Below are 115343 nucleotides of genomic sequence, written 5' to 3'. Positions count from 1 at the left end.
TCATTTTCGACAAACGGAAGGACCTGATCCGCAACCTCCTCGAGAGCTCCTATGAAATCATAGAACAAATGGAGGGCGGGACCATCACCGCCGGACTCAACAACGATACGGAACGGATGAACCGGTTGGTCGGCCTGCTGCTGTCTGTCGTCACCAACGTGTTGACGGTCTTCTTCTGCTTCCTCTATCTCGGCTATCTGAGCGGGGTGGGCGTGGCGCTGTCGGCCCTAGTGATTCTGATCACCGCCGGATTTTATATGTTCATGGGCAAGCGGTCGGGCCGGCTGTGGGAGCATTCCAGGGACATCCAGACGCAGTTCTTCCAGCTGATCCACGATCTGGTGTATGGGTTTAAGGAGCTGAGCTTGAACCGCAGGAGACGGGAGCAGTTCCAAGCGGAGATGACCGCGAACGGGGAGGCGTACCGTCAATTCCGCGTGAGGGCGGAGGTGAACTTCGCCAATGTCCAGATTATCGGAGAGCTCATGTTCGTCTTCGTGATCGGGATGGCCGTCTTCGTCTTCCCGCGTCTGTTCTCCAGCTTGGAGCTCAATACCGTGAGAAGCTTCGCCTTCGTGTTCCTCTATATGACGGGGCCGATCGTCAGTACGCTGAATGCCGTGCCCGAGCTGCTGCAGATTCGCATCGCATGGCGGCGGATCCAAGAGCTGAATCAGCGCCTGGCGGAAGGGAAGGAGACCGCGATCGTTTCTGCTCCTGAAGCGGCCGCCGCGGTGGAGACACCGGTGCGGCAGGTGGAACTGCGAAGTGTCAGCTATACCTACAAGCAGCAGGATGGCACTCCGTTCACGGTAGGCCCAGTCGATGGCCGCTTCCATACCGGAGAAATCACCTTTATTACAGGAGGCAACGGGAGCGGAAAAACTACGCTTATGAAGCTTCTGACCGGCTTATACCGTCCCGATGGGGGCGAGATTCGGATCAACGGCAGGAGCTCCCCTGCAGCGGAGATTCGCGAGAGCGTATCCGTCGTTTCCAGCGATGCATATCTGTTCGATAAGCTGTATGGTATCGACTTCGAAAGCAAAGAAGAGGACATCCGGCACTATCTGGAGCTGCTTCAGTTGAGCGGGAAGATCAGCGTGAAGGACGGCGTCTTCAGTACAGTGAAGCTGTCCACCGGGCAGCGAAAAAGGCTCGCCCTCCTGATCTGCTATCTGGAGGATCGTCCCGTCTGGATCCTGGATGAGTGGGCCGCCGATCAGGATCCGGAGTTCAGAGACTTCTTTTATTGCGTCATCCTGCCGGATCTGAAGAAGAGAGGCAAGTGTGTCATCGCGATCACCCATGATGACCGGTATTTTGGTCTAGCCGACCAGGTAATCAAGATGGAGAGTGGAAGACGGGTGTCATCCGTGGCCTTGGACAGCAGCCAGAGAGGCCCGGCTTGATTCGAATGGGCAGCCAGCAGAGTGGCTGTTAGTTATCGGTATCAGGAGAAGATCAAAAGCAGTTAAGCAGCCTTAGTACGGTATTCTATCGGACTAAGGCTGCTTAACTGCTCTTATTTTATATGGGTCGACTTGACCGGGGTAACTTCATTGGCGGGCGCCGGTTCTATTCCTTGCCAATCGCCTCTTCGACATGCTTCCAATCGAACACCTTCTTTAACTCATGATATACCTCTTCCCCCGTAAGGGGCATCTCATTCTCGATCCACCAATGGACAACGCCCAGAGTAGCCCCAGCGAATGCGGCCATAACAATCTCCGAGGAGCTGGAAATCGTTTGAGTTTTAGATTCTGTGCGGAGACGCTGCGTTATTCCCAAGGTCATTTCTTGTTTGATGACATACCTTAATGAGTCCCGTTCTTCCTGCAACAGCTGAGAGAATAACCTTTTGTATTTGATGGCGACAGCAAACAATTTTAAATGCACCTCTTCCGTGCTGCCTTCCGAGAAATGAAACTCCTCAGCAATTTGCTTTAGGGAATAAGCTAGCAAATCATATTTATCATTAAAATGGGTATAAAAGGTAGCGCGATGAACCATGGCTTCTTCACAGATTTCTTTTACGGAAATGGCATGAAACGAATGATGATTCATTAATGACAGCAAAGCTTGAGAAAGCAGCATACGAGTTCTTTTGACTCGCAGGTCTTCTTTTTTTTTTGGTCCCATACACATTTCCTCGCTTCTGTATCGTTAATCGACAGTTCCGCTTTATTGTTTATTGATTAACGTAATTATACACCTTACTATATAAGATACAACAGTAAATAAAGCATACACATGTCTAAAAAATGCACATGAGTCTAGTGATCAGAGCAGCTATGACAATTCCCAGGGAGCTGGAAAAGGAGACGGTAAAGATGGATAACCGGTTAAAGCCCCAAGAAACAGCCATTGTGATCGGAGGAGGCATCGCAGGCCTGCTCGCGGCCCGCGTTCTTTCTGATTATTATCAGGAAGTGATCATTGCCGAAAGGGATGAGCTGCCGCAAGAGCCGTCTGCTCGTCCAGGTACGCCTCAATCGTTTCATCCTCATCGTGTACTACCACGCGGGAATATAATTATGGAGCGTTTCTTCCCCGGCTATATCGATGATTTATTAGCTCAAGGGGCTGACCCCACACAGGATGAGAAAATGAGCCTATTCACGTCACACGGAGCTGTAGAAATTTCCTCCAATGAAAAAAATGCAAAGAGCAGCCGGGCATTATTGGAGTGGACGCTCCGCCAGCGTGTACAAAGGATTGTAAATATACGTATTCTTCCAGGGCAAGTGACAGGTCTGCAAACAGCGGCGGACGGCAGGCAGGTGACAGGGGTTCATATCAAAGAACGAATCGAACCGAAACAAGAAGCACGGCCCGTGGCGGCAGACCTGGTAGTGGATACGAGCGGACGTTCTTCCAAAGTCATTCCATGGCTGGAGGCTATGGGGCTTGAGGTGCCGGAGGCAGAACGTTTGAAGGTGTCGCTTGGCTACAGCACGCGTTATTACCGGGTGCCTCAAGGAATCAAAGAGAAATGGGGCGTCATGATTTCGGAAGCACAGCCTGCGAAAGGAATCGGTACGGGGATGCTGGGGTATATCGAAGATCACATGGCTCAAACGCTGCTGTTTAGTGCCGGGGGTGCACATTATCCTTCAACGGACCCGGAAGAGTACGAAAAGGAACTACAAGCCTTAGCTAGCCCCATGCTGGCGGAAGTGGTCAAAGAGCTGGAGCCGGTGGGCGCTCCGCGGGGCTACCGTACACCCGAATCGGTTCGTCAACACTTTGAGCAGATGGAAGATTGGCCGTCCGGATTACTCGTATTAGGCGATGCGTTTTGTAACTTTGACCCGATCCATGGGCAGGGGATGACCGTCGCTGGGATCGAAGCCGAAATGCTGGGCCTTTGTTTGAGCGAACAGCGGCATACCCCAGAGCCCAACTTTGAACGCAAAGTACTGCAGCGCATGCAAGAGGCGATTGAACCGGCGTGGTGGTTGAGTTCGGTTGCGGACCTGCGTTGGAACGGAGTCGCGCATGTGGGAGCCGAGCCGTTAAAAGGCGTAACCTTTGCGCAGAGCTATATTGATTTGTATGTCAAACAAGCCGTGAAGCTGGCGAACGAGGAGAACGATCCTTCTATGTTTCTGCAGTATTTTATGATGAACTCCTTGGTCCTTTCGCCAAGGGAAATCATCAATCCGCATATACTGAGCATGTTATTGACCGGGGATGGATCTCCTGAGGAGAAGCAATTGTTAGCTGAACTGGGGGATGCAGATGAGCAGCACATACAAGAGAGATTAGATGAGCTGATCCCTTCCTTTGCGTTGGCATATAGTCAGGAGACACAAATTTCGTTTTCTTCGATTTGACCTTTTATTAGGAGGGCCACACCTGCACCAGGTGTGGCCCTCCTCTTATGTTTCTACAACAAATATCCATATTTTCCTACCCTTGATTTATTTGACTAGCAATGAAGGAAGGATCATAAGGGCTTGCGATTGATTTAGAATAAAACCTTTGACAACCTTTTTGGTGTGATGCTAAGATAACTCAATCCCAAGTAACTTGGTAGGTTAACTTTAATTAAAATGTCAACTGGTTAACCAGAGACAGAGTCGATCCTAAAGGAGACTTTATTCTTTTTCTTAGGAAATGGTTTCTTATTAGGCAGCTTGTGTTTCATATCAAGAGCAATAGGGGGAGCAAAATGCTGCAAGCAAATCACATTCAACCCTACATCGGATATATTCTCATGGCAGGACTAGGATTGTTTATGCTATTCATAGCTTTATCGGTAAGAAAGTCACTGGTTCGTACTACGCATGACTACATTATTGCAGACCGAAAAATCGGCCTTGGCTTCGGGGTAGGTTCTGTAATCGCGGTCTGGACATGGGCGATGGCGGTCATGATGTCGTCCGGTCAAGCCTATTCATGGGGGTTATCCGGCCTCTTCTGGTTCACCGTTCCGAACGGCATCGCGGTCATGGCGATGGTTCCTTTTGCATTGCGGCTTCGGAAGGTGATTCCAAACGGCTATACCATCACCGACTTTATTCGTTCCCGTTTTCAGAATCGTCCTGCACTTATTATCGCGATTATTGGCATGATTTTTGGTATTTTCCTTGAGATCATCATTAACCTGAAGGGGGCTGTACTGCTCGTTCAGACGATATTCGGCATCCGGGAGATTATGATTCTTGCGATCGTTATTGTGGTCGTCACGGTCTATTCCTATTTCGGAGGAATCTGGACGTCCGCGATAACGGCTACCATCAACACACTGCTGATTACAGTACCTGCTGCCATTGTTGCCTTGTATGTGCTCTATAAGGTCGGCGGACCAGGGGTAGTGTTCGACTCCCTGAAGAAGCAGGATCCGGAACTGCTGTCGATCTTCCGCCCTGAAGCCGCGGCAGGCTTCGGCGTTACGCTGGCACTCGGTCTCCTTGCCTCCACCGTAGCGGATCAGACGTTCTGGCAGAAGGTATGGGCCATTAAGCCGAATTACGTGAAAAGAACCTTCATCTGGAGCGGAGCCTGGTTCTATCCGATTCCGATCGCGCTCGGACTGATTGGGTTGGTTGCGCTTGGTATCGGCCTTAAACTGGAGGACATCGGCGGCGATGTCACGGCAGTAGGTCCTTACCTGATTTCTCATTTGGGCCTGCCTCTGATCATTGTGATTTTGTATGCCTTGCTCGTACTAAACGCTTGCTACTCGACAATCGACGGTGCCTTCTCGGCTTTATCGTCCCTTGTGGCCGTGGATATTGTCAGGCCGCTCTGGCCGCGTCTGTCGGAGAAAAAGCTGTTTGCGGTTACGAAGCTCAGCATCGTCGCCTGCGCGGTTGTGGCAGGAGCAATCGTCATGTCGGGCCTGAATTTTGTCAGCCTTGTACTGACGACTTATGCCATCAAGACCTCGCTGCTTATCCCGCTCATTCTGGCGATATATTGGACCAAGCTGACAAGCAAAGGGTTTCTCTGGGGGATCGTGCTCAGCACCGCGATCGGGCTTCCCGTGCGCATTGCGTACGATGAGCTGGTTGGCACACTCGTCATTTTCGGTGTCAGCGCTATTGTGCCGGTGGTATGGAGTCTATTGTCCAAGGAAAAGCCGTTTGATTTTAATGTGCTGAAACATACGAATCAACTTAACGATGAGCTTGCAGAGCATGCTGTGTCAAATCAAGCAGGGCATGCTTACATACCCAAAAAGTCTGCAGGCAGGGAGGTGTAAATCGATATGGGATACGTAATCGCAGCCTCCATGATCTCGGTTATCGTCAGCCTCGTTTACCTTGGTTATGTATGGCGGTCCTTTCGTCTAGTAAGTCAAGAAAGGAACGCTTCTCATACGATGGCGGCAAGCGAAGGAACGGAATGGCAGAATGAGAAGTGGTTCAGCTGGAAAGCGTTCATCAGCATTGCTGCGTCAAGCGTCATTCTCTTTGCCTTGGGCAAATCGGCGGTGCTGTGGAATTATGTTCCGTTCATCGCGATTGGCTCTGCTATAGCAGTCATTCTTGCTTTCTCAATCGAATTTAAACATAGATCACAGTAAGAATTACACTCGTTTCAAAGAATAACAGTCACCCTATCCAGGGAACCAACGAAGGAGATCTGTAGATATGAGCGCTAACCCATCTAAAAAGAAGGCTCACTTGCTTGGTTTTATTCAACATGGAGTAAACAGCCATGCTATCGGGATGTGGCGCCATCCGAAGGACAAAGTGAATTGGGACTGGCAGAAGCCGGCATATTGGCAGCATATGGCTCGGACGATGGAGCGTGGATTATTCGACGCGATGTTTATCGCCGATGAGCTGGCCCCCTACAACACCTACCAGGAAAGCTCAGACGCATGCGTCAAATACGGTGTCCAATGCCCGACGCACGAGCCATCGACGATCGTACCGATCATTACCACTGCAACTGAAAAGCTTGGCGTCGGTGTTACGCTGTCTACTGCCTTCGAGCACCCCTATTCGATGGCTCGCAGGTTATCGAGTCTCGATCATTTATCAAACGGCCGGGTTGCCTGGAATATTGTTAGCTCTTATTCCAAAAGTGAATGGGATGCCTACGGTCAGGATATGACCGTACGGGCCGACCGCTATGAACGGATGGAGGAATACGTGGATCTGTGCTGCCAGCTCTGGGATTCGTGGGAGCCGGATGCCATCATCGCAGATAAAGAGAGTGGTGTATTCGCTGACCCGAATAAAGTGAAAGTCGTTGAATTCGAAGGGAAGTATTTCAAAAGCAGGGGAAGGCATTTCTGCGCGCCATCTCCTCAAGGTCGTCCCGTGTTCTGGCAGGCGGGATCGTCCGACCGGGGAAGGGACTTTGCAGTCCAATATGCGGAGGCTATATTCGCTGTACATCCGACAGCGGAGCGGATGAGACAGTACACAGACGATATTAACGCACGCCTTGCCAAATTTGGGCGTCCCGAAAATTCGATCGTTCGGATTTTCGGATTGCAAACCGTGGTAGGGCTGACCCGCGGAGAAGCAGAAGAGAAATATGAGCGTCTTAAGGCCAACATTCCTCTGGAAGCGGCATTAGCCTGGATATCGGGGCACTTTGGACTCGATTTCTCCAAGTATAGTCCGGATGAGTACATCCAGAATATCGAGGTTCCCGGTATCCAGGGATTGTTTGAATCTGTCATTTACTTAAAGGGTGGAGAGCCCGTGACAATTCGTGAGGCTGCTCTGTACTATGCCCAGGGCATGGGCATGCCGATTGCGGTAGGAACCCCGGCGGACATTGCCGACCAGATGGAGCATTTTATGGATGAGGGCGGTGCGGATGGATTTATGCTCATTGCCACCAATACACCAGGGTGCTTCGAGGAATTCGTTGATCTGGTCGTGCCGGAGTTACAAAGGCGGGGACGATACCGGACTTTCTATCCCGGTGAGACACTGCGCGAAAATCTTTTAGCGGAGTGATCATCGTATGGTGGAAGGGACTACGGAGCCGCCAACAGAGAAGTCCAATAAAACCGGCATAGAATCCATGCCGGTTTTATTTTTTTTCATTATGCCGATGTCGATGAGGCCATCACCTACCACGTCATGCGACTTTCTCACGTCTCGACCAGCAGCACGCAGCCGAAGGGCGGCAGCGTCAGCACCTGCCGCGCCGCGGGAGCATATACCGCTCCCGACAGGGCATCGGTCAGCTTCCCACCGTCCAGCCTTCCGGCTGGCAGATCGAGCTCCAGCTCCACCGGGTTCGGGCTGTGGTTCATCACTGCCAGGACCAGGTCCGTGCCGTCGTCGCGGATGTAGCCCAGCACCCCGAGCGCCTCCTCTTCGAGCCAGCTGCGGAATGTACCCCGCCGCAATGCGCGGTGGCGCCGGCGCAGCGCGATCATGGTGCGGAAGAAGCCGAACAGCTCCCGGTCCTGCGCCTCCTCCTCCCAGACCATCGGCCGCCGGCAGTCAGGATCATAGCCGCCCCTCATGCCCACTTCGTCGCCATAGTAGATCATCGGCATACCGGTATAGGTCATCAGGAAGAAGATGGCAAGACGCAGTCGTTCCACGGCGTACAACTTGTCATTCCAGCCCAGTCCGTGACGCTCGCACAACGTCAGGAACCGGTCGGTATCGTGGCTGCCGATCAAGTTGAACATCGCCTGGTTGGCGGCATCGCTGTGCATCATCCGGTTCAGGGCCAGCCGGGAAGAGAACTCGCGCACCCCGATGGCCTGCTTCGCGAAGAAATCGACGAGCGCTTCGCGAAGCACATAATTCATCACGCCGTCGAATTGGTCGCCGCGCAGCCACGGCCCCGCGTGATGCATAATCTCGCCGATAATCAGCGCATCCGGCTTCACCGCTTTGACCGTCTGCCGGAACCCGCGCCAGAACCCCATATCGACCTCGTTGGCTACGTCGAGGCGCCAGCCGTCGATGCCGGTCTCCCGGATCCAATAGGCCGCCACCTCCAGCAGGTATTGAGCCAGTCCGGCATCGGATGCGCGGAGCTTGGGCATCGTCTTGATTCCCGTCGCGAAGGTGAGATAGTTCGCCTCAGGCTCCTCGGTAACCGGGAACCGGTCGGCGTAATACCACTGACGGTAGCTGGAATTCTCACCTTTCTCGACTAGATCGCGGAACGCGAAGAACTCATTGCTTGAATGATTGAACACCGCATCGAGCATCACCCGGATGCCTAGCGCGTGCGCTTCGGCCACCAGGGTCCGCAGCAGCTCCATATCACCGAACTGCGGGTCGACCTGGAGATAATCGGAAATATCATACTTGTGCGTCGAAGGGGACAGGAAGACCGGAGTCAGGTAGATCAGATTGACGCCGAGGTCGTGCAGATAAGGAAGCTTCTGCCGAATGCCGGCCAGATCGCCGCCGTACCACGAGTCGGGACGGGGACGGGCCTCCGGCGACCAGGCTTCCGTCTGCGCGGGATCGTTGGAGGTATCTCCGTTGCAGAAGCGCTCGGGGAAGATCTGGTATACAACCGCATCGTGGATCCAGTCCGGCACCTCGTGCACATTCGATGGGTTGAGGTAAGGGAATTGGAACAGCCCGGCCTTATCCCGGTGCACGGACGCCCCGCGTTCACCATACCACAACGCTTGGCCCTCAGCGTCCTCCAGCAGGAATAGGTAGCGCACTCGGAACGTCATTGTCTCGATAAGTCCCTCGAAGTAATCGTGTGCGCCCGTCGAGGCTGCAAGCTCCAGCTCAAGCGGCACCTCATGTCCGTACGGGACATAGCGGTCCGAATGCAGCACCCTCGCTCTGGCCACCTCGCCGCGCTTGGCGCGGATGCGCACCTTGATAGCGTCGGAACGCACGGCGAAGGCATAAGGGATATCGTCAATATGATAGATTGCTTCCAGATTCATAGCAGGTTCTCTCCTTTTTTTCTTATCAGGACCGTCCCATCCGGTCTATCCCTTGGCCGCACCGGCGGTCAGGCCGTCCACCAGGAACCGCTGCAGCCAGATAAACAGGATCATAACCGGGACGGCGAGCAGTACCGCGCCGGCCGCGAAGACCGTGAAATCGGTGGAGTTGAAGCGGCTTACCATGTCATAGAGCCCGATGGCCAGCGTCGTCTTGTCCCCGGTGCGCAGGATCAGCTTGGCGAAGATGAAGTCGACCCACGCCCCGTTGAAGATCACCAGGCTTACATAGGTGAGCATCGGCTTCGACAGGGGAAGCATGATGCGGGCGAAGATCTGCCAGTTCGTCGCTCCGTCGATTCGGGCCGCCTCGTCCAGAGTCCGGGGAATGGTGTCATAGAAGCCCTTGGCTACGAACACGTTGGAGAGGAAGGATCCCGAGCTGTAGACCAGGATAAGCGCCCAGTGGCTGTTCAGCAGATTGAGCTGCAGGAGGAGCACGTAGATGGCGATCATAGACATGAAGCCCGGAAACATGTTCAGCACGAGGATCCCCATGAGGCCATAGCGCCGCCCCACGAACCGGAAGCGGGCCACCGCATACGAGCCGAGCAGCGTGAGGAACGTACCGAACAGGGTAGAGAAGATAGCGACCTTCAGCGTGTTCCGGAACCAGAGCAGATAATCGTATTTGCGTCCAGACAGCAGCTCCCGGTAATGATCCAGGGTCAGGCCCTGCGGCAGCAGTGTCTCGCTGTACAGGCTGGTCCCTGTCTTGAACGAGGAGAGCAGAATCCATAGCGCGGGATACAGACTGGCCAGCAAGGCGGCAGCCAGAATGACATAGGTCAGGATCAGTCTGATGTTCATGCTGACATATCCTCCTCGCGGTAGGATCGGCTTCGCCGGTAATTGATGATGGACAGGCTTGCTACGATAATGAAGATGAGGATACCGATCACCGCAGCCATATTATACTGCCGGTTGTTCAGCGTCAGCTTGTAGAGCCAGGTCACGAGCAGATCCGTGCCTCCCGCATACTGGTAGTCTGAGATGGCGGGATTGCCCTCGGTCAGCAGGAAAATCACGTTGAAGTTGTTGAAATTCCCCGCAAACTGCATGATGAGAACGGGAGCCGTAGTGAACAGGACCAGGGGCAGGGTGATGCCACTGAACCGCTGCCACGGGGAAGCACCGTCTACCGTGGCAGCCTCGTACAGATCCCGGGGGATGGTGGTCAGCACGCCCGAGATCAGGATCATGGACAGCGGCACCCCGATCCACATGTTGACCGTTAGCACCGTGACCTTCGCCCAGAAGGGGTCGGTCAGCCACGGCAAGCCTTCCAGACCCAGGAGCCGGAGGGTTTGGTTCACCGGGCCGAACTGGTTGTTGAGCAGATTGCGGAATACCAGCAGCGACACCAGGTTCGGAAGCGCGAAGGGAATGACCAGCAACGTGCGCCACAACGCTTTGAACTTCACCTCCGGCTGGTGGATCAGCACGGCCAGCGCCATCCCGCCGAAGTAGGTGGTGATCGTGGAGAGCAGGGTCCAGATCACGGTCCACCCGAACACCCCGAAGAACGTGCGGCTCCAAGATTGGAGAGAGATCAGATTGGTGAAATTCTGCAGCCCCACCCAGTTCACAAGCTTGGCGGGGGGCAGGTTGGGGGCGGCAAAGTCGGTAAAAGCGAGCAGAATGCTGAAGAGCAGCGGAAGCACGGTCAAGAAAAGCGCGGCGGTCAGGGGAAGCGCCAGAATGATGTAGGGAAAGTGCCGTCCGCCCAGCGCCAGCAGGCTCTCGCGGAAGGTCTCCAGCCTCTCGCCCCGCTCCGCGCGGCTGGCCTGACGCTTCGCATCCCGGATGCTGAGCACATAGAGGCCTGCCAGAAGCAAGAGAAGGATCAGGGCGATGAGTCCGTCGATCATGAGGAAGATCGAATGGTCGCCGTCCGTCATCCGGTATTGATTGCCCGTCTTGACCATCTGTCTTGGCGTGGTGCCGAGTGTGATCAGGCCGTGCAGGCGGCGGGTCAGGCCGGCCGCTCCCCAGCTGACGGCTGCGGCGCCGACTGCCGCAAATGCCAAGCCCTTCATATACTGCCGGTTATACAGCTGTCCGGCACCCATCCACAGGGCGGACAGCGCGGCGGCCTTCGTAGTTCGATTCCATTTCATAGGCTCATGGCCTCCTGCCAAAAGGTCGTAAGGGTAGGGTGATCCTTATTTGTGGGGGGACTGCTTCTGATTCTGGTCCCGGATCGTCTGGACCGCCTTGTCCAGGGAAGTCCGTACGTCCGCCTTGTCATTCCATATCGCGGAGATGGCGGCCTCCACGGGAGCCCAGACATTAGCCATCTCGGGAAGGGAGGGCATGGGATGGGAATGACCGAACTGTTCCAAGAAACCGCTTACAACTGGATCCTTCTTCAGTAGGGGATCTTCCGCTGCCTCTTTGTCGGCCGTGATACTGCCGGTGGCCTTGAAGTTGGCCAGCGCATTCTCTTTGTTCGTCAGAAAATCAGCCAGAAGCTTGGAGGCGTTCGGGTACTTCGTATACGAATTCACATAGTAGGCACGAATGCCGGAGAGCGAGATGCTGTTCCTCCCCCCGGGCAGCTGGGGGAGGGGAGCGACACCGAAGTTGACCTGATTCCGGAAGCTCCCTACGGACCAAGGGCCGTCGATGTTGAAGGCCAACTTGCCCTGCTGGAACAGCTGCGTCTTCACATCATAGGTGACATCGGCCGTCTGCACAGGCAGAATGGACTTCAGACTCTGGAAGTAGGTCATACCTTCCACCGCCTCCGGAAGATTCAGGCCGATGTCCGAAGGGTCTGTACCGTTCTTGCCGTAGACGTAACCGCCGAGGGCACTGATGAACGAGTAGTTATAATACAAGCTCTTGTTCTCCCACATGACGGCGTACCGATTCGTGGAGGGGTCATTGAAGGTGCGGGCGAACTCGGCAATCTCCTCCCAGGTGCGGGGGGCCTGCTTGACAAGGTCTTTGTTGTAATAAAGCGCATACGTCTCTATCGATTTGGGGTAGCCGTAGAGGATACCGCCGAAGGTAACCGCTTGCACAGCGGTCTCAAGCTTCGTCTGACGGATGCTCTGCGCGAGCACATCATTGGGAAGCACCAGGTTGGCGCTGGCTACATCCCCCAGCCGGTCATGCGGCAGCAGCACAACATCCGCCGCGAGGTTGGCCGGACCGTCGTTCGCCAGCTTGCCCGGCTGGTCGGGCGACGGGACTTCCTCCATCGTAACCGGGACGCCGAACTTCGCTTCGAACGCTTTCAGTGCAGGGAGCAGGAAGGCGGATTCCGACTTCTCTTCCCAGATGGTTAGCGCTGCCCCCGCTTCGGGCATCAGCTCAGCCGCTTCGGCGGATCCAGCGCTCTGCGCTCCCGTCTGCTCCGGGGCGGGGGAGTCGGCGGCATGACTGCCGGAGGAGCCGCTGCCGTTCAGACTGCAGCCGGACAGCGAGCATGCGAGAAGAACGGCCGTGACACTACGGATCCACAGCTTGCGTGAACAATTCAAACTCATCGTATGAGCCCCCCAAGGGTATGAAATTTACAGGAAACCGGTTTCCACGAGAACAAAAATAGCATAATCTTCCTGAAGGCGCAATCCCATTTTTTTTGCAGGCCTTGGGAGTTCAAGCCCACTGGAACTACATGTTCCTCCGTTTGGGCTATTGCGCAACAGCCTCACCTGCTGGTATAATCCGGAATCAGATAGACGTGTAAACCAAAGGGCAATGCTTCCCGGACGCATCCGGTGACAACCCCGCTGATCTCAGCGGGGTTATTTCTTTGGGCGAAGAACAAGCAACGTAGAAGGAGGCCCCAGAACATGGAAGAATCAGTTGAAAAGAAAGCGGTACTGACGCAAGCGGACCTGGCAGAGGGATGGAGACAATGCGGCCTGGCGCAGGGACACGCGGTCATTGTCCATGCGTCGCTAAGCCGGCTTGGGTATGTGGTCGGAGGGGCCGAGACGCTGATCCGGTCGCTGCTCGAGGTGGTCGGGGAGGAGGGAACGCTCCTGATGCCATCCCAGACCTGGCGTAACCTTGACCCGGCTGCCGGTGTGCACTGGGAGGCTCCCGTAGAGAGCTGGCCGGTCATCCGCGCACACTGGCCCGCTTATGATAAAGACATTACTCCCGCAGTAGGCATGGGGGCCGCAGCAGAGATGCTCCGGAAGTGGCCCGGCGCCCGGAGGTCGGACCATCCGGCCCGCTCCTTCGCAGCGGTCGGCCGGTACGCGGAAGAGCTCACCGAAGGGCATGACCTCTCCAACATCTTCGGCGACGGATCACCGCTCGAGAGGCTGTACCGGCGCAGCGGGTATGTGCTCCTGATCGGCGTAGGGCATGACAAGAACACTTCGCTGCACTTGGCGGAAACCCGGGCTCGGTTCCCCTCCAAGCGATACTCGGAAGAGAGCAGTGCCATGCGGGTAGGCGGCAGGAGAGAGTGGGTCACTTATACGACCCAAGTCGTAGACGACAGCGACTTCCTGCGCCTCGGGGACGAGTACGAGCGGGAGAAGGGACTTGCAGTCCACAGAATTGGCGGTGCGGACGTCCGGTTACTGGAACAGCGGCCGCTGGTCGACTGGGCCGCCGCGTGGATGGAACGGCATAGGTCCTAAGGATGCCGTTATGGGAAGCGGGCGAGAGGGAAACTGCCGGCGGGTCAAAAAAGACTCGTCGTATTCCCTCGGATTAAGAAACCGTCCGCCGCTTAGAAAAAAACGCAATGAACGCAACGAGGGTGATGAATTGCTGGACTTTATCAAGCGTTGGTATTGGTATGACTGGATGATGTTCGTCATTCGGACCATCCTTTTCGTTTCTCTTCTCTTTACAATGGAACATGTTTCTGAAAAGTTGACTGTCCCTTTCTGGTTAGGGGCTCTGTGGGGGATCACGGCTTTTTTCATTCCTTGGGTTTGTTTACAAAGGCACTATACGTATTACCTGATCGCGGAAATGGTCATATCAGGGGGATTATGCCTATACATGGTCTCCTTGTTCCCCGAAGCCTACGTGGCTTTTTTAAGTCCGGCTTTTATGATTGCCAGCAATAGCGCCCAAAAGTCATACCGTTGGTCTGGCCCGATGACCATCTTGGTCTTCCCCGCCTTATTTGCGGAACTGTCTGAACCAGGCAGCCTGCTAACCATGATCTTCCAATTCGGCCTCATTTACGCGGTAGGGTTTGCCTTTCAATTGCTGGTTGTGAACCATCGGCAAAGTCAAATGATTCGTGATCAATATGCCGTGCTGGAACACTATTCGTCGCAAGTGGCGCGAATGACATTGGCGGAAGAGCGAAACCGGCTCTCGAAGGATCTTCATGATACCATGGGACATTCCTTTACTTCCATTATGATGGGGCTTGAAACGTTACGCTTGGAAGTGAACACCCCGGAAGGGGAGCGGAAACTCGATTCCTTGGTAAAACTAACCCGCGGCAGTCTGGATGAGGTCCGTCAATATTTGCATCAGGTTGGCGCTGCACAAGATTCTCTTACCCTTGTAGAGTCGTTGCAGGCATTGACGGCGGAGTTTCAAGCGCTGACTAAAGTGACGGTTCGAATAAGGATACTAGGCGATGAGGTTCAGGTATCCAAACAGGTCAAGATGACCCTGTACCGTTGTCTGCAGGAATCGCTGACAAATGCCGCACGTCACGGACAGGCGGGTGAAATTGAGGTTCGCCTGCAGTTTGAGGAGAAGCAGATTCGACTGGTAGTGCAGGACAACGGGGTGGGTACCGAAGAACTTCGGGCGGGTTTTGGTTTAACGGCGATGAAGGAGCGCGCTTCCGATTTGCAGGGACAGGTGTCCATTCACTCGAATCCGGACGAAGGAACGGTCGTGACCTGCACATTGCCCAGGCAAGTGGAGCAGCAGGAGGAGGCGATCCGGCTGCTGTTGGTTGACGACCAGCCATACATCCGGGAGAGCCTTCAAGTGATGTTGGAGAGAGAAAAAGATCTCCAAGTCGTGGGACTTGCGGAGGACGGGGAGCAGGCGGTGGAACAATGCGAGCGGCTTCGCCCACATGTCGTTCTCATGGATCTACATATGCCCCGTATGGACGGTGTGGAAGCGGCCAAACGAATGAAGCAAAAGTATCCGGGTGTCCGTGTGCTGATCTTGACCACATTTCAAGAGACCGAAAAAGCTGTGGAAGCTTTGCGGAGCGGAATCGACGGGTACTTATTAAAGTCTTCGGAGCCGAAGGAGCTTTCCGAAACGATACGTCTTGTGCATCGCGGGGTGAGAATGATCGCCCAAGATGTCACCAGCCAATTGATTCAAAACTATGGAGGAGCTTCTAGGGAGCAACCGGCAGAGCCGGACAAACCGCTTCCTCCTTCGGGGTTGACCCCGCGGGAGATGGATATTTTGCTGTGTTTATCCAAGGGGCTTCGTTATAAATCGATCGCGGCCAAATTGTATTTATCTGAAGGAACCGTCCGCAATTATGCTTCCACGATTTATGCCAAGCTGGGCGTTCGCAATCGGGATGAGGCTTTACAAAGAGTTTTCGGAAATCAAATATAGATGGTTTGGGAAGACGGCACGGGTTTGTACCTTTGAAAAAAGGACCAGATCCGTGCTTTTTTATTTATCCGGTGCATTTGCCCAGCATGAATGTCATATGACATTCTGTCATCCCGGCAGGGAATTCGCTTGCGGGGCGCGGGATAAAAAAAACGGTGACAGAAAATCACTCCCTCCTATGACACGTGGTTTGCCATACTAGCCCAAGAGAAGGAGGACAGGCTAGAAGCGAACCGATGTTTCACGAAACAAAAGACGAGAGGGAGAACAAACCATGAGCAAAATGAATCCCAAGTTGAATTTGGCGGCGCTAGTATTGTGTGCGGCCCTGATGACGGCATGCACCCCATCCGATAGCATACCTGTATCGGAACAGGCAACGGAACAACCGAACCTGGATGGCCCGCAGGATACCAAGGAAGCAGAGGCATTTGCCGATTCTTTATTTGCAGAGGTAATGAAAAAATACAATGTCAACGGTTCAAATTTTGTTGTTGTCAAGGATGGCAAGGTATTGGTAAACAAGGGGTATGGCTATGCCGATCTGGAAAAGAAAATTCCTGTCGATCAACATACCGTCTTCCAAATCGGTTCCGTTTCGAAGACATTCACCGGATTGGCCGCCATGCAGCTTGCCGATCAAGGGAAACTTGACCTTCATGAGGACATCCAAACGTACTTGGGAGGAATGAAGATTCCAAACAAGACCGAAAAAAAACTGACCATGTTTGATATGCTTACGTATACGAGCGGGGTTGATTTACCAGATAGTACAAGTTTTATTGGGCCTGAGTATGTAGATAAGGACATCCCGATGAAGCAGTTCCTCCTGGATCATATGCCTACGGTGGTCCGGCCTCCCGGTGAAGCTTATACGTACGATAACTTTGCTTTCTTGTTAGCGGGATATGCGATAGAAAATGTAAGCGGCATGCCGTTCCATCAGTACATGGACAAGAATGTGTTCAAGCCGCTGGGCATGAATTCGACCAGCGTACGTATCATCCCGAAGCTTCTCGATCGCATGGCCGCTCACTATAATCCGGCCGGCGACCTGATTCCGGTCGAAGGAACTGCCCCGACCGACGGGCCGCAGGGGAGCATCATATCGACTGGCGATGATATGGCCAAGTACTTGATTATGCAGCTGCAAAAAGGAAAATACGAAGACCGGCGGTTGGTCAGCGAAAAGGCGGCCGAGCAGATGCACACGTATCAGATTTTCGCCGATAAGAGCATTCCGATCACCACCGTAGGGGGATTCGAAGGCTACCGCAAAGAACTGGCGAATGGCCAGCATGTCGTTTTGAAGGGCGGGAATATGACGGGCCATCAATCTTTGATCGTTTTGGTACCCGAGAAGAACACCGCATTTTATATGTCGTACAATAATGATACGATGATGAGTTTGGAAGTATATGAAGCCTTTATGGATCACTATTTTCCTCAGACGAAACAGCCGGAGAAACCTGTGTATGTCCCTTTGGCTGAAAAGGATGCGGAGAAATACGTCGGACTGTATCAGAATACGCGCTTTCATTTCTTGAAATCGAAATTTTCGTACGCCGACGGGACGTTGCAGATGGAGACAGGGACGCCGGGCAAGCACACCTTCCAGATGATTACTCCGCTGCTGTTTGAAGACGAATCCGGCAATAAGCTGGCATTTAAAAAAGACCATCGCGGATCCATTGAATATTTTTATTACGACAATTTTGAGGGATTTCACCTGGGATCGGATTCGCGAAAAATCCATAGGAAGCCGCCGTTTCCCGATGTAGCGGAGGAAAACAAACATAAAAGCTTCATTGACGATTTGCATGCCCTGGATATCATGGGAGCAAAATCGGGCGGCAACTTTGAGCCGCAGGCAATCATGACGCAAGGCGAGTTTGCTGACGCGCTGTTTCGTGCCCATGGAATGTATGGGTTCCCCTATGCCATTGAAGGAACGAAAAAGCAAATGATAGCCGGTCTCCCTCCATTGGACTCGAATGCGGGCATGACAAGGCAAACCGCAGCGGTCATGATTCAAAACCTGAAAGCACTCAAGCCGGCGTCCGAAGTCCGATTGAGCGGTCAAACGGACGCGTGGGCGGTTGAGGCCGTTACTGCGCTGGTTTCGCAGGGCGTTATCGATCCGGATACCATCGTACAGGCCGATGGCACCGTCGATTTCCGTTCCAACCAGCCTTTGCTTCGGCAGGAGGCAGCTGCCCTGTTGGATAAAGCGTTTGGCCATTATGCTTTACCGCTCCCGATAAAATAAAACGTTACACATAAACACGGCGTATCCCTCGTCGATCTGGTGCTGCCGAAGGTACATTTGAAACTCGCAAGAGTGACTCTTATAATAAGAAAGGCTAGTACTCATTTCCAGGAGGTCGTCTTATGCCCGTGCGTAAACTATCTGTCGATTATGATCAATACGAGAATGGAGTCGAAATCGTAAGTTTAATAGAAGAGCTTGCAGACAAAGAAGAGAGCTTACAGCTTGAAAGCCTCATCATCGGTGACTGGGGCGGCGCCTACGAGAATGATTCCAGTGAAATTGTCGAAGCGCTGGTTCGGTTGAAAGACCGCTTTCCACAGCTGCGCAGCTTGTTTATTGGCGATATGTCCTCAGAAGAATGCGAGGTCTCTTGGATTAATCAATCCAACCTGGGCCCGATTCTATCTGCTTATCCCGAGCTTAGCTCACTCACGATTCAAGGAAGCACAGGGCTCAGCCTGGATCCTGCTCGCCATGACAAGCTGGAGGAGCTTACGATCATTTGCGGCGGGCTTGGCAAAGACGTCCTTGCCAGCATTAGCGAAGGCAGCTTCAAAAACCTCAAAAAGCTGGAGCTGTATCTAGGGGTGGAAAACTATGGATTCGACGGGAGCCTCGAAGATGTTCTCCCGCTGATCGAGCCCGGAAAATTCCCCCAGCTTACCTATCTTGGGCTCAAAAACAGCGAAATTCAAGACCAAATTGCGATTGCAGTAGCCAATGCGCCTATTCTTGATGGACTACATACGCTGGATCTTTCCCTGGGTACGTTAACGGATGCTGGCGCTGAAGCACTGATCAACAGTGAGAAGATAAAGAAACTGGAGCATCTTGATTTAAGCCATCATTACATGTCGGATGAAATGATGAATCGGTGGAAGCAGTCAGGCCTGAGCGTAGATATCAGCGATCAGCAGGATGCGGAGGATGACGAGGATTACCGCTATCCTTCCTTGACGGAATAAAGATGCAATCGATGATTGTCATTGGCAATTCCGATAATAGAAGAACAACCGGACTGCAAGCGGCGAGAGCTCGGCTGGGGTTACCCCCAGCCCTTGTTTTGAATTATATCGATGTGCTGCAGGGACAAGCATCCTTGAGTTCGATTGTACAAAGTCTGGGGCGGGGGACGATGGATGAACCGCCCTTGCTTCGGCTCGACGCGCCAGGGGAGCATTTTGAAGTGGAACGTGAGCTTATAGCACTTGGCGCCCCTGATGCGGCAAGCCTCCCTATAGACGAGCGATGGGTGGGGTATAACAAGAGCGTGGTTCAGCCTATTCCGGTTAGGACGGCCCATGGTTTGAAGGAAATCAAGGGCAAGCTGTATCATCCTTCCCAGTGGTTTCGCGGGTATTGCAGGCTGTTGTCCCGACTGGACAGGGAGGCCATACAGCTGTGGAATACGCCGAGATGGATGAATGCTCCTGAGGAAATAGCCGCGATGTTCGATAAGAGGCACACGCACCAGATCTTATCATCCGCTGGATTGCCGGTGCCCAGAAGACTAGCTTCGCCGGAAGCCATTGCGGATTACAATACTCTGCGGGATGCTATGGTGAATGAGCGGATGCACCGTTTATTTATTAAGCTGGCATCAGGCTCCGGCGCGTGCGGCGTCATGGCGTACCAAGTCAACCCCGCTACAGGGGCAGAATCGGCCGTGACTACGATTGGTGTGCAGAGCTATCAAACCAGACCTCCGTTATTCTATAACGTCAAAAAGCTGGTGACCTACACAGAACGCCCTGTCATCCGCCAAATCATCAACTGGTTATTAGGGCATGGCGCTCATATAGAGCAATGGATTCCGAAAGCATCTTATCAGGATCGCGCTTATGATATCCGGCAGCTTGTGGTAGCCGGTAAGGCTTGTCACAGTATTGCCAGGGCAAGCCGAACACCGATAACGAACTTGCATCTCGATAGCGACCGGCTCAGCTTGGATGCAATTGGCCTGCCTGACGAGCTTCAGGCTGCCGTGCGGCAATGTGCCGAACAGACGTTAGCGGCCTTTCCACATTCTACCGTCGCGGGCATCGATGTATTATTGAGCAGCACGTCCTTTCGGCCCTATGTACTCGATGTCAATCCGTTCGGAGATTTGCTGTATCATAGTCATTATGAAGGACATGACCCCTATGAATGGGAAATGAGAATGGCTTCACTCCCTTCGAGGATCTCAATGGAAGGGGATCACCACCATGTTTAACATGAATGAAATTGTAGGCAGTCATGATATTCTCATGATTACACTGGATACGCTGCGCTATGACGCCGCCGTCATGGAGGAAGACAACTGCCCGAACCTGTGCGGCAGCGGACCTTGGGAACTTCGGCACACGCCGGGCAGCTTCACTTATGCGGCGCATCATGCTTTCTTCGGCGGATTTCTGCCCACCCCGGCTACAACCGATAAGTCAGAGCATGTTCGATTATTTCATTCGAAGAATACGGGATTCAAGATCCATCCCTATACATGGCAATTTGATTCGACGGATATCGTGTCCGGATTGCAGGCAGAGGGCTACCGTACGATCTGTATTGGAGGCGTCATCTTTTTCACCAAAAAAGTTCCGCTCGCCAAAGTGCTTCCCGGCTATTTCCAGGAAAGCTATTGGAGAATGAACTTTGGGGTTACGAATCCACGCTCTACCGAGCATCAGGTGAACCATGCCATCAAGCTGCTGCACAATTCGGAGAAGACGGAGCGTCTGTTTCTGTTTATGAATATTTCAGCGATTCATGGGCCGAATCATTATTTTGTGCCCGGAGCGAAGAAAGACTCGGTAGAGACGCAGCGCGCGGCACTCCGATATGTTGACGGCGAGCTTGGCCGATTATTTCAGGAATTCAGAGAACGGGAACGGCCTGTATTTTGCATGGCGTTCTCCGATCACGGCACCGCCTTCGGTGAAGATGGCTACAACGGCCACAGGCTTGCCCATGAGGTCGTATGGAACGTGCCTTATCGCGAATTTATTTTGTAAGGTGAGAAGAGGAGATCAATTATGAGCCATACGGTCCACCCTACTGATTTGGACATCATCCAGAACCCGGAAGCTCTGCGCAGCTGGAAGGATAACCTGACACTAGATCCTTACCGGTCTTATCTGTACTCTTATCCGCACAAAACTTCCTATCGAGAACTCGAGACGAGGCTGCCGCTTTCCGATCTGTGGAGCCAGGAATTGGCAGATACGTTCTTTTTATATATGCATATCCCGTTTTGCGGGGCCCGCTGCGGCTTCTGCAATCTATTCACATTGCCTGACAAGAGAGCCGATGTGCATGCCCAGTATGTGGATGCCTTGGAAAGACAAGCTGCACAATGGGCGCCGTTCCTTCAGAATAAGCCGGTTGCCCGATTCGCGATCGGAGGCGGAACGCCGACTTTGCTCGAACCCCGCCAGCTTGACCGGTTGTTTCATATTGCCCAGCATGTCATAGGCGTGGATCCGCTTCAAGCTTCCATCTCGGTAGAGACATCTCCCGAGACGGTAACCTCCGAACGCCTGGCCATTCTAAAGAGCAGGCAGGTGGACCGGGTCAGCATGGGCATCCAAAGCTTCATCGAGTCGGAAGCGGAAGCGATCTATCGTCCGCAGAAGCCGCAGGAAGTCGAAAGAGCTCTGGAACAGCTCAAGCAGTACCAATTTCCGATCCTTAATTTGGATTTGATCTACGGCCTTCCCGGTCAAACCCTTGATACATGGATGTATTCGCTGGATAAAGCGCTGTCCTATGAGCCGGAGGAGATCTTTATTTATCCGCTGTACACCCGCGAGCACACGATTGTAAAGCCGGAGCAGATCAGGCAGAGCGGCGAGGATCAGAGGGTAAGGTTCTACCGCGCGGCGCGGGAACGTATGCTTGCGCACGGGTATACCCAGTACTCGATGCGGAGGTTCGCCAAAGCGGAAGCGGGTTCGGCGAAGCCATTGCTTCCTTATGGCTGTCAGGAGGAAGGGATGGTCGGACTCGGCTGCGGTGCGCGATCCTACACAAGATCGGTCCATTATTCCTCGCGATACAGCGTAGGGCGTTCAGCCACAGCAAGCATCATAGCCGACTACGTGGCTGCAGCCGATTACACCCATGCCGATTACGGCATTGTGCTGAGCAAGGATGACCAACAGCGCCGCTTCATCCTGAAAGCGCTGCTTCATACGGAAGGCTTGGTGTTGAGCAGCTATGCGGAGAGGTTCGGAGCGTCCGTTCTCGCCGATTATCCCGAGTTGAATCTGCTTCTGCATACGGACCTTGCTGCTGTAGAGCAAGAGGTACTGCGGCTGACGGAAGAAGGGCTTATGTACTCCGACGCCATCGGAGATTGGTTCATCTCCCCGGATATCCGGGCGCGCATGGAAAGCTGTGTGCTCTCATGAAAGCGACGATTTATTTCCGCGGGAGCTTAAGCTCGTGCAATTACGACTGCCCGTACTGTCCTTTTAGCAAGAACACGGATAGCCAGGAGACATTGGCGAAGGACCGGCTGCAGGTGCAGACCTTTGTCGACTGGGTTAGGAATCAAGAGGACAGCGGACATCAGCTGTCCGTGTTCTTCAACCCTTATGGCGAAGGGCTTACGCATCGTTGGTACAGGGAGGCCTTGGCTCAGCTGTCGCATATGCACCACGTGGATAAAGTCGCTATCCAAACCAACTTATCCGCTAATCTCGATTGGACGAGCGAGTTGAACCCGGTAACAGCTGCATTCTGGGTTACCTACCATCCCGGGCAGACGGAGGAAGAGCGATTCTTACGGCAATGCGGCAAACTCTACGAACAAAAAATCCACTTCAGTGTAGGTTGTGTCGGTGTCAAGAGCGCGTTCCACTCCATTTCTTCCCTAAGGAAGGCATTGCCTGAAGATGTGTATATGTGGGTGAACGCCTACAAAGATAAACGGGATTATTATTCTGCCGAGGATACAGCGTTTTTGAGCCGTATAGACCCCTATTTTGTACATAATGCCAAGGATTACGACAGTCTGGGCAAGCCGTGCCGTGCCGGACACCATGTGTTTTATGTCCAAGGAGACGGGCGCGTCAAGCGCTGCTATAAGGATCGGCAAGTGATCGGCAATCTGTATAAACATGGGCTGGAAGGCATCTCAAAAGAAAGCCCGTGCCGGATGAAGCAATGTGATTGTTATATAGGCTATATCCACATGGAGGGGCAGCCGTTCGAGCGTATTTACGGAGACCGCCTACTTGAGAGGATCGCTATGTTATCGTAGAGGAGGACAGAGCCATTGGTCGGGAAGGCAATATGGTTAACAGGACTTCCAAGCTCTGGTAAAACAACGACGGCCATAGCTCTGACAGCGGCTCTCCAGGAAAGAGGCGCTAGAGTCGAATGCTTGGACGGCGATGAGCTTAGACGCGAGGTAGGACGAGAGCTTGGGTTCGGCAAAGAAGACCGGCTCGAGAATATTCGCCGAGCCGTCTATATTAGCAAGCTGCTGAACCGCAATGGGGTGACGACGATCATCTCTATGATCGCGCCCTATGCGGAAATGCGGAACTATGCACGGGCAGAGCTGGAGTCCTACGTTGAAGTGTATGTGCATTGTCCACTAGAAGAATGTGTACGCCGAGATGTGAAAGGCTTATATGCAAAAGCGAGAAAAGGGGAGATCGCAGCGTTTACCGGTATTTCCGATGTCTACGAACCGCCGGCGCATCCGGAAATCACGATCGATACGCTTACGGACAGTGTGGAGTCGAATGTGCGCCGGATTATGGACTTCTTCTACAAAGACAAGAAGTTCATGGCCGGTCATCCTCATCTTCCTAATGTTACTGTTCAGAATGCCAATCCGAGCTAAACTCCCGGAGCTGTTCCAGTGGGACAGCCAGTACATCCAAGACGTCGTTTTTTGCGCTTTCAAGCATTTCCTCGGGCGGTATGTTCTGATCAATCGCCATCTCCATTGACGTTCTCCAGCGGTCGAACGCCTTCGGGTCCAAGGGAGTTGGAATCGTCGTAACGGGCTGTGAAAGTGTGAGCTTCAGATAGAGCTGTTTCGAGAGCTGACCGCCGAGAAACGGTGAGGGGCTGGTGGAATTATCCCAGTTCAGGCTTCCGGAATATCTCCGGAGATAGTCAAGAAACTTTGCAGCGGCTGCTTTGTTCCTGCTCTGTGCCGTAACCGCAATGGAATTGCTCGAAACCAGGTCAATGCTTGATCCCCCGAGCGGGAGACGCGTGACGCGCCAGAGGCCGGCCTGTTCAGGGAGCCACTCCGCCAGTTGATTCTCGCCCCAGTCCGGCATCATAACGGCCGCGAGCCTGCCCTCCTTGAGCATCGCATGACCTTCAGGCAACCATATGGATGTGTTGGCTATATAGGCTTTGGTCCGGAAGGACACCGACGCGGCATTACGGTACATGGCCGACATTCGCTGGAACTCGAACGAAGGGCTGAACATATAATTCCCGGTGCTCAGTACGGTAATAAAATCATGGTTCCACTGAATGGTTGAGATCCCGTTCTCGCTGAGTGAAGATACGAGATTGACCACATGATCCGGCTCCTCAAGGAATGCGGCAAGCTGGTCCGGTTCTGACGGAAATCCGGCCCGTTCGAACAGGTCGGCCCGGTAGAACAGAACGTTGGGGTGCGTCTGGAAAGGGACGGCGATGAGGCGTTTACTGTCGAGCGACCGGTGGATGTTCCATAGGTACTCTCCCATCTGCTCCCTATATTCGGCGAGCGGGAGCGGACTGTCCGACAGATCGGCGAGCTCTTCAATCCCATTGAACGATCCCAGCATCCCGTGCGTCAATACGAGCAGATCCGGCGCACTGCCGGAAGCCAGCGCCTCGCGGTATCGCTCCGTAATCCGCGTGCTGCCTGCCAGACTGACCACTTCTATGTCAATATTCGGATTGCTGGATTGGAAATCGCGGATTTCGGTTTCCAGCATGGGATCCGGCATCCATATCTTCAGCTTGACTGGACCTCGGGCGTCTTCCGCTGCTGTCCATTCTGAAGCTGCCTTGTCGGACTTCCCGCCCTCCGGTGGCGCCGTGCCGCCCCTCTTTGCATGCCAGCCGGCAGCGATGAGCAGTGCGGCAACCAGAATACTATGAATGACTGCTTTCATGGCGGCGCTTCTCCTTCCTCTATGGGATGATCCGGGTCCGCTGTCATTCGGACGCGGCCTCGGCCCGATACCTTCGCCTGATACATAGCTGTGTCCGCGCTTCTGACCAGGCTGTCCGCATCGGGCCCATGGTCCGGATAAACGGCGAGCCCTGCACTGAAAGAGATGGGCACATGGTGGCCGTCCAGCAGCACGCTGCCCTCGGCGAGCATGCGCTGGACGCCGTCCGCCCACTGCTTCAGGTCATCTGGCAGCGGTTCGCTGAGTACGATAACGAATTCGTCACCGGCCAAGCGGAAAACCTTGACACCATCGGAGCTGAAGCGTCCGAGCCGCGCCCCGAATTCCCGAAGAAAAGTGTCACCGGCCTCGTGACCGTATGTATCGTTGATCGACTTGAACCGGTCGAGATCGATAAACAGACAGGCGGCACGGCCGCCCCCCTGCTGAGCCCCCCGGATGACGGAAGGGAGATAGATCGAGAAGCTATGACGGTTGGCGAGCCCTGTGAGCGTATCGAAGTCGACAAGAATACGCAGCTTTTCTTCACTTTCATTGATGTCATGAAACATCCGGGACAGCTCCCGGGACATCTCCGCAATATTGTTACTAAGCATGCTCACCTCGTGAATCCGGCTTTGCTTCCACGCAAAGAGAGACTCCGTTCTGATCTTGCGGGGGAGATCCGTCGAGAAGTCGGCGAGCTCGGACAGCGAATGAGAGAACCGGCGGGTCGCCCACAGCGCAAGCAGTGCGGACACGAGAATCAAGGCGAATGCGAGGATGAGGCTCTTGATAAACATAGCAAACACGGACTGCTGAAAAGGAGCGATCGGCAGGGCAGCGATCAGCTTATACGGCAGCCTCTCCAGTGTATATGAGGCTGCGAATTTGCCGCCTTCCCACCTGGATATCGTATTGTAGTCCGGTACGTCTCCGGGCATCCAGAGCTGCAGCCCATGAGGGAGGGGCTTGATCTCACCTCCGCTCCGCCAATCATATGCCCCGGATAACTGCTGAACGGACCGTTCATTAGCGGCAATGACCCTGTTCTCCTCGTCGACAAGGGTGAGCTTTATATCCGACTGCAGCGTCAGGTTAGCGAACAGCGTATGAAGCGCCGCCTTTTGAAGGGTGGAATGCACCTTGAGATCGTGAAGATCCTGTTCGGACATCGCATTGATATTTCGGTTCAAATGAAAGGCCATGGACTCAAATTGTCCGGCTGTCGAGGCCAGCACTTCCCGGTAAGTAAAATGGCCGCTCTGGTATAGGAAGATGCTAAGCGGGGTAACCAGCAGGATGACGCACAGCTGGAACCATATCCGTTGGATACGCCATACAGGGCGGTCTGTCTGCATCTCCAGCCGCCGCAGGCGGGGAATATAGTCTGCCGCAATATCGCCGATAACGACGTTCAACAGACCGCTGCCCGCCTGGAAAAGCAATACGAGCATCCAGAATTTCGGCTCCCCGTTCGTAACCCAAAAGTAGCCGGCCCCGTGAAGCAGCAGGCCGAGTGTGGACCAATAGAGCAGGGCGCCGCCGGCAAGCGGGAACCCGAACCGGAGGACCAGTGCGTGAACCGCCATAATTTCCAGCGGAAACAGTGCCAGCAGGGGAGTATGTCCCCAAAGAAAGATGCCGCTTGCGGCTCCGGTAAGAGATACGGCGAACGCTGCGCTGTATGAATGCCTGCGATAGGCAAACCACGCAGCGGCATGGATGAAATAGAGTTCGATCCCGTACAGAAAGGACAACGGATAAATGGCCGCGGCCATGCCGAGGAAGGTCAGTATAAGCGGCATCCTTAATGACGGGAGGGACAGTTCGCGGATGATATTCAAGTGGCCGCCTCCATCCATGGGCAGTAATAGCCCGCATAGTTAAAAAATATGATGATTTAATATTCGACCGTTTCCTCTGTCTTTGGATTCATGATTTTCAAAATTTACCTGCCTTTATTATGGCTATCTTTCCCATTATGTATCCCTAATTCTACGAGCGTCGCCCCTCTAGTACATTCGTCGAAACCGATACTGAAGAAAGTGAACGGAGTCAAATCGGCGATCGGAAGATGTGCGCTACGGGAAGCAGGTTTTCGTGTGCCAGCTTCCGATTAAAGCCCGCACGGGGCCATTGACAAATATAACAAAAATGGATATTATAAACATATTATGTGTTAGTTATCACTAACTATCATAGTGTCGTTCTACCCGTGCTTGGAAGGTGATGATTTGGAAGACAAGAAGACATTGGATAATAAAAGCCGGTTGATGCTGGCTGCCATTGACTTAATGGCTGAGAAAGGATACAAAGGCGTATCGACTAAGGAAATCGCCTCAGCGGCGGGCGTCAGCGAGATGACATTGTTTCGCAACTTCGGCAGCAAATTCAATTTGCTGGAGAAAGCCGTTGACCGTTATCATTATTCGATTGAAATGACCCGAATCTTTAACGAGAATGTCGCTTGGGATCTGAGGAAGGACCTGCTTACAATTAGCCGGATGTATCATGAAATTATGGACCGTAACCGTAAGTTGTTCCTCATCGTCTTACGCGACGACGAATTGATCGAGATCCGCGAGAAGGCACAGAAGCATCCGCGTAAAATGCTGGAGCTGTTAACGAAATATTTTAATGACATGCAAAGCAGGAATCAAATGATCCTCACGGATGCGGAAACACAGGCGATTACGTTTATGTGGATGAATTACGGGGCCTTCATGACACAGCTATTCGGTGCGTCCACGATTACGAAGGTAACCCTGCCAGCATTTATAGAGTCGAGTATCGAGCTGTTCGTGCGGGGGGTACGTCCCTAAATATGGATTTGTATGATAGATAGTGAGTGCTAACCAACATACTGAGAGTAGGGATACGATGAAAAGCAGATTGTCCACATCGAACAAGGTTGTCGGTCTAACGGCTTCCGTGGGCTTTCAAGTAGGGGTTCGAAGAACGCTGCTGCTCTCGCCAGAGCAGGCATGGACGTATCTGACCTCAGCAGAAGGGTTGAAGCTGTGGATCGGTACCGTATCGCCCTTGTCCTTTCGCGAGGGGGAAGCCTTTCATTCCGAGGAAGGCATTTCCGGCCAATTCCGGGTCGTCAAACCGTACCGGCAGCTCCGCTTAAGATGGAAGAAGAGGGAGTGGGAAGAGCCGTCCACTCTGCAAATTCGGCTGCTGTCCAATCAACCGGACAAAACGACGATCAGTTTCCACCAGGAACATCTTGATCATCCGGTTACGCGGGAGCAGATGAAGCTGCTCTGGGAAGACGTGTTGAGCGCTATTCGGGATCAGTTTGAGGAATCACGTTGAGCAAATTCTATTCTTTAAGCACACGTATAAAGCAGCTATCGCTCCCAGTGATAGCTGCTTTTCCAGTTCACATCAATCATTCAAACAATGTTTTGATGCCGAATAGCACTCATTCTGATGACGTCAGGAGGTAGGCTTTACTTAAACTTCAAATGAATCTCAATCAGCGATAATAAATGGGGCATATGATGAACTTAGACAACAAACTACAGAAACTCACAACAAACCACAAAAGTAAAAAATCGGAGGTAGCAAGAGAATGAAACGCAGAGCAATTAGCCTTATGGTCGTACCTGCGCTGCTCAGTGTGCTTACCGCATGCGGCGCGACGGATTCGAAGACGGCGGGCACAACGGCCGCGCCTGCAGCATCGGTGACCCCCGCAGCTGCGGAGGACGCGAACAAGACGATGACGCTGGACCAAATTACCGAGAAGGCCAAGCAGGAAGGCAAGGTCGTGAGCGTGGGCATGCCTGACACCTGGGCCAATTGGAAAGACACTTGGAACGAGCTCTCAACCAAGCATGGGATTCAGCATACCGATACCGACATGTCGAGCGTCGAAGAGATTGCGAAGTTCGAAGCGGAGAAGGACAAGCCTACGGCGGATATCGGCGACGTGGGAATGGCCTTCACATCGGTAGCCGTCGAGAAGGGTGTAGTTCAACCGTACAAGCCCAGCACTTGGGACAAAATCCCGGAATGGGCGAAGGACAAAGACGGCAACTGGGTTGTCGGCTATCAAGGTACCATTGCGATTATGACGAATACGAAGCTGGTCAAGAATCCACCGAAGAGCTTCGACGATATTCTAAAAGGCGATTACAAAGTAGCCATCGGTGATGTGGCCAAAGCATCCCAGGCACAGACGGCTATATTGGCAGCTGCGATGGCTTTTGGCGGCGACGAGAAGAACATTCAGCCAGGCATCGACTTCTTCGAGAAGCTGTCCAAACAGAAGCGCATTTCCTTATCGGAAGTAAAAGTGGCGAACTTCGAGAAGGGGGAAGTCGAGGTTGCCCTCGTATGGGATTTCAATGCACTCGGCTACAAAGACCAGTTGAAATCGAATGATTACGATATCGTCATCCCCAAAGAGGCCAGCGTTATTGGGGGCTATGCGACCATTATCAACAAATACGCTCCGCATCCGAACGCTGCGAAGCTGACAAGAGAATACATACTTAGCGATGCCGGTCAAATTAACCTCGCCAAAGGCTTTGCCCGCCCGATCCGCGACGATGTCAAGCTTCCTGACGATGTAGCCAGCAAGATGATCCCTATCGATCAGTATAAGAATGCCAGGCCGATCAAAGACTTCAAAGCTTGGGACGCCGCCTCGAAAGCGATCCCTCAGATGTGGGAAGAAAAAGTATTGGTGAACTTAAATTAATGTAAGCCAACCGGCAGTTACCTTCTTTCGCAAGAAGAAGGTAGCTGTTTTTTCTAAGGAGCTGTGCCGTTCATGAATCATCGACAAATAAGTCCAATCACAATGGTTATCGCGCTTCTACCACTCTTGTTACTCATTCTTTTGTTCGAGCTGCTCCCGACAGCCGCGATGATCCTGAACAGCTTTCGGACGGACGACGGCACTGCCTTCACCTTGCAGCAGTATGTTACGGCAACCACGAATCCGTTCTATGTAAAGGCGATTACGAACAGCCTCTTGATCTCGTTCTACTCCAGTACGGTCGGCATTGCCGCTTCCTTGCTGTTGGCCTACGCTATTGCGAGGTCGTCTGACACGACAAGGAACACCGTTCTTACGATTTCGAATATGACCTCTAACTTCGCCGGACTGCCGCTGGCGTTCGCGTATATTATTTTGCTGGGCAATAACGGGGTCATTACCATTCTGCTGAAAACTTGGGGCTGGTCCGTATTCGAAGGGTTCGATCTCTACTCGTGGACGGGGCTGGCGCTGGTCTACGTCTATTTTCAACTGCCGCTAGGCGCGCTGCTGTTATATCCCTCCTTCTATGGCATCCGCGAGCAGTGGAAGGAAGCCGCTTCCCTGCTGGGAGCCGGTCGTTTGTCGTTCTGGCGGCGAATTGCACTCCCGATTCTGCTTCCGGGCATTGCCGGAACCTTCACAATCTTGTTCGCCAATGCGATGGGCGCCTATGCGACGGCTTACGCACTGGTTGGAGGGAATTATAATTTGCTTGCGATCCGCATCGGCGCTCTGGTTGCCGGCAATGTCGTAACCAGGCCAGCTTTAGGCTGTGCCCTTGCTGTGCTGCTCGGGGCCATGATGGTGCTTGCGATGTGGGCGAACGAGAGGTTCATGCGCCGGGTAAGGAGGGACCTGCAATGAAGAGCAGCCGAAGATGGCCGCACATCATTTTAGTTATCGCGATCATCTATTTATTCATACCGCTCCTCGCGACATTGCTTTATTCGATCTCGGGGCAATGGCAGACGACCGTGCTGCCCGAGACGTGGACCCTTCATTGGTATGTCGATTTGGTTCATGATGCCCGGTTCGGACAAGCGCTGCTGCGCACAATCTGGATCTGCATTGCCAGTATAGCGGTATGCCTGCTTGTTATGCTGCCTGCGGTGTTCGTCATCACGGTGTACGCCCCCCGCTGGGAGCGCCTGCTGCAAATGCTCGTTCTCCTTCCTTATGCGGTACCCGGGGTCGTCGCCGCCGTCGGATTAATCAAGCTGTATTCCTCGGGGCCCATCGCCATCTCGGGTACGGTCTGGATCCTCCTGGGCTCTTATTTTGTGGCGATTCTCCCGTACATGTATCAGGGGATCCGCAACAGTCTGCGCACCGTGAACTCCGTGGAGCTCATGGAGGCGGCTGAACTGCTTGGGGCGAATACCGCGACCGCCTTCCGGCGTATTATTCTACCTGCGATCCTGCCCGGTGTCAGTGTATCGGCCCTGCTGTCCCTGTCGGTGCTGTTCGGGGAATTCGTACTTGCGAATCTGTTGATCGGAGGCCAATTCGAGACTATTCAAATTTACTTGTACCGCCGTCTGAACGAGAGCGGCCACTTGGCCAGCGCTGTCGTTATGGCATACTTTCTAATCATTTTGCTCCTGTCCGTGCTATGGATTCGCCTTAGTAAGCGACTGTTCGGAGCCAGCGGAGGGAACATCTCGTGAGCTATTTACGTTTAGAGGGCATTTCACATACATTCAAAACAGCGACAGTCCTGCATGAACTGCATCTCCATGTGGAGCAAGGGGAGCTGCTAACGCTGCTTGGAGCTAGCGGCTGCGGCAAAAGTACGCTGCTCCGATGTATATCCGGCCTGCTGCCGATGGAGCGGGGGGAAATCTATCTGGACCAGCGGCGCATCACCTCGCTGATGCCTAAGCAGCGCGAGGTCGGCATGGTGTTTCAATCGTATGCCCTTTTTCCCAATATGACCGTCTATGATAACATTGCGTTCGGACTGATCATGAAAAGAAAATCAAAAGCGGACATTCAGCGCCGGGTGGAAGAGATGGTGCGGATCGTCGGGCTGGAGGATAAGATGAGGTCGTATCCGTATGAGCTGTCCGGCGGCCAGCAGCAGAGGGTCGCGCTCGCCAGGTCTCTGGCGGTCGAGCCTAAGCTCATGCTGATGGATGAACCCTTCAGCGCGCTGGATGCCCAAATCCGGAAGCAGGTGCGGTCCGAATTTCGCCGGATTCAGAGGGAGCTTGGGATGACGACGATTTTCGTAACGCATGATCAGGAAGAAGCGCTGACCCTCTCGGACCGCGTCTGCATCATGAGCAAGGGGCGTATCGTGCAGATCGGCTCTCCAGAGCAGGTCTACACCCATCCACAGAACGAATTCGTTGCCCGTTTCATCGGACATTATAATATCCTGACCCCAGCGCAGCTGCATTCCTGGCAGGGCGGGGAAGCGAAGAGGGGCAGCCAATCGCTGGCCATCCGTCCCGAAGCGATTCGAATTTCTCCTGCGGCGGCCGAGGAGACTACATCCCGCCTAGATGCTGATCTGCACACAGCGGGCCGCATTGAGGAGCTGGCTGTACTTGGCAATATTATTCGATACACCGTACAGGTGAACGGTACTCCCGTCACCGTGGATACCTTAAACGGGAGCCAGAGAACATGGCTGAAGACAGGCACCGCCGTCCATCTTGGGATGCAATGGGCGGATTGTCAGCCGCTGGAATCGGGTGAGGCGTAAGTGTCCCTCCTAGCGGAAGAGCGGAAGCAGTATATCCTAGACTGGCTGGAGAGGGAAGGAAAAGCGATGGTCGTCGGGCTCGCGGCGCAATTGGAGGTCTCCACAGAGACGGTGCGGCGCGATATGGCCGCGCTGGAGAAGGAAGGGAAGCTCAAGCGGGTATACGGCGGAGCGGTCAAGCCGACCTTCCACAACAGGGAAGCCCCTTATGAGCAGAGACAAAAGGTCCACCAGGCGGGTAAAGAAGCCATCGGCCGGGCTGCGGCGGAGCTTGTTCAAGACGGCAGCACCATTGCCATTGATGCAGGGACGACCCCGCTTGAACTGGCCAAAGCGATCCGGGGGAAAATGAGGCTGACTGTGCTCACGAACAGTCTGTCGGTCGCGGCTTGCCTGCTGGAGCTGGCAGGGCAGGAACGATTTTCGGGCAAAGTGATTCTGCTTGGAGGCGAACTAAAGCCGGAGCAGCAGGCGGTCAACGGTCCGATCTGTGAACAGATGGCCCGGCAGTTCCGTGTCGACCAAGCGTTCTTGTCCATTGGCGGGATTTCCCTTACCCATGGCGTCACCGACTTCGATCCGAGCGAAGCTTCCATGTCACGCACTTTCGCCGAAATCGCGCAGGAGGTCATTGTCTTGGCCGACCATTCCAAGCTTGGCATCAGTACGTTTGCCTATATTATGCCGCTGGAGAAGGTCGATGTGATTGTCACGGATGCTCCTTGCCCTGCAGATTGGACGAGCGAGCTGGGCACAAAACATGTTCAGTGGGTGCGGGCGATGGATGAAGAAGGGGATAACGGGTGCTGAATCGACGCAACGGTCATCGCACCGACAGTGTTCACCTTGAAATCACTTATTTAGAAGACAATAACCTCCCTTGCCCTATCGGCAGAAGGGAGGTTATCTTCACTCTGAAACGCCTGGTTATCCCAGGCGTTTTCTTATATTTCATTAGACAGCAGGCTGGTGTAAAGAGCGGGAGCCGTTCCTGCAGCTAGTAGAGACGGCGGAAGCGCCGCTGTGTTTAAGGTGATTTTCGCAGGGGCCGTTTGGCTGGGTTGGACGCACAGCATCTAGGAGCTCTCTTGGCTTTGGAGCATACCAAATTGTACTGCCTTCCGTAAGCCTTGGCGTATGCAATCATTTTACGGATACTGTCTTTATTGTCCAGCTTGGTGAACGGACAAGGATCGGGACGGGTATTCACTTCCAGGATCCATGGCGCCAAGTTGCGGTCAATTGCGATATCCAGTCCTAACTCATTCATGGCAGGGTATATCCGGCTGAACTCAGCTGCGGTCCGCCGTGCCAAGCGGTCCATCTGTTGAAGGAGCCCGGCCGCTCTTTTCGTTCCCGCCTTCGGTCTCAGCAGATCGCGGGCAGGGTATATGGTGCCTCCCTGGCTCCCGTTGGTCACCACTTTATGAGGATGGGCGACACGGCCGACGATACCGGTAGACTCCCATGCGCCGGATGGGTTCTTTTGGATCATCACGCGGAAGTCGAATGGGCGTCCCTCGTATGCCAACAGGGAAATTCCTTTTTGAATAAGATAAGGCCTGCTTCCGATCCGACGCTGCAAGGATTGGAACATGTCCTCAAACGCAGTGAAGGAACAGGATTGTACGCCGCTTTGGTATAGGAAAGCCCGCCCCCGCTTCTCCACCCGCATAACCCCAATGCCCAGTGAACCCCTATCCGGCTTCAAGTACAACATTCCATACCGTGCCAACATAGCCAGCAGGCGGCTGCGGGTAAGCCGGTAAGTGGCGGGTACATAGCTAGATAACTCCGGGCTTTGAAGCAGGAGCTGCGTTTTAACCCACTTGCTCGAAACAGCCTTCCGGTTGCTTATCATCTGTTTGGCCTCATTTCCGAATATTATGTTCCTACATGATATGAAACATCTATATATAGGTGTATGTACGTTATCATCCCTAGGCCATTGACGTAATCCGGAGGAACGCCCAGCAGCAGAGCCGCATAAGGTATAAAGCAAAGCGGCAGATGCAAGATCAACGGCTTCGCCGTCCTATATACATTCTTATTCTTGAACGGAATTCCATGATGAGGGGAAACGATGGGAATGCGTCATTCTTTACACTTAGAACAAACGATCGACCGAATGGCGCCCTACGTGCCGTGGTACCAATCATGGATTCGATCACAGCTCGAGCGCGAGGCAGGGGTTACGGCAGGGGAAGAATTGCCGTTGGTGACGGCTTCCGTGCTGGAGGCCCATTATTATGTGGCGGACCATCCGCTGGCACTGCGCAGCGATATCCACCGTTACCAGACGTCCGGCACAAGCTCCGGCTTGCGGAAGTCCATTTATTACTCCCGTTCAGACGAAGAGAACTATCTGCGTATTAAGCTTGACGTGTACCGGACGATCTTGGGGCCCTATGACTGCCGGACCGCCTTAGCCGATATGGGAACGGGACATGCTGAAGCGACGGCGGTGGAAGTATTCCGCCGCTTGGGAATGAACGCCGAATCCATATCCTTCCGGCTGCCGATTCAGCAGCATCTGGAGCGGTTGGCATGCTTGAAGCCTGAGGTACTGTATACCATGCCATCCATTCTAAATCGGATTCTTCTGGAATCTCCCGACCCGGCGGCCTACGGAATTCGCCATGTCATTCTGGTCGGGGAAATGGCTTCACCGGCCTGGCTCAGCCAGGCGGCACAGCGGCTCGGTATAGGCACAGAGGGGATCACCGATACGTATGGCTCGATTGAGATCGGTACGATTGCCTACTATTCGCATGAACATGGACGGTACCTGTTCGCAGAGGGAATCGAAGCCGAAGGGCTGCAGCCGGAAGAGATAGAAGAGGGGCTCGATCCGTTATCCGATGAGGGGGAACGGGTGCTTGTTCTGACGTCGACGGTGAGAGAAGCGTTCCCCGCTATACGTTATGTGACCTACGATGTGGTTCGGGATCTTCGCCCGATCCTGGTGGATGGCTCGCCAAGACAAAGCTTCCGGAGCATCGTGAAACGAATTGGCCCGGATCTGAAGCATGGCGAGAAAATCAGTATTTACGATATTGAAAATGTGGTATACCGTCACATAGCCAATGCGGGCGTTCGTGTCAAGGTCGCGGGGAACGCGATTATCGTGTACCTGTTCAGCCCCGATGCCTCCGAAACGGTGATAGAGCAAATCAGGTGCGATGTAGAGAATCACATTCCAGAAATCGGCATGATGATTCGGGCAGGAATCATCAACGGGATTCAGGTCCTAAGGGGCACTTATGAGGATACCTATCAAGCCGGGTCCATCAAGAACAAAAAAATATTTTATGAGTAAAGAAGTGATGGGGTTGAAGCTTGAAGAGGGGATCGCTGCAGCGATCGGCGGTACGCCGCTGATCCGGCTCGAGCGGCTGTTTGAAGATAAACCGTTCCAGGTCTACGGCAAGCTGGAATGGATGAATCCCGGAGGAAGCTCGAAAGACAGGCCTGCCCTGTATATGCTTCGCGAGGCGATACGACGCGGTGACATATCGAAAGACACCGTCGTGATCGAGTCCAGCTCGGGTAATCTAGCCATTTCCCTGGCTCAATTATGCTGTTATCTGGGACTTCGATTCATCTGTGTGGTAGACCCGCGTACGACAGAACAGCACAAGCAGATCATCCGGAGCTTCCACGGCGAAATCAGCCTGGTAACGAAACCGGATGAGGAGACAGGGGAATACTTGCCGGCGCGGATTCAGAGGGTACAGGAGCTGCTTCGCCAATGGCCGCAGGCCTATTGGACCAACCAATACGGGAACCCGGATAACTATTTGGCTCACGCGGAGACCACCATGCGGGAAATAGGGGAACAACTGGGGAATGTTGACTACTTATTTTGCGCTGCGAGCTCATGTGGAACGATTCGCGGCTGCATGGAATATATCCGAAGCCGGCAGTGGTCTACCCGGATTGTAGCTGTGGATGCGATAGGCAGCGTTATATTCGGCGGGGAGAAAGGCCCTCGCAAGCTCCCCGGCATGGGCGCCGGAATCACGCCCGGCCTGTACCGCCCAGACATAGCCGATGAAGTCGTACAGGTATCGGATGAAGAATGCGTGCGGGGCTGTCGTGATTTGGTCCGCCGGGAAGCGATCCTGGCCGGCGCCTCCTCCGGCGGTGTCCTATCCGCCGTACGCAGGTTGGCGGACAGCATCCCGGCGGGCTCGATCTGCGCAGTCATCCTTCCGGATCGCGGGGAACGGTACTTGGACACGGTATATAACGATGATTGGGTGCGGCGGGAGTTAGGTCTAGAGCCACGTTCCTCAGATGGAGGCTAGAGAATGATTTATTTACATGACCGCCATATTCTCGAGATCGGAATCGATTGGCCGATGTTAACCGGACTCATGGAGGAGACGGTAAGAATCAAGGCCGAAGGCGACTGTGTTCACCCGCTTAAGCCTTATCTGAGGTTCCGCGACCGGGCGAACCGGATTATCGCTATGCCTGCCTTTGTCGGCGGAAGCGTCGATATGGCAGGCATCAAGTGGATCGCAAGCTTTCCAAATAACAGACGGCTTGGTCTGCCCAGAGCCCATAATACGATGATCCTGAATGATCCTGCGACCGGGGAGCCTGCCGCTTTTATTCATAGCGGTTTGCTAAGCGCCATCCGTACAGCCGCCGTCAGCGGTTTAATGATGGAGGCTTTCCTGGCCGGGAGGCCATCGGCCAAGCTGCGGCGCGGCATTGTCGGATGCGGTCCTGTCGGACGGATGCATCTCGATATGTGCACCGCCCTATTTGGTGACAAACTGGAGCGAATTGCCTTGTATGACTTGTTACCCATCGATATGGATACCGTGCCTGAAGCTGCCCGGGCCAAGATAGAGATCGCTGACGATTGGCGGCAGGTTTACCGGAATTCGGATATCTTTATCACGTGCACCGTATCCGCCGAAAGATATATTGACGAGCCCCCAAGAAAAGGGGCACTTCTGCTCAATGTATCGCTGAGAGATTATAAGCCGGAAAGTGTAGCGAAGGTACCCGTGGTTGTGGTCGATGATTGGCAGGAGGTATGCCGGGAGAATACGGACATCGAGCGGCTGCATCTGCAGTACGGCTTGCTCCCGTCCGCTGTTCTGACGTTGGAGGATGTCATTTGTCATGATAAGCTGGATGCATGTAATGGGGAAGAGGCTGTGTTCTTCAACCCGATGGGCCTTGCCGTATTCGATATCAGTGCAGCCAAGTTCTATCTTCAGGAAGCATTGAGGCTTGGCAAGGGCATTCGTTTGGAGAAGGCGAATGAGAATTAATGTTCTGAGGAGAACAAAAAAGAGACGACCAGCCTTATGTTAGTGGCCGGTCGTCTTATCGTTCCCTACCTAGGAAAAGGCCCCACCTGGAATTTCACACGCGTCACTTGCGCCTGCGTCTCTTGGCGCTGACGACACGCGTCACCTGGAACTGGTTTACTCCTACCTGTATAATTGCAAACTGGCTGAAAGAAGTGCCGGAAGAAGTGTATGGCTGCGCTTGAATATTTCCACTTGGGGTTTTAACAGTTGCGCTGATTTTCGTCACTAAGCAGACTCCACGGCCCGAAGCTGTCCAAGTTTCGTCACGTTGAACACTATAATTGTCGTCGGAACAAAAGATAGATGCATATTCAACTTTCCCGGACGCATTAAATGACGTAGAGTTAAAGATCTGAACGGGTGGGTAAGCATTAGCTTTACAACCCCTGCATCCCATACCGGCTCCCTCCCTTCTTAACGACATAGTTCAGTTTATGACGTTGGAAAAGTTTTGGTAAGGTATAGATGTGGATAAGCTTATAAATGCACGTCCGTCCGGCATTCACGAAGGTTTGCACGCAAAAACAGCGAACCCGAAAAGGTCCGCTGTTTTAATGCTTTTGATACCATCGTATTCTGTAGTACATCGAGGAATCCTTCAATAGCCGAAAAGGGCGCAAATCCGGCCAATAATTGCCTTCGATGATCCAAATTCTCCGTTTCCTATCAATGCCGATGTCAAACCCGACCTGCCTAAGCTCGGGGAAATGCTCACCCAGGTGTCGAGCAGCCAACAGCGCGATCCGTTCAGCCTGGACGATCAAGCTTCGATCACCGAAGCGAGCTAATTTCAGAGCCAAAGGTACCGGAATGATGCCGCTGGGCACATTCGTGACGAGATAGCCCTTCGCCGCTACTTTTGCATATGAGCCAGTCACTTTCCAAGTGGACGAAGTGCCTTTTCTTCGCTGCACCATGATCCGAAGATCGAACGGATTGTGTTGAATTTGAGCAAGCTGCAGGCGCCGCTGGACAATATATCCACGTTTTCCGGTTTTTTTACCGATCCATTTAAGTAACAGCTTGTTATCTTTCATAGTGACCGTTTTCTTTTCGCTATGAATACGATAGGCGTTCGCTCCGTGTCGGGTAATAAACAGGATGTGCCGACCGAAGCTCCCGGCACGCGGCTTTAGGACGAGGCTTTGATATTGCTGCATCTGCTTTACCAACTCGTTAAGCTTGAGCAGCCGAGTTTCAGGCAGCCTCGAGGCGAGAGAGGATGCATCCTTTAGGATGCGATATTGCATCCATTTGTCTCGTTTGATCGACATTCGAATCACAATCCTTTATCCTACAGTTACTTGAAGATAAATGATTCTTCGATTCACCGGATCCATTTTCACATCGAGTATATTGAGTATACACAACCATTTATATTGTACGAATGCTTGTTCCGCTCAGGTGTATGCCTATTTTCGGCAAATTTTCCAATTATGAATCCATATTCACATCGAAGTGATCCAAAAGGCAAAAGAAACGGTTGCCGCGGGCAGCTGCTCTATTATGCGAACAAGGAAGGTGATCCGGTGACCGACATAGGATGGAACGATGACAAATCGAGTCAAGAAGCTAAAAAAATCAAACGAAACGTATTATTGGTTATTTTAGTTATAAGTTTATTTGTTTTATCGCTTCTCTCGTATGCCTTTTATTATTTTATTTACAGCACGAATCATTTGCCCCAAGGGGAGTTGATCTTGGAATCCCATTCGCCTGGTGGTACTTATATCATTAAGGCTTACCGAGTTAATGGCGGGGCAACAACGGGCTACGCCGTGCGGGCTGAGATGATTAAAAACAGTAATGGCAAGCTCGAGGGGCCCAAGAATATGTATTGGGAATACAGGGAGGATCGAGCCGAAATACAATGGCTGGACGAGGATACTGTGATAATAAATAATCGCACCTTACATTTACCCGGCGATTCCTTTGACTTCCGAAGGAAAGGAGTACAAGAATAGGGAAGAGCCTATAGGCTCTTCCCACAGCTTCCCGAGGGTAGCAGAAGGCCGCACGAACGGCCTTTTGGTATGAACGATCCGGTCGAACTCAGATTCAATGATGGGGCTCCAGCCGATAAATTTGCGTTTCGAATGGATCTAGGCTTATCCCGTCGCCGTCTTCAGAGATAGAATGGGTCCCCTTGCCGGTCCGATAAATCAATTCACCGTGAACGAGAAAAGGATTCCGTATCTCCGGTTCGATGTCCAACCGAGCAAGCAGGGGGTTCTCCGAAAAACTGACGATAACCAGAAACTGCTCTGTCTCAGAGCTCCTCACATAAGACAATACCTTATCTTCGGAAGCTGCGATAAACTCCAATTCACCGTTCCAAAAGGCTGCGGACCGGGTCCGGAGCTCGATGGGGAATCGGTAATGCTCGAACAGCTCCTGATCGAAATGACTCCAATCCAGTTGATATTCCTCGAATAAGGAAGTCCATGTATGTAAGCTTCGCTCATTAAACTCCTGGCCCATCATGATCATAGGAACACCGTCCATCGTCAGCAGAACGGACGCCGCCGCCTTGGACAAATGTTCTCCAAAGATTTCCCTTATTATTGTCTGCTCCTTCTCCTCCAGCCACCTCATGCGCAGGGCACCCTTGGGAAAGCTGTACTTATAGGAGTGATAGACTCGCGCAAAATCACTCTGACTTACCTTGTTTTCAGCCATATCCTGAATCAGGAGCCGCAAACTGCCATCGTAAGTCAAGTCACATGCGACCATGTGGTGATATTCGTCATAAGACTGGGAGATGAGAACGATGTCCTTCTTGATCCGGCTGAGCGCATGTCTGCTTTCCTCCAGAAAATCTACCGGTGTGATATCCGAATCGTCCAACCGGAACCCGTCAAAATCGAAATCGGCTGCCCAATGTGTCATGGCGTCGATCACGCTTTTTCTCATCTCGCTGTTATCAAAGTTCAAGCCCGCAAAGTAATCCCGGTTCGGAACCTCGTAATAGACTTCACCCTGACCATTGCGAGTGAAGTATTCAGGGTGGCTACCCGTCCATACATGGTCGACGCTTCCGCGATTCATGACCCAGTCCATGATCATTCTCATTCCCATTCCGTGTGCCTTACCGATTAGAGCCCTCAGATCCTCTGCTGTCCCGAAGCTCGCGTCAATGGAATAATAGTCTTGCACTGCGTAGGGGTCCCCATAGGTGCCCTGTCTTTTTTGCTTTCCGACTTGTTGAAACGGCATCATCCATAGGGTATTGACGCCAAGCTCCTGCAGGTATTCCAATTTCTCCATAAGCCCCTTGAATCCATGCTTGCCGAACGCTCTGAGGTGAAGCTCGTAGATGACTGATTTTTGGATCCATTCCGGACTCTGCACCGCAGTGAAGTTTTGATAGATATAGTTGGGCCGCTGTGCGGAAATGTCGGTTGTTCGGATCAGCACCTCTCCATCCTCCGTCACGGTAAAGGCCGAATTGTTCTGACCGTCTTCCGAAATATTGGGGTTGAGCGGATCCACGATCCATTCTTCTTCATTGATGACAATCTTGTAAAGATGTCTTCCTTTCGGCAGGCTCAGCTCCAGCTCCCAAGCCTTTCCTCCTATGTTCTGCATGTCACCGCGCAGATAATTCCAGCCGTTAAAGGTCCCCGCCACCGAAACGCGCCAAACCTTTGTATTGGCATAATAAACGAACTTCACCCCATGATTTCCCTTGGTTGGCACCTTTCCATCTCCTTCTCCTTGGGAAAACGGCTAAGGACTCATTCTGCGTACTTGCCTGCCCAGGTTTGTTCATAGTTTACCATAGCTTCTATTAAAATAACGGAAGTTTGTACGCAGGCTGTCGACTTCCGGTGGGGGGGAGAAGTGACGCGTTACATCGGCAGCATGGATTCAACGCCACCCCTGCCAATAGTCTGCTGAATGTATTGCCTGAACTCTTGTATTGTCGTGAACAGTTGGTCGGGTTGAAGCAGTTGCAGCAGCTCTGGCTCAGCAGTCTCCGCCCACGCGGCAGACACAATCGGAACTCCTGCTTCCCTCGATGCTTTTATATCACTTGGTGCATCCCCAACATATATACTATCCACGGTCGCGATCCCAAGTTGTTTCAACACGCTTTGAATCCCCTGAACTTTTCTTGGCCCTTGAGGAGATCCGGTTTCAATCGCCTCGAAATACGATCGGATACCGAACATGTCCAACGTAATCTCTGTGCTTCGATCACCTTTTCCCGTAACCAAGGCCAGTCGTACATTCATGTCTTTTATGTAGTCAAGAACCTCTGTCATACCCTCGAATGGAACGGCACACATGGAATGCAATTCGCGATAGTGTCTTAAATAGCTCTCTATTCCCTGTTCGTAGTATGCTGGTATTAAAGCTTGGACAGTTCCTTCTTCAGAAGGGCCAAAGGTATCGATAATTTCCTTATCGCTTAGGGCTTTGCCCGCCAATGGTTCAATTGCTTTCTTGAAAGCGGCAATACAAAGCGGCAATGTATTTCCGATCGTACCGTCAAGATCAAAAATGATGCATTTCATTGTGTCATTCTCCTCTTTGTTTTGAATGAGATTAGCTAACGGCTAAAACATTTATTTTTGCAAGGCTTGCAAAACCAATGTAATTTATGGAATGCTTTTCATGTCAAGAAATTTATTAGGGGAGGGAGTGCGAATAATGGCAAATATTAAAGATGTTGCAAAATTAGCCGGAGTATCTGTTACGACGGTATCACGCGTAATCAATGACAGCCCATATGTAAGCGTCGCAAAAAAAGAAGCTGTTCTACGTGCAATGGAGATAACAAACTACGAACGGAACATTAACGCCGTACATTTGATTAAGGGAAAGACCCATCTCATAGGCGTCGTTGTTCCCTCTATAAAAAGGCCCTATTTCGGTCTCGTTGTCGAAGGAATCGCCGAGGAAGCCTTGAAGAATAACAATAATCTGGTGCTGATTCAAACCAATTATGAAGAACATCGAGAGTTAGAAGCATTAAAGATGCTAAAACTGAAACAAATAGACGCCCTGATTATTTGTTCAAAAATTAGCGATTGGGAAATTGTAGAGAAGTACGCCAATTACGGTTCAATTATTGTATTTGAAGATGCAAGAGGGCGTGCCGTCTCGTCTATTTTTGTCGACCATTATAAAAGTTGTGTGGAAGCGTTAGCGTATTTAAACGCCAAGGGCCACTGTAGGATTGGCTGCTGCTTGGCCAGAAAATCTGGAACAAGCAGTAAACAAAGGGAACTGGCTTACCGGGATTATTTGAATAACATCGGTGAACCGTTTGATCCGAATTACATCTTTTATGACGCCATTCATTTTGAAGACGGCGAATGGATCGTGCAACGATTGATGGCGATGAACACTCCCCCAACTGCGCTTCTCGTTACGAGCGACCAAGTAGCAAGCGGGATTTTGGCATGTTGCAAAGAACGAGGAATCGATGTGCCATCCAGACTTGCCATCGTCGGGTTTGACAACCAACCGATCGCTAAGATATTAAATATCACAACTTTTGAAATTCCCTTAGTGGACATTGGCAGGGAATTGTTCGTCCGATCCATAAGCGGAAGCTTCTTTCAAAAGGAAATACCAGTCAAGTTAATTGAACGCCTTACAGTATAACTGCCACAAGTGTGAGCAGGGATTGTTGGATGCTGCAAATGAAATTGATCCAACTGGAGAACACCCGCTAGCAGTAGCTGGAGATATAAGACATCCTTGTAACTCGAAATTCTCAGGTGGTCGTTCAAGTAACCGGCAGGTCAACGCGGCAAATGGGGTTTGGAGAAGGTCAAAGCACCTGATGGGTGCTTTTTTGCATTCCATAGAATCACAGTTTCAAGTGGCCAATCCCTTGACGGAGAGAAGAGAAGCAAGAAAAGCAAGAACCAGAACTCTTTATGAAAATAAATCCTTGATCGCTGAGATTTTTACAGTCTTTCTCGTCTTATTCATTGGAATAGGAAAGGAGCATAAGTGCGTGGAATCTGTCAATGCACGGAAATTCCCTCACAACGATAGTATAATGACCTCCTCAAGCATACCGGGTACGAAGCGGGGGACGATGCTGTGGAGCTACACATTTCGCTATCTACCCGAGAACGCAAAAATAAGCTTCGAACCAGGGAGACTAGGCGAGGAACCCTAGCCTTCCGTTCAGCCGGTGATGAATTCATACTCAGACGATTCACGCTTGAGCCCAATGAGAATCCTGATGTAGAGCAAAGCGAAGGTACCCTGCACCTTGAGGGAAGGCTGTTAAACGACCCCATTGCATCGGAGTGGGTATTCCAAGACGACCAGGGCACGGTTTATCCTGCTCAAAGTAGAGGATCAGTAATGATGGAAGAGGAGCGTTACGTTCTAGGAGGGGGCGTGGCGGACCCTAAGGTTCCCTATCAGTTCCGGATTCCGGCTATGACTTCCATCCCCAGTAAACTTATATTTACCCGTACCGTTGTTTCTAAGTGGTATAATCATGTGAGTTGGAAGCTGTTATCAACCGCCTCAACAATGCCTCGAGCGGCCCGTTCTTGTTCATCTTCTCTAAGCCTGCAGCTAAGAGAGCCGATAACACCCAGACGCCTACAGCAATCAGAGCGGCAGCAGCATTGCTCAACCGTCCGCCTAAATCCAGCGCGACAGGGGAGAAGAGCAGCACGAGCACCGCCTCATTCCACACATAGAACGTTAAGGAACGTTTTCCTACGGCCATGACAGCACGGGCCCATGTTATAGGCTTCCCTAGCATCGCGCCGAGTAAGCCGAAGACCGCCGCATAAGAAAGTCCGCCTGCGATTCCGGTTAGGATGTGCAAGCCTTGGGCGAGGCCGGCCGTGAACCAGGCCGGCTGCCAGAGAGTGCCGAGCAGCGTTACGGGCAACGCCCCGAGCAAGGAGACCGGCAATCCGATCCGAATAATCGAGGCAATCGTCCTTGACTGCTGCTGAGGTTCCGTTAATAGCCGAAGCCGGGCCATCCACATGCCGAGAAGCACGGAGGGCAGAATTGGAAACAGGACATGAATGAGAATGGGGATCGTCGGGAACGAGGTGAGACGGATGAGGGCTGAATGCAGGTACGTATCCTCGGCTGTTACCTCAGGAGGGAAGCCGTAGCTGCCCATTTCCTGCATATTGAATCCCCAGAAGATCGGGACGAATAAGATATATAACGTCGTGACAGTCACGAAGGCGCGCTTCCATGCTCGCTGCTCCCGCGTAAGCAGCGAGCTAACGAGCAGCCCGGCTGTACCGTAAGCCATCAGAATATCTTGGCCGCCAATGACAACTGCGAGCACAATACCGAATAGAATCAAGAACCCCGAACGCCGACGGATCGACTTGAGGGCGATCTGCGGGTGAGTTCCATGGGCTGCTTGGCGTTCATAAGCCAACACGAGACCATAACCGAAAAGTGTCGCGAACATGGCTCTGGCCCGGTTATCAATGACGAGAACCCCGAACAGGTTAACGGCTTGGTCGAGGATGGAGCCGCTCGCTACCCGCTGCATGATACCTGGCTCCGTCGCATACAGATAGAGCGGCACATGTGCCAGCACAATAAGGAGCAGCATTGCGCCGCGGGCCAAATCCAAAGAGGCGGCGCGCTTGCACTGCGCTGCTGTGCCGAAGGGCCGGGACTCAGTCATCATCATTCCCCCTATATTCACCCAAAAGTATGCTTCGATTTTCCACCCTTATTTTACCATGCCCCGTCAGTTGAGGATACGTTTAAACAAAATCAGTTCCTTGATCCACGATAAAAAGCCGGCTCCATTCTGCAATGAAGGAGCCGGCTTTTCGCAGCTTAAGCAGGGTGTGTCTGCATACTACTCGACCTTCAGCAGTCTCCACTGCTGGTTTTTACCGCCGTTGTCCGTCCATTGTATGGCACGGGTACCATCTGCTTGTGAGCTGTCAGAAATGTCGATCAGCTTGCCTGAGCCGCGGTTCTTCAGCTTGAAATGGCCTGAGCCGCCGTCGATGATCTGCCAGTGCTGGCTGGTCCAGCTGCCGTCGGACCACTGTTCAATGATGGCTCCATCCGTTGCGGAGCCGCTCTCGACGCCAATCAGCTTGGAACTGTTCCGGTTGACCAGCTTGTAGTAGCCGCTGCCTGCGCTTACGAACTTCCACTGCTGGCTGTATAGTCCGGTATTCGTCCACTGCTCGAGGTCATCTCCGTTGGCTGTACCCGAGCTGCGGACGTTCAAGCCTTTTCCGCTGTTGCGATTTTCAATAATGTAGTATGCATTCGTGTCGATGGCCGGGGAGGAAGCCGTTATCGTACCCAAGCTCGAATCGATGGTGGTCGAGCTGCCCCAACTCATGGAGAGCGACGTGTTCGAAGGGAACGACAGCGGCAGCCAGACATAGCGGGATTCCATCACTTTGCCACCCCAGGCTCCGGCCCAGCGGTCACCCATATACAGATAGGAGGTTGTACTGGAGCCCTCCACCGGCAGCACATAGGCGCTCTGTGAATCGAATGTCGTGCTGTCGCCAAAATTAGCGAGACCGCTCCATGTGCCTGTAATGCTTGTCGCTGTTGCATATTTCGCCTGATTCGGATTCCAGCCTGTGGCGCCGGAGGTGATGAGGAAATAGACGCTGCCGCGCTTGAACATGGCTGGCGCTTCTCTATACTGCCCTACCCACAGCGTCTGCACAAGGGATTCTACACCAAGGAAGTCAGGAGTCAGCTTGTAAATGTTAAGATCTGCGTTAACCCGCGTCGCCGAGATTAAATACGCGGTCCCGTTATCGTTGTACACCGTCATATCGCGGGAGTCATAACCCAGCGGCCGGAAGCTGCCGTGATAGGTGTAGCTGCCATCGACCGTGCTGGAGTAAGCGACAGCGGTGCGCGCCTGCCCGTAGTCGGAGCCATTCTCCCAGTGCATCCACAGCACGAATTGACCGGTGGAGTTGTTATAGATGACTTTGGGCCGCTCAATGTTGGAGATATTCAGCTCCGCTGCCGAGTTTTTCGTCAGAACATCCTTCCGGAATTCCCAGTTTTTCAGGTCGCTCGACCGGTAGCAGGAAACCGCGTTGAACGTGCCGTCCGCATTGCGGTTCTCTCCGAACCAATAATAGTAGCTGCCTACCTTGATGGCGCCGCCGCCGTGGGCATGAATGACATTGCCGTTCGTGTCCTTGAACTGAATGCCGTTCTGTACACTCCCTGCCGCCGCCTCCGTACGGGAAGCCAATAATACTGCACTGAACACCTGCAGCCCCAGCAGAGCAATCAGCAAATAACTACACATCTTTGGCCATCGTAAGCTCATTAATGAATCCTTCCTTTCGCTTGGTTAGTTACAAAAGCTGGTCACCTAACGGAGCTACCGACTGTTAAGCGCTTTCGATCAGGTTGAGCCTCACCTCCTTTAGCTGTAAAGATAGGGGATCTTGAGATTCATGCCTAGTGCATTTTCAGAATATATATGAACTATTCTTGCTTTAAAAGGTGAAATTTTGTAATTTTTGTACCCTAAATGCGACCCTTGGATAAGGTACGTATCGGCAACAGAGCGGGTGGGGGAAATACAGAACTGTCATTCTTCGTTTAGGGAGTTGTTCGTCACTGGTGAAAATCCGATCATCCCAATAAGAAGTTCGTTTTTTGTTGACCGGCTTGCAACTAACCTGTAAAATTTTGTTAGGTCAATATTTTAAGGTAATGAACTTACTTAAAGGTAAGGGGATGATCGATCAATGATTCATCAGCTTGAATGTCCAGTGGAGACCCTCATTCATGTTCTAGGCGGCAAATGGAAACCAATGATATTGTGGCATTTGATACAATCCAATAAACGATTCAACGATCTGGAAAAGCTTATACCTGATGTATCTCAAAAAATGCTTTCACAACATCTGCGGGACTTGGAACGAGAGGGCATCATCGATAGAACGGTCTACCCCACCGTCCCTCCAAAAGTAGAATATTCCCTTAGTGAATATGGCAAAACATTGATCCCTGTAGCAGAAGTCATGTGTGCTTGGGGAGAAAAACATAATAAGCGGAAATATGAAGACTCTGCTTCTTAATGCTTGTTCCATTCATTTGCATACTAATTTCAAGATCGCATAGCAAAAGCTGCCACGGGATTTGCCCTGGCAGCTTTTGCTTTTTTCAGTCCATATTCCTTTACGATTTTGCCATGGACCAACTTGGATTGCCCTTTCTGCTTAATACTTACTTTTAAGTAAGGACCCTACATTAAAGTGGGTTCTTATCAAGATTTTTAAACGATGCTAAGCTTGAGTCAATCCAGAGATGAACTACTCAACTATCGGGAGTCATAAATAAAAGGAGGAAAGCATGATGAAAATTATTGTTTTCGGAGCAACAGGAAATACGGGTAAAAGAGCACTGGAGCAGGGGGTTAACATGGGACATGAAATGACAGCATTCGTGCGAAACCCAGGGAAGTTTTATGAACAGCAAGGAGAGCGTTCGGCAAAACAGGTGAAAGTGATCGTGGACGATATCATAAACCCAGTAAGCGTCGGCGAGGCGCTCTCGCATCAAGACGCCGCTATTATTGCTGCCGGCCATGCCGGTCAAGGAGATGAGTTCGTTCGTCTTGTTGATAACATTATAAGCCAATGTGAAATCCACCCTAATTTTTCCGGGAGGGTATGGGTAATGGGAGGTGCCGGCCTGCTGGATATTCCATATACGGACCTCATTGGCAACAATCTGCCCGGCTTCCCGCCCGAGTATAAAAATCACAACCGGAATTTTGAACGACTCCTACGCTCTGAGCTCGATTGGTCCGTTATGTGTCCGGGAACGATGATGGATTCGATAGAGCCTGCGGCGCCGGTTCATCTGCATGTGACAACGGAAACCTTGCCCATATCCATTCCGAAGGCGATCAATGAATTTTCCGAGGCCGAGATAGCCGGTTACTTGTTCAGCCGGCTTCAAGAGCTGAATGTTGCTTATGATGATGTCGTGAAATGCATGCTGGACCATATTGAGCCCGGAGGGCCTTTTAAGAGAAAAAGGGTCGCTCTCGCCTATCAAAGCGATATTCCGGTGAGCTAAGGAGGAAGAAGGGAGAGGATCAGTTTGTTGGGATGGCTCCTCGTTTTTCATATATTGGCTTCGATTGCGGTAATCGGTCCCGCCTTCGTGTTACCCTACATCCGAAGGTCCGCTAGAACCGCCGGCCAGTTGCGCTTTGCTTTTGATGTAACGAACAAGCTTGCCATCCTGCCTAAAATTGGCGGAGCCGTACTTATTATTACCGGAGTTTGGCTTATAGTCATAACCAAGATGGGGGGATAAATTACCCGACGAGCTCGGTCGATTGATGAAAAAGACCATACCGGTCGAGACGGCGTCACAGCTGCTGATGATCGCCATTACCGTGCTTATGATCCTTAAGCCATTCTAAAGAAGCCTTAAAACACTTTAACCATCGGCCTGCGGGTAGCAGTCCAGGAATGAATACCGGATGTGGAAGGCAGATACGTTAACTGCCGGAGGACAAGAACATATATTCATTAAGCCGCATAATATGCGGCTTTTCTCATTTTAAAGATATATGCTCTTGTCCAAAGTGCATGACAAGAACATATATCTTTAGCCGTACATGTCAAGAACAAGTTTGTAGTATAAGTGGTCTTACCGTTTGAAAGCAGACCTGAGGTTAAGCTTGAACAGCTGGCTTGAGCACTTCTTCGCACCACTGACGGAAGCTTGTTCCAGCGGGCTGTGCTTTGTGGAAATCGTTGTCATAGATACCCTCATTTTGAGCATTCACCATATCTATATAGTCCTGTGCCCAAGCCTCCGTCCCGAATTGCATTAGTGTTGTTTTATAGTCAGAAGGCGAGACCTGCCCAAAGCGGATAGACCGTCCCAGCACTTCAGACATGACATGGGCCATGTCATGTGGTGACAAAGGATCAGGACTACATACCGGAACACTGTCTTGGCCGCTCCAGGATTTATCGAGCAACAACTTGGCAGCCATGGCGGCGATATCTCGGGTGGCGCAGGCCACGAGCTTGCGGTCTCCCGTATTAGGCATAAAGAACATTCCTTGGTTTTTGATTGTCTTGAGCTGGAGAAGCAAATTTTCTAAAAAGTACGGCATACGCAGCGATCGGTAGCTCACGCCTGTGCTTTCTATTAGATCGTCCATCTCAAATGCCGCCGATAATAGCCCGGCGTTTCTTCCGAACTCACGACCCATGCTTGACACTCCTACCACTCGTTTCACATGGAGACTCTTGACTGCTTGACAAGCGGGCCGGGTAAAGTCCAAATAATAATCCATGGGATTCTCGGCTCCAGGGTTCGGCGGTACCAACCAGAGCACACTGTCTGCACCAGTGAACGCCTCCGTAACGACATGTAAGTCACTGTGCGACCCTTGAAAGACTTCCGCCCGTTCGCGCACGCGTTGCGACAATCGGGAAGGATCTCGCGCAATTACACGGACAGCCTCCCCGCTATGAAGGACGTGGTCAAGGACCTGGTGGCCAATCTGGCCGGAGGGAGTGGTTATAACGATCATACCATTCATCCTTTCTGTTTTGGATTGGAGCTGTTTTCGATCAACGAAAGATCATTATCAATCCAACAGTGTTGTTTAAGCTGCACTGTTAGTGTTAATCTTAGGGTAAGCGGCTTAAGCTGCACAACCAGCAATCATACATTTTCGTAGCTTAGACAACACATCGACCTATCTGTTGTCCTTACTACTTAATGACAATCGCACACTGACTACATTTTGAGGTGAGAAACAAAACATGCCGACCAACGCAAATGATCCCCGCGTAAAACGGACACGTCAACTGTTGATGCAAGCCTTCATGGAATTGCTTGAACAGAGGAGAAATATCCATTCCATTACTGTACAGGATATTACGGCTCGCGCGACCGTAAATCGGGCCACATTCTATGCGCATTTCGAAGACAAGTACGCATTTCTTGAGTGCTGGATGAGAGAAAAATTTCAGAAAAAGCTGAAAAATGAGCTGCCCAATGCTGCTTTATCCGATATAGGGAGCCTGCGGGCGCTTATATTAATCGTTTTCGATTTTCTTGTCCGTACTCGGCAGTATATGACGATAGGCGATCGTCAGTTTGAACCGTTGTTTGAGATCGCGATGCAAAAGGAGCTGTATGACTTATTATTAAGCTGGTTAAGTAAACAAACGGAACCGTCCAATTCAAGAGAGACGGTGGAGACCACCGCCCTCATTACAAGCTGGGGCATCTTTGGGGCGGCATTCGAGTGGAGCAGACATCCGCAAGATCAACCGGCGGAAGCCAGGGCGAAGGAAGTTTTGGTGGTTGTGGCGGCAGGTTTGGCACCCGCGATGGGATAACTGTGGAGCTATCCATTCCGGTCTTTACCCGAGTACGAACCTTAACGGGGAACGGTACAGACCGGTCTCCTCTCACCACGACGGTGATGGGGATCAGCGAGGGAAGCGTGATGTGCAGCGTCTGCTTCCAGCGTGAGGCGCCGTCGACTTCGGCCGCTTCGTATAGCGACGGGTTGATGCCGGTCAAGGCGGCCAGGAGAGTGGGGCTGCCCTATTTCTTTTACGATAGAGATCCGATCCGTGGCAAGGCTTCCTCCGAGTCGCCCGAAGGGAGCCTTAGTAAGGGGAAATCACCGCGATATCGTGTTCAGCTTTTGCTCCAGTACACTTCGTGTGATTCGGGTGACAATCTTTCTTGGAAAGAAGCGCGGCGCTTGGGTGAGTAACCAGTTCTGGAAGCCGGGGACAATGAATGTTTTTTTGCCCATCAATGCTTTGTATCCAATTTCGGCAACGGTTTGCGGACTCATAAGCTTTTTCGGATCGGCCACTTTTTGACCATCCATCTTGGAGCTCCGGAAAAAGTCTGTCTCGGTAGCCCCGGGGCATAATGCGGTAACGGTGACCCCAGTCCCCTGTAGCTCATTCGCAACGGCTTCGGTGAGTGAAAGGACGAATGCTTTAGAAGCGGAATAGTTCGCACTGAGCGGGCAGGCGTAGAACGAAGTGGTCGAACCTACGTTCAGCATGTGTCCACTTCCGCGTTGGACCATGTCTGGAAGAAACAACATCATTAGGTGCGAGAGCGACTGGACATTGAGCTGCAGCATCTCAAGCTCGGAGCTCACGTCTTGCTCATGTAGTAGTCCGAAGGAGCCGATCCCTGCATTGTTGATGAGAACGTCGATCACGATGCCTAGTTCCTTTAGTCGCTCGTGAAGCAGGACGGGACCGCAACTCCGCGCCAGGTCAACGGGAATTGTCATCGTAGAGATGCCGTAGCTGTCCCTCAGTTGTTGAGCGATACGGTTAAGCTTCTCTTCGTCACGGGATGCAAGAATGATGCGGTAATTCTTCTTGGCGAACAATTCAGCGAATGCTTTGCCAATGCCGCTAGATGCGCCTGTAATCAGGACGGTTTGCATGAGAATGAAGCCCCCTAAATTAATAAATTATCTAAAGACAAAACAACTAACCATCTAATTATTTGGTTATTTAGTCAGTAAAGAGAGGGCCTCATTCGGCCCCGGTAGTCTTCATCTCGATGATGCATTCGGTTGTTGCGAGGAAATCCTTCAGCTGCTGCACCGGTTCCTCGATATCCAGGCAGTAATAAATTTCGGTGGCTACTTTTGTGGAAGTGACGAGTTTGGCTTGTTTTAATATTTTCAGATGATGGGAAATGGCAGATCGGGACATTGGCGATCGTTCAACGATTTGAGCGACGTTGAGCGAATCGTGTTTCGTTAACATCATAATAATATCTTGCCGGATAGGGTCGGCCAAGGCAAGGAAGATTTGGCTGCATTCCCTCAGCTGCTGATGGACGAGTGTCTCAAGTTGCGTCGAATTATGGGCTTGCATTGGTGTATCGTCTCCAATTTGCTATTAGCTAAATAACTAAACGCTCGGTTATTTAATCATAATTCGGACTTGTGGTAAATGTCAAGTGATAACGTTTTCTTTTAGGCACGAAAAAGCCCCCTTACTGTAGAAGGTTTTATTATTTCACCTGTCTACCGTAAGGGGAGCGGTATCATCTTAGGGCCGGCTGCCTCTGGTGCCTTATTATTGTGCCACCATTCCTGAATATATTGGAAATGTGATCTAAAAATCTCAGCCAAGCCGATACAATGTCTCTAGTTGTCCTCTCTTGAGAATGAAAATGGCCTCCTACTAAGTGTTATTGAAATTCGATATAATCCACATAGGCATCCCAGCTGCCGTTATCCGTGGTGATGATCAGCTTCACCTCTTGATTTCCAGTGGCATGGGGGATGCCGGACAAGGTCTGAACCGTCGGCGCCGTTCCGGTAAAATAAAAGGAGCCGACGGCCGTTCCTCCGATGAGAAGGTCTACTCTCGCGGCTGTAGAGCTGCTCGAGGCCCCCCGTACTGAAATGCTGTGCGTGGAGTTGGCAAAATTCTGCGTGTAGGCGGCATAATCCCCATTAGCGTATAGAACGGCTCCCGAAAAAGGGGAACTGACCTTACCGGCATAGCTGCCGCCCAGGGTCATCGACTCCGCTTCCACCCTGGTTCCGGCGGTATTCGGAGTAAACTGCCAGTAATCCATATTAAATAAGCTGCCGGTCCCGGATCCGGTGAAAACAAAGAATACCTTGTGAACGCCCGCTGCGCCGCTTACGCCGGTTTCGATCTCCTTCCAGACCTGCGCTCCGCCGGTTGGGCTGACGTTCAGCGTGCCGACCAGGGGCCCGGTTGCGCTGTCCAGACGCACTTCGATCTTGCCGCCTGCCGTAGAGGCTACGCTCGCCTTCACCGTCTTGGCGCCTCCGGTACCAAAGTCAGCGTTGCCTACTGCGATCCAGTCTCCATTATGGATATTCGTTACATTGAGATTCGCAATGGGACCTCCGGCTGCTTGACTTTTTTCGGTTGTCACGCCGGCCTGCCACCCGATCGTTTCGGCTTCGACCCGGGTATACGGATTCAGGTTGGCGGTTTGGGAGATGCCTGCCATATTGCCCTGAACCTCCTGGATGGTGCCATCCGCATTATGCACAAGCTTATTGATATGCGGAGAACGGTAGCCTTTTCCTTCTCCAAGCTGTGCCTTGCTGACCGTTTGGGCATGGTAGACCACATACCACTGATTGTTGAAGTTGAACACCGCATGATGGTTGTTTCCGCCTACGCCGAAGAAGGTATATGGATTTTTCAGAAAATGCCCTTTGTAAGTAAACGGCCCCATAGGACTATTGCTCACCATATAGCCGATCTCGCCCGTCGGATAATTGGAAGGGTGGGTACCCGAGAAATTAATGCAGTACGAATAATAATATTTGCCGTTGTACTTATGAATTCCGGAATCTTCGAACATGTAAGGGGCGTCGATGGTTACCGCACTTCCGGCAACACTGGTCATGTCCGCTCCCAGCTTTAACACCCGGGCCGTTTTGGGATTCGCGACAGAAGCCGGATCCGAGGTATTCGGGATTCCCCCGCCGCTGTAGAGATACCCTGTACCGTCATCATCCACCAGTACGGCCGGGTCAAAAAGCCAGGTAACGCCGGACATGCCCGGTGTATTTGTAGTAACCAGAGCTTTACCGAGCGGGTCGCTCCAAGGGCCGATCGGCGAGTCCGCAGTCAGCACGCCGATACCGGATGCGCCGTTGGCGAAATACAGGAAGAATTTATCCTTCCCGTTGATCGTTTTGTATGCCGCTGACGGCGCCCAGGAGAGGGAGGCCCACTTGGCAATGCCGCTTCCGTTATTCGCATTGTTAGATCCTGCGACTGGAATGGCTCCGTGGTCGGTCCAGTTCACCATATCGGCGGAAGAGATGACCTGAATTTTATTGAGCGGGCTAAAATCATTCTCTTTGACCGTTCCGTTACTGTTGTATACATACGCGTCGCTGGACATATAGACGTACACTCGGCCTTTATAGACCAGGGTGAACGGATCGGCCCCTAATTTATGGTCCATCAGGGGATTGGAGTTACCTGGAATCTTAGCGAGAGGGCTGTTCGCCGCATGAACAGACATTCCCGGCAGCCCACTCAACAGTAAGGTGAGAACGAATACAAAAACGCTCAGTTTCCTGATCATAAACCTATTACCTCCATTTGTTTGATCTTTCCATCGAACCGAAAAGCCTATGCTTGGTAGCTTGTATACACCTCCTTTCAACAAGTACGGCGGCTTGCGGCCATTCTGTAACCGCTATCATATTAACTGGCCGCAAATGCATCCGAATCGCCGCGGATGCTGAATTGTAACGCAACGAATCATATCACATTTCCTGACGGTGTACAGTTATTTTCAATTTTTAGTAAAGAATGGGTAAGGAAATAAAGAAATGTGTATTGTCTTCCCTTCCGTAAGCCTGGATAATGAAAATGAAAAAAAGAACAGCGGGTGGCAGCATACACACAAGGAGAAATGGGGTCATGTCATTTGCAGATGCCAGCAAGGAGCATCGTTCATTATATACTTACCGCCATGCTCCCCGTCCTGATCCTGTCCGCATGCGATGGCGGGAGCGGCACGGAGACCAGCCCTAGGGCAGAGTCTGAAGGCGTGCAATCAGCAGCCGGGTCTCATCGCTCGGTTGAAGTCTCCTTTGTCGGAGCCGAGACGGACGGTCTGGAGGAGCTGCTCCGTCAACTGCAGGGCGAGACGCTGGGGGATAACCGGTGGACCCGGATCTATGAGCAGGAGCTGGGGATTAAAATAAAGTACGATTGGACGGCCAAGGGGGATTTGTACCAGAAGAAGCTTGGTGTGGCGGTTGCGTCAGGAAATATTCCGGATGTGGTCAAGGTGAATGCGCAGCAGCTGAGGCTGCTTACGAACAAGGGGTTAATCCAGGAGCTGTCCCAGGTGTATGAGCAGTATGCTTCCCCGCTGACCAAAGACATTCTGAGTCAGGAGGGGAGCGGCCCCTTCGATGCGGCCACGATCGATGGCAGATTAATGGCGATTCCAGAGACGAACTCTTCTATCGACCGGGCCCAGCTGATCTGGATTCGCACGGATTGGCTGAGCAGGCTCGGGCTCCAGCCGCCGCAAACGATCGATGACGTACTCGCTATTTCTAAAGCGTTTACATCGAGGGACCCGGACCGGAATGGACAGCCGGATACCTTCGGACTTGCGGTGACCCAGAATCTATGGGATCCCGCTATGGGAATCACGGGCTTCATGGCCGGCTATGGGGCGTTTCCGAATCTGTGGGTGAAGAATTCATCTGGGGAGCTTGAATATGGAGGCATTCAGCCCGAGGTGAAAACCGCGCTTCTGGAGCTCCAGAACATGTACCGCAGCGGGCAAATTGACAGTGAATTCGGAATGAAGGATAGTACCAAAGTGGGGAAGCAGATCGCTGCCGGTAAGATCGGCATGCTGTATGGGGAGCAGTGGAGTGCGTTTGGAGTGCAGGGGAGCCGAGGTAGCGCCCCTTCCTCAGAGTGGCAGGCTTTTCCACTTGTATCCAAGTCCGGAGCGCCGCCCCAAGTTCCACTGCGCTTCAGCACATGGCAGTTCTATGCGGTAAGGAAAGACGTGCCGCACCCGGAAGCCGTCGTCCAGCTATTCAATCTTCACTTGGAGAAGAATTGGGGAGCATCGGCAGCGTACGAAACCTACTATATCTCTCCTCTTCCCGTATGGCAGCTGTCTCCGGTCACTCCCTATCCGGCCAGGAAAAACCTGGAGGCCTTTCAGCAGCTGGACAAGGCGCGCCGTACAGGAGACTTCTCCTTCCTGAAAGAGGAAGCCAGGGCGATCAAAAAGCGCCTGGACGCCTATGCATCCGGAGGCCCGGATAAGGAGTCTGGTTGGGGATGGGAGAAGATCTATGGTCCGAACGGTGCTTATGGAATCATTGACGGGTATGAACACAATCACCAACTCCTGACGGATGGGTTTAACGGGGCCCTGACGGACACGATGATGGACAGGCAATCGATCCTCAATGAGCTGCAGGATGAAGCATTTATCCGAATCATTCTCGGCAGGCCGATCGATGAGTTTGACCGGTTCGTAGAAGAGTGGCGCCGCTTGGGCGGAGACCGGATGACCGAGGAGGTGAACCGGTGGCGTGCGGAGAAGGGCAGGGAGCGCTCTGAAACGGATTAGGCCGCCGGCCGCCGCGCATCATGAGATCATACCATCCTAACGGTTACGGAGGCATTTTTGTTGATACCTATTCACTCAAGAACCCTGCGCAGTTCTATCTTTGCCCGGCTGCTCTTCACTTATGTCATCGTGATCGCGCCCATTCTTGCGCTGGGGATATATCTATACCAGTGGAGCTATACGAACGCCAGTGAAGAGTTATCCCGAACCTCCATCACACGGCTGTCCCACTATTTGCAGGATCTGAATCGGGAGATCAGCTGGATGGAGCTCCAGCAGTACGATATTCTGGAAGATCCCGACCTGAATAAGCTTACGGTCACCTGGGAGAGGATGGATCCTGTGGACCGGAGAGCCAGCCTGAATGATCTGCGGAAGCGGCTGACCTCCGTTAAGAATACCAGTGCTTATATCAAGGATATCAGCGTACATATTCCATCCGCGAATAAAACCGTCTCTGCGGTGCTTGCGGTGGACGAGCTGGATCAAGAGCGGTTCGGCTGGTTTCGTTCTCAACCGGGAAGAGAGGAAAGCCGGCTGATCTGGTGGAGGGATTCCCTCCATCTCAGTGCGTTGAAGCAAAGAGGGAAGATGGGCGAGGGGCCCCTGTTCGCAGTGCAGATCGAATTGGATATGGAGAAGCTGAGGGAGTCCTTGCTTCAAATGAACATCAATCCGGAAAGCGGTACGTTTCTCGTCTCGGACGGAGCAGGGTTCACCGTAACGAGCGGTCAGGAGGCCGCTCCTGTGGTCCAAAGCTATCTGCGGGAGGCGAGGGCAGCAAGCTCCGATACGTTGTATGTCCATTCCGAAGGCATGAAGTATCACATTGATCGTGTCTATTCGGGTGCACTGGGATTGTCCGCGGTGGCCTATATGCCTGAAGAAGCCGTCAGCAGGCCGCTCGGCAGGTTCTATACTTGGGCGTGGCTGTTCGCCTTTACCTCTTTGGTGGCGGTCGCCATCTATTCCTTTTCCACCTACAGGTATGTACATAAGCCCCTGCTGATTCTCTTGAAAAGCTTCAAACGAATGGAAGAAGGTGCTCTCGATATGCGGATTGAACACGAACCGAAGGATGAATTCGGATATCTGTATCACCGGTTCAACCAGATGCTGTTGAAGCTGCAGGCGCTGATTGATCAGGATTATAAGCAGAAGCTGATGATGCAGAAGGCGGAGCTGAAGCAATTGCAATCCCAGATCAATCCGCATTTTCTCTACAACAGCTTTTTTATTCTCAACTCGCTCTCCCGAACCGGGGATATTGAGAGAATCGAACAATTCACCCATATGCTTGGGGAGTATTTCCGGTTCATTACCCGCAATGGGGAAGACCATGTATGGCTGTCGGAAGAGATCAGGCATTCCAGGATGTACACGGATATTCAGCAGTTTCGTTTCAGCCGGCGCATCCGCGTACAGTTCGATGAACTGCCGGAAGCCATGGAGCGGATCCGTGTCCCCAAGCTCATCCTGCAGCCGCTCATAGAAAATGCCTATGAGCACAGTCTGGAGGAAATGGATGGGGAAGGGTTCCTGCGCATTTGCTTTGAGTCGCATGGCAGCGAGGCGAGGATCATCGTAGAAGATAACGGAGAGGGCATTACCCCTGCAGAGATCGAGGCCATGAAACATCGTCTGGTTCATACGGCGGAGAGCGAGATGACGGGGATGATTAACATTCACCGGAGGATCCATCTAACTTACGGGGAAGGCAGCGGCCTCTTTTTGTCGCAAAACGGGATGAAGGGATTGCGGGTCGAGATTCGGATCATTCACGAAAGAGGAGGATGGGTATGTACCGATTGCTGATTGTGGATGACGAAGAAATCATCACCGACGGACTGTACGAGGTGTTCCGCCAGCTCACGCCGGATCACCTGGATGTTTGCAAAGCTTATTCGGCCAAAGAAGCACTGAACTGGCTGTCCCGCACCCGTATCGATATGGTATTGACGGACATTCGTATGCCCGGAATGACGGGCCTCGAATTGTCCAAGTCCATCCAATCGTATTGGCCAAGGTGCAGAATTATTTTTCTCACCGGTTACAGTGAGTTCGACTATGCCTACCAGGCGATTCAAATGCCCCACGTCCGGTATTTGCTCAAAACGGAAGGGTACGCCAAGGTGACCCAAACCGTTCAAGAGGTCATGCTGGAATTAGAACAAAGCAGTCAAATGAATGCCTTAGTCGAGCGGTCGCATGAGCAGCGGGATGCGTTTGACTTCATGGCGCAAGGAGGCTATATCCGCCACCTTCTGCAGGAAAGCCATCTCCTTGCTAAGCATCCGGAGGTGCTGACCGGCCATTTCAATACGTTTCATATCCCGCTCGATCCGAATGTTCCCGTTGTGCTGGCTCTTGGCCGCTTAGCGTATCCCGAAGGGAGCACGTATGCCCAAAGAAGCGGGATGCTGGCTTCCGCCAGAATCATCTGGAGTTCCTTCCTGTCCGAGTATGTGCGCAGCATCGGAGTACTGGACAAGCACGAAGATATGCTGTGGTTCATTCAGATGTCTGATAAAAAGGAAAAGAAGTTCGGAGAGCACTTCATCCGTTACTTGGAGGGAACGCTCGAGCTGATCCAGGAAGCCTGCCAGTCCTCCCTCGGGTTCACGATGTTCTTCACCCTAAGCGGCGCCTCCTGTGAATGGGACGCCGTCACCGCGCAGTATGAACGGCTCCGCCAGCTGCAGCAGATGAAGATCGGTGACGGGGCGGCCATGATCTTAACGGACCGACAGGATCAAGGGGATCCCGTTCCGATCAAAGAAGGGTCGCGAACCGGGCTGCAGGCGGAACTTCTGGAATCCCACCTGGAGGCCGGCAGAGCAGAGGACTTCTTCCAATGCCTGGAGGAAATGACGAGCAGCATGTTGCAGAGGAAGGGGGATGTACAAAAAACGATCGAGGCCTATTATTCGGTCGCCCTCGTTCTGCTCTCCTGTATCAACCGCTGGAGGCTGCAGGGTCAAATCGGTGATTACAGCAAGTTGATGCGCCTCGACGAACACCCCTCCATGAGGGACGGATTCGACTATTTGCACAGCCTTGCTGACCGTATATTCAGCGTGAGGCAGATGGATGAAAGGGACCGGACGACGCATATCATCGACAGAATCTGCGGATTCATTGCCGGGCATTTGCACGAAGACCTGTCCCTGGTCCGGCTGGCGGAAATCCATTTCTTCAACCCGTCTTACTTATCCAGGTTATTCAAACAGGAGACAGGAGTGAACCTATCGGATTATATCGAGCAGTGCCGAATCCGAAGGGCCAAGGAGCTCCTGGGGGATGGAGAGCACAAAATACGCGAGGTGGCCGTATCGGTCGGCTATGAGGCGGCGCATTCTTTTACCCGCTTCTTCAAAAAGGCGACGGGCATGACCCCGCAGGAATACCGCGAAGCGCTGATGCCCCTGTGAGTAAAAAGGACAATCCTATCTTGCAATAAAAGAAGAGGCAGGTGAAACGGATGTTTAAGGTTCTGGTGGTGGATGACGAACCGTTGATGCTCGAGGGCTGGAAAACCATGGTGGATTGGCAGAGCTGCGGCTACGAGCTTTGCGGAACGGCGACGGACGGGGAAGAAGCCTTGGCATGGATTCGGGTCCATGAACCGGATCTCGTCTTCACCGACGTCCGGATGCCCGTTCTCGACGGGCTCGGATTGATCCGGGCCATGAGAGATGAGCTGCGCGTCAGTCCCATGACGGTGATTGTGAGCGCCTATTCGGAATTCACCTACGCTCAGCAGGCCCTGCGCTACCAGGTGGACCGTTATGTACTGAAACCGCTCGTGCCGGAAGAAATTCACAAGCTGCTGCTGGAGCAGACGGGGCCGCTGGAGAAGCGTCTTCTGGAGAGAGACGCGGCCCCAAGGGAGCAGGCCGCAGCGGCGGCAGCCGCCGTGGTCAGCCTGCTGAAACAGGGAGGACCGGCGGCAGCCGGAGCAGCAGCCCGGCTGCTCGGCGTCCGGGAAGGGACGCGATGCGGTCTGCTGATCGCTGAAGCTGCGCAGGGAGATCCCGGGAGGGGGGATGACGGAATGTCGTTGCTCCCCCGGGTGCAGACCATGGCCGGAGCCGAATTTCCGGACCGGCTGCAGCTCTTGGCATTCGAAGAAGCGCCGGGCCGCGCCGGCCTGCTTGTCTTGGATGGCGGATCCAGCGGAGAGGCGTTCGAATCCCGGCTGACCGGGACGGCTGCCATGCTGGCGGAGCAGCTTGAGCATGCTGCGGTTTACTGCAGCAGGGCGGCCATCGGACTCTCCGGATTGCCGGAGCTGTACCGACAGACGATGGCCACCCGCCGGCAGTCCATGCTCTGCGGCCGCAGAACGGGCATGCACCGATACCAAGAGCACCCGGCTGCTCCATCCTTCCGTCTCGAGGATCTGACAAGATGTACAGGGACGCTTCTGCATGCCATGGATTCGGGGGACGTGGAAGGGGTCAGCCGCGCCGCGGACACACTGATTCTTCTATTAGAGAGATCCGGGGCGCAGGAATGCTGGGTTCAGGCAGCGGTCAGACATCTTCACGGAGAGCTGCTCCGCCGGTATGCCGCGTCAGGCGAAGCAGCCGCTGAGGAAGACGGCTGGCTGCGGCAGATGCTGCCCGGACAGGATGGCGGTGCGGATGCATGGTCCGGCGAGAGTCTGAAGCGGCTGTGGACCGAGACGTCCGGGCGGCTCGCGGGGAAGCAAGGCTCCCCCTTGGCGAACCCTAGCGTCGCAGCGGAGGCGGTCGCCTACCTGAAGCGGCATTACCGCGAGAAAATCCGGCTTCAGGATCTGGCCCGGCGCTTTCATCTCAGTCCCGTCTACTTCGGACAGCAGTTCAAACGGGAAACCGGCATGCGCTTCAACGAATTCCTCCACCGGCTGCGGATCGACGAAGCCCTCAAGCTGCTTCGCCTAACCGAACTGCGTGTCTCCGAAATCGCCCCCATGCTGGGTTACCACGATGCCGAGTATTTCACCGATAAATTTAAAGCGCTTACAGGCGAGTCGCCTTCTGTTTATAAATCGAAATGCAGGGGGGAGCGGCGTGCGGAATCCAAGCCGGATATTCCATAAAGTAAATGACATTCCTCTCAAGTATAAATTTTTGCTGATCTACTTGTTCTGTGTGCTCCTCCCGATCATTACGCTCAATATCTTCTTCTATCAACGCCATACTGCCGATATTCGGATCCGCGAGGAAGACAATCTCCGCAAGTCGATCGAAAGGGCTTCGGGGGAGCTGCTGGGCATGATCGAGGAAAGCGTGGCACTCAGCCATTCGATTGCAAGCGACAATTCGATATACGAGGCCCTTGATCGCGCGTATGCTTCTCCGGTCGATTACTACGAAGAATATAACAGCTCCCTGCGGGGCAAGTTGACCCGCTATCAGTCTTCCTCCCCGAATATTCTTGAAATCGGCATCTATGCGGATAACCCGACGATACAGACCGGTACGCACTACCATGTCATCGGTGCCGGGAGCGAGAACACGCCATGGCTGGAGCGGCTGATGCGCACAGATGGAAGCATCTCCTTCACGGCTTACCACGACGACCGCAGCTTCAACCCCGGCAGGCGCATCAGCGTCGTGTCCCGGATGAACAAGTTCTCCTCTTATTCGAAGTATGCCAAATACTTGAAGATCGACCTGAACGTGGACAAAGTGGACCGCATTCTGAGCCGGGAGACCGGAAGCCTTCAGCTTCAACTTGTCGATGAACAGAACCGGGTTGTGGCCGCCAGCGCTGGCTTCGGGGAGCCGGGCGAGCAGAACCCGGCCCATCCGTCATTCCAGCCCGTTGACCCGGAATCCGGTTTAGTGATGGAGCGGCCCATTGCGAGCTTGAACTATGTGAAGGGGTGGAAGCTGGTCGGCTTCGCCGATACCCGGCGCATCGATGCGCTGCTGGCGGCCGCCCACCGCTCCATACAGTGGCTGGCCGTCGCAAGCACGGTGCTGCCTACGCTCCTGATTTGGATCATTCTCCGCTCCTATCATTACCGGGTCAAAAAGCTCTCCAAGCACATGGGCAGGGTACGCAACGAGTGCTTCGACCTGATCGACATCCCGGAGGGACGCGATGAGATCGGCGCTCTCATCGGGAGCTTCAACATCATGACCTGCAAAATCAACTCGCTCATCAACGAAGTCTACAAGCTGGAGATCCGGCAAAAAAGTCTTGAGCTCGAACGCGTACGCACGGAATTGTCCATGCTGCAAAGCCAAATGAATCCGCATTTTTTGTTCAATACGCTCAATGCTTTGCTGGTCGTCTGCATGAAAAAAGGGTATACCGACGTGGCCGAGATCATGAAGAACTTGTCCTTGCTCATGAGGCAGCTGCTCACCCGTGCGGACGACCTCGTTCCGCTGCAGGAAGAGATTCAGTTTACGGCGATGTACCTGCAGATCGAGAAATTCCGCTTCGGCGAACTGTTCGATTATACCTTCGACATCGATCCGCAGGCGCTTACCCTGCGCATTCCCAGAATGAGCATTCAACCGCTCGTGGAGAATGCCTGCAAACATGGGCTTCAGGCCCGAAAGGACAATCGCAAAATCAGGGTCGCTGCGAGGCTGACGGAGCGTGCGCTGGAAATCCGGGTCGTCGATAATGGAGTCGGTATGGAGGAAGCGAAGCTCCGCAGGCTGATGGAGGATATACGGTCCGACCGAAGGACGGACGGCCATATCGGGATACGCAATGTATACCGGCGGCTCGGGCTGTTCTATCACGATCAGGCCCGTTTTCAGATGGTGAGCGATCCGATTACGGGGACGGAAGCGGGCTTTCATATTCCGGTCTCCAAGCTGGACTTGAAGGTATGGATGAAGGAGGCGTGAACATGTACAAGGTGCTGCTGGTGGACGATGAACCATACGCCATCGAGGGACTTCGGATGCTGGTGGATTGGAAGACCTATGGCTTTCATATTGACGCCGCCTACGGCAATGGGGGGGAGGCCCTTCGCCATATCCTTAGGGATCCGCCCGATCTGGTTGTTACCGACATCTGCATGCCGGTGATGAACGGGGTGGAGCTTATGGAAGAAACACGCCGGGAGGGCATAGATTCCGCCCTGTTCGTGATCATGAGCGGGCACAGCGATTTCGATTATGCGAGACGGGCCATGCGTCTGGGCGTTTCGCATTATTTGACGAAGCCGCTCATCCCCTCGGAAGTGGAAGAGGTTCTGGCGCAGCTAGGTGCGGAGCTTCGCGAACGGGAGAGGCAGAGGCTCGTCAGAGACCAGGCGAAAGGGTATGCGGTCAGCCGCTCGCTATCGGTGCTGCTCTTCGGGAGCGAGCCGGCGGGGCGGCGGGAAGCGGAACGGACGCTCGCGAAGCTTGCGGACCGGGCGTCCGAGTGGACTTATCTGCATGTCGAGACGGAGGAAGAAAGCTCGGGCAGCGCCCGGGAAGCCGCGCAGCGCCTTGCGGAGAGCACGGCCTGCTGCTGCTTGGTCGACTCGGGCAGGGGCACATTCGGGCTCGTCTACGGTTCGCGTGAACCCGGCAGTTACCGGGATTTCGCAGAGCGTCTGCATGAGACTGTGCAGTGCACATCATCCGGCGGCAGGGCAGGGGTGGCCGCAGGCTGCAGCGTAGGCTATCTCAACGACCTGCCGGCCTCTTACAGCAGCGCGCTTGAGGCCGCTCGGTTTTTGTATTACAGCCCTGCCGGTATCGCTCATTATGCTGATATTCAGGGCAGGACGCTCTCTTCCGACCCGGAGGCCCTGAAAGCAGCGGATATCATCATGGATGCAGTGGAGGGGGGGCACCCGGAAACCATTGCCGCTGCGGTCAACAATGCTTTCTGTACGTTCCAAGAGCAGATGATCCTGCCCGAGCTCGTAGGCATGGTTGCCACGCAGGTGGTGCTTCGCTGCGCCATGTTCTATAAGGAGCTCGGCGGCGATGCCGATGAACTTCTTCATTCATCGGGCTTGGGGGCTTCGATGCGGTATGGCAGTCACATAGAGGAGTCCATCCGTATGCTGACCCAGTTGTGCCTGAATTGCCAATCAGCCGCATCCACGCTGTGGGGGAGGCAGACGGGGAGCACACAGGCCCAGGTAGCCGACTTCCTGAGACGCCATTACAGGGAGACGTTCACAATCAAAGAACTCGCAGACCGCTTCTATATCAACCCTGTCTACTTGGGCCAGTCGTTCTCCCGAAAGTACGGCGTGGGCATTTTGGATTATATTCATAACCTTCGCATCGAAGAAGCCCAGCGGCTGCTCAGAGAGACGAATGTGGCCTCGTATGTGATCGCCGAATCCCTTGGCTACTGCGGCTATCAGCATTTTCTGAAGCAGTTCGAGAAACGGCTTGGGATGAAGCCCGCCCCTTACAGGCTTTTGTTTCGCAGAGAGGAACAGCTTCCTGCGGAGCCCTCCCCGCAGCATCTATAGTTAAGGGGGCATAGTGCTTTAATCTATTTATTTTGTAAACGAATACATTCCAACATAATAAATGAGAAGCCAACACAATCCCGAAGGAGGAGAAAGGCATGGGGGGAGCAAGAAACAAAGGCGGCCGGATATCGCTTGTTCTGGCACTAAGTCTGGGGCTTACCGGCTGTTCGGACAGCGGCAGCGACGGCATCGCAGCAACAGAGGGAACGAATGCGCTTAGCCTATCCGCTTTCATCAATACGCCGAATCAGGCACCGACGGCGGACAACCGGATCTACAAAAAAATCGAGCAGGAGCTCGGCGTCAAGCTGAACATGGAATTCATCGTCGGTGACCTGCAGCAAAAGCTCGGCGTCATGATCGCGGGGGGCGACTACCCGGATCTCATTTCGGCTGATCCCAAGCTCGTATCGGCGGGTGCGGTCATTCCGCTGGAAGAGCTGATCGACCAGCATGCGCCCAATCTCAAAAAACACTTTGCCAAGGTTTGGAACAAAATGAAGGACTCCAAAGACGGGCATATCTATTGGCTGCCGAACTACGGAGTGATTACCGGGGAGTATCGTGCGAATTCTTATTCCGGCCCGGCGTTCTGGATTCAGAAAGATATTCTGAAGGAAGCGGGCTACCCCACACCGAAGACTCTGGACGACTACACGAAGCTGATCCGGGATTATGCGAAGAAGCATCCGGCCATCGACGGCCAGCCGACGATCGGCTTCACCACCCTCGCTTACGACTGGAGAACCTTTCCGCTGCTGAATGCGCCCGAGCATCTGACCGGCCATCCGAACGACGGCGGAGTGGTCGTGGATAATGCCAAAGCCTCTGTGTTCGCCGACAAGGATATCGCCAAGCGGTATTACAAGGAACTCAATGGCCTGTATAACGACGGTCTGCTGGATAAGGAAGCCTTCGTCCAGAACTACGATCAGTATCTGGCGAAGCTGTCATCCGGACGCGTGCTTGGCATGTTCGACCAGCATTGGAACTTCCAGCCGGCGGAAGATACGCTGGTCTCGCAGAATAAGATCGGCAAAACCTATGTCGGGTTCCCGCTGGTCTATGACACAAGCACCAAGGATTACTATCTCGAGCGCCCCGCGCCTAACTTGAACAACGGCTTTGGCATCAGCAAGGACGCCAAAGACCCTGTACGCATCATCAAATTCCTCGACGCGCTGATGGATGAGAAATACCAGAAGCTGCTATCCTGGGGGGAAGAGGGCGTCGACTACATGGTAGGCAAGGACGGGAAATTCTACCGTACGCCGGAGCAGCGCAAGCAGCAGGAGGACCCGGCCTGGAAGCTTGCCAACCGTGCCGACGGGTTCTTCGGAGCCGCACCGAAGATGGAAGGCACCTTCAGCGACGGGAATGCGACAAGTGCGGGCAGCCAGCCGGAGGAATTCTACCAATCCTTGAAGCCGGAGGATAAGGAGCTGCTCGATGCTTACGGGCACAAGACCTGGACGGACTTCTTCTCCCCGCCGCCTGAGAATGCGGTCTATTACCCGGCATGGCAGATCGATCTGATCGACGGCTCCGATGCCTCGGTCGCCAATAAGCAGATGACCGATGCTTCGCTCAAATATTTGCCGAAGGCGATTATGTCCAAATCGGACCAATTCGACTCCGTATGGACCGAGTATGTCAATGCCTACAAGAAAATCAACGTGAAGGCTTACGAGGACCGCATCAACGAGCAGATTCAGTGGAGGATCAAAAACTGGTCTTCCAAGTAAACGGACGGCATCGATAGAACGGTGGAGAGCACTGGCACCCCTTCCCGTGCTTTCCGCCGCTTACGTCGGAAGCTCCAGCCGCTAGAGAGACAGGAGGAGAGAACGATGGCGGGCATTCAAGAGATCGTGCCATCCAAGAAATCCGCAGCGGGCGCCGCCTCCCGGAGAGCGTCCCTGCTTTATCGTATGCGCGGGCAGAAGCAGCTGATGTGGATGTCGCTGCCCATCGTGGCTTATGTCATCGTATTCGCTTATTACCCCATATGGGGATGGACCATGGCCTTTCAGAACTACAGCCCCGCGAAGTCCTTCTCGGAGCAGCAATGGGTAGGCTTCAAGCATTTTGCCTTTCTGTTCAGCGACGCGACGTTCCTGAATGTGCTGCGCAATACGGTCGCCATGAGCCTGATCAACATGGTTCTCGGCTTCGTTACGTCGATCGTGTTCGCGATCCTGCTCAACGAGATCAAACACAAACTGTACAAGCGCACGATTCAGACCATATCGTACCTGCCGCACTTCCTGTCCTGGATTATTGTCACGGGCATTGTGGCCAACTCACTGTCCGTGGACGGCGGCATTGTCAATGTACTGCTCATGAAGCTCGGATGGATCGACGGACCGGTCATGTGGCTCAGCGAGCCCAGCTACTTCTGGGGCATCGTAGGGGCTTCCCATGTATGGAAGGAGGTCGGCTGGAACGCGATCATCTACCTGGCCGCCATTACTTCGATCGATCCGGCACAGTATGAAGCGGCGGAGATCGACGGGGCGAACCGGTACCAGAAGATGCTGTATGTGACGCTGCCGGGCATCAAGTCGATCGTTGTCATTCTGCTCATTATGAATATGGGCTGGATCCTCGAAGCGGGCTTCGAGGTGCAGTACCTCTTAGGCAACGGCGTCGTTGTGGATTGGGCGCAGACGATCGATATCTTCGTGCTGAAGTACGGCCTGCAGGTCGGCAACTATTCGCTGGCTACCGCTGCAGGCATATTCAAGACGGTGGTCAGTATTTCTCTCATCTTTGCCGCGAATACGATCGCCAAGCGGCTCGGCGAAGACAGACTGATATGAGGAGGACAAGCCGATGAGAACCCGCTCGATCCGCATGGAACCACTATTCTTTCATACGTTCAACGCGGTGGTCATGATCCTGATGGCGGTCGTTACGCTGTATCCGTTTTTGAATACGCTCGCGATTTCATTCAACGCCGGCAATGATACGATCCGCGGGGGAATCTATCTATGGCCCCGCATCTGGACGGCTCAGAACTATGAGGCGGTCTTCGCAGGCGGCAATATTTTTCACGCCTTCTGGATATCCGTCGCCCGTACGTTGATCGCCACGGTATTGAGCCTGTTCCTGACTTCCATGATTGCCTATACGATCAGCCGCAAGGAATATGTATTCCGCAAGCCGGTTACGATCATCATCGTGCTCACGATGTATTTCAATGCCGGACTGATTCCCTATTACTTCCTGATCAAAGACCTGCATCTGCTCAATCACTTTATGGTCTACATCATTCCAGGCCTGATCAGCGCATTCAATATGATCGTCATCCGGACATATATCCAGACGCTGCCGGAAGGCCTGGTGGAATCCGCTAAGATGGATGGGGCGGGGGACTTCCGCACGTTCCTGTCGATCATTCTGCCGCTCTGCCAGCCGGTGCTTGCGACCGTGGCATTGTTCGTGGCTGTCGGACAGTGGAACTCGTGGTTCGATACGTTCCTCTTCGCCTCCTCCAAGCAGAATCTGAGCACGCTGCAGTATGAGCTTATGAAGCTGCTGTCTTCTTCCATGATCTCGAATAGCAGTGCGGCGGTTGCTAACGGGGCGGACCCCGGTGCCGCGCGTAATATGGTGACCCCCATGTCCATCCGGGCATCGATCACGATCGTGGCTTCCCTGCCGATCCTCGTCGTCTATCCGTTCCTGCAAAAATACTTCGTACACGGGATGCAGATGGGCAGTGTGAAGGAATAACAGCCATAATGGGCTGGACGTTTGATTAAATATGATTCTAGGAAGGTGTGTGATTTATTCTATGAAAATGAGACTCATCCATAAACGATCCATTGCTCTGATGCTGTCTGCCGTTCTTCTCGGTACGACCGTCTTGTCTCTTGCGGCAATGCCGAAGCGGGCGCAGGCAGAGCCGGACTCCCAGGGCTCGAACGGCCCGCAGGCCGCGATCCAGGAGGATATTCCATCGCTGAAGGATGTATTCAGGGATGACTTCAAGCTCGGCTCCGCCTTTCTCGTATCGGAGATCGCCGACCCAAACGGGCCGGACGCCAAGCTGCTCAAGAAGCATTTTAACAGCTTGACGGCAGGCAATGAGCTGAAGTGGGACGCCACCGAGCCCCGGGACGGAACGTTTGATTTTACGCGTGCGGACCAAGCCTTCCGGTTCGCTGTCGACAACGGGATAGCCTTCCGGGGACACACGCTGGTGTGGCACAGCCAGACACCGGATTGGGTGTTTCGCGGGGCGGACGGGAACCTGGCCAGCAAGGAAGTTCTCTTGCAGCGGATGAAACGGCACATCGATACGGTAGTCGGGCGGTACAAGGGCCGTATATATGCCTGGGACGTAGTGAACGAAGTCATCGATCCTTCGCAGCCGCAGGGTCTGCGCAGCAGCTTATGGTACCAGATCGCCGGCGAGGAGTACATCGAGAAGGCGTTCCAATATGCCCATGCCGCCGACCCGTCCGCCAAGCTGTTCATCAACGACTACAATACGCATGATCCGGTGAAGCGGCAGTATCTGCACGATTTGATCAAGCGGCTGAAGGAGAAAGGGGTTCCCGTGGACGGCGTGGGCCACCAGATGCACAACAGCATTCAGAATCCTTCCCCGCAGCAGATTGACGCAACGCTCGACGCCTTCAAGGATCTCGGCATCGAGCAGCAGATTACCGAGCTTGACATGAGCAGCTATACGAACGATACGGATTCCTGGGAGACGTTCCCGGTGGATCTGCAGATCAGGCAGGCCTACCAATACAAAGACACCTTCGACGTGTTCAAGAAGCATAAAGACCAATTGACCGCCGTAATCTTCTGGGGCAAAGATGACGGAAATACATGGCTTACAACGTTCCCGACCGTGCGCAAGAACTGGCCGCTGCTCTTCGACGAGAACCTGCAGGCAAAATATGCTTATTGGGCTCTCGTCGACCCGGTCAAGGTGCCGGTAGAGATCGGGCATGCCTCAGCCTCCAGCTCCTCCGGCTTAATAAAAATTGACGGCAGGCTGGAGGATGCTTGGGTGCGCGGAACCTCCGTACCTATACGAAAGAACGGCGAGACCAAAGCTGCTTTTAGATCGCTGTGGGACCAGCGGCATCTGTATGTGACCATCGATGTATTCGATACAACGGAGAACGGCAATGATGCGGTAGAGGTGTTCATCGACGGCAATAATGGCAAAACGACTGCCTACGAAGGGGACGACAAGAAGTACACGTTCCGGCGCAGCGGGGCCCATCCGCACAAGCAGGCGGATTATAAGACGATCAAGACCAAGGAAGGGTATCGCATCGAAGCCGCGATCCCCGTAGAGAAAGCCGTGCTGGGCCAAGAGCTCGGGTTCGATATACGGGTTACCGATCGTTCCGGTAAGGACGTGAAGAGGAGTTCGTGGAACGATACCACCGGATCGCAGGATACAGACACCTCCAAGTTCGGGGTCCTGAAGCTGGACGAAGGGCCCCGCTACGTATCGGCTAAGCAGGGAACGCCGGTTATTGACGGAACGATCGATGCGGCCTGGAATGGGGCGGACACCGCCCAGACCGATCGCTATGTCATCGGTTCGGCGGGATCGACGGCCAAGGTACGGACCCTATGGGACAAGGACCGCTTATATGTTTTGGCCGAGGTGAAGGATACGCTGCTGTCCAAACAAAGCCGTAATGCCTACGAGCAGGATTCCATTGAGATTTTCGTAGACTCGAACAATGCCAAGACGGACTTCTTTGAACCGGATGACGGGCAATACCGGATCAACTTCGACAATGAACGTTCCGTCAACCCAGCTTCGCTGAGCGGAAGCCTGGTCTCCGCGGCCAAACGGACAGAAGACGGCTATGTCGTCGAGGCTTCCATCGCATGGACCGGAGCGCCGCCGAAAGCAAACGCGCTCATCGGCTTCGATATCCAAGTCAACAATGATGAAGACGGAGATGGGGACCGCGACAGCGTCTCGATCTGGAACGATACCTCCGGCCAGTCCTACCAGAATACATCCGGTTACGGGCTGCTCAAGCTTGGCGAGCGGTAGGAGAGCGAGATCAACGGCTTCGCCGTTCTTTAAGGACGATGCGCGATTATAAGAAATACAAGAAGACAGGATCAAGCTCTGTGAGATATAAATTCTAGTCTTTCAAAAAAACGGGTAACGGGCAGATCAGTCCGTTGCCCGTTTTTTTGGGGACAGGGAACCAGGCACAGAGGGGAGGCGTTCGGCGCGGCCCATTTCCAACCGTCCGGGCTGTCACCAACAACTGTACTAGTCGAACTTTTGCATCGTTTCGAATAAACGTCTTAAGTTATGCAATAAGCCGTTTTTTTCCTCCAGGGTCCAATCGGCCAATGCTTCTTGCATCATGCGTTCACGAGTGAGATTAATCATTTCATTGATGCTCTCCCCGTAGTTAGTCAATTCAGACATACGAATGCGGGAGTCTGAACTTGATGGATAAGTATGAACGAGCCCGGCGGTCTCCAGCTTATCGATTTGCCGGCTTACGCTCGAATAGTTCTTCCCCATCATGGCAGCCAAATCACCAACACCCGTCGGCTGGAGATGGCCGATGCCAACTAAGACGCGAAAGGCTGCCGCCTCCAAATTAACGCCAGCATTGGCAATCATTTTCCTATCACGGTCTGGACGATTGATAAGAGAAACCAGATCGATCAGCGCTTTAAAAATCTCATTTTCCATTTGCTTTTATCTCACCTTTACAACGGGACGAGGCGTCAGTGAGGCATGCCAAGCCTCTTCGAGTTCATCTAGCGCATACTCTTTTATCTCCATCTTCAGCTTTCCCTCAGCGGCCATTTCAAAAACCCCTTTAACAGCGGTCAGCATATCAGCTTTAGAAACGCTCTTACCTCCGCTGCCTACGAGTTCGATTGTTGATGAGCGAAGAATAGATGAAGGTAAAGGAATGCTTTCTTGGCCGGATGAAGTCCCGATGCTTACAAAACGAGTTGCGCGATTCGTATTCGTATTAGCAATAGCTGTCATGATGGCGAATGCGCTATCGCCCCAAAGATAATCCAATATTACATCAACGCCATCGGCAACAACGGGCATTAGGGCGTTTTCAAACCTTTTTTGCCCGTTGTCGGCGGTCATATCGAATGCAATAGCCTCATCGGCTTCCAGTGTTCCCAGCTTCGATTCATTGCGTCCCGTTACAATGATTTTCTTGGCCCCCAGGCTCTTAGCAATCTGAACGGCTAAACTACCGGATGCACCAGTAGCTCCATTAATCAAGACGGTTTGGCCCGACTTGAAGCCGGCTCTAAATAACAATGCAGCCCAGGAGGACATAGCCGGGTTGGCGATAGCGGCAGCAGTGAAATCATCAATACCATCTGGCAAACGGACCGTCAGCTTCTCGCCCACAATGGTTTGCTCAGCCAAACTGCCATAGGGTGCTGCAGGCATCACAAAGTAAACGCGAGTCCCATCTTCCAAAGTTCCAACTCCGTCCATACCGGCTACAAGCGGAAAGTTACCATCAGATGAGTAGTGCATACCCATGGAATGGAACTTGCTAACCCTACTCAAGGCTGCTGCCGAAACGTTAATTAACACTTCTCCATCTGTCGCAACGGGGGAATCAAAATGGCCTATTACGGGAATTGCCCCTTTTTCCTTTACGATGGCTGCCCTCATTGTTATTTGCCCTTCTTTCGCTTCAGATTATGTGCATATTGCACATAAAATAAGTATAACACAAATTGTGTGCAATATGCACATTTTTTTTGTAAAGCCATGTCCGAATCGTTCTTAAGAAAACAGCAAGAAGAGGGACCCTCAATAATTATTGATAAGACAAACATAATTTCCTAATTTGTACACCTTGAAAAGAAAAGGAAACAAAAATACCATAAAATAGTATACATATACACCCCTAACCATCTATTGAAAATAACGGAGAGTAATGACGAAGGCTGGCGGCTCGAGCAGTTCGAAGCGGCCGCAGACCATAAGAGCGGCTTCGACATCTGAGCAAAATCTAAAACATAAACAAGGGAGTGCACGCTTCAAATGACCCGTTTGAAACGAAAAACGCTTTTTCCCCTAACCCATCCGCAGAGCCGAATCTGGTATACGGAAAATAAATACCCACAGTCGAATGTAAATGTGATTGTGATCAGCAGCGAGACCGAGCAGGCCGTCCGGTTCGATGTTCTGGAGCAGGCCATCCGTAAGTTTATCGATAGTCAGGATAGCCTGCGCATCCGGCTGACCCGGGCGGACGGTGATATCAGGCAGTATATGGACGAAGAGGCGGATCTGCAGCCGGTGGAACGAGTGAAGCTCGACCGGCCGGCCGGCGCCGCAGATCCGCTGGATGCTCTCGCATCCCGTAAGGAAGCGTTCCAGCTGGACCTGTTCGACTGCCCATTGTTCAAAATTTACTTTTATGAAATCGGAGAGCGAAGGGGGTTTATCGCGAAATTTCATCACATCATTGCGGACGGCTGGTCGGCCACTTTATTTCTTGACTACGTCTGGAATGACTATCTTCGCACGGCCGGGCAGCCGGCCGGTGAAGATCAGCTCCCTCATGTACCTCAAGCACTTCAAGTACCTGCCCCCCAAGGGTCTTACCTGCGGTATATGGAGAGCGAACGAAGATATATGGACTCCAGCCGGCGGGCAAAGAACAGCAGCTTCTGGCTGAACACCTTCACGCCGCTGCCGGAGAAGCTCCCCGCTCCGAGCGATTCCACCGCTGCGAGAAGAAGTTACTTTCTCCTTTCGGATGAGCAGGATGCGGGCATACGGAAATTCATTCAGGACAGCGATATTTCGATTCCTTCCTTTTTCATGACGGTGCTCTATATGTACCTCAGCCAAGTGCAGCAGTGCACCGATCTTGTCTTGGGTACGCCCGTATTCAATCGTTCCAGCAGGGAAGAGCGGGCTATGTTCGGGATGTGTACGAGCACGATGCCTGTCCGACTCAAGAGCGATGCCGACGTGCCGCTCCGCGGGCTGTTCAGCTCCGTTCACAAAGAACTGGGGCGCTGCTATATTCACCAGAAATACCCCTACGATCTCCTGATTCCTTCGCTGAAGAAACAACATCCCGAACTGAATCAATTGTTCGAATACGGCCTCAATTTCCTGAACTACCGCTTCATTCCGGAGCTGAACGGAATCCCTATCGTGACCAACTGGCATCATACCGGAGAGCAAACCGAATCCCTGACATTACTGATAGGGGAGCGGCATGAGCGGAAGCTCATGGTCATGTACGACTACAAAACAGAGATGTTCACCGAACAAGACATTGTCCTGATGAATGAGCGCATTCAATTCCTTATCGATCAGCTGCTTAAGAACGGAGAGCTTCGGCTGAAGGATATCGACATCATGCACAAGGAAGAAAGAAAGCGGATTCTTTACGAATTCAATGAAACTTCCACGCCGTATCCTTCGGACCAGACGGTGGTTTCTTTGTTCGAGCAGCAGGTGGAGAGATCGCCGGATGCGACGGCTGCCATAGATCCGGATGGAAAGCTTACGTACCGTGAGCTCAATGCGAGGGCGAACCGGCTGGCCTGGAGGCTCAGAGCCGAAGGCGTGCGGGCCGGCAGCGTGGTTGCGCTCATGGCTCACCGCTCGCTGGATATGCTGGCCGGCATCTATGGCATCTTGAAGGCCGGCGCAGCCTACCTGCCGCTTGATCCGGGCTATCCGCAGGAGCGCCTCCGCTACATGCTGGAGGACAGCGGGGCCGGGCTGCTGCTCGGTTCAGCCGAGTCTCTGGCTGGCGTTCCTTTCAAAGGGATCGTTATGGACCTCAGCGCTGAAGCGAATGACGGCCTGCCGGAGGGGAATCCGGAGCAGGCCGGCAGCCCGGGAGATCTCGCTTATGTGATCTATACCTCGGGGTCCACGGGAAGGCCGAAGGGGGTCATGATCGAGCACCGGGCCGTGGTCAACCGCTTGGCCTGGATGCAGAACCGCTACCCGCTGGGCGCCCAAGACGTGATCCTGCAGAAGACGCCGCTTAGCTTCGACGTCTCCGTATGGGAGTTGTTCTGGTGGTCGCTCTACGGTGCGGGCGTGTGCCTACTGGAGCCCGGCGGGGAGAAAGACCCGGCCGTGCTTACACAGGCTATTGCCGCCCACGGAGTCACGGTGCTTCATTTTGTGCCTTCCATGCTGAATGCCTGGCTTGGGTATATGGAAACAGTGGGGAACCCGGCGGAACTTGCCGGCGTCCAGCGGGTATTTGCGAGCGGCGAAGCGCTTAACAAGCAGCAGGTGGACCGCTTTTACCGCATCGCCGGCGAACACGGGACGGCTTTGGTGAATTTATATGGTCCGACCGAGGCTACGGTGGATGTGACTTATTACGACTGCACACCGGGGCTGGAGCGGATTCCGATCGGACGGCCGATCGATAACACCCGGCTGTACATCGTAGATGAAGACCGGCAGCTGCGGCCGATCGGGGTTCCGGGAGAGCTCTGTATCGCTGGCGCGGGACTGGCGCGCGGCTACCTGGGCCGGCCGGAGCTGACCCGGGAGAAATTCGTGGAGAATCCCTTCGAACCCGGGGAGCGGATGTACCGGACGGGCGACCTGGCCAGATGGCTGCCGGACGGGAATGTGGAGTATATCGGCCGGATGGATCACCAGGTCAAAATCCGCGGCTACCGCATCGAGCTCGGCGAAGTGGAAGCGCAGCTGCTTCAAGCGGATGACGTCTCGGAAGCGGTGGTGATCGCAAGAGACGACAAGCTGGGCCAGAAGCAGCTCTGCGCGTATTACGTGGCTGCACGGGAGCTGGCTCCAAGTGAAATCCGGAGCCGCCTGTCGGCTGTACTGCCGGGGCACATGATCCCTGCCCATCTGATCCAGCTGCCCCGCATGCCGTTAACCGTCAACGGCAAGCTCGACCGCAAAGCACTGCCTGCACCAGGCGGACGCAGGCAGACCGGTGTGGAGTATCAGGCACCCCGGACGCCGGAGGAGCATTTGCTCGTGTCGGTATGGAAGACGGTCCTTGGAGCGGAGCGAATCGGCGTCAAGGACAGCTTCTTCGAGCTGGGCGGGGATTCGATCCAATCCCTCCAAATGATCTCCAAGCTGTATCCCGCCGGTTATAAGCTGGACATGAAGGATGTATTCCATTATCCGACGCTGGAGCAGATGAGCACCAGACTAACGCCGGTCACGCGTCTGGCGGATCAGGGGGAAATTACCGGCGGCGTCCGTCCGACGCCGGTGATCACAAGGTTCATGGAGCTGACGAAGGAGTCCCTTCATCACTATAACCAGAGCCTCTTCTTGTTCCGGCCGGAACGGTTCGAGGAAGCCGCACTGCGTCTAACCCTGCGTCAGATCGTTACGCATCATGATGCCCTGCGCATGATCATGAAGCAGGAGGAGCAGGGGAATACGCTGTGGATTCGGAGCGCCGAGGAAGGAGAGCTCTTCAACCTGGAGGTTATCGATTGCACTGGGGAAGCGTCTGCAGGGGATACCGCAAGGAGCATCATGGAAGCGAAGGCAGCCGAGCTGCAGAGCGGCTTCAACCTAAGCAGCGGGCCGCTGATGAAGCTGGCGCTGTTCCAATGCGGGGATGGCGACCATCTGCTCATCGTCATTCATCATTTGGCAGTCGATGGGTACTCCTGGAGGATTGTGCTCGAAGATCTCGCCAAAGGGTACGAACAGGCTCTTCTCGGCGAGGAACCGGTACTGCCGCTCAAAACCGATTCGTTCCAGGTCTGGTCGGACAAGCTTACGGCCTATGCGGACTCGGAGTCTCTGCTGGAGGAACTCTCCTATTGGCAGGAGGTGGACCGCACTCCGGTTAGAGCACTGCCCAAGGATATGCAGCAGGCGGCCCCTCGGGTTCAAGACAGCGAAGCTCTCACGGTGGAGTGGTCGGTGGAAGAAACCGAGCTGCTGCTCAAAGAAGCACAGCGGGCCTACAATACCGAAGTGAACGATCTGCTGTTAACGGCACTGGGCATCGCGGTCGGGGAATGGAGCGGGCACCGGGAAGTCATGGTCGATCTGGAGGGACACGGCCGGGAAGCCCATCTCCAGGATATCGATATCTCTAGAACGGTAGGCTGGTTTACGAGCATCTTCCCTGTCGTGCTCAGGAACGAAGCGGAGCTTCCTCTGTCGCAGCGGATCAAGAAGGTGAAAGAGCAGCTGCGGAGCGTGCCGGGCAAGGGCGTGGGGTATGGGCTTCTGAGGTATTTATCGGCAGGCAAAGAGCAGTGGGGATTATGCGCCAAACCGGAGATCAGCTTCAACTATCTGGGGCAGTTCGATCCGAATTTGCAGCATCCTGGGCTGAATCTCAGCCTATCGCCCTATGCCAGCGGCAGCCTGGTCGGCGGGAATGCCGAACGACCGTACGCCCTGGATATCCAGTGCGCGGTCACTTCAGGCCGGCTGTCGCTAACGATCAGCTACAGCTCCAAGCAGTACCGCAGCACGTCGATCGGGCGCTTGGCTGAACGGCTGCAGACGGCACTTCGCGAAGTGCTTAGCCACTGCATGGAGAGGGAGTACGCCGAACTCACACCGAGCGATTTGTTAATCCAGGATATAACGCTCGAAGAGGTAGAGGAACTGACGGAACAGTGCCGGCCTTACGGTGAGCTCGAGAATGTGTACCCGCTGACCCCGATGCAAAAAGGCATGCTGTTCCATTCCCTCCTCGGCGGCCAGCCCGGGGCCTATGTAGAACAAGTCAGCCTCCGGCTGCAGGGAAGCCTCGATATCAAGCTCCTCCGCAGAAGCTGGATTGCGGTAATAGAGCGGCACGATGTGCTGAGAACGAACTTCTACAGCAGCGGAAGGGAAGAGCCGGTGCAGGTGGTATTCCGCGCGCAGGAGATCCCCTTCCAGTACGAGGATATCCGCGGCATGAACGTGATCGAGCGGGCCGCGTATGCAGAGGATTGGATCGTCCGGGACCGGGCCAGAGGCTTCGAGCTCAGCAGGGATCCGCTGATGCGGATTGCCGTTCTGCGCCAGGAAGACGCGGCGTATCAAATGCTGTGGAGCCATCATCATATTCTTCTCGATGGCTGGTGTCTGCCGTTGATTTTCCGCGAGCTCTTCTCCCTCTATGCTTGTTATCTCAAGGGGAACGAGCCTGAACTCCCGCCAGCCGTGCCGTATCGCCGGTATCTCTCGTGGCTGGAGCAGAGGGATGCGGAAGCGGCGGAGAAATACTGGATGGCCTACCTCGAGGGATATGAAGGCTCGGCGTCCCTGCTGCCGAAGCGGGCTGCCGAAGAAGCGCAGCAGTCCGCTTACGATCCAAGAGTGTACAAAGCCGGGTTCGGCAGGGATTTGACGGAGCGGATGAACGTTACCGCCCAGCGGAGCGGCGTGACCTTGAATACCCTTTTGCAAACTGCGTGGGCCTTGCTGCTGCAAATGTATACCGGGAGGCAGGATGTGGTCTTCGGGAGCGTGGTCTCGGGAAGACCTCCGGAAATCCCGGGAATTGATGCGATGGTCGGTCTTTGTATCAATACGATCCCCGTCCGCATCATGTGCGGGATGGAGGAAAGCTTCTCCGAAGCCATGCGCAGAACGCAGGAGGGGGCTCTCGGTTCCGAGGCCTACCATGCTTATCCGCTGTACGAGATCCAGGCCAAGCTTCCGCAGAATGGAACGTTGATCGACCACATTCTTGTCTTCGAGAACTACCCGCTGGCCGAAGGACTCAGCCCCGTCAGCCCTGTGGGGGAACAGCTGGATACCCATCTGACATTTGGGGACATCACGGTGCGGGAGCAGACCCATTACGATCTGAACCTCATCGTGCTTCCGGGCGAAGAGCTGACCGTTCAATTTCAATTCAACGGCACGGTCTACGAGGAACGGGCTGTGCAGAGATGGGCCGGACACCTGCTCCACATCCTGGAGCAAGTGGTGAACGACCCGCACCGGGCAGTCGGCGAACTGGAGCTGATGACGCAGCAGGAGATCCTCCAGCAGCAGGAAGCCTTCAATAACACGGCTGTACCTTATCCGAAGGAGAAGACCGTTCATGCGCTGTTCCGGGAGCAGGCGGAGAAGACGCCGGATGCCCTTGCGGTGGTCTCGGACGGGGAAGCGGTGACCTACCGAGAGTTGGACGAACAGTCGAACCGGCTGGCGCGGTTCCTTCGGAGCAAGGGCGTCGGACGGGAAAGCATCGTTGCTCTGCGGATGCCCCGTTCCCTGCGTTACATTCAGTTTGTGCTGGGAGTGTTAAAGGCGGGGGGAGCGATTCTGCCCGTCGACCCGTCGACGCCCGCTGAGCGCATACGGCACATGCTGAGCGATAGCAGCCCTGCGCTCGTAATAACGGAGCTTCCACTGCCGGAAGCGATCCTTGGCGACGCAGTGGCAGTGACGGTAGAGGAAGCCGTCTCCCGTTCGAGGACGCTGCCGTCAACGGATCTGACCCCTGATGCCAGCTCAGGCTCAGGCGATGCCCTGTATGTGATCTATACGTCGGGATCAACGGGAACGCCCAAGGGAGTGCTGCTCGAGCACCGGACCCTGATCAATTTGCTGCAGTGGCAGCGGGACAGCCTCCCCATGGAGGCGGGGGCCTCGAAGGTGCTTCAGTTTGCTGCGATGGGCTTCGATGTCTGCTACCAGGAGATATTCACGGCGCTTCTTGGAGGGGCCGAGCTGCATCTGATTGGAGAAGACCAGAAGCGGCAGCCGGAGGCGTTCGTCCAATCGGTTGTAAGCAGCGGCATCGATATCGTATTCCTTCCTACCGCTTATCTCAAATTTTTGGCTTCAGAGAAGCGGTATCTGGAGGCGCTGTCCCCAGGGCGGGTGCGGCACATCGTTGTGGCCGGAGAGCAGCTTGTGCTTCATCCGAACCTGCGCGCTTACCTGTTGGAGCATGAAGTGACTCTGCATAATCATTACGGTCCTTCCGAAACCCATGTGGTGACCTCCCACAGGATGCAGGGCAAGGATCCGCTGCTCCCGAGCCTGCCGCCGATCGGCAAGCCCATAGCCAACACCAGCCTCTTCATTATCGGCCGGAACGGGCGCCTGCTGCCTGCAGGAGCGGCAGGGGAGCTGTGCATCGGCGGAGCCGGTCTCGCACGCGGGTACGTCAACCGTGCCGAGATGACGGCCGAGAAGTTTGTGAATCATCCGCTTCAGGCGGGTGAACGCGTGTACCGTACGGGCGATTTGGCACGCTGGCTGCCGGACGGCACGCTGGAATACTTAGGCCGTATGGACCATCAAGTGAAAATCCGGGGATACCGGGTTGAGCTTGGCGAGGTGGAATCCCGGCTGCTGGACATTGAGCCCGTCACCGAAGCGGTAGTTTTGGCTTTGGATGATGAGGATGGAGCGAAATACCTGTGCGCGTACGTTGTGGCGGAATCCGGGCTCACCCCGGGAGAAATCAGAAGCGCGCTGGCGGAGGAGCTGCCTGCCTATATGGTCCCTTCCTTCATCGTACAGCTGGGCAGCCTGCCGCTGACGGTCAACGGCAAGGTGGACCGCAGGGCGCTGCCTAAGCCGGACCATGTTCGCAGCGATGCGGTGTATGCAGCTCCGCGCAATGAGACCGAAGACCGGCTTGCGGACATTTGGAAGAGCGTATTGAAGCGCCAGGACATTGGAGTGAGGGACAATTTCTTTGAACTCGGAGGTCATTCCTTATCGGCGGCCAGCTTGACCGGACGCATCTACAAAGAATTGAACCTGGAGCTCCCGCTAAGAGAGGTATTCCGGTATCCGACCATTGAGGGCATGGCACAGGTAATCGATGCTGCGAGCCGAAGCGGATATACCCCGATCCCACTGGCGGAGGAGAGAGCGTACTACCCGGTATCCTCCGCCCAGAAGCGCATCTATCTGGTCAGTCAGCTGAATGGCGGCGGGCTGAGCTACAACATGCCGGGGGCGCTGCAGATCGACGGCACATTGGACCGCATCCAGGTCCAGGAGGCCCTCCAGCGGCTGATCGCCCGCCATGAATCGCTGCGGACCGGATTCGACATGTTGGACGGGGATGTCATCGCCCGGATCTATGAAGCGGTGCCCTTCTCCGTTGAACTCGTCCCGTTAATGGAGCAGGCGGAGACGGATCTTATTGCGGATTTCGTCCGGCCGTTCGATCTGTCGCAAGCACCGCTTCTGAGGGCCAGGCTGATCGAGAAGGGGCCGGAGCAGCATCTGCTGCTGTTCGATATGCATCATATCATCTCGGACGGCGTGTCGCTGAACCTTCTGGCCCGGGAGTTTATCCAGTACTATCAGGGGCAAGAACTGCCGCCCCTCTCCGTTCAATACAAAGACTATGCGGTCTGGCAGCAGGAGCTGTCCGCCCAGCCCGCGATGCAGCCGCACCGGCAGTACTGGATTGACCGCTTCCAGGACGGGGTTCCGGTCCTGGAGCTGCCGACGGACTACCCGCGTCCCCCTGCACAGAGCTTCGAAGGCGATATGGTGATCTTCCGGATCGACCAAGAGCTGCTGCAGGGGCTGCAGGAGCTGGCCCGGGAGACGGGAACCACGCTGTACATGACGCTGCTCGCAGCCTTCAACGTGCTGCTGTTCAAATATTCGGGGCAGCCGGATATCGTAGTAGGCAGCCCGATAGCCGGCCGCGAGCATCCCGATGTGGAACCGCTCATCGGCATGTTCGTTAACACCCTCGCGCTGCGCAGCTTTCCGGAAGGCGGCAAAGCTTTCCGTGCCTTCCTCTCGGAAGTGGGCGAGCGGGCGGTGGAAGCGTTCGACCATCAAGCCTATCCGTTCGAGGAGCTGGTGGAACAGGTGCAGGTGCACAGGGATTTGAGCCGCAGCCCGTTATTCGATGTGATGCTCGTGCTTCAGAATATGGAGCAGGACGAATTATCGGCTCCGGGACTCATTCTCAGCTCTTACGAGATCGATTCGCGGGCAGTCAAATTCGACCTGACCCTTACGCTGACGGAAGAGCACGGCGGGCTGCAGGGCCGTCTCGCGTATGCCAGCAGTCTGTTCAAGCGGGAAACGGCGGAGCGGATGGCCGCCCACTTCCTTGAGGTGCTGGGGTCTGTAGTGAAAGAGCCGGATCGGCTCCTGGGCGATATTCAGATCATGACGGCTCCGGAGCGGCATGACATTCTGGACGTATTCAACCGGACGGAGGCCGGGTACCCCCGTGAGCGAACGATCCATGCCTTGTTCGAAGAACAGGCGGCGCGGACACCGGATGCGGCGGCCGTAATCGATTCGGAAGGCCGGCAGCTGACCTATGCCGAGCTGAATGCCAGGGCGAATCAGGTGGCGAACAAGCTTCGCGGCTGCGGCGTTCAGGCGGATACGATCGTTGGGCTGCTGACGGAGCGCTCGCTCGACATGATGGTCGGGATCTTCGGTATTTTGAAGGCGGGAGGGGCCTACCTGCCGGTCGATCCGTCGTATCCGGCGGAGCGGATCCGCTACATGCTGGAGGACAGCGGGACGAAGGTGCTGCTTACCGGGCAATGGGCTGCTCAGGAAGCTTCCGCGTTCGATGGCACCATCCTTGATCTGCAGGGCGATGCTTTCAGCGATGAGCCTATGGACAATCTTGTGCCTGTCAGCGGACCGGACCATCTCGCCTATGTCATCTACACGTCCGGATCGACCGGACGGCCGAAGGGCGTCATGATCGAGCACCATTCGGTCATCAACCGGCTGCATTGGATGCAGAAGGCGTACGGGCTCGGCGAAGAGGATCTCGTGCTGCAAAAGACGCCGATCCCCTTCGATGTGTCGGTGTGGGAGCTATTCTGGTGGTCTTGGTACGGTGCCGGCCTGTGCCTCCTGCCGCCGGGAGGAGAGAAGGACCCGGCTGCCATCGCGGCGGTCATTGCACAGCAGCGGGTGACCACCATGCACTTCGTGCCGCCCATGCTGGGAGCGTTCCTCGATTATCTGGAAGCACACCCGGAAGAGGTGCCCGGCATGGCTTCCTTGAAGCAGGTGTTCGCCAGCGGCCAGGCGCTGCCGAAGCAGCTGGTGGACAGGTTCTACGCCTGCCTTGGCGAAGACGGCATCCGGCTTGTGAATTTGTACGGGCCCACCGAAGCGACGGTGGACGTCACTTCGTTCGACTGCACACCGGGGCTGGAACGCATCCCGATCGGCAAGCCGATTGACAATATCCGCCTGTATGTGGTGGATGAGAACCTGCAGCTGCTCCCCGTCGGCATCCCCGGCGAGCTGTGCATTGCCGGGGTCGGCCTCGCCAGGGGGTATCTGGGCCGTCCGGAGCTTACGGCGGAGAAGTTCGTGGACGATCCGTTCGCAGGGGAAGGGCGGATGTACCGGACCGGCGATACAGCCAGGTGGCTGCCGGACGGGAATGTGGAGTACCTCGGCCGGATGGACCACCAGGTCAAGATCCGGGGCAACCGGATCGAGCCGGGTGAGATTGAAGAAGCGCTCCTGCGCCATGAGCAGGTTCGGGAAGCGGCCGTAATCGACCGGACCGATGAAACCGGGATGAGCTATCTCGTTGCCTACGTAGCTGCCCAGGCCGAGATGGCGGGATATGAGCTTAGGGCTCATCTGGCCCGGAGTCTGCCGCAGTATATGATTCCTACCTATTTTGTCACGATGGAACGCCTGCCGCTGACGCCAAGCGGCAAGCTGGACCGGAGAGCTCTGCCGGTTCCCGATACGGCTGCGGCCAGGGCGGAAGCTTATGTGGCGCCTCAAAGCAGCACGGAGTGGAAGCTGGCGGAGATCTGGAGCGAGGTGCTCGGAGCGGAGCAAGTAGGGATTCAGGATAATTTCTTCCAGATGGGCGGGGACTCGATTAAGCTCATTCGCCTGTCCAACCGGATTCATCAGGTGTTCGGGACGGAGGCCCGTCTGAACGACTTGTATGCCCACCAGACCATCGCCGAGTTTGCCCGCTGCATGGAGGAGCCCGGAACCGGCAGCGGGCCAGATAAGATGGAGATGGAGATGGCGCGGGGGCTGGGGCTCATCGAGGCCCTCCAGGACCGGCTCCGGGATGAACCGGCGATGCAGCGGTATCTGCTGCAGGGAATCGAGGATTGCTATCCTCTGAGCAAAATCCAGCAGAGTATGGTCTATTACTCGAAGCTGAAGCCGGAGGAGCCGATCTATCACGACCAGTTCTTCTTCACCGCGCGGATTCACCGGCTGGATGCGGGATGGATCCGGCAGACGACCCTCGCGCTGATGGGCAGGCATGCCATCCTCCGGACCGTGTTCGACACCGCCCGGTTCTCCGAGCCGCTTCAGCTGGTGTACAGGCAGGCGGAGCCGGAGCTGTCGGTCGAGGACATCATGCAGTTGCCCGTAGAGGAGCAGCGGCAGTATATCGAAGAGCGGCGGCAAGCCGATCTGGCCGACAAGTACTTGACGGACGACCGGCTGCTGTGGAGACTTCGGGTGTTCCGAATTGGAGCGGAGGATGCGGTGATCCTGCTGTCCTTCCATCATGCGGCGCTTGACGGCTGGAGCGTGGCCGTGTTCCAGCAGGAGTTCATGGAGCTGTACAACCGGCTAGCCGATGCTCGGCAGGATGCCCTTCCGGAATCCTTCGAGCTGCCTCCGCTCCGCACTTCGTACAAGGAATATGTGGCGCTGAATGCTTATAAGCAAGCGGACGGGAAGACGGCGGAGTTCTGGAGAGCGTTCCTCGCGGAGAGCACGCGCGGCAAGCTGCCGTTCAATATCGCGCGCAAACCGCGCTCAAGCACGGCGCCAAGCGCCATGATCAATAAACCGGTGGAACCCGGGCTCGTACGCAAGCTGGAGGAGGGGGCCCGGGCTTACGGCTGCACCGTGAGAGACTTGTGTCTCGGCGCCCATCTCTACCTGCTGCGCATCATCACGACCGAGGAGGATATCGTGACCGGCGTCGTCTCCCATGATCGCCCGGCTGTGGACGACGGGGACCGCATACTCGGCTGCTTCCTGAATTCGCTCCCGATGCGGATGCGCATCGGCAAGCGCGAGGCCAAGCAGGGGCTGCTCCGCCAGGTGGCGGATACCCTCTACCGGATGAAGGCCCATGAATTGTTCCTTAGCGATATCGCACGGATGACCGGAGAACGTTCCGATCCGTCCCTTAACCCGATTTTTGACACCTTGTTCAACTATACGGACTTCCATGTGCTGAATTTCCGCACAGCCGGCGAAGGCATCCGCCCGGAGGAAGCGGCAGGGCTGGAGATGGAAAGCGCCGAGATGACCAACACGCTGCTGGATGTCGAAGTGCACCGGAGCAGCGAGCACATGAATGTGCAGATCAAGTATGCCCCGGGCTACTTCTATGACCAGGATATGGAGACGGTATTCACGCTCTATGTGCGGATTCTGGAGGAGCTGTGCGACGAGGCGAATCCGATGCTGGACAGCGGGGCATTGATCCTGACGGAGGAGAGGACCCGGCTCCTCCGCGAATGGAATTCTCCGGTGCACGAGCTTGCGGCGGCCTGCACGGAGGGCAAGACGCTGCACGGGCTGTTCGAGGAGCAGGCGGCCAGAACGCCGGACAATGCGGCGGTCCGCCATGGAGGCCGGACGCTGACCTATGCGCAGCTGGAGTCGGAGGCGAACCGGCTGGCGCGGCACTTGGCGCGGCAAGGCGTGCGCAGCGGGGATCATGTGGCCCTGGTGGCCGGGCGCGGAGCCGGCATGATCGCCGGGATGCTCGCCATCCTCAAGGCGGGGGCGGCTTACGTGCCTGTGGACCCGGAGTACCCGCCGGGCCGCAAGGCGTATATTCTGCAGAACGCGGAAGCCGCTGCGGTGCTGGCCGACCGCGCTTACCCGGATCTCGCGCATGAGCGGATCATCCTTATGCAGGATGACAGCCTGAGCGCAGAGAGTACCGAACCGCTGAAGCTTGTGAAGGACAGCGGGGAGCTGGCCTATATCATCTACACCTCCGGCTCCACCGGCACGCCGAAGGGCGTGATGATCGAGCACCGCAGCGCGGTCAATCTGGTCTCCTGGGTCAACCTGCGGTTCGCGGTCGGCGGGGAAGACCGCCTGCTGTTCATTACCTCGATGTGCTTCGACTTGTCCGTCTACGATATCTTCGGGATGCTGGCGGCCGGGGGAACCGTTGTGGTGGCGGAACGCGAGGAGGTCCTCGAGCCTGGCGCGCTGCTGAGGCTGATGGAAGCCGAGAAGGTCACGTTCTGGGATTCGGTGCCGACGACGATGAACCACTTCATTCATCATCTGGAAGAAGGCCCGGCGGCGGCTTCGCTTCCGGCGGGATTGCGTCTGGTCTTCCTGAGCGGAGACTGGATTCCGGTTACGCTGCCCGGGCGGATCCGGCAGCTGTTCCCGCAGGCGGAAGTGATCTCGCTGGGGGGAGCGACCGAGGGGACCGTGTGGTCGAACTATTATCCGGTTCTGGAGGTCAGTGCCGACCAGAGCAGCATTCCATACGGCAAGCCGATCGGGGGCAATGCCTTCTACATTCTGGACGACGACCGGGAGCCCGTGCCGTGGGGCGTAGTCGGCGAGCTGTATATCGGCGGCGTGGGCGTGGCCCGCGGCTACATGAACGACGAGGCCAAGACCGCAGCCGCCTTCCTGCCCGATCCGTTCCACCCGGGAGGGGGGCGGATGTACAAGACCGGGGACCTCGGGCGACTGCTGCCGGACGGGAACATGGAGTTCCTGGGCCGCAAGGACCATCAGGTGAAGATCCGCGGCTACCGGGTGGAGCTGGGCGAGATCGACAGCCGGCTGGCCCGGCACCCGGGGGTCCGCGAAGCGGTGGTGATCGACCGGCTGGACGGACGGGAGCAGCGGTACTTGTGCGCCTACATCGTCCCGTCGGGCGAGCTGACGGCAGCCGCGGTACGGGACGATCTCGCGGCGGAGCTGCCTTCCTACATGGTGCCGGGCGCCTATGTGTTCCTGGAGGGACTGCCGCTGAATGCGAACGGCAAGGTAGACCGCAAGGCGCTGCCGGAGCCGGGGGATCTCCAGGATAGCGGAACGAGCTACACTGCGCCGCAGACCCCCGCAGAGCGGAAGCTCGCTGAGATCTGGCAGGAGGTACTCGGCTTGAAGCGGGTCGGCGTCCATGAGGATTTCTTTGAGATCGGCGGAGATTCGCTGGGGGCAGCCTCGATGGCAGGCAGGATTCAAAAGGACATGGGAATTGCGCTTCCGCTGCGCGAAATCTTCCGGCTGCCGACCATTGAGCAGCTGTCCGTTCTGGTGGAGGGCTCGCAGCAGGCCGACTACGCGGGCATCCCCGTTCTGCCGAACCGGGAATATTACAGGGCATCCGCTGCGCAGGAATGGATGTATACCGTGAGCACGATGTCGGGCGAAGGGGATGTCTATAATATGCCGCACGTGCTGGAAGTCTCGGGCCAGCTCGATGAGGACCGGCTGCGCTCCACCTTCCTGAAGCTGATGGAGCATCATGAGACGCTGAGGACCGGATTCGAGATCCAGGAGGAGGAAGTGGTGCAGCGTATTTATCCGGAGGTGCCTTTCGAGATCGAGCGGCTCCCGTGGAAGCAGGACAAGCGGGAAATGCAGGAGATCATCTCCCGGTTTATCCGCTCGTTCGATCTCTCGAAACCGCCGCTGCTTCGCGTAGGGTTAGCCGATCAGCAGACCGGCAAGCATCTCCTGATCGTGGACATGCACCATATCATTTCGGACGGCGTGTCCATGCAGATCGTCATGCGGGACTTCCTGCGGCTGTACGCGGGAGAAGAGCTTGCGCCGCTGCCGGTCCAGTATAAGGACTATGCCGCCTGGCAGCGGGAGAGGATGCAGAGCGAGGCCTACCTGGCGCAGGAGGCGTACTGGCTGAAGTCGTTGTCCGGCGAGCTCCGGGCAGGGGAGCTTCCGATTGCTTACCCTAGGCCTGCGCAGCGAAGCTACGAGGGGGCGCGGCACGCTTTCGAGGTGGATTCCGCCGTAACCGAAGCGCTGCGGCAGCTGGCCGCAAGCAGCGGCAGTACGATGTTCATGACGCTCATGGCCGCTTATACTGTACTGCTCTCCCACTACAGCGGCTCTGAAGATATTGTCCTGGGGACCCACGTGGCCGGAAGAATATCAGGGGAGCTGGAGCCGATGATCGGGATGTTCGTTAACACCCTGGCCCTGCGGAATTATCCGCGCAAGGAGCTGACCTTCCGGGAATATGTCCATGAAGTAAGGGCGAATACGCTGGGCGCGTTCGAGAATCAGGAATACCCATTCGCCGAATTGGTAGAGAAGCTCGGGGTCCGCCGCGATCCGGGCCGCAATCCTTTGTTTGATCTCGTATTTGCTTTCGCCGAGATGGAGTCCGGGCATGCCGAGCTTGACGGCATCTCGGTGCGGCCTTATGCCATGGAGCACACTACGGCCAAGTTCGATCTGTCCTTAACGATGGAGCTTGAAGACGGCGGGCTCAGGGGAGCTTTTGAATACAGCACCGTCTTGTTCCCTATGAAATCGATCGAAGCTTTGACCCGAGATTATCTGGAGCTGTTAGCCGCCATCGCATCGAATCCGGACCGGCGCTTGGCAGACCTCCGTGTCACTAGTTTGCAGCAAAAGACCGTCTTGTCGCTGGAATCCATAGAACTTATCTTTTGATCTTTGACATCCCTACCACAATCCCATGATGTGATGGAAAGGACGTACCTATATTGATGAGCCTGTTTGATAAAGAAGCTGCCTATTGGAATCAGAAGCTGGACGGCGGAGACCGTATCGTGTGCCTTCCTTATAACCGGACGACCGGAAATCAGGACAGCCTGTTCCAAACCGTTACCCTGACCCTGGAGGCCGCTCTCTCCAAGCGGATGATGCAAATCGCCGGCGGTTCTCCGTTAGCCTTGTACATGATTCTGCTGTGCGGCGTGGAAGGACTGCTGCACCACTACACGAATGAATCCAATCTGCTGCTTGGCGTGCCGGTCTTCCGTCAGCCGGACGATTCGGCGGAGAGTCTCAATTCTCTGGTCATTGTCAAAAACACAGTCACGGACCAAAGCACACTCAAGACCTTGTTCTCCGGCATCAAGGCCGCCGTAAGCGAGGCGATGGAGCATCAGAATATTCCCTTCTGGAACTATACCGAGCGGATCGCCTCCCGATCCGCTTCGGAGAGCAAACCGCTAATCCACACGATCGTGGGGTTCAAGCCCCTTCACACGATGGAATTCAAGGAACAGGCCGCATTCGATCTGCTGTTCTTCTTTGATCAGACAGATCCGAATGTGGTGCTGGACCTCGCCTACAATGAGCAGCGGTACAGCCGGGAGGCTATGCTCCGGTTGGCCGCGCATCTGCAGGAGCTGCTCTCCGCGCTGGTCAGCGCGCCGGATCTCGCGCTCGGGGACACGGTTCTGGTAACAGAGGAAGAGAAATCCAGAATCTTATCCGAATTCAACGATACGGCTGCGAGCTACCCGAGCGGGATGACGATCCACGGGCTGTTCGAGGAGCAGGTGGAGCGGACGCCGGACAGACCGGCGGTCCTGTACGGGGACGAGCGGCTGACCTACGCGGAGCTGAACGAGAGGGCGAACCGTCTGGCGAGGAGGCTGCGGGCGGAAGGGGTGCGCGCGGGGGAGCTTGTAGGCATCTTGACCGAGCGGTCGCTGGAGATGGTCATCGGGGTGTATGCCATACTGAAGGCCGGCGGCGCTTATGTGCCGCTGGACCCGGACCATCCGGAGGACCGGTTAAAGTACGTGGCGGAGGATTCGGGTATCGGGCTCCTGCTGACCACTACCCAGTTCAGCGATCAGGTGAACTTCGAAGGCCGGTGCCTGCTGATCGATGACGCTTCGTGCGGCAGCGGGGATGGGGGCAACTTGGAGCCGGCCTCCGGGCCAAGAGATCTCGCGTATGTCATGTATACCTCGGGCTCCACCGGGAACCCGAAGGGGGTTATGATTGAGCATCATTCCGTGGTCAACCGGATTCTCTGGGGACAGAGCCTGTATCCGCTGGGAAGCGGCGATGTCAGCCTGCTAAAAACCGCGTTCACCTTCGATGTATCGGTACCGGAGCTGTTCTGGTGGGGTATGGCCGGTTCTGCGGTCAGCCTGCTGCCCCCTGGGGGAGAGAAGGACCCGGCACAGCTGGTGGAGGCGATCGCAAGCTCGGGGGTCACTACCGTTCATTTTGTCCCCTCGATGCTTCAGCTGTTCTTGGACTATGTGGAGCTTCTGCCCCCGGGTGAAGTGTCTGTGAAATTAAGCAGTCTGCGGTACGTGTTCGCAAGCGGCGAAGCTCTAACTCCGCATCAGGTGTCCCGCTTCCAGCGTTTGATCGGATCGGTCCATGGGGCGGTGATGATCAACCTCTACGGTCCGACGGAAGCGACGGTGGAGGTGACCAGCTTTCCTTGCGAACAAGATCGGCCGTATCCGCTGATTCCCATCGGCAAACCGATAGCCAATACAGAGCTGTATATTATGAAGGAAGGCACAGCCAAGCTGCAGCCTATAGGCGTAGCGGGCGAGCTGTGCATAGCAGGTGTCTGCCTGGCACGCGGATACTGGAACCGGCCGGAACTGACGGCGGAGAAGTTCGTGGACAACCCCTTCCAGGAGGGGGAGCGGATGTACCGGACAGGGGATCTGGCGAGATGGCTGCCGGACGGCAGTATCGAATATATAGGGCGGATCGATCATCAGGTGAAGATCCGGGGATACCGGATCGAGTTGGGGGAGATCGAAGCGCAGCTTCTGCGTCTGGAAGGCGTGCGGGAAGCCGTTGTCGTCGCCGGGGAGGACGAGGCGGGGGACAAACACCTGTGTGCCTATGTGGTCGTCAAGGCGGGGCATGCCGCCCGGGATTGGAAAGATGAGCTTTCCCGGAAGCTGCCTTCCTACATTGTCCCTGCGTACACGGTGCAGCTGGAGAAGCTGCCGCTGACCACAAGCGGGAAGCTGGACCGCCGGGCGCTGCCGAAGCCGGCGAAGGCGGTGCAGAGCAGCACCGAGTATGCGGCCCCCGGGACTCCGACCGAAGTGAGGCTGGCCGCGATCTGGAGGGAGGTCTTGAAGCTTCCGGATATCGGCGTGAAGCACAATTTCTTCGAATTGGGCGGGCATTCCCTATGGGCAGCGCGATTGGCAGGGAAAATATACAAGGAAATGAACGTCCAACTGCCGCTGCGGGAAATGTTCCGGTCCCCGACCATTGAAAGCATGGCCGAAGCCATAGACGGGATGAAGCGCAGCGAATATGTCGGTATTCCGCGTGCGAGGGAGAGAGAGAGCTATCCCGTCTCCTCTGCGCAGAAGCGGATCTATCTCCTGAGCCAGCTGGATGGCGGCGAGCTGAGCTACAACATGCCGGGGGCTCTGGAGATCCGCGGTCCGTTGGACCGCACACGGGCCTATGAAGCCTTCCGGTCCTTGATCCGCCGCCATGAATCGCTTCGGACCCGCTTTGAATTGAAGGACGGCGAGATCGTCCAGCGGATTCAGGAGGAGGTGCCGTTCGAGCTCGAAACGATCCGGCTGGACGGGCGGGAGGCTGTCGAAGCTATTCGCGGGTTCATCCGCGGGTTCGACCTGGATCAGGCGCCGCTGCTGCGAGCGGGTCTAGCCGAACTGGGGCCGGAACATCATTTGCTGCTGTTCGATACCCATCACATGATCTCCGACGGGGTGTCCATGAACATTTTGACGCACGAGTTCGCACGGCTGTATGAAGGAGAGACGCTGGCTCCCCTGCCGCTCCAGTATAAGGACTACGCCGTATGGCAGCAGGAGAATACGGACAGCGGGAGGATCCGGGAACAGCAGGCGTACTGGCTGGATGTATTCAGCGGCGAGCTGCCGGTCCTTGAACTGCCGGCCGACTACGCAAGACCGGTGGCACGGAGCTACCAAGGGGCCTCCCTGAGCTTCACGCTGGGCAAGGCTCGAAGCGAAGCGCTGACACAGCTGGCCCGGCAGACAGGGACAACCCTGCATATGGTGCTGCTCGCAGCCTATACGGCATGGCTTGGCAGGTACAGCGGAAAGACCGATGTGATCGTCGGCACCCCGGTGGCCGGAAGGCTGCAGGCGGAGCTGGAGCCCCTCATCGGCATGTTCGTGGGCACGCTGGCGCTGCGGCAGTATCCGGCCGGAGACAAGACGTTCGGGTCTTATCTACAGGAGGTCAAGGAGGGGCTGCTGAGAGCTTACGAGCATCAGGAGTTCCCGTTCGAAGAACTGGTGGAGCAGCTGGACCTCCCGCGGGACTTAAGCCGTAATCCGCTGTTTGACACCATGTTCGTGCTGCACAATACGGGCCCGGCCCCGATAGTGATCGACGGACTGCAGATCTCCCCTTATGCACACGATTTCGCGGCAGCGAAATTCGATCTCACGATGAATGCGGAAGAGACGGAGGACGGGCTGCGGTTCTGGATTGAATACGCCTCCGCGCTGTTCCAACAGGAAACGGTAGAGCGTATGGCGGGGCATTGGATGAGGCTGATCGACCTGCTTCTGGAAGATCCGGCCAGACCGCTGTCTTCTCTGGAGCTGATGACTTCCGGGGAGCGCCGGCAAATCCTTGAGGAGTTCAACGACACAGAGGCGGATTACCCGAGGGAGAAGACGGTCCACGGCTTGTTCGAAGAACAGGCGGCGCGCACGCCGGATCGCGTGGCGGTAGTCTTTGAAGACCGTTCGCTGACTTACGCCGAGCTGAACGCCAGAGCCAATCAGGTTGCCCATACTTTGCGGGACCATGGCGTCGGGCCGGATGCCGTTGTCGCAATAAGGACGGACCGCTCCTTCGAGATGATGGCCGGCATCTTCGGCATATTGAAGGCTGGAGGCGCCTACCTGCCGATCGATCCGGCGTATCCGGCGGAGCGGGTCCGCTACATGCTGGAGGACAGCAGGGCGGGGGTGCTGCTGACCCAAGGGGCAGATGATATCACAGCGATCCGGTTCACCGGCACCGTGCTGGATCTCCGGCATGAAGAGATCGATAACCGGCCTGCGGACAATCCTGTGCCGGTAAGCGGACCTCAGGATCTCGCCTACATGATTTATACTTCCGGCTCCACCGGAAGACCGAAGGGCGTCATGATTGAGCATCATTCGGTGATCAACCGGATCCACTGGATGCAGAAGCGCTACAATCTGGGCGAGGAGGACGTCATCCTCCAGAAAACGCCGATCTCCTTCGACGTATCGGTATGGGAGCTGTTCTGGTGGTCGTGGTATGGTGCGGGCGTGTGCCTCCTGACGCCTGGAGGGGAGAAAGACCCCAGCCTCATCCGGGAGGCAGTCTCGAAGTATGGCGTGACGACGATGCACTTCGTGCCATCCATGCTGGGGGCGTTCCTGGAAGACTTGGAAGCGGCGGAAGGGGCATCGGCGCAGATCGCCAGTCTTAAGCAAGTGTTCGCCAGCGGCGAAGCACTGCCGGGTCCTATGGTGGAGAGGTTCTTCGCCCGGTTCGGACCGGACCGGGTCAAGCTGGTGAATCTGTACGGACCGACGGAGGCGACCGTGGATGTCAGTTCATACGAATGTGCTCCGGGGCTGGGGCGTATCCCGATTGGAGCGCCGATCGACAATACCATGCTGTATATGGTGGACGAGAAGCTGAACCTGCTGCCGATCGGCATACCGGGCGAGCTGTGTATTGCAGGGGCCGGCCTGGCCCGGGGATATGTGGGGCAGCCGGAGCTGACGGCGGAGAAGTTCGTGGACATCCCCTTCCTGCCGGGCGAGCGGATGTACCGTACCGGCGACGTGGCCCGCTGGCTGCCGGACGGCCAGGTGGAATATCTCGGCCGCATGGATCACCAGGTGAAGATTCGGGGCTACCGGATCGAATTGGGCGAAATCGAAAGTGCGCTCATGCATCATCCGGAGGTGGCTGAGGCCGTTGTAGTGGACCGGGTGGACCCGTCGGGGTCTGGGGCCAAATCCCTTTGCGCTTATGTAGTTTCCAGGAGGGGGCTATCTGCTGCCGAGTGCAGAGAGCATCTGGTGAAGAGCCTGCCAATGTATATGGTGCCCTCTTATTTTGTAGAGCTGGAGCGGTTGCCGCTGACGCCGAATGGCAAACTGGACCGGAGGGCGCTGCCGGAGCCGGACATGAAGAGGGAAGGCGGGGGAACCTTCACGGCTCCTGCCGCAGGGACGGAAGCTCAGCTGTCATATCTTTGGAGCGGGATCCTTGGTAAAGAAAAGATAGGTGCCACGGATGATTTCTTCCTCTCCGGCGGAGACTCCATTACCTTGCTCCGGCTGGCCAGCCGAATTCAACGGGAGCTGGAGATCCCCGTCCAGCTGAAAGACCTGTATACGCACCGCACGATCCGCGAGTATGCCCGTTATGTGGATGAGGCAGGTACGAAGCGCCAATCCGAAGAGCTGGAGAGCGGCCTGCGCCTGATCGAAGCGTTCCAAGAGACGCTGCGCGGATCCGCGGCATTCCAGACTTATGCTTCGCAGGAGCTGGAAGGAGAGCTGGAAGACTTCTACCCGCTGAGCAAGATCCAGCAGAGCATGGTGTACTACTCGCTGCTGAAGCCCGATCAGCCGATCTATCATGATCAATTCTTCTTTGCCGTCCGGATGAGTCCTATGAACAGCGATATCTTCATCCAAACGGTACGCAGGCTGATGGACCGGCATGCCGTTCTTAGGACAGTGATCGATACGGCGAACTTTGACGAGCCGGTCCAGCTGGTCTACAAGCAGATCGAGCCGGAGGTGGTCTTAGAGGACATCCGGCATCTTGCGGCCGATGCCCGGAAGACCCATATCGAAGCATGCAGGGAGGCGGATCTGCGCGATAAATATGTACAAGACCGCGGCTTGTTGTGGCGTCTCCGGCTGTTCCGAATAGGCGAGGAGGAGACCGTCATTCTCTTATCGTTCCATCATGCGGCTCTCGACGGATGGAGTGTAGCGGTGTTCCAGCAGGAATTCATGGAGTTATACGCGGAGCTTGCGGCAGGAGAGGGAGCTGCTCCGGCATCATCTTCAGAGTGGTCTCCGCTCCGCAGCTCGTACAAACAATATGTGGCGCTGAATGCGTTCAGGCAGGCAGACGAGACGACGGGGGAATGGTGGAGGGAATTCCTGAAGGGCTATACACGGGGCAAGCTGCCATTTAATATCGCCCGCAAGCCCATGGCGGGCACCGCATCCAGCGCCATCATCAAGAGACCTTTGGCTCCGCCTCTGGCGAGCAGGTTGGAGGCGGCGGCAGGAACGTACGGGATCACCGTAAGAGACCTTTGCCTAAGCGCCCATCTGTACCTGCTTCGCATCGTGACCGCAGAGGAGGATATCGTAACGGGTGTGGTATCGCACGATCGTCCTGCGGTAGAGGACGGGGACCGGATGCTCGGCTGCTTCCTGAACACGCTGCCGATGCGGCTGCAGGTCGGCAAGCAGGAAGACAAGAAGGGGCTGGTGCGGAGGGTCGCGGATACGGTCTACCGGATGAAGTCCGGGGAAGCGTTCCTGAGCGATATCGCCCGAATGATCGGCGAACGTTCCGATCCGTCGCTCAATCCGATATTCGATACGTTATTCAATTATACGGACTTCCATATCCTGGATTATGATCACGAGGGGAGCAGCATTCGTCCGGAACAAGCCGGCGGGCTGGAGCTGCAGAACGCCGAAATGACCAACACGCTGCTGGATGTCGAGGTGCACCGGGCGGGAAGCCGGATGAGTGTCCAAATCAAATACGCCCCGAACTACTTCTATGAACGTGATATGGAATTGGTGTTTACCCTCTATGTCCGTATTCTGGAAGAGCTGTGCAGCGGGGACCATTCTGCACTGGACAGCCGGACATTCCTACCGGAGGAAGCAAGAGCAGCGCTCCGCGAATGGAATGCTCCGGTGCACGAGCTTGCGGCAGCCTGCACGGAGGGCAAGACGCTGCACGGGCTGTTCGAGGAACAGGCGGCAAGAACGCCGGACAGTGCGGCGGTCCGCCATGGGGGCCGGACGCTGACCTATGCGCAGCTGGAGTCGGAGGCGAACCGGCTGGCGCGTCACTTGGCACGTCAAGGCGTGCGCAGCGGGGATCATGTGGCCCTGGTGGCCGGGCGCGGAGCCGGCATGATCACCGGGATGCTCGCCATCCTCAAGGCGGGCGCGGCTTACGTGCCTGTGGACCCGGAGTACCCGCCGGGCCGCAAGGCGTATATTCTGCAGAACGCGGAAGCCGCTGCGGTGCTGGCCGACCGCGCTTACCCGGATCTCGCGCATGAGCGGATCATCCTCATGCAGGATGACAGCCTGAGCGCAGAGAGTGCCGAACCGCTGAAGCTTGTGAAGGACAGCGGGGAGCTGGCCTATATCATCTACACCTCCGGCTCCACCGGCACGCCGAAGGGCGTGATGATCGAGCACCGCAGCGCGGTCAATCTGGTCTCCTGGGTCAACCTGCGGTTCGCGGTCGGCGGGGAAGACCGCCTGCTGTTCATTACCTCGATGTGCTTCGACTTGTCCGTCTACGATATCTTCGGGATGCTGGCGGCCGGGGGAACCGTTGTGGTGGCGGAACGCGAGGAGGTCCTCGAGCCTGGCGCGCTTCTGAGGCTGATGGAAGCCGAGAAGGTCACGTTCTGGGATTCGGTGCCGACGACGATGAACCACTTCATTCATCATCTGGAAGAAGGTACGGAGGCGGCTTCGCTTCCGGCGGGACTGCGTCTGGTCTTCCTGAGCGGGGACTGGATTCCAGTGACACTGCCTGGGCGGATCCGGCAGCTGTTCCCGCAGGCGGAAGTGATCTCGCTGGGAGGAGCGACCGAGGGGACCGTGTGGTCGAACTACTATCCGGTCTCGGAAGTCAGCGTGTACCAGAGCAGCATTCCGTACGGCCGGCCGATCGGGGGCAACGCCTTCTACTTTCTGGACGACGACCGGGAGCCCGTGCCGTGGGGCGTGGTCGGCGAGCTGTATATCGGCGGCGTGGGCGTGGCCCGCGGCTATATGAACGACGAGGCGAAGACGGCAGCCGCCTTCCTGCCCGATCCGTTCCTGCCGGGAGGGGGCCGGATGTACAAGACCGGGGACCTCGGGCGACTGCTGCCGGACGGGAACATGGAGTTCCTGGGCCGCAAGGACCATCAGGTGAAGATCCGCGGCTACCGGGTGGAGCTGGGCGAGATCGACAGCCGGCTGGCCCGGCACCCGCGGATCCGCGAAGCGGTGGTGATGGACCGGCTGGACGGACGGGAGCAGCGGTACTTGTGCGCCTACATCGTCCCGTCGGGCGAGCTGACCGTGGCCGCGGTCCGGGACTATCTCGCGGCGGAGCTGCCGTCCTACATGGTGCCGGGCGCCTATGTGTTCCTGGAAGGACTGCCGCTGAACGCAAACGGCAAGGTAGACCGCAAGGCGCTGCCGGAGCCGGTCCTAGGGTCAGCCCATCCGTCCGAAGCGGATGCCCCTGCCGACGCAACGGAGCAGGGTCTGGCTGAGTTGTGGGAGGACATCCTCGGCCAAGGAACCATCGGGGTGAATGAATCCTTCTTCGAGCGGGGCGGGGATTCGCTCAGCGCCACGAGGCTGGCTGCCCGTATCCGTAACCATTTTAAGGTGGAAGTCCCCTTGCAGGAGGTGTTCCAGTCACCGACGGTCCGGGAGCTGGCGAAGCTCATCCGGGCCAAGGAGGCTGAAGAGGCTGGGCAGCCTGCGGGCCTGTCCCTGATTCCGAAGGCGTCCGAGAGGGAAGTTTATCCCTTGTCCTCGGCACAGAAGCGGATCTACCTCGTCAGCAGCCTGGAAGGCGGGGAGATGAGCTACAATACGCCGGTGGTGCTTCAGCTGGATGGCCCCTTGGACCCCAGCCGGGTACAGGAAGCCTTCCGCAGGCTGATCGCCCGCCATGAAACGCTGCGGACCGGATTCGAGATGAAGAATGGAGAGATGATCCAGCGGATTCGGGAGGCGGCCTCCTTTGAGGTGGAAACCGTCCGGCTGAACGAGGAAGAAGCGCCGGCGTATATCAAGGGATTCATGCGCCCCTTCAATCTGAAGCAGGCACCGCTCATGCGGGCAGGTCTCGTCGAGCTGGAGCCGCAGCGCCATCTGCTGCTGTTCGATATTCATCATATCGTGTCGGACGGCATCTCCATGATCAACCTGGCCTATGAATTTACGAGGCTGTACGAAGGCGAGACGCTGCAGCCGCTGGCCCTTCAGTATAAGGACTATGCGGTATGGCAGCAGAGGGAGGCTGCCAGCGAGCGGCTGATGAAGCAGGAAGCCTACTGGCTGGAGGTGTTCCGCGGCGAACTGCCGGTGCTCGAGCTGCCGGCCGACTATGCCAGGCCGCCGGTACGCAGCTATGAAGGAGCCGCGGTGAGATTCACGCTGGGAGGAGACCGGAGCGAAGCGCTCCGGCAGCTGGCCTCCCGCACGGGCACCACGCTGTATATGGTGCTGCTTGCCGCTTATACCGCATGGCTTGGCAAATACACCGGCAGCGGGGAGATCATCGTGGGTACGCCGGTGGCCGGCAGGCTGCAGGAGGAACTGGAGCCCCTTGTCGGGATGTTCGTCGGCACGCTGGCGCTTCGCCAATATCCGGCGGCGGACAAGACGTTCGGGGCCTATCTGGAGGAAGTGAGGCACGGGCTGCTGCAAGCGTACGAGCACCAGGAGTATCCGTTCGAAGAGCTTGTGGAGCGGCTTGCGCTTCCGAGGGACCTGAGCCGCAATCCGCTGTTCGACACGATGTTCATTATGAACAATATGGGGTCCCAAGAGCTTGCCATCGAGGGAGTCCGGCTGTCCTCTTATCCTCAGGAATTCATGGCTTCCAAATTCGATTTGACATTGAATGCGGAAGAATCGGCTGAGGGTCTCCAGTTCACGCTGGAATATGCCACGGCGCTGTTCAAGCGGGAGACGGCGGAGCGGATGGCTGGACACTGGCTCCGCGTGATCGACCTGCTGCTTGAGGATCCGCAGCGCACGCTCTCTTCTCTGGAGCTGGCCACGGAAGCGGAGCGCAGGCAGCTGCTGGAGCAGTTCAACGGCACGGCGGCAGACTATGACCGGGAGAAAACCGTCCACGAGCTGTTCGAGGAGCAGGCGGAGCGGACGCCGGACAGTCTGGCTGTCGTGTGCGGCGGGGAGCGGCTGACCTACCGGGAGCTGAACGCTAGGGCGAACAGGCTGGCGCATCTCCTCCGCAGCAGGGGAGTGCAGCCCGATCAGATCGTAGGCTTATTGATGGAGCGGTCGGTGGACATGCCCGCCGCTATGCTGGCCGTGCTGAAAGCCGGGGGAGCCTATTGCCCGATCGACCCCGCTTTCCCGGAAGAAAGAATCGCAGCGATCCTGGAGGACAGCGAGGTTCGGCTGGTGGTAGCATCCGCTCCTGTGCGCGGGCTCGTTCCGGGGGATATCGAGGTTTGCGATATGGCGGGGTCTCAGCTGCAGCGGGAAGATACCGGCAATCCGGTGCAGATCAATCACGGCGGCCACCTGGCCTACGTCATCTACACCTCGGGTTCCACCGGGAAGCCGAAGGGAGTGATGCTGGAGCACCGGAGCGTGCATAACTTGGTCCTGGGGATGAAGCAGCAGATCCCTTTCTATGAAGGCCAGCGCATCCTGGCGGTCACCACCTATGGCTTCGACATCTTTGTTCTGGAGTGCCTGCTGACGCTCACCGTCGGGGCTGTGATGGTCCTGGCGACAGAGGAGGAGCAGAAGGAACCGCAGAAGCTGCTTCAGCTCATGGAGAGAGAGCATGTGGAGCTCATACAGACTACCCCGTCCCGGATGGGGCTGCTGCTGGGTGCGGGCCGCGGGAAGGGATGGGCCGGTGTGAAGCAGATCCTCCTCGGGGGCGAAGCGATGCCGGCGGGATTGCCGGAGCAGATCCGAAGCCATTCCGAGGCGAAGCTGTACAACTTGTACGGCCCGACAGAAACGACGGTGTGGTCCACGATGACGGAGCTCAGCGGAAGCGGCCGGGAAGTTGGCATTGGCAAGCCGATCATGAACACGCAGGTGTATATTGTGGACCCGTCCGGAGTCCAGCTCCAGCCGGTCGGCGTGACCGGGGAGCTGTGCATCGGCGGGGACGGGCTGGCCCGGGGCTATTGGCGGCGTCCGGAGCTGACGGCGGAGAAGTTCGTGGAGAATCCTTTCCTGCCGGGAGAGCGGATGTACCGGACGGGCGATCTGGCGAGATGGCTGCCGGATGGGAGTATCGCGTATGCGGGACGCATCGACCACCAGGTGAAAATCCGGGGGTACCGGATCGAGCTGGGTGAGATCGAAGCGCAGCTGGCGGCGCTGGAAGGCATCGAAGAAGCCGTGGTCATGGCCCGGCCCGATCTGTCGGGACAAGATCAGCTGTGCGCTTACTATACGGGAGAGCTTGCGTACAGTGCCGGCGAAATACGGACAGCGCTGTCGCGGATGCTGCCGTCCTACATGCTGCCAGCCTACGTGATCCGGCTGGAGAGCATGCCGCTGAATGCGAACGGGAAAGTGGACCGCAGAGCGCTGCCTCTCCCGGACCTTGGCGTTTCGATACAGGACGAGTATCAAGCGCCGGAAAGCCCGATCGAGATCAGGGTAGCCGCCATTTGGCAAGAACTTCTAGGGGTGTCCAAGATTGGCATGCTGGATCACTTGGCGGACATGGGCGTGAATTCCTTGAGCTATATGCGGGCCATTGTGGCGATGGAAGAGGAGTTCGATTTCGAATTTCCCGACGAGGATATGATTCCAGGCAAATTCATTACGGTCGCCGATGTGGCGGATTACGTGGAAGGCCGGATCTCGGTGACTCCAGGAGCGAAGTAAAATTTATAAATTTTCAGGGTGGAGCTTGTCCTCCACCCTGTTTTTGTTTTTGGTAAGGTAGGAGCCAAGCAAGGAGTAGATTAGAGAAGAATAATTCAAGTCCACAGGACTTTAACAGCGGCTGGAACCCCATACCCATTACCTCACCGTGCACCAACGTATGGACAGCACGCAGAGATCTTAAAGAACGCCGACAGGCGTTTTTCTTATGCAGCGTACCAATATTCCGCATTACGCCTGAACGGATGCGGGGGTGAGGGCCTTCAAATCTCCCAGCACCTCTCCCAGAATGTTTTTCTCGCATTCCGCAATCTTGCGGAGAAGAAGATTAATTCGATCCAGCAGACGGATATTTCCGGTTAAGCCGAATTTCAGGAGCAGGTTTCTGAGAATGGAAGCATCCTGCAAGATTTCCTTCTCATAAGCCTCAGCCCGCTCGGCACGAATCAAGCCGATCTCATGCATATACTGGAGTCTTTGATGCATCAGCAGCTTATGGTCGCCCATCACATGAAAGAAACGGAAGTCTCTGATGCCGCTGTCCGTCCGGATCTCCTCGATATGCTGGATCAAATGGTCATAGTATGCGATCCCGTACGCTAGAACCGGAGTAGTAAGCCAGGTCGGTTCCCGGCGGGGTGTATAGGTAGACTCCAGATAATCGGATAGGGACTGCTTGACCCTCTCCGTATCAAAGGTATAGGCAACGTCGGTTCTGTAGCGGAGGAGCTCGATGCCCTTCAATGGATTGAGCTCTTCCTTAAGATGAAGGATGGAGTCCGCTAACTGGTCGTAGGAAACTTCGAAGATCCCGTACCGGTTGGCCCCGTCCGCATGTTGATGAAAATCGGCCATGTAAAATAACTCCTGTTCCTCGTTAAACCCGAGGAGTAACGCATCATGCTGAGCATTTCTCTGCTGATAGAACGGGTAAGCAGGAATATAGTACGTATCCACAAAGGCGTAGATATAATAGCCTTGGAGCAGACTTTCTTTCAAAAACGAAACCAGGTCACCCTCTGATTCTTGGATGTGCTGTACGCTCGTGCGGCTGATTTCGATCCACGGGCAGTCCTCTTGGGGGGTGGCGATGTGGGAGTAGTTCAGAAGGGTGTCTTTGCCGCTCAATCCCTTAATCAGTTCGAGTTGGATATAGTGGGAATAGATCCAGGGCTTATAGCCCGGATGGCGCTGGGCAATGGAAAAAACATGCGATTGGTTGCTCCACGAGGTGATGATCGGCGGTTCCACGGGTAAGCTGACTTGCATTTTCATTGGAATTCTCCTCGGAATGGATTTGGATACCTCCCAAGTAAATATAGTTCATCCATATAAACAGATTACAATCGCTTCGGCCTAAAGTCTACTACACATTCCTGATTCTTCTTAGAGGGAGATTCGTGTGGTAAAATGAGGGGAAATGATTTACGCGGCAATGGAAGTTGTAGAAAGGATGTTGGAAGTGCCAAATGATAACCATGCTCGCCCTCCTGCTTCTGTTAGAGAAGCCGGTCGTTATCCCATAGACCTGACGGGTCCTCACAGCCACACTCTTGTCATTCAACCCGGTGTGGGCAGCCTATCCATCGGACCGTCGCACTTGGGGAAAAAAGCGGATCTTTACGTCGCACCCGGCGCACGCATCGATTGGACCGTATTCGATGCCTTTGCCACGCCGGCGGGCTCGCCCTGGCCGCGATTTTTGCACTATACAGGCAGTGACGCGGGATTCTTGGAGTGGGCGCAGAAACGGCCCATTGAAGAGATGACGTGGGCTCCGGTCCTCTCTTGCGATACGGCAGCGGACGCCAGCCAGTCCATTGTGCATGGCTTGCATATCGAGCTGGGCCAGTCCGGAGGGTCTCTGAGCTTGAAGCTTCCGAAGAGGCCCACCCGCCTGAACGTGTCCGGCGATCTATCACGCTTCTCGGCCGCTGGCGGCAGTCTACCGTCTTCTCTGACCCTAGCGCCGCGTACCAGCCGACGCAAGAATGATCCTCCTTTCCTGCTGCCCGATCTGGGTGAATTGCACCAGGTGACGAGCCTGACGCTGCACAACGCGCCCCTGGGTCAGCCCATCTCGCTGGACTGCCTAGACCGGTTCCCAAACCTTACTTCCCTGAGTTTGTGGGGGAACTTCTGCGATGTGGGCTTGTTGGCTCATCAAGCCCAGTTAACGAATCTGGAGCTGCGCTTCATGCCTGATCTGGAGGACTTGCCTTCCTTGAACACGTGGCCGTTGCTTGACAGATTTATTGCCTACAATGTGGAAGAGAGTGCGGGCAAGCGCCTTAGGCAGCAAATGAAAACACGCGCTAAAACCCGCCCGTGGACCGACCATGCTTCCGTGAGCCAATTACGTAAGCCCGAGTGGTGGACGACCGAATACGGCCGCCCGTTCTCGTCCTGGCCTAAACGTCTGGCCAAGCTGGCTAACGAAGCTTACAACGCTGCTCAGGCAGCCTTGGCCCAGGCCCGCAGCTTTTCCGATGCCGAGGCAGCTATTACCGCTTTCACCGTGCGCTTCAATACCCTCAAAGGCATCGAAACCACCGAAAGAGAAGACCTCGGCGAAGCAATATGGCAGCTCAGCCAGTCCGATCACATGATTGGCCAGCCCATAACAGAGGAGATGGCTCATCGCTGGTTCGATGCAGCGCGCGATTACTGATCAAATGGAGAGCACGACCGATCGGATACCCGATGCCCAAGCCGGCGAGGACCGTGGGGAGGACGTCGCATCCTCCGCCGCTGTCGGCCCGTGGGACTTATGCCGCTGTAGGCATCTTGCGGGTGGCCGTCTGCGGAGAGAGGATCTGTTCGACTTTGAGAGGAGAGGAGCCATGAAGGCTCCTTTTTCTATTCAGGGTGCGGGTGAGGTTTTATTTATAATGGATTGACAAATAGAGAAGGATAGATCTAATATAACGTTGTAAGACAAATCTAACTTAGTTAAAGGGAGATGGAATGATATGAAATCACTATCTGTAGTGATTATCGGCGGCGGTCTCGGCGGGCTTGCATTGGCACAAAGTTTGAAAAAAAACCGCATTGATTTCCATGTTTGTGAACGCGAGCAGGCAGACCATTTTGTTCAAACAGGCTACCGAATCAAAATCAATGCGAATGGATCCCATGCACTGCGGTTTTGTCTTCCCGATACACTTTATGATCTCTATATTGAAACATCCGTCCTAGGACCGGCACACCCTGTTTTCTTAGATCCGATTTCTTTGGAACCTACAGAAGAACAGCACCCCATGTACAACAAAGCGGAGACCACACCATCCGTCAATCGGTTTACCTTTCGTGAAGTGCTGCTTGGCGAACTTAGTGACAAGATTAGGTTCGGATACCGGTTTACCCATTATGAAAGGTTAGAAAACGGACGCTTAAGAGCGTGGTTCGATAATGGGGAGCATATGGATGCGGATGTCTTGGTTGGTGCTGACGGGGGAGGGTCCAGAGTCCGCCATCAGTACAAACCTGGGGTGAAAATATTAGATACGGGGGGCAGGGCACTTTATACCAAGGTATTTCTGGATGATGAGCGGAGAAAGGAACTGAATAGGCTCATTGGGGATGGCAGCATGAGAGGCCTTACCCATCCTGAAGGAGATGCTCCGGTTTCCCTTCTTCTTGAAGACATGGCTTTCAAGCCGAATATGGAACAATTACCGGGATCCCTGTCCCTTCATGTGAAAATTTCGCCTCAACAGGATTACCTGTACGCTGTGTTCGCGTGCTCGCCTGAGTGGTTTGGGATTCCTGACGAGCAGCTCTTCCAATGGAACGGTTGTGAATTGTTGTCTTCTGCTCAAGAGAAAACCAAACATTGGCATCCGCAAGTAAACCGGATGCTGGAATTAGCAGATCCAGAGCAAACGGCTGTCTATCACCTCCGTAATGTTCTGCCGTATAAGCCTTGGAAAGAAACGACCCCTCTGGTTTTGCTGGGAGACGCCCTGCATCCCATGACGCCGGCAGGTATTGGCGGGAACGCGGCACTCTTTGATGCCTGCGAACTCTCGAAAGAACTAATCAACGTAAAAAATGGGGAAAAGGAACTTTTAACCGCGTTACGCGATTATGAAGTGAGTGCCATTGAACGGGGGATGAGGGATGTTCGGCTCTCCTCGAAAGCAGGGGAGCGTATGTTCAACCAGAAGCCGCTGCCCGCTGAAGATGTAGAATTGGAGGAATAACCAGGTTTCTTTTTTGATTCCGAGTATAATAAGTCACATAAGAAGTTTTGGAATGGAGTTGGAATGTTCTTTATGCCTAATCGCAGGCCACATATCAGCGAAGAGAAAATAATAGCAGCCTCATGGCGGCTTCTCTCCGACCAAGGTATCGAAAATTTTACAATGAGAAACCTCTCTAAGGAATTGAATGTTCAAGCCCCAACGATCTACTGGTATTTCGAGAGTAAGCAAGTCCTGTATCAAACGTTGGCCAACCTGGTTTCAAGAGAGATCATAAGTGATCTTCCCAAGCAAGGAGACTGGCGAGAGAGGCTTCAGATCAGCGCAACGGTGATTCGGAGCAAGCTTCAGCAATTCCCTTGCTCCGGTCAGCTTCTGATGAAGTCAAGGCCAGAGGCTGATTTTATGGAACTATTCGAATATTTGTTGCAGATGATCGAACCTACTTCATTGACGGATAAACAAAAATTTTCATATACGACCCATTTGTTTAACTACGTCATCAATTTTGTCATTGAAGAATATGAACAACGCATGTTACAGATATCGTTACAGGAGGATCATAACGAGAAAACCCATGTGGATCTATCGCAATTTACATTGCTTCAACGGATGCACGCTGAAGATATCTTTACATTGATCGGTTCTGATGAACTGTTTCATTCCGGAATGATGTTATTGCTTGATGGAATAGAGCAGAGGGTTAAGCATGTTTGACGATAATCGAAGCAATCCACTCTTGACCGCATGCTGGATGCTCTTATCGTGCACCGGAAAGTCAGAACGGTTCAAAGCACTGTCGGAGGACAAGACCATATATTCATTAAGAGCCGCATAAGCTGCGGTTTTTTCTTTTTAAGGATACATGGCACTTTTGTAAACATCAGGTAAGCAAGTAAAGACATGTACATTGTTTGCTCCACTTTTTGGCTTCATAATGAAAGCGTACCCAAGTGGAAGTAACGAAAAAAGGAGGATGACCAATGAACAAAACATCGACTTCGACGAAGCTGCAGCGCGGACTTTCCGTCATGCTGTTCACTTCGCTGGTGCTCTCGGGCTGCACGGGCGGGGGCGGATCTACGGCAGATAAAAACAGCGGCGGAGACGGCGGGACGGCGGTTGCAAACGACGGACCGTTCGGCAAATACGAACCTCCGATTGAAGTGTCGTTCGTTCGGGACCTTAGCGACGTGGTAGAGAACAACGTGCTCGGCGTATTGAAGAACGAAACGCTGGAGGATAACCGTTGGTCCCGTCTCTATGAAAAAGAGCTTGGCATCAAAATGAAGTATGACTGGATCGTGAAGGGCAGTCCAACTTCGGATCAATACTTGCAGAAAATCAACGTAACGCTGGCATCGGGCGATTTGCCGGACTTCATTCCCGTCAATGCAACGCAGCTGAAACAACTGGCAGATTCCGATCAGATCGAAGATGTGGGAGCCATTTACGAAAAATACGCTTCTCCGATGACCAAAGAGGTGTTGAAGCAGGAAGGCTCTAGTCCGTTCGATGCCGTGACGCTGGACGGAAAGCTCATGGCGATTCCTCAGGTCGAATCTTCGATCGAGCGGGCGATGTTCATCTGGGTTCGCACCGATTGGCTCGAGAAGCTCGGCTTGCAGCCGCCGAAGACGATGGCAGACGTGCTGGCGATCTCGAAAGCGTTCGCGGAGAAGGACCCCGACGGCAACGGGCAGAAGGATTCGTTCGGACTTGGTGTGACCAAAGATCTATGGGGCGGGGCGATGGGGCTGGAGGGCTTCATGGCCGGTTACAAGGCCTACCCGAACATCTGGATCGAGAACAGCTCCGGCAAGCTGGAGTTCGGCGGCATCCAGCCGGAAGTCCGGAAGGCGCTGCAGGCCCTGCAAACCATGGCCAAGAACGGAGAGATCGACAAGGAGTTCGGCATCAAGGACGGAGGCAAAGTATCGGAGCAAATCTCCGCCGGCAAGATCGGCATGGAATACGGCGAGCAGTGGAACTCAATCTGGCCGCTCCAGCTGAACCGGGACAACGATCCGAAGGCCCAATGGCAGGCGTTCCCGATCGTCTCGGAATCCGGGGAAACGCCGAAGGTGCCGCTTAAATTCAGCACAACGCGGTTCTGGGCCGTGAAGAAAGGCACCAAGCATCCTGAGGCCATCGTGAAGCTGTTCAACATGCATCTTGAGAAAAACTGGGGCGAGACGGAAGAATTCAATACATACTTCGCGCCGCCGGAAGCGGAAAGCGTATGGCAGCTGTCGCCGGTGACGCCGTACCCGCTGAAGAAGAACGTGGAAGCGTTCCGGGCGATCGATGCGGCACGCAAAGCCGGCGATAAATCGGCATTGAAAGGCGAGGCGAAGACGATTCAGGAGAAGCTGGACATGTTCGCTTCGGGCTCTAAGGAAGGATTTGGGCTGTGGGGCTGGGAGCGGATCTACGGTACTCAAGGCTCCATGGGTGTCGTGGACCAATACGACAAGAATAAACAATTCCTGATGGAGAAGTTCGTAGGTGCCCCGACGCCAACGATGGTCGAACGGGATGCGACGCTCAAGAAGCTGCAGAACCAAGTGTTCGTGAACATTATTCTGGGTGAACCGATCGAAACGTTCGATAAATTCGTCAAAGACTGGAAGCAGCTTGGCGGCGATCGGATTACGCAGGAAGTCAACGAATGGTACGCATCGAAGAAGTAATGGCGCCAGGCAGGGGATGGAACGGCTCTTGTATCCTCTGCTGCCATAACTTGCAGAGGACGGAGGGATTGGATTGGGCGTAAAAATAAGGAGAGAGCTGCCGCTGCATTTCATGCTTTTGCCGGGTTTGCTGTTCATCGTGATCTTCTCGTACATTCCGATGGCCGGGATTATGATCGCGTTTCAGAAGTTTATTCCCGCCAAAGGGCTCTTCGGGAATCAAAAGTGGATCGGATGGGACAATTTTGAGTACGTCATGAGCCTGCCGAACTTCGGGCAGGTGTTATGGAACACGTTGTTCATCGCAAGCCTGAAGCTGATTCTCGGCTTGCTCGTCCCGATTGTCTTTGCGGTGCTGCTCAACGAATTGAAGAATGAGTTCGTGAAGCGGTCGGTACAGACGACGATTTATCTGCCGTATTTTCTGTCCTGGGTAGTCCTTGGAGGTATTCTGATCGATATTTTGTCGCCTTCCGGCGGGATCATGAACAGCTTCCTGAGAGCGATTGGACTCCCGCAGGTTTTTTTCCTCGGCGATAACAACTGGTTTCCGGGCACGCTCATCGTCTCCGATGTATGGAAAAACTTCGGTTACGGTACGATCGTCTATTTGGCGGCCATCACGAATATCGATCCGGGGTTGTACGAAGCGGCTACGATCGACGGTGCGAACCGGTGGCACAAAATCTGGCATATCACCCTTCCCGGGATGCGAATGGTCATTGTCCTGCTCTCGGTGCTAAGCCTTGGGCAGCTGCTGAACGCAGGATTCGATCAAGTGTTCAACCTGTACAGTCCCCAGGTATACGAGAGCGGAGATATCCTGGATACGTTCGTCTACCGGATCGGCTTGCTGGACGCGCAGTACGGTGTCGCGACGGCGGTTGGATTCTTCAAGTCGGTAGTCTCGTTGATCCTAATTTCAACTTCTTATTTCTTTGCATACAAGTTTGCGAGATACCGCATTTTCTAGAGAGGAGGGGGAGCAGTGGAGCGAACAACGGTCCAAAGGGGAATGAGCCCGGCTCTTCGGGGGCGGCGGTTCGAATGGTTCCCTATCGTAAACACAACGTTTCTGATTCTTGTAGCCTTATTATGCATCCTGCCCTTGATTCATATTATCGCCGTGTCCTTCAGTTCGAGTGCCGCAGCGTCTGCCGGATATGTCAAGCTATGGCCGGTTGATTTTACGCTGGCGTCTTACGAGTATGCGGCAAGCCGGTCCGAGTTTTGGCAATCCATGGTTGTGTCCCTAAAGCGGATTGCCATCGGCACCCCCTTGAATTTATTGTTAACGATTATGGTCGCTTACCCGCTGTCCAAAGAGTCGGATGCCCTTAGATTCCGGCCGGTGTATGCCTGGACCTTCTTTCTCACCATGCTGTTCAACGGCGGATTGATTCCTTGGTACATCACGGTCAAAGAGCTCGGCTTGCTCGATACGATCTGGGCGCTGGTTCTGCCCACGGCCGTCCCCGTATTCAGTGTCGTCCTCCTGTTAAACTTCTTCAGAGAAGTGCCGAAGGAGTTGGAAGAGGCCGCCCTCATCGACGGCGCGAGCCACTGGACCACGCTGTGGCGCATCTATGTGCCGATCTCAAAGCCGGCGCTCGCAACGCTTGCGCTGTTCTCGATGGTCGAGCATTGGAACAGCTGGTTCGACGGGCTGCTCATGATGGGCAACCCGGCCAACTATCCCCTGCAGAGCTACATCCAGACGATCGTGATTCAACAGAATTTGTCGAATATGTCCCGTGACGCTATGTTGAACTTGGCGCTGATTTCCGACCGGACCTTGAAGGCATCGCAGATTTTCTTAGGCTCCCTGCCGATTATCCTGGCGTACCCGTTCCTCCAAAAGTATTTTGTCAAGGGCATTGTGCTGGGCAGCGTGAAGGGATAATGCGGGAAGTTGAGACAGACAAGTTCGTGGATTCCAAGCTATAATGGAGGAAAACTTCGGGGGCTGAGATGTTGTTCAATCATCAAGTCTTCTCGCTGCGGAATACGATATTTCTCCGCTTGATCGTTACGTTCCTTCTCATCTTGCTGCCCGTACTGTCGCTCGGCGTTTACCTGTACAGCTGGCTGGTAGACACCGCACGCGAGGATATATCGAAGACGGCGGGTTCACAGATCGAATTCTATTTGACCGATCTCGAGAATCAAATCGAACGCATGAAGCTGCTGCAGTACAGTCTGCTCGAAGATGAGGATTTGAACGAAATGGCCTTGACGTGGCAGACGCTGGGTACGATCGATCAGATGGAGCATATCAACTCTCTCGTGAAACGGTTGTTTACGATCCAGAACAGCAGTATGTATATCAGAAACGTAAGCGTGCACATCGCGACGATCGGCCGGTCGGTGTCCGCGTTGAATGGTGCGCTGCCGTTCGATGCGCAGCGCTATTACGGTATCCGCTCTGAATTCGGCCGAGGCTCTCAGGTTGTCGAGTGGAACGGGAGCTTATTTCTCAGCGCAGCCAAGCCAAGCGGAACGAGAGGCCGGGAACCGCTGTTCACAGTTGAGATCGAGCTCGACAATCAGAAATTGCAGGGAGCGCTCCATCAATTCGACACGTATGACGGCAGCGGGACGATGCTGCTGCCCGGGCGCAGCGGGGTCGTGCTGACCAGCGGTACGGGGGCGGTAGCGTTAAGGGAATTCCCTTCGTTCTTACGCCAAACCGAACAGGCCCCATTATCCGATTCGCAAACCGTTACCCTCTCGGGAGACAGGTACTTTCTTGTCCGTGCGGGCTCCCCGAAGCTGGAATTTACCATGTACCGCTTCATTCCGGAGTGGGTCGTTCAGGAGCCGATGGACCGGTTCTATACGTGGGCATGGCTCTTCTCCATTCTAGCGCTGTCGATGATCGCCGTGTACGCGTTATCTACATACAAGTTCATCCACAGGCCTCTGCTGACGCTCGTCAAAAGCTTCCGCCGGATGGAAAGCGGCGATTTGGATATTTTCCTGGCCCGTGGGTCGAAAGACGAGTTCGGATATCTATATGACCGCTTCAACCAGATGGTGGCGAATTTACGTTCGCTGATCGATCAAGCATACAAACAGAAAATCTTGGCGCAGCGCGCCGAACTCAAACAACTGCAGTCCCAGATTAATCCGCACTTCTTGTATAACAGCTTCTTTATCCTGAGCACCATGGCGAAGACAGGCGATGTGGAGCGGGTCGAACAATTCACCCTGCTGCTGGGAAGCTACTTTCAATTTGTGACGCGCAGTGCATCGGATGAAATTACCTTGAAGCAGGAGATTCGCCATGCGCGCATGTATACGGAAATTCAAGACCTTCGGTTCTCCCGAAGAATCGGGGTTCGCTTCGAACCGCTGCCGGAGGAGTTCGAAGCGTTGATGGTCCCGAGACTGATCGTGCAGCCGATCATAGAGAATGCGTTTGAGCACAGCTTGGAGCGCAAAGTACGGGAGGGCCTCATCATCATACGCTTCGAAACGGACGAGGAGGAAGTTCGGGTTATCGTAGAGGATAACGGTGACGGGCTTACGGAAGAAAAGCTGATCTTGATCTCGCATGCTTTACACGATCGGGACGAACAGGCCGAGACGACCGGCATGATGAACATACACCGCAGGGTCCGCATGACGTTCGGCAGTAGCAGCGGATTGCAGGTGTCCCGCAGTGCTCTTGGAGGTCTCCAGGCAACACTCCGTCTGCCGAGAAGAAGGGGAGATGTGGATGTATAGGCTATTGATCGTCGACGACGAGCAAATTATCACGGATGGTCTGTTCGATATTTTCAGCACTCTAGGCCTCGAGCTGGATATGTATAAAGCGTACTCGGGGCAGGAAGCTCTGCAATGGCTGCAGCGGACCCGCTTCGACATCGTTTTGTCGGACATTTCGATGCCGGGGATGGACGGGTTGGCGCTCATGGAGGTGATCCGGCAAAGCTGGCCGCGTTGTAAAGTGATCTTTCTTACCGGTTATAACGATTTCGAGTACGTGTACCAGGCCATCCGGCACCCGGGCGTGAAATATATGCTGAAGAGCGAAGGGTACCCGAAGGTCATCGAGGCGGTAAAAGAGACGATCAAGGAAGTTGAGGACGAACTGCGAATCTCCGATCTTCTTCAGCAGTCCAAAACGCAATCCAATATGATCGAGACTTTGGCGCAAAGCAACTACTTCCGAAACTTCCTGTACGACGCTCCGGGCAACGAAACCGTAGGGGAAGACTTCCGGAGGCTGAACATTCGGCTGAATCCGGAGGCGCCTGTGATCGTCGCACTAGGTTCATTGACGCTCTCGGGCGGGCAATCATCGCGCACTTACAGACAGGAGCAGGCGCTCGCCGTTAAGATGCTGTCCGATGCTTTCTTCTCCGGGCAGACAGCGAGCGTCGGGTTTATTGACCGGTACGATGATTTGGTTTGGCTTGTGCAGCCGCCTTCTTCCCGGACTCACGAAGAGACCGTCCGTTTCCTGGAGGGAATGTTCGAGCTCATTTTGCAATCCTGCCTGGATTCATTGCAGATGACCGTAGCGGTGGCCCTCGCGGGCGAGCCTGCGCCATGGGATCGGATCCCTTCCGTATATGAGAAATTGAGAGAACAGCAGCATTACCGGACGGGCGACGGGACGCGGATGATCCAGAGAGTGAATTGGTTCGGAGCCGATCACTTTCCTGATCTCCGGGAGCGCACTCCGCGGGATAAAGCCGAGGCATTGACGGCGCACTTGGAAAGCGGTAGGGAAGCGGAATTCCTTGAATTATTCGATGAGCTTGCAGAGCCGGTCCGTACGGGAAGAGCCCGAGCCGCGTACGTAACAGAGCTGTATTATACGATCGCGCTGCTTCTGCTATCGCATGTGAACCGTTGGGGGCTGCGTGAGAAGATCGGTGCGGACGGACTCATGCAGGCAGAGCTCTATCCAACCTGGACTGAGCGTTTCACGCACTTGCGGGGTGCAGCAGAAGCGATCTTCTCAGCAAGGCAGCATGGAGAGCAGAGCCGGGCATCCGCAGCGATCGATAAAATCTGCGTCTACATCGAGGAACATATCAGCGAGGATCTTTCTCTCGTTCGTTTGGCAGAAGTGATCCATTTTAACCCCTCGTATCTGTCCCGATTGTTTAAGCTGGAGCGGGGGATGAACTTATCCGAGTATATTGAGGAAACGAGACTGGCAGCGGCGAAAGAGATGCTGCGGTCAGGCGAGCTGAAAATTGCGGAAGTAGGAGCGAAGATCGGGTATGAAGCGGCGCATTCCTTCACCCGTTTTTTTAAGAAATGGACCGGCTTAACGCCTCAAGATTATCGCGAAGGGGTACGTACTTGAAGATTGCGAGGAGGAGCTAACAATGAAACGAGTAATGAAACAAGTTAGAATGAAACAAGTTAAAATCAAACAAGGGATGAAACAAGTTAAAATCAAACAAGGGATGAAACAAGTTAAAAGGTTGTGTCTGCACCCCGGCATGATGAGTCTGGCTGCCGTAACACTATTATCCACGTCTTCGCTGGGCGCGTGGCCTGATGTCTCAGCAGCAGCAGCAGGCGGGGAACCTGCAGTACAACAAAATGGCACCCCTGCAAAACCGCCAAAGGGACCTGGAAAGGTTCATGTCGACAAGAACGGATTCGATCCCGAGGGAAGAATGGTTGCCTATTTCGGATCGCCGGTCATTGACGGTCAAGTGGATCAGGTCTGGAAGAAGGCGCCTGCGGTGGCCCCGAAGCACGGAACCGTCGATCCCGGCACTTCAGCAACGTTTAAAGCGTTATGGGATGATCGTGCCCTGTACATCCTGGCGGAAATCAAAGATAATCACCTGTCCGTACAATCCGGAACGCCTTACATGCAGGATTCAGTGGAAATATTCCTGGACGAGAACAATGACAAGACACAGGAATATCAGGTGGATGATTTGCATATCCGCACTAACTATGAAAATGTACTGACTGTGGACAACGGACATACCGAGCAATATTATACTGCTGCGAAAAAAGTGGAAGGCGGATATGTCGTTGAGGCAAGAATTGCTCTCGAGGCCATACCGGAGAATGGAAAGGTGCTGGGCATCGAGCTGCAGATTAATGATGCCAAAGGAGCAGAGCGAATCGGCAGCCTTAATTTGTTCGATTCATCTGGCAGCGCTTGGAAGGATCCGAGTACATTCGGGGAAATTCTGCTTGCCGGCAAGACCAGGGGGGACGTTAGCGGACAGAATCCGTATGATCTCCTCCATATGATCCGGAATTCGCTGAGGCTTGATTTTACGCTTTATAAGAATTCAAATATCGTAAAGGATGCGGTGTTCAAAGCAACTGAAAGCGCTCTTCTGACCAATAAAACCACTCAAAACCAGCTGGATGAACAATATGCTGCTTTAAAGGATGCGATAGGTAAGCTGGAAATGACCGAAGAGGCGGCAAATGAGAAGTATTTTAAAGCCGTTCCAGATGCATACCGGATGGAGAGCAATAAACCGGGAACGATTGAAAGCCTGTCATACAGAACACTTAATTTGACGCAGGGTACAGACGAGAAGAAGCTTAACGTTTATCTTCCGAATGGTTATGATGCCACCGATCCGAGCAAGAAATATAATGTGCTTTATCTGATGCATGGCGGCGGCGAGAATGAGAATCTGATCTTTGGCGGACCCGGTCAGAGCAAAGAGTTAAAGAAAATCCTGGATCATATGATTGAAAACGGTGACATTGAACCGCTTATTGTAGTTACGCCTTCCTTCTATGGCGGCAAAAATGAGCCGGCTTACTTCCACGAGGAACTAATCCATGACATTGTCCCGTTAGCCATCCATGCCCCTGCCGGGGCACCACAGAATAATGAAAATTTTACTGAGACGTTCTATACTATTCTTACGGCTGGTGAGGAAGGTCGTTAAGCTATGGTGTTGCGAACCCATCCGTT

72 protein-coding genes and 1 pseudogene (1 of these 73 running past the window's edge) are annotated in these 115343 nt (G+C 54.6%); 51 read left to right on the top strand and 22 right to left on the bottom strand.

The genetic code is table 11. The features are described 5' to 3' along the window. Positions 1–1412 carry the 3' portion of a cyclic peptide export ABC transporter gene (locus tag O9H32_RS17855; RefSeq protein WP_269867481.1) on the top strand. The gene continues 1702 nt to the left of window position 1, outside the view, so 1412 of the gene's 3114 nt are visible here — the last part of the coding sequence; the start codon falls outside the window, past its left edge; the stop codon is at positions 1410–1412. Between the two features lie 166 nt (positions 1413–1578). On the opposite strand, the gene O9H32_RS17850 is transcribed toward O9H32_RS17855, so the two are convergent. Beyond that, positions 1579–2142 carry a TetR/AcrR family transcriptional regulator gene (locus tag O9H32_RS17850; protein ID WP_269867480.1) on the bottom strand — a complete coding sequence of 188 codons (564 nt, stop codon included), beginning with the start codon at positions 2140–2142 and terminating at the stop codon, positions 1579–1581. Positions 2143–2333: 191 nt separating this feature from the next. Between O9H32_RS17850 and O9H32_RS17845 the strand changes: the two genes are divergently transcribed. From O9H32_RS17845 to O9H32_RS17830, 4 genes are all read left to right on the top strand, one after another. Then, positions 2334–3839: an FAD-dependent oxidoreductase gene (locus O9H32_RS17845; RefSeq protein WP_269867479.1), complete on the top strand. Its 1506-nt coding sequence runs from the start codon at positions 2334–2336 to the stop codon at positions 3837–3839. A gap of 338 nt (positions 3840–4177) precedes the next feature. Then, complete coding sequence (locus O9H32_RS17840; protein ID WP_269867478.1) at positions 4178–5713, top strand: sodium:solute symporter family transporter; 1536 nt, start codon at positions 4178–4180, stop codon at positions 5711–5713. 30 nt (positions 5714–5743) lie between these two features. Continuing rightward, positions 5744–6037, top strand: coding sequence for a hypothetical protein (locus tag O9H32_RS17835; protein ID WP_269867477.1), 294 nt, complete (start codon positions 5744–5746; stop codon positions 6035–6037). 67 nt (positions 6038–6104) lie between these two features. Further along, on the top strand, positions 6105–7433 hold the full coding sequence (locus O9H32_RS17830) for an LLM class flavin-dependent oxidoreductase (protein WP_269867476.1): 1329 nt from the start codon (positions 6105–6107) through the stop codon (positions 7431–7433). Between the two features lie 137 nt (positions 7434–7570). On the opposite strand, the gene O9H32_RS17825 is transcribed toward O9H32_RS17830, so the two are convergent. The 4 genes from O9H32_RS17825 to O9H32_RS17810 are packed head-to-tail and all read right to left on the bottom strand — an operon-like array spanning position 7571 to position 12915. Further along, positions 7571–9358, bottom strand: a complete 1788-nt coding sequence (locus tag O9H32_RS17825; RefSeq protein ID WP_269867475.1) for an alpha-glycosidase — start codon at positions 9356–9358, stop codon at positions 7571–7573. Between the two features lie 45 nt (positions 9359–9403). Then, entirely contained in the window at positions 9404–10228 is an 825-nt protein-coding gene (locus tag O9H32_RS17820) for a sugar ABC transporter permease (protein ID WP_269867474.1), read from the bottom strand. Next, positions 10225–11538: a carbohydrate ABC transporter permease gene (locus tag O9H32_RS17815; protein WP_269867473.1), complete on the bottom strand. Its 1314-nt coding sequence runs from the start codon at positions 11536–11538 to the stop codon at positions 10225–10227. The genes O9H32_RS17820 and O9H32_RS17815 overlap by 4 nt, the downstream gene beginning before the upstream one ends. A 45-nt stretch (positions 11539–11583) precedes the next feature. Then, the gene (locus O9H32_RS17810; RefSeq protein ID WP_269867472.1) at positions 11584–12915 is read right to left on the bottom strand and encodes a sugar ABC transporter substrate-binding protein; all 1332 of its coding nucleotides are present in this window, start codon (positions 12913–12915) and stop codon (positions 11584–11586) included. A 309-nt stretch (positions 12916–13224) separates the two neighbouring features. Here O9H32_RS17810 and O9H32_RS17805 point away from each other — a divergent pair, with 309 nt between their 5' ends. The 9 genes from O9H32_RS17805 to cysC all read left to right on the top strand — a co-directional run bounded on the left by O9H32_RS17805 (position 13225) and on the right by cysC (position 24060). Beyond that, a complete protein-coding gene (locus O9H32_RS17805) occupies positions 13225–14028 on the top strand; it encodes an aminoglycoside N(3)-acetyltransferase (RefSeq protein WP_269867471.1) in 804 nt (267 codons plus the stop codon). A gap of 169 nt (positions 14029–14197) precedes the next feature. After that, complete coding sequence (locus O9H32_RS17800) at positions 14198–15952, top strand: helix-turn-helix transcriptional regulator (RefSeq protein ID WP_269867537.1); 1755 nt, start codon at positions 14198–14200, stop codon at positions 15950–15952. A 274-nt stretch (positions 15953–16226) separates the two neighbouring features. Beyond that, positions 16227–18221: a beta-lactamase family protein gene (locus O9H32_RS17795; RefSeq protein WP_269867470.1), complete on the top strand. Its 1995-nt coding sequence runs from the start codon at positions 16227–16229 to the stop codon at positions 18219–18221. Between the two features lie 122 nt (positions 18222–18343). Next, positions 18344–19189, top strand: coding sequence for an STM4015 family protein (locus O9H32_RS17790; protein ID WP_269867469.1), 846 nt, complete (start codon positions 18344–18346; stop codon positions 19187–19189). Positions 19190–19191: 2 nt separating this feature from the next. Beyond that, positions 19192–20439, top strand: coding sequence for an STM4014 family protein (locus O9H32_RS17785; RefSeq protein WP_269867468.1), 1248 nt, complete (start codon positions 19192–19194; stop codon positions 20437–20439). Further along, positions 20432–21217, top strand: coding sequence for an STM4013/SEN3800 family hydrolase (locus O9H32_RS17780; RefSeq protein ID WP_269867467.1), 786 nt, complete (start codon positions 20432–20434; stop codon positions 21215–21217). The genes O9H32_RS17785 and O9H32_RS17780 overlap by 8 nt, the downstream gene beginning before the upstream one ends. Positions 21218–21238: 21 nt before the next feature. Continuing rightward, positions 21239–22615, top strand: coding sequence for an STM4012 family radical SAM protein (locus O9H32_RS17775; protein ID WP_269867466.1), 1377 nt, complete (start codon positions 21239–21241; stop codon positions 22613–22615). Continuing rightward, complete coding sequence (locus O9H32_RS17770; RefSeq protein ID WP_269867465.1) at positions 22612–23469, top strand: STM4011 family radical SAM protein; 858 nt, start codon at positions 22612–22614, stop codon at positions 23467–23469. The genes O9H32_RS17775 and O9H32_RS17770 overlap by 4 nt, the downstream gene beginning before the upstream one ends. A gap of 15 nt (positions 23470–23484) precedes the next feature. Further along, entirely contained in the window at positions 23485–24060 is a 576-nt protein-coding gene (gene cysC / locus O9H32_RS17765; RefSeq protein ID WP_269867464.1) for an adenylyl-sulfate kinase, read from the top strand. On the opposite strand, the gene O9H32_RS17760 is transcribed toward cysC, so the two are convergent. Next, on the bottom strand, positions 24032–25342 hold the full coding sequence (locus tag O9H32_RS17760) for an ABC transporter substrate-binding protein (RefSeq protein ID WP_269867463.1): 1311 nt from the start codon (positions 25340–25342) through the stop codon (positions 24032–24034). The genes cysC and O9H32_RS17760 overlap by 29 nt on opposite strands. Beyond that, positions 25339–27189: a GGDEF domain-containing protein gene (locus O9H32_RS17755; RefSeq protein WP_269867462.1), complete on the bottom strand. Its 1851-nt coding sequence runs from the start codon at positions 27187–27189 to the stop codon at positions 25339–25341. Before O9H32_RS17755 ends, O9H32_RS17760 begins: the two co-directional genes overlap by 4 nt. A gap of 390 nt (positions 27190–27579) precedes the next feature. On the opposite strand from O9H32_RS17755, the gene O9H32_RS17750 reads away from it, so the two are divergent. The 7 genes from O9H32_RS17750 to O9H32_RS17720 all read left to right on the top strand — a co-directional run bounded on the left by O9H32_RS17750 (position 27580) and on the right by O9H32_RS17720 (position 33642). Next, the gene (locus O9H32_RS17750) at positions 27580–28167 is read left to right on the top strand and encodes a TetR/AcrR family transcriptional regulator (RefSeq protein ID WP_269867461.1); all 588 of its coding nucleotides are present in this window, start codon (positions 27580–27582) and stop codon (positions 28165–28167) included. Between the two features lie 58 nt (positions 28168–28225). Beyond that, complete coding sequence (locus O9H32_RS17745) at positions 28226–28666, top strand: SRPBCC family protein (protein WP_269867460.1); 441 nt, start codon at positions 28226–28228, stop codon at positions 28664–28666. A 259-nt stretch (positions 28667–28925) separates the two neighbouring features. Next, on the top strand, positions 28926–30059 hold the full coding sequence (locus O9H32_RS17740) for an ABC transporter substrate-binding protein (RefSeq protein WP_269867459.1): 1134 nt from the start codon (positions 28926–28928) through the stop codon (positions 30057–30059). Between the two features lie 72 nt (positions 30060–30131). Continuing rightward, on the top strand, positions 30132–30986 hold the full coding sequence (locus O9H32_RS17735) for an ABC transporter permease (protein WP_269867458.1): 855 nt from the start codon (positions 30132–30134) through the stop codon (positions 30984–30986). Next, entirely contained in the window at positions 30983–31789 is an 807-nt protein-coding gene (locus tag O9H32_RS17730; protein ID WP_269867457.1) for an ABC transporter permease, read from the top strand. The genes O9H32_RS17735 and O9H32_RS17730 overlap by 4 nt, the downstream gene beginning before the upstream one ends. Beyond that, positions 31786–32832, top strand: coding sequence for an ABC transporter ATP-binding protein (locus O9H32_RS17725; RefSeq protein ID WP_269867456.1), 1047 nt, complete (start codon positions 31786–31788; stop codon positions 32830–32832). The genes O9H32_RS17730 and O9H32_RS17725 overlap by 4 nt, the downstream gene beginning before the upstream one ends. Next, complete coding sequence (locus O9H32_RS17720; protein ID WP_269867455.1) at positions 32833–33642, top strand: DeoR/GlpR family DNA-binding transcription regulator; 810 nt, start codon at positions 32833–32835, stop codon at positions 33640–33642. It abuts the gene before it with no gap. Positions 33643–33859: 217 nt separating this feature from the next. Here O9H32_RS17720 and O9H32_RS17715 read toward each other — a convergent pair whose 3' ends face one another. Then, complete coding sequence (locus tag O9H32_RS17715; RefSeq protein WP_269867454.1) at positions 33860–34693, bottom strand: YheC/YheD family endospore coat-associated protein; 834 nt, start codon at positions 34691–34693, stop codon at positions 33860–33862. Positions 34694–34921: 228 nt separating this feature from the next. On the opposite strand from O9H32_RS17715, the gene O9H32_RS17710 reads away from it, so the two are divergent. The 3 genes from O9H32_RS17710 to O9H32_RS17700 are packed head-to-tail and all read left to right on the top strand — an operon-like array spanning position 34922 to position 38126. Further along, positions 34922–36151, top strand: a complete 1230-nt coding sequence (locus O9H32_RS17710; protein WP_269867453.1) for a phenylacetate--CoA ligase family protein — start codon at positions 34922–34924, stop codon at positions 36149–36151. Beyond that, on the top strand, positions 36144–37142 hold the full coding sequence (gene sbnA, locus O9H32_RS17705; protein ID WP_269867452.1) for a 2,3-diaminopropionate biosynthesis protein SbnA: 999 nt from the start codon (positions 36144–36146) through the stop codon (positions 37140–37142). Before O9H32_RS17710 ends, sbnA begins: the two co-directional genes overlap by 8 nt. A gap of 3 nt (positions 37143–37145) precedes the next feature. Continuing rightward, a complete protein-coding gene (locus O9H32_RS17700; protein ID WP_269867451.1) occupies positions 37146–38126 on the top strand; it encodes a 2,3-diaminopropionate biosynthesis protein SbnB in 981 nt (326 codons plus the stop codon). A 593-nt stretch (positions 38127–38719) separates the two neighbouring features. Here O9H32_RS17700 and O9H32_RS17695 read toward each other — a convergent pair. Then, positions 38720–39442 (bottom strand): YheC/YheD family protein, encoded by a 723-nt coding sequence (locus O9H32_RS17695; RefSeq protein ID WP_269867450.1) that lies wholly within the window; start codon positions 39440–39442, stop codon positions 38720–38722. 162 nt (positions 39443–39604) lie between these two features. Here O9H32_RS17695 and O9H32_RS17690 point away from each other — a divergent pair, with 162 nt between their 5' ends. Then, positions 39605–40132, top strand: coding sequence for a DUF5412 domain-containing protein (locus tag O9H32_RS17690; protein WP_269867449.1), 528 nt, complete (start codon positions 39605–39607; stop codon positions 40130–40132). A gap of 94 nt (positions 40133–40226) precedes the next feature. Here O9H32_RS17690 and O9H32_RS17685 read toward each other — a convergent pair whose 3' ends face one another. Together O9H32_RS17685 and O9H32_RS17680 are read right to left on the bottom strand one after the other, a co-directional pair. Then, positions 40227–41867, bottom strand: a complete 1641-nt coding sequence (locus O9H32_RS17685; RefSeq protein ID WP_269867448.1) for an alpha-amylase family glycosyl hydrolase — start codon at positions 41865–41867, stop codon at positions 40227–40229. A gap of 152 nt (positions 41868–42019) precedes the next feature. Beyond that, positions 42020–42688: an HAD family hydrolase gene (locus tag O9H32_RS17680; protein ID WP_269867447.1), complete on the bottom strand. Its 669-nt coding sequence runs from the start codon at positions 42686–42688 to the stop codon at positions 42020–42022. Between the two features lie 136 nt (positions 42689–42824). On the opposite strand from O9H32_RS17680, the gene O9H32_RS17675 reads away from it, so the two are divergent. Next, positions 42825–43784 carry a LacI family DNA-binding transcriptional regulator gene (locus tag O9H32_RS17675; protein ID WP_269867446.1) on the top strand — a complete coding sequence of 320 codons (960 nt, stop codon included), beginning with the start codon at positions 42825–42827 and terminating at the stop codon, positions 43782–43784. Continuing rightward, positions 43765–44310, top strand: a complete 546-nt coding sequence (locus O9H32_RS17670; RefSeq protein WP_269867445.1) for a hypothetical protein — start codon at positions 43765–43767, stop codon at positions 44308–44310. Before O9H32_RS17675 ends, O9H32_RS17670 begins: the two co-directional genes overlap by 20 nt. Before the next feature lie 315 nt (positions 44311–44625). Here O9H32_RS17670 and O9H32_RS17665 read toward each other — a convergent pair whose 3' ends face one another. Continuing rightward, positions 44626–45813: a DUF418 domain-containing protein gene (locus O9H32_RS17665; RefSeq protein ID WP_269867536.1), complete on the bottom strand. Its 1188-nt coding sequence runs from the start codon at positions 45811–45813 to the stop codon at positions 44626–44628. A gap of 180 nt (positions 45814–45993) precedes the next feature. After that, positions 45994–47457 (bottom strand): RICIN domain-containing protein, encoded by a 1464-nt coding sequence (locus O9H32_RS17660; protein ID WP_406627340.1) that lies wholly within the window; start codon positions 47455–47457, stop codon positions 45994–45996. A gap of 427 nt (positions 47458–47884) precedes the next feature. Here O9H32_RS17660 and O9H32_RS17655 point away from each other — a divergent pair, with 427 nt between their 5' ends. Beyond that, the gene (locus O9H32_RS17655) at positions 47885–48217 is read left to right on the top strand and encodes a winged helix-turn-helix transcriptional regulator (RefSeq protein WP_269867443.1); all 333 of its coding nucleotides are present in this window, start codon (positions 47885–47887) and stop codon (positions 48215–48217) included. A gap of 277 nt (positions 48218–48494) precedes the next feature. Further along, positions 48495–49223: an NAD(P)-dependent oxidoreductase gene (locus tag O9H32_RS17650; RefSeq protein ID WP_319946942.1), complete on the top strand. Its 729-nt coding sequence runs from the start codon at positions 48495–48497 to the stop codon at positions 49221–49223. A gap of 90 nt (positions 49224–49313) precedes the next feature. Here O9H32_RS17650 and O9H32_RS32785 read toward each other — a convergent pair whose 3' ends face one another. Then, positions 49314–49544: a hypothetical protein gene (locus tag O9H32_RS32785; RefSeq protein WP_319946941.1), complete on the bottom strand. Its 231-nt coding sequence runs from the start codon at positions 49542–49544 to the stop codon at positions 49314–49316. A 286-nt stretch (positions 49545–49830) separates the two neighbouring features. Then, complete coding sequence (locus O9H32_RS17640) at positions 49831–50703, bottom strand: NmrA family NAD(P)-binding protein (protein ID WP_269867441.1); 873 nt, start codon at positions 50701–50703, stop codon at positions 49831–49833. Positions 50704–50938: 235 nt separating this feature from the next. On the opposite strand from O9H32_RS17640, the gene O9H32_RS17635 reads away from it, so the two are divergent. After that, complete coding sequence (locus tag O9H32_RS17635; protein ID WP_269867440.1) at positions 50939–51520, top strand: TetR family transcriptional regulator; 582 nt, start codon at positions 50939–50941, stop codon at positions 51518–51520. Between the two features lie 73 nt (positions 51521–51593). Here O9H32_RS17635 and O9H32_RS17630 read toward each other — a convergent pair. The 4 genes and pseudogenes from O9H32_RS17630 to O9H32_RS17615 all read right to left on the bottom strand — a co-directional run. Next, a pseudogene (locus O9H32_RS17630) lies at positions 51594–51716 on the bottom strand (ABC transporter permease subunit); the annotation flags it as partial. Positions 51717–51810: 94 nt separating this feature from the next. Continuing rightward, positions 51811–52605 carry an SDR family NAD(P)-dependent oxidoreductase gene (locus O9H32_RS17625; RefSeq protein WP_269867439.1) on the bottom strand — a complete coding sequence of 265 codons (795 nt, stop codon included), beginning with the start codon at positions 52603–52605 and terminating at the stop codon, positions 51811–51813. Between the two features lie 91 nt (positions 52606–52696). Next, on the bottom strand, positions 52697–53044 hold the full coding sequence (locus O9H32_RS17620; protein ID WP_269867438.1) for an ArsR/SmtB family transcription factor: 348 nt from the start codon (positions 53042–53044) through the stop codon (positions 52697–52699). A 319-nt stretch (positions 53045–53363) separates the two neighbouring features. Continuing rightward, positions 53364–55259, bottom strand: a complete 1896-nt coding sequence (locus O9H32_RS17615) for a carbohydrate-binding protein (protein WP_269867437.1) — start codon at positions 55257–55259, stop codon at positions 53364–53366. Between the two features lie 393 nt (positions 55260–55652). Between O9H32_RS17615 and O9H32_RS17610 the strand changes: the two genes are divergently transcribed. The 10 genes from O9H32_RS17610 (at position 55653) to O9H32_RS17565 (ending at position 71773) form a co-directional block, all read left to right on the top strand. Beyond that, complete coding sequence (locus tag O9H32_RS17610; RefSeq protein ID WP_269867535.1) at positions 55653–57290, top strand: extracellular solute-binding protein; 1638 nt, start codon at positions 55653–55655, stop codon at positions 57288–57290. 60 nt (positions 57291–57350) lie between these two features. Continuing rightward, positions 57351–59105 carry a sensor histidine kinase gene (locus O9H32_RS17605; protein WP_269867436.1) on the top strand — a complete coding sequence of 585 codons (1755 nt, stop codon included), beginning with the start codon at positions 57351–57353 and terminating at the stop codon, positions 59103–59105. Then, positions 59090–60721: a response regulator transcription factor gene (locus O9H32_RS17600; protein ID WP_269867435.1), complete on the top strand. Its 1632-nt coding sequence runs from the start codon at positions 59090–59092 to the stop codon at positions 60719–60721. The genes O9H32_RS17605 and O9H32_RS17600 overlap by 16 nt, the downstream gene beginning before the upstream one ends. A 50-nt stretch (positions 60722–60771) precedes the next feature. Continuing rightward, a complete protein-coding gene (locus tag O9H32_RS17595) occupies positions 60772–62376 on the top strand; it encodes a response regulator (protein ID WP_269867434.1) in 1605 nt (534 codons plus the stop codon). Next, the gene (locus O9H32_RS17590; protein WP_269867433.1) at positions 62348–64150 is read left to right on the top strand and encodes a sensor histidine kinase; all 1803 of its coding nucleotides are present in this window, start codon (positions 62348–62350) and stop codon (positions 64148–64150) included. The genes O9H32_RS17595 and O9H32_RS17590 overlap by 29 nt, the downstream gene beginning before the upstream one ends. Before the next feature lie 2 nt (positions 64151–64152). Continuing rightward, a complete protein-coding gene (locus tag O9H32_RS17585) occupies positions 64153–65727 on the top strand; it encodes a response regulator (RefSeq protein WP_269867432.1) in 1575 nt (524 codons plus the stop codon). Between the two features lie 98 nt (positions 65728–65825). Next, on the top strand, positions 65826–67475 hold the full coding sequence (locus O9H32_RS17580) for an ABC transporter substrate-binding protein (protein WP_269867431.1): 1650 nt from the start codon (positions 65826–65828) through the stop codon (positions 67473–67475). Between the two features lie 105 nt (positions 67476–67580). Further along, complete coding sequence (locus tag O9H32_RS17575) at positions 67581–68552, top strand: ABC transporter permease (protein WP_269867430.1); 972 nt, start codon at positions 67581–67583, stop codon at positions 68550–68552. A 13-nt stretch (positions 68553–68565) separates the two neighbouring features. Next, a complete protein-coding gene (locus tag O9H32_RS17570) occupies positions 68566–69468 on the top strand; it encodes a carbohydrate ABC transporter permease (protein ID WP_269867429.1) in 903 nt (300 codons plus the stop codon). Positions 69469–69535: 67 nt separating this feature from the next. Beyond that, positions 69536–71773 (top strand): endo-1,4-beta-xylanase, encoded by a 2238-nt coding sequence (locus O9H32_RS17565; protein WP_269867428.1) that lies wholly within the window; start codon positions 69536–69538, stop codon positions 71771–71773. A 228-nt stretch (positions 71774–72001) separates the two neighbouring features. Here the strand turns inward: O9H32_RS17565 and O9H32_RS17560 are convergent, their stop codons facing one another. Together O9H32_RS17560 and O9H32_RS17555 are read right to left on the bottom strand one after the other, a co-directional pair. Continuing rightward, a complete protein-coding gene (locus tag O9H32_RS17560; protein ID WP_269867427.1) occupies positions 72002–72436 on the bottom strand; it encodes a MarR family winged helix-turn-helix transcriptional regulator in 435 nt (144 codons plus the stop codon). Between the two features lie 6 nt (positions 72437–72442). Further along, positions 72443–73399, bottom strand: a complete 957-nt coding sequence (locus O9H32_RS17555; protein WP_269867426.1) for a quinone oxidoreductase family protein — start codon at positions 73397–73399, stop codon at positions 72443–72445. A gap of 375 nt (positions 73400–73774) precedes the next feature. Here O9H32_RS17555 and O9H32_RS17550 point away from each other — a divergent pair, with 375 nt between their 5' ends. Then, positions 73775–89332, top strand: a complete 15558-nt coding sequence (locus O9H32_RS17550) for a non-ribosomal peptide synthetase (protein WP_269867425.1) — start codon at positions 73775–73777, stop codon at positions 89330–89332. 56 nt (positions 89333–89388) lie between these two features. Then, the gene (locus O9H32_RS17545; protein ID WP_269867424.1) at positions 89389–101520 is read left to right on the top strand and encodes a non-ribosomal peptide synthetase; all 12132 of its coding nucleotides are present in this window, start codon (positions 89389–89391) and stop codon (positions 101518–101520) included. A 231-nt stretch (positions 101521–101751) separates the two neighbouring features. Here O9H32_RS17545 and O9H32_RS17540 read toward each other — a convergent pair whose 3' ends face one another. Beyond that, positions 101752–102795, bottom strand: a complete 1044-nt coding sequence (locus O9H32_RS17540; protein ID WP_269867423.1) for a hypothetical protein — start codon at positions 102793–102795, stop codon at positions 101752–101754. Positions 102796–102973: 178 nt separating this feature from the next. On the opposite strand from O9H32_RS17540, the gene O9H32_RS17535 reads away from it, so the two are divergent. The 9 genes from O9H32_RS17535 to O9H32_RS17495 all read left to right on the top strand — a co-directional run bounded on the left by O9H32_RS17535 (position 102974) and on the right by O9H32_RS17495 (position 115317). Then, on the top strand, positions 102974–104191 hold the full coding sequence (locus O9H32_RS17535; protein ID WP_269867534.1) for a hypothetical protein: 1218 nt from the start codon (positions 102974–102976) through the stop codon (positions 104189–104191). Positions 104192–104492: 301 nt separating this feature from the next. After that, complete coding sequence (locus O9H32_RS17530) at positions 104493–105725, top strand: FAD-dependent oxidoreductase (protein ID WP_269867422.1); 1233 nt, start codon at positions 104493–104495, stop codon at positions 105723–105725. Positions 105726–105797: 72 nt separating this feature from the next. Next, on the top strand, positions 105798–106442 hold the full coding sequence (locus tag O9H32_RS17525) for a TetR/AcrR family transcriptional regulator (protein ID WP_269867421.1): 645 nt from the start codon (positions 105798–105800) through the stop codon (positions 106440–106442). Between the two features lie 266 nt (positions 106443–106708). Next, entirely contained in the window at positions 106709–108418 is a 1710-nt protein-coding gene (locus O9H32_RS17520; protein ID WP_269867420.1) for an extracellular solute-binding protein, read from the top strand. 73 nt (positions 108419–108491) lie between these two features. Further along, the gene (locus O9H32_RS17515) at positions 108492–109391 is read left to right on the top strand and encodes an ABC transporter permease (protein ID WP_269867419.1); all 900 of its coding nucleotides are present in this window, start codon (positions 108492–108494) and stop codon (positions 109389–109391) included. A 42-nt stretch (positions 109392–109433) separates the two neighbouring features. Further along, positions 109434–110321, top strand: coding sequence for a carbohydrate ABC transporter permease (locus O9H32_RS17510; RefSeq protein WP_269867533.1), 888 nt, complete (start codon positions 109434–109436; stop codon positions 110319–110321). 68 nt (positions 110322–110389) lie between these two features. Next, the gene (locus O9H32_RS17505) at positions 110390–112147 is read left to right on the top strand and encodes a sensor histidine kinase (protein WP_269867418.1); all 1758 of its coding nucleotides are present in this window, start codon (positions 110390–110392) and stop codon (positions 112145–112147) included. After that, positions 112140–113744 (top strand): response regulator transcription factor, encoded by a 1605-nt coding sequence (locus O9H32_RS17500; RefSeq protein ID WP_269867417.1) that lies wholly within the window; start codon positions 112140–112142, stop codon positions 113742–113744. Before O9H32_RS17505 ends, O9H32_RS17500 begins: the two co-directional genes overlap by 8 nt. 22 nt (positions 113745–113766) lie before the next feature. After that, positions 113767–115317: a sugar-binding protein gene (locus O9H32_RS17495; protein ID WP_269867416.1), complete on the top strand. Its 1551-nt coding sequence runs from the start codon at positions 113767–113769 to the stop codon at positions 115315–115317. Positions 115318–115343: the final 26 nt, after the last annotated feature.

This window comes from Paenibacillus caseinilyticus (assembly GCF_027533645.1).
Classification (GTDB): Bacteria; Bacillota; Bacilli; order Paenibacillales; family NBRC-103111; genus Paenibacillus_G; species Paenibacillus_G caseinilyticus.
This window is presented reverse-complemented; position numbering and strand designations above follow the sequence as displayed.

What these genes read in the sequence shown, in the direction of transcription:
- O9H32_RS17695 (WP_269867450.1), bottom strand. Translation starts at nt 39,442, where the DNA reads ATGTCGATCAAACGAGACAAATGGATGCAATATCGCATCCTAAAGGAT.
- O9H32_RS17565 (WP_269867428.1), top strand. Translation starts at nt 69,536, where the DNA reads ATGAGACTCATCCATAAACGATCCATTGCTCTGATGCTGTCTGCCGTT.
- O9H32_RS17850 (WP_269867480.1), bottom strand. Translation starts at nt 2,142, where the DNA reads ATGGGACCAAAAAAAAAAGAAGACCTGCGAGTCAAAAGAACTCGTATG.
- O9H32_RS17525 (WP_269867421.1), top strand. Translation starts at nt 105,798, where the DNA reads ATGCCTAATCGCAGGCCACATATCAGCGAAGAGAAAATAATAGCAGCC.
- O9H32_RS17550 (WP_269867425.1), top strand. Translation starts at nt 73,775, where the DNA reads ATGACCCGTTTGAAACGAAAAACGCTTTTTCCCCTAACCCATCCGCAG.
- O9H32_RS17495 (WP_269867416.1), top strand. Translation starts at nt 113,767, where the DNA reads ATGAAACGAGTAATGAAACAAGTTAGAATGAAACAAGTTAAAATCAAA.
- O9H32_RS17545 (WP_269867424.1), top strand. Translation starts at nt 89,389, where the DNA reads ATGAGCCTGTTTGATAAAGAAGCTGCCTATTGGAATCAGAAGCTGGAC.
- O9H32_RS17785 (WP_269867468.1), top strand. Translation starts at nt 19,192, where the DNA reads ATGCAATCGATGATTGTCATTGGCAATTCCGATAATAGAAGAACAACC.
- O9H32_RS17520 (WP_269867420.1), top strand. Translation starts at nt 106,709, where the DNA reads ATGAACAAAACATCGACTTCGACGAAGCTGCAGCGCGGACTTTCCGTC.
- O9H32_RS17735 (WP_269867458.1), top strand. Translation starts at nt 30,132, where the DNA reads ATGAATCATCGACAAATAAGTCCAATCACAATGGTTATCGCGCTTCTA.
- O9H32_RS17680 (WP_269867447.1), bottom strand. Translation starts at nt 42,688, where the DNA reads ATGAAATGCATCATTTTTGATCTTGACGGTACGATCGGAAATACATTG.
- O9H32_RS17815 (WP_269867473.1), bottom strand. Translation starts at nt 11,538, where the DNA reads ATGAAATGGAATCGAACTACGAAGGCCGCCGCGCTGTCCGCCCTGTGG.
- O9H32_RS17560 (WP_269867427.1), bottom strand. Translation starts at nt 72,436, where the DNA reads ATGGAAAATGAGATTTTTAAAGCGCTGATCGATCTGGTTTCTCTTATC.
- O9H32_RS17715 (WP_269867454.1), bottom strand. Translation starts at nt 34,693, where the DNA reads ATGATAAGCAACCGGAAGGCTGTTTCGAGCAAGTGGGTTAAAACGCAG.
- O9H32_RS17535 (WP_269867534.1), top strand. Translation starts at nt 102,974, where the DNA reads ATGTTGGAAGTGCCAAATGATAACCATGCTCGCCCTCCTGCTTCTGTT.
- O9H32_RS17660 (WP_406627340.1), bottom strand. Translation starts at nt 47,457, where the DNA reads ATGAGCTTACGATGGCCAAAGATGTGTAGTTATTTGCTGATTGCTCTG.
- O9H32_RS17745 (WP_269867460.1), top strand. Translation starts at nt 28,226, where the DNA reads ATGAAAAGCAGATTGTCCACATCGAACAAGGTTGTCGGTCTAACGGCT.
- O9H32_RS17640 (WP_269867441.1), bottom strand. Translation starts at nt 50,703, where the DNA reads ATGATCGTTATAACCACTCCCTCCGGCCAGATTGGCCACCAGGTCCTT.
- O9H32_RS17845 (WP_269867479.1), top strand. Translation starts at nt 2,334, where the DNA reads ATGGATAACCGGTTAAAGCCCCAAGAAACAGCCATTGTGATCGGAGGA.
- O9H32_RS17530 (WP_269867422.1), top strand. Translation starts at nt 104,493, where the DNA reads ATGAAATCACTATCTGTAGTGATTATCGGCGGCGGTCTCGGCGGGCTT.
- O9H32_RS17540 (WP_269867423.1), bottom strand. Translation starts at nt 102,795, where the DNA reads ATGAAAATGCAAGTCAGCTTACCCGTGGAACCGCCGATCATCACCTCG.
- O9H32_RS17635 (WP_269867440.1), top strand. Translation starts at nt 50,939, where the DNA reads ATGCCGACCAACGCAAATGATCCCCGCGTAAAACGGACACGTCAACTG.
- O9H32_RS17650 (WP_319946942.1), top strand. Translation starts at nt 48,495, where the DNA reads ATGAAAATTATTGTTTTCGGAGCAACAGGAAATACGGGTAAAAGAGCA.
- O9H32_RS17805 (WP_269867471.1), top strand. Translation starts at nt 13,225, where the DNA reads ATGGAAGAATCAGTTGAAAAGAAAGCGGTACTGACGCAAGCGGACCTG.
- O9H32_RS17625 (WP_269867439.1), bottom strand. Translation starts at nt 52,605, where the DNA reads ATGCAAACCGTCCTGATTACAGGCGCATCTAGCGGCATTGGCAAAGCA.
- O9H32_RS17790 (WP_269867469.1), top strand. Translation starts at nt 18,344, where the DNA reads ATGCCCGTGCGTAAACTATCTGTCGATTATGATCAATACGAGAATGGA.
- O9H32_RS32785 (WP_319946941.1), bottom strand. Translation starts at nt 49,544, where the DNA reads ATGGCGATCATCAGCAGCTGTGACGCCGTCTCGACCGGTATGGTCTTT.
- O9H32_RS17795 (WP_269867470.1), top strand. Translation starts at nt 16,227, where the DNA reads ATGAGCAAAATGAATCCCAAGTTGAATTTGGCGGCGCTAGTATTGTGT.
- O9H32_RS17820 (WP_269867474.1), bottom strand. Translation starts at nt 10,228, where the DNA reads ATGAACATCAGACTGATCCTGACCTATGTCATTCTGGCTGCCGCCTTG.
- O9H32_RS17835 (WP_269867477.1), top strand. Translation starts at nt 5,744, where the DNA reads ATGATCTCGGTTATCGTCAGCCTCGTTTACCTTGGTTATGTATGGCGG.
- O9H32_RS17710 (WP_269867453.1), top strand. Translation starts at nt 34,922, where the DNA reads ATGCGTCATTCTTTACACTTAGAACAAACGATCGACCGAATGGCGCCC.
- O9H32_RS17585 (WP_269867432.1), top strand. Translation starts at nt 64,153, where the DNA reads ATGTACAAGGTGCTGCTGGTGGACGATGAACCATACGCCATCGAGGGA.
- O9H32_RS17615 (WP_269867437.1), bottom strand. Translation starts at nt 55,259, where the DNA reads ATGATCAGGAAACTGAGCGTTTTTGTATTCGTTCTCACCTTACTGTTG.
- O9H32_RS17510 (WP_269867533.1), top strand. Translation starts at nt 109,434, where the DNA reads ATGAGCCCGGCTCTTCGGGGGCGGCGGTTCGAATGGTTCCCTATCGTA.
- O9H32_RS17800 (WP_269867537.1), top strand. Translation starts at nt 14,198, where the DNA reads ATGATGTTCGTCATTCGGACCATCCTTTTCGTTTCTCTTCTCTTTACA.
- O9H32_RS17780 (WP_269867467.1), top strand. Translation starts at nt 20,432, where the DNA reads ATGTTTAACATGAATGAAATTGTAGGCAGTCATGATATTCTCATGATT.
- O9H32_RS17575 (WP_269867430.1), top strand. Translation starts at nt 67,581, where the DNA reads ATGGCGGGCATTCAAGAGATCGTGCCATCCAAGAAATCCGCAGCGGGC.
- O9H32_RS17740 (WP_269867459.1), top strand. Translation starts at nt 28,926, where the DNA reads ATGAAACGCAGAGCAATTAGCCTTATGGTCGTACCTGCGCTGCTCAGT.
- O9H32_RS17610 (WP_269867535.1), top strand. Translation starts at nt 55,653, where the DNA reads ATGCTCCCCGTCCTGATCCTGTCCGCATGCGATGGCGGGAGCGGCACG.
- O9H32_RS17770 (WP_269867465.1), top strand. Translation starts at nt 22,612, where the DNA reads ATGAAAGCGACGATTTATTTCCGCGGGAGCTTAAGCTCGTGCAATTAC.
- O9H32_RS17555 (WP_269867426.1), bottom strand. Translation starts at nt 73,399, where the DNA reads ATGAGGGCAGCCATCGTAAAGGAAAAAGGGGCAATTCCCGTAATAGGC.
- O9H32_RS17825 (WP_269867475.1), bottom strand. Translation starts at nt 9,358, where the DNA reads ATGAATCTGGAAGCAATCTATCATATTGACGATATCCCTTATGCCTTC.
- O9H32_RS17500 (WP_269867417.1), top strand. Translation starts at nt 112,140, where the DNA reads ATGTATAGGCTATTGATCGTCGACGACGAGCAAATTATCACGGATGGT.
- O9H32_RS17840 (WP_269867478.1), top strand. Translation starts at nt 4,178, where the DNA reads ATGCTGCAAGCAAATCACATTCAACCCTACATCGGATATATTCTCATG.
- O9H32_RS17730 (WP_269867457.1), top strand. Translation starts at nt 30,983, where the DNA reads ATGAAGAGCAGCCGAAGATGGCCGCACATCATTTTAGTTATCGCGATC.
- O9H32_RS17665 (WP_269867536.1), bottom strand. Translation starts at nt 45,813, where the DNA reads ATGACTGAGTCCCGGCCCTTCGGCACAGCAGCGCAGTGCAAGCGCGCC.
- O9H32_RS17810 (WP_269867472.1), bottom strand. Translation starts at nt 12,915, where the DNA reads ATGAGTTTGAATTGTTCACGCAAGCTGTGGATCCGTAGTGTCACGGCC.
- O9H32_RS17595 (WP_269867434.1), top strand. Translation starts at nt 60,772, where the DNA reads ATGTTTAAGGTTCTGGTGGTGGATGACGAACCGTTGATGCTCGAGGGC.
- sbnA (WP_269867452.1), top strand. Translation starts at nt 36,144, where the DNA reads ATGAGTAAAGAAGTGATGGGGTTGAAGCTTGAAGAGGGGATCGCTGCA.
- O9H32_RS17570 (WP_269867429.1), top strand. Translation starts at nt 68,566, where the DNA reads ATGAGAACCCGCTCGATCCGCATGGAACCACTATTCTTTCATACGTTC.
- O9H32_RS17655 (WP_269867443.1), top strand. Translation starts at nt 47,885, where the DNA reads ATGATTCATCAGCTTGAATGTCCAGTGGAGACCCTCATTCATGTTCTA.
- O9H32_RS17775 (WP_269867466.1), top strand. Translation starts at nt 21,239, where the DNA reads ATGAGCCATACGGTCCACCCTACTGATTTGGACATCATCCAGAACCCG.
- O9H32_RS17505 (WP_269867418.1), top strand. Translation starts at nt 110,390, where the DNA reads ATGTTGTTCAATCATCAAGTCTTCTCGCTGCGGAATACGATATTTCTC.
- O9H32_RS17600 (WP_269867435.1), top strand. Translation starts at nt 59,090, where the DNA reads ATGTACCGATTGCTGATTGTGGATGACGAAGAAATCATCACCGACGGA.
- O9H32_RS17620 (WP_269867438.1), bottom strand. Translation starts at nt 53,044, where the DNA reads ATGCAAGCCCATAATTCGACGCAACTTGAGACACTCGTCCATCAGCAG.
- O9H32_RS17690 (WP_269867449.1), top strand. Translation starts at nt 39,605, where the DNA reads ATGAATCCATATTCACATCGAAGTGATCCAAAAGGCAAAAGAAACGGT.
- O9H32_RS17675 (WP_269867446.1), top strand. Translation starts at nt 42,825, where the DNA reads ATGGCAAATATTAAAGATGTTGCAAAATTAGCCGGAGTATCTGTTACG.
- O9H32_RS17580 (WP_269867431.1), top strand. Translation starts at nt 65,826, where the DNA reads ATGGGGGGAGCAAGAAACAAAGGCGGCCGGATATCGCTTGTTCTGGCA.
- O9H32_RS17700 (WP_269867451.1), top strand. Translation starts at nt 37,146, where the DNA reads ATGATTTATTTACATGACCGCCATATTCTCGAGATCGGAATCGATTGG.
- O9H32_RS17760 (WP_269867463.1), bottom strand. Translation starts at nt 25,342, where the DNA reads ATGAAAGCAGTCATTCATAGTATTCTGGTTGCCGCACTGCTCATCGCT.
- O9H32_RS17830 (WP_269867476.1), top strand. Translation starts at nt 6,105, where the DNA reads ATGAGCGCTAACCCATCTAAAAAGAAGGCTCACTTGCTTGGTTTTATT.